At 46.3% G+C, this 115,343-nt stretch carries 115 protein-coding genes, 2 pseudogenes and 1 other annotated feature (2 of these 118 running past the window's edge); of the genes and pseudogenes, 114 read left to right on the forward strand and 3 right to left on the reverse strand.

Annotated elements, in window-relative coordinates; genetic code table 11:
- The 33 genes from E4665_RS00535 to E4665_RS00695 form a co-directional block, all read left to right on the forward strand.
- Positions 1-1,812, forward strand: partial view of a penicillin-binding protein gene (locus E4665_RS00535; protein ID WP_135346844.1) — the 3' portion only. 399 nt of this gene lie to the left of the window's left edge; only the last 1,812 of its 2,211 coding nucleotides appear in the window; the start codon falls outside the window, past its left edge; the stop codon is at positions 1,810-1,812.
- A 93-nt stretch (positions 1,813-1,905) separates the two neighbouring features.
- Positions 1,906-3,852, forward strand: coding sequence for a stage V sporulation protein D (locus E4665_RS00540; protein ID WP_135346845.1), 1,947 nt, complete (start codon positions 1,906-1,908; stop codon positions 3,850-3,852).
- 137 nt (positions 3,853-3,989) lie between these two features.
- Positions 3,990-5,462, forward strand: a complete 1,473-nt coding sequence (locus tag E4665_RS00545; protein ID WP_135346846.1) for a UDP-N-acetylmuramoyl-L-alanyl-D-glutamate--2,6-diaminopimelate ligase — start codon at positions 3,990-3,992, stop codon at positions 5,460-5,462.
- A gap of 25 nt (positions 5,463-5,487) precedes the next feature.
- Complete coding sequence (locus E4665_RS00550; protein ID WP_135346847.1) at positions 5,488-6,864, forward strand: UDP-N-acetylmuramoyl-tripeptide--D-alanyl-D-alanine ligase; 1,377 nt, start codon at positions 5,488-5,490, stop codon at positions 6,862-6,864.
- A 184-nt stretch (positions 6,865-7,048) separates the two neighbouring features.
- Positions 7,049-8,026: a phospho-N-acetylmuramoyl-pentapeptide-transferase gene (gene mraY / locus E4665_RS00555; protein WP_135346848.1), complete on the forward strand. Its 978-nt coding sequence runs from the start codon at positions 7,049-7,051 to the stop codon at positions 8,024-8,026.
- Entirely contained in the window at positions 8,023-9,387 is a 1,365-nt protein-coding gene (murD, locus tag E4665_RS00560) for a UDP-N-acetylmuramoyl-L-alanine--D-glutamate ligase (RefSeq protein WP_135346849.1), read from the forward strand. The genes mraY and murD overlap by 4 nt, the downstream gene beginning before the upstream one ends.
- A 63-nt stretch (positions 9,388-9,450) precedes the next feature.
- The gene (gene spoVE, locus E4665_RS00565; protein ID WP_135346850.1) at positions 9,451-10,554 is read left to right on the forward strand and encodes a stage V sporulation protein E; all 1,104 of its coding nucleotides are present in this window, start codon (positions 9,451-9,453) and stop codon (positions 10,552-10,554) included.
- A gap of 51 nt (positions 10,555-10,605) precedes the next feature.
- Positions 10,606-11,457 carry a cell division protein FtsQ/DivIB gene (locus E4665_RS00570; protein WP_241654571.1) on the forward strand — a complete coding sequence of 284 codons (852 nt, stop codon included), beginning with the start codon at positions 10,606-10,608 and terminating at the stop codon, positions 11,455-11,457.
- A gap of 427 nt (positions 11,458-11,884) precedes the next feature.
- Positions 11,885-13,159: a cell division protein FtsA gene (gene ftsA, locus E4665_RS00575; protein WP_135346851.1), complete on the forward strand. Its 1,275-nt coding sequence runs from the start codon at positions 11,885-11,887 to the stop codon at positions 13,157-13,159.
- A 230-nt stretch (positions 13,160-13,389) separates the two neighbouring features.
- On the forward strand, positions 13,390-14,565 hold the full coding sequence (gene ftsZ / locus E4665_RS00580) for a cell division protein FtsZ (protein ID WP_135346852.1): 1,176 nt from the start codon (positions 13,390-13,392) through the stop codon (positions 14,563-14,565).
- 270 nt (positions 14,566-14,835) lie between these two features.
- Positions 14,836-15,759, forward strand: coding sequence for a sigma-E processing peptidase SpoIIGA (gene spoIIGA, locus E4665_RS00585; RefSeq protein ID WP_135346853.1), 924 nt, complete (start codon positions 14,836-14,838; stop codon positions 15,757-15,759).
- 33 nt (positions 15,760-15,792) lie between these two features.
- Positions 15,793-16,503, forward strand: coding sequence for an RNA polymerase sporulation sigma factor SigE (gene sigE / locus E4665_RS00590; protein ID WP_135346854.1), 711 nt, complete (start codon positions 15,793-15,795; stop codon positions 16,501-16,503).
- Positions 16,504-16,678: 175 nt separating this feature from the next.
- Complete coding sequence (gene sigG / locus E4665_RS00595; protein WP_135346855.1) at positions 16,679-17,458, forward strand: RNA polymerase sporulation sigma factor SigG; 780 nt, start codon at positions 16,679-16,681, stop codon at positions 17,456-17,458.
- 217 nt (positions 17,459-17,675) lie between these two features.
- Positions 17,676-17,942: a YlmC/YmxH family sporulation protein gene (locus E4665_RS00600; RefSeq protein ID WP_135346856.1), complete on the forward strand. Its 267-nt coding sequence runs from the start codon at positions 17,676-17,678 to the stop codon at positions 17,940-17,942.
- Positions 17,943-18,027: 85 nt separating this feature from the next.
- The gene (gene pgeF / locus E4665_RS00605) at positions 18,028-18,861 is read left to right on the forward strand and encodes a peptidoglycan editing factor PgeF (RefSeq protein WP_135346857.1); all 834 of its coding nucleotides are present in this window, start codon (positions 18,028-18,030) and stop codon (positions 18,859-18,861) included.
- A gap of 3 nt (positions 18,862-18,864) precedes the next feature.
- Positions 18,865-19,557: a YggS family pyridoxal phosphate-dependent enzyme gene (locus E4665_RS00610; RefSeq protein WP_135346858.1), complete on the forward strand. Its 693-nt coding sequence runs from the start codon at positions 18,865-18,867 to the stop codon at positions 19,555-19,557.
- Positions 19,558-19,561: 4 nt separating this feature from the next.
- Complete coding sequence (locus E4665_RS00615; RefSeq protein ID WP_135346859.1) at positions 19,562-19,999, forward strand: cell division protein SepF; 438 nt, start codon at positions 19,562-19,564, stop codon at positions 19,997-19,999.
- A 28-nt stretch (positions 20,000-20,027) separates the two neighbouring features.
- Positions 20,028-20,306: a YggT family protein gene (locus E4665_RS00620; RefSeq protein WP_422067235.1), complete on the forward strand. Its 279-nt coding sequence runs from the start codon at positions 20,028-20,030 to the stop codon at positions 20,304-20,306.
- Between the two features lie 6 nt (positions 20,307-20,312).
- Positions 20,313-21,086: a YlmH family RNA-binding protein gene (locus E4665_RS00625; RefSeq protein ID WP_135346860.1), complete on the forward strand. Its 774-nt coding sequence runs from the start codon at positions 20,313-20,315 to the stop codon at positions 21,084-21,086.
- Positions 21,087-21,129: 43 nt separating this feature from the next.
- Entirely contained in the window at positions 21,130-21,651 is a 522-nt protein-coding gene (locus E4665_RS00630; protein WP_135346861.1) for a DivIVA domain-containing protein, read from the forward strand.
- A 77-nt stretch (positions 21,652-21,728) separates the two neighbouring features.
- Positions 21,729-21,946, forward strand: a binding site (T-box leader).
- A 57-nt stretch (positions 21,947-22,003) separates the two neighbouring features.
- The gene (gene ileS, locus E4665_RS00635) at positions 22,004-24,781 is read left to right on the forward strand and encodes an isoleucine--tRNA ligase (RefSeq protein ID WP_135346862.1); all 2,778 of its coding nucleotides are present in this window, start codon (positions 22,004-22,006) and stop codon (positions 24,779-24,781) included.
- A 91-nt stretch (positions 24,782-24,872) separates the two neighbouring features.
- Positions 24,873-25,559: a TraR/DksA C4-type zinc finger protein gene (locus E4665_RS00640; RefSeq protein WP_135346863.1), complete on the forward strand. Its 687-nt coding sequence runs from the start codon at positions 24,873-24,875 to the stop codon at positions 25,557-25,559.
- A gap of 131 nt (positions 25,560-25,690) precedes the next feature.
- Positions 25,691-26,146 carry a signal peptidase II gene (gene lspA, locus E4665_RS00645; protein WP_135346864.1) on the forward strand — a complete coding sequence of 152 codons (456 nt, stop codon included), beginning with the start codon at positions 25,691-25,693 and terminating at the stop codon, positions 26,144-26,146.
- Between the two features lie 2 nt (positions 26,147-26,148).
- Complete coding sequence (locus E4665_RS00650) at positions 26,149-27,069, forward strand: RluA family pseudouridine synthase (protein WP_135346865.1); 921 nt, start codon at positions 26,149-26,151, stop codon at positions 27,067-27,069.
- Positions 27,070-27,284: 215 nt separating this feature from the next.
- On the forward strand, positions 27,285-27,824 hold the full coding sequence (gene pyrR / locus E4665_RS00655; RefSeq protein WP_135347110.1) for a bifunctional pyr operon transcriptional regulator/uracil phosphoribosyltransferase PyrR: 540 nt from the start codon (positions 27,285-27,287) through the stop codon (positions 27,822-27,824).
- 176 nt (positions 27,825-28,000) lie between these two features.
- Positions 28,001-28,933 carry an aspartate carbamoyltransferase catalytic subunit gene (locus E4665_RS00660; protein ID WP_135346866.1) on the forward strand — a complete coding sequence of 311 codons (933 nt, stop codon included), beginning with the start codon at positions 28,001-28,003 and terminating at the stop codon, positions 28,931-28,933.
- A gap of 49 nt (positions 28,934-28,982) precedes the next feature.
- Positions 28,983-30,074: a carbamoyl phosphate synthase small subunit gene (locus E4665_RS00665; protein WP_135346867.1), complete on the forward strand. Its 1,092-nt coding sequence runs from the start codon at positions 28,983-28,985 to the stop codon at positions 30,072-30,074.
- The gene (gene carB / locus E4665_RS00670) at positions 30,067-33,315 is read left to right on the forward strand and encodes a carbamoyl-phosphate synthase large subunit (RefSeq protein WP_135346868.1); all 3,249 of its coding nucleotides are present in this window, start codon (positions 30,067-30,069) and stop codon (positions 33,313-33,315) included. Before E4665_RS00665 ends, carB begins: the two co-directional genes overlap by 8 nt.
- Positions 33,312-34,094: a dihydroorotate dehydrogenase electron transfer subunit gene (locus E4665_RS00675; protein WP_135346869.1), complete on the forward strand. Its 783-nt coding sequence runs from the start codon at positions 33,312-33,314 to the stop codon at positions 34,092-34,094. The genes carB and E4665_RS00675 overlap by 4 nt, the downstream gene beginning before the upstream one ends.
- Complete coding sequence (locus E4665_RS00680; RefSeq protein ID WP_135346870.1) at positions 34,088-34,996, forward strand: dihydroorotate dehydrogenase; 909 nt, start codon at positions 34,088-34,090, stop codon at positions 34,994-34,996. Before E4665_RS00675 ends, E4665_RS00680 begins: the two co-directional genes overlap by 7 nt.
- A complete protein-coding gene (pyrF, locus tag E4665_RS00685) occupies positions 34,993-35,721 on the forward strand; it encodes an orotidine-5'-phosphate decarboxylase (protein WP_135346871.1) in 729 nt (242 codons plus the stop codon). Before E4665_RS00680 ends, pyrF begins: the two co-directional genes overlap by 4 nt.
- Positions 35,703-36,347, forward strand: a complete 645-nt coding sequence (gene pyrE, locus E4665_RS00690) for an orotate phosphoribosyltransferase (RefSeq protein ID WP_135346872.1) — start codon at positions 35,703-35,705, stop codon at positions 36,345-36,347. Before pyrF ends, pyrE begins: the two co-directional genes overlap by 19 nt.
- Positions 36,348-36,529: 182 nt before the next feature.
- Positions 36,530-37,174, forward strand: coding sequence for a hypothetical protein (locus tag E4665_RS00695; RefSeq protein WP_135346873.1), 645 nt, complete (start codon positions 36,530-36,532; stop codon positions 37,172-37,174).
- Between the two features lie 351 nt (positions 37,175-37,525).
- On the opposite strand, the gene E4665_RS00700 is transcribed toward E4665_RS00695, so the two are convergent.
- Positions 37,526-37,840, reverse strand: a complete 315-nt coding sequence (locus tag E4665_RS00700; RefSeq protein ID WP_135346874.1) for a PadR family transcriptional regulator — start codon at positions 37,838-37,840, stop codon at positions 37,526-37,528.
- A gap of 11 nt (positions 37,841-37,851) precedes the next feature.
- Complete coding sequence (locus E4665_RS00705; RefSeq protein ID WP_135346875.1) at positions 37,852-38,640, reverse strand: RDD family protein; 789 nt, start codon at positions 38,638-38,640, stop codon at positions 37,852-37,854.
- Between the two features lie 218 nt (positions 38,641-38,858).
- Between E4665_RS00705 and E4665_RS00710 the strand changes: the two are divergent.
- From E4665_RS00710 to spoVM, 20 genes and pseudogenes are all read left to right on the forward strand, one after another.
- Positions 38,859-39,430 (forward strand): annotated as a pseudogene (locus E4665_RS00710) (response regulator transcription factor); the annotation flags it as partial.
- Between the two features lie 121 nt (positions 39,431-39,551).
- Complete coding sequence (locus tag E4665_RS00715; protein WP_135346876.1) at positions 39,552-40,727, forward strand: RNA-guided endonuclease TnpB family protein; 1,176 nt, start codon at positions 39,552-39,554, stop codon at positions 40,725-40,727.
- Between the two features lie 55 nt (positions 40,728-40,782).
- Positions 40,783-40,956 (forward strand): annotated as a pseudogene (locus tag E4665_RS00720) (winged helix-turn-helix domain-containing protein); the annotation flags it as partial.
- A gap of 40 nt (positions 40,957-40,996) precedes the next feature.
- Positions 40,997-41,890, forward strand: coding sequence for a histidine kinase dimerization/phospho-acceptor domain-containing protein (locus E4665_RS00725; RefSeq protein ID WP_135346877.1), 894 nt, complete (start codon positions 40,997-40,999; stop codon positions 41,888-41,890).
- 35 nt (positions 41,891-41,925) lie between these two features.
- Positions 41,926-42,435: a sensor histidine kinase gene (locus E4665_RS00730; protein WP_135346878.1), complete on the forward strand. Its 510-nt coding sequence runs from the start codon at positions 41,926-41,928 to the stop codon at positions 42,433-42,435.
- Between the two features lie 265 nt (positions 42,436-42,700).
- A complete protein-coding gene (locus tag E4665_RS00735) occupies positions 42,701-43,711 on the forward strand; it encodes an LLM class flavin-dependent oxidoreductase (protein WP_174845425.1) in 1,011 nt (336 codons plus the stop codon).
- A 135-nt stretch (positions 43,712-43,846) separates the two neighbouring features.
- On the forward strand, positions 43,847-45,580 hold the full coding sequence (locus tag E4665_RS00740) for an Rqc2 family fibronectin-binding protein (RefSeq protein WP_135346879.1): 1,734 nt from the start codon (positions 43,847-43,849) through the stop codon (positions 45,578-45,580).
- Positions 45,581-45,694: 114 nt separating this feature from the next.
- The gene (locus E4665_RS00745) at positions 45,695-46,585 is read left to right on the forward strand and encodes a YicC/YloC family endoribonuclease (protein WP_135346880.1); all 891 of its coding nucleotides are present in this window, start codon (positions 45,695-45,697) and stop codon (positions 46,583-46,585) included.
- A gap of 29 nt (positions 46,586-46,614) precedes the next feature.
- On the forward strand, positions 46,615-46,875 hold the full coding sequence (gene remA / locus E4665_RS00750) for an extracellular matrix/biofilm regulator RemA (RefSeq protein ID WP_135346881.1): 261 nt from the start codon (positions 46,615-46,617) through the stop codon (positions 46,873-46,875).
- A 19-nt stretch (positions 46,876-46,894) separates the two neighbouring features.
- On the forward strand, positions 46,895-47,512 hold the full coding sequence (gene gmk, locus E4665_RS00755) for a guanylate kinase (RefSeq protein WP_135346882.1): 618 nt from the start codon (positions 46,895-46,897) through the stop codon (positions 47,510-47,512).
- Positions 47,513-47,517: 5 nt separating this feature from the next.
- Positions 47,518-47,712: a DNA-directed RNA polymerase subunit omega gene (rpoZ, locus tag E4665_RS00760; protein WP_135347112.1), complete on the forward strand. Its 195-nt coding sequence runs from the start codon at positions 47,518-47,520 to the stop codon at positions 47,710-47,712.
- A gap of 142 nt (positions 47,713-47,854) precedes the next feature.
- Complete coding sequence (gene coaBC / locus E4665_RS00765; protein ID WP_135347113.1) at positions 47,855-49,069, forward strand: bifunctional phosphopantothenoylcysteine decarboxylase/phosphopantothenate--cysteine ligase CoaBC; 1,215 nt, start codon at positions 47,855-47,857, stop codon at positions 49,067-49,069.
- On the forward strand, positions 49,066-51,486 hold the full coding sequence (priA, locus tag E4665_RS00770; protein WP_135346883.1) for a primosomal protein N': 2,421 nt from the start codon (positions 49,066-49,068) through the stop codon (positions 51,484-51,486). Before coaBC ends, priA begins: the two co-directional genes overlap by 4 nt.
- Before the next feature lie 36 nt (positions 51,487-51,522).
- The gene (gene fmt / locus E4665_RS00775) at positions 51,523-52,467 is read left to right on the forward strand and encodes a methionyl-tRNA formyltransferase (protein ID WP_135346884.1); all 945 of its coding nucleotides are present in this window, start codon (positions 51,523-51,525) and stop codon (positions 52,465-52,467) included.
- A complete protein-coding gene (rsmB, locus tag E4665_RS00780) occupies positions 52,464-53,831 on the forward strand; it encodes a 16S rRNA (cytosine(967)-C(5))-methyltransferase RsmB (RefSeq protein WP_135346885.1) in 1,368 nt (455 codons plus the stop codon). The genes fmt and rsmB overlap by 4 nt, the downstream gene beginning before the upstream one ends.
- A 33-nt stretch (positions 53,832-53,864) precedes the next feature.
- Positions 53,865-54,614 carry a Stp1/IreP family PP2C-type Ser/Thr phosphatase gene (locus tag E4665_RS00785; protein ID WP_135346886.1) on the forward strand — a complete coding sequence of 250 codons (750 nt, stop codon included), beginning with the start codon at positions 53,865-53,867 and terminating at the stop codon, positions 54,612-54,614.
- Positions 54,611-56,605 carry a Stk1 family PASTA domain-containing Ser/Thr kinase gene (pknB, locus tag E4665_RS00790; protein WP_135346887.1) on the forward strand — a complete coding sequence of 665 codons (1,995 nt, stop codon included), beginning with the start codon at positions 54,611-54,613 and terminating at the stop codon, positions 56,603-56,605. Before E4665_RS00785 ends, pknB begins: the two co-directional genes overlap by 4 nt.
- Positions 56,606-56,632: 27 nt before the next feature.
- Positions 56,633-57,517, forward strand: coding sequence for a ribosome small subunit-dependent GTPase A (gene rsgA / locus E4665_RS00795; RefSeq protein WP_135346888.1), 885 nt, complete (start codon positions 56,633-56,635; stop codon positions 57,515-57,517).
- 69 nt (positions 57,518-57,586) lie between these two features.
- A complete protein-coding gene (locus tag E4665_RS00800; protein WP_135346889.1) occupies positions 57,587-58,228 on the forward strand; it encodes a thiamine diphosphokinase in 642 nt (213 codons plus the stop codon).
- A gap of 99 nt (positions 58,229-58,327) precedes the next feature.
- Complete coding sequence (gene spoVM / locus E4665_RS00805; RefSeq protein WP_010630993.1) at positions 58,328-58,408, forward strand: stage V sporulation protein SpoVM; 81 nt, start codon at positions 58,328-58,330, stop codon at positions 58,406-58,408.
- An 83-nt stretch (positions 58,409-58,491) separates the two neighbouring features.
- Here the strand turns inward: spoVM and rpmB are convergent, their stop codons facing one another.
- Entirely contained in the window at positions 58,492-58,680 is a 189-nt protein-coding gene (gene rpmB / locus E4665_RS00810; protein WP_135346890.1) for a 50S ribosomal protein L28, read from the reverse strand.
- A gap of 256 nt (positions 58,681-58,936) precedes the next feature.
- Here rpmB and E4665_RS00815 point away from each other — a divergent pair, with 256 nt between their 5' ends.
- The 61 genes from E4665_RS00815 to E4665_RS01115 all read left to right on the forward strand — a co-directional run.
- Complete coding sequence (locus tag E4665_RS00815; protein ID WP_135346891.1) at positions 58,937-59,335, forward strand: Asp23/Gls24 family envelope stress response protein; 399 nt, start codon at positions 58,937-58,939, stop codon at positions 59,333-59,335.
- Positions 59,336-59,353: 18 nt separating this feature from the next.
- Positions 59,354-60,016 carry an L-serine ammonia-lyase, iron-sulfur-dependent subunit beta gene (gene sdaAB / locus E4665_RS00820; RefSeq protein WP_135346892.1) on the forward strand — a complete coding sequence of 221 codons (663 nt, stop codon included), beginning with the start codon at positions 59,354-59,356 and terminating at the stop codon, positions 60,014-60,016.
- 30 nt (positions 60,017-60,046) lie between these two features.
- A complete protein-coding gene (sdaAA, locus tag E4665_RS00825) occupies positions 60,047-60,955 on the forward strand; it encodes an L-serine ammonia-lyase, iron-sulfur-dependent, subunit alpha (protein WP_135346893.1) in 909 nt (302 codons plus the stop codon).
- Positions 60,952-63,000: an ATP-dependent DNA helicase RecG gene (gene recG, locus E4665_RS00830; protein WP_135346894.1), complete on the forward strand. Its 2,049-nt coding sequence runs from the start codon at positions 60,952-60,954 to the stop codon at positions 62,998-63,000. Before sdaAA ends, recG begins: the two co-directional genes overlap by 4 nt.
- 151 nt (positions 63,001-63,151) lie before the next feature.
- Positions 63,152-63,727, forward strand: a complete 576-nt coding sequence (gene fapR, locus E4665_RS00835) for a transcription factor FapR (protein ID WP_135346895.1) — start codon at positions 63,152-63,154, stop codon at positions 63,725-63,727.
- 83 nt (positions 63,728-63,810) lie between these two features.
- On the forward strand, positions 63,811-64,758 hold the full coding sequence (fabD, locus tag E4665_RS00840; protein WP_135346896.1) for an ACP S-malonyltransferase: 948 nt from the start codon (positions 63,811-63,813) through the stop codon (positions 64,756-64,758).
- A gap of 1 nt (position 64,759) precedes the next feature.
- Positions 64,760-65,506, forward strand: coding sequence for a 3-oxoacyl-[acyl-carrier-protein] reductase (gene fabG / locus E4665_RS00845; RefSeq protein WP_135346897.1), 747 nt, complete (start codon positions 64,760-64,762; stop codon positions 65,504-65,506).
- Between the two features lie 87 nt (positions 65,507-65,593).
- Positions 65,594-65,836, forward strand: a complete 243-nt coding sequence (locus E4665_RS00850) for an acyl carrier protein (RefSeq protein ID WP_135346898.1) — start codon at positions 65,594-65,596, stop codon at positions 65,834-65,836.
- 117 nt (positions 65,837-65,953) lie between these two features.
- Entirely contained in the window at positions 65,954-66,682 is a 729-nt protein-coding gene (rnc, locus tag E4665_RS00855) for a ribonuclease III (RefSeq protein WP_135346899.1), read from the forward strand.
- Positions 66,683-66,771: 89 nt separating this feature from the next.
- Positions 66,772-70,341 (forward strand): chromosome segregation protein SMC, encoded by a 3,570-nt coding sequence (gene smc, locus E4665_RS00860; RefSeq protein WP_135346900.1) that lies wholly within the window; start codon positions 66,772-66,774, stop codon positions 70,339-70,341.
- Positions 70,342-70,400: 59 nt separating this feature from the next.
- On the forward strand, positions 70,401-71,396 hold the full coding sequence (gene ftsY / locus E4665_RS00865) for a signal recognition particle-docking protein FtsY (protein ID WP_135346901.1): 996 nt from the start codon (positions 70,401-70,403) through the stop codon (positions 71,394-71,396).
- A 102-nt stretch (positions 71,397-71,498) separates the two neighbouring features.
- Positions 71,499-71,834: a putative DNA-binding protein gene (locus tag E4665_RS00870; protein ID WP_135346902.1), complete on the forward strand. Its 336-nt coding sequence runs from the start codon at positions 71,499-71,501 to the stop codon at positions 71,832-71,834.
- Positions 71,835-71,845: 11 nt separating this feature from the next.
- Positions 71,846-73,192: a signal recognition particle protein gene (ffh, locus tag E4665_RS00875; protein ID WP_135346903.1), complete on the forward strand. Its 1,347-nt coding sequence runs from the start codon at positions 71,846-71,848 to the stop codon at positions 73,190-73,192.
- Positions 73,193-73,241: 49 nt separating this feature from the next.
- Complete coding sequence (gene rpsP, locus E4665_RS00880) at positions 73,242-73,514, forward strand: 30S ribosomal protein S16 (RefSeq protein WP_135346904.1); 273 nt, start codon at positions 73,242-73,244, stop codon at positions 73,512-73,514.
- A 21-nt stretch (positions 73,515-73,535) separates the two neighbouring features.
- The gene (locus E4665_RS00885; RefSeq protein WP_135346905.1) at positions 73,536-73,766 is read left to right on the forward strand and encodes a KH domain-containing protein; all 231 of its coding nucleotides are present in this window, start codon (positions 73,536-73,538) and stop codon (positions 73,764-73,766) included.
- A gap of 169 nt (positions 73,767-73,935) precedes the next feature.
- Positions 73,936-74,460, forward strand: coding sequence for a ribosome maturation factor RimM (gene rimM / locus E4665_RS00890; RefSeq protein WP_135346906.1), 525 nt, complete (start codon positions 73,936-73,938; stop codon positions 74,458-74,460).
- Entirely contained in the window at positions 74,450-75,196 is a 747-nt protein-coding gene (trmD, locus tag E4665_RS00895) for a tRNA (guanosine(37)-N1)-methyltransferase TrmD (RefSeq protein ID WP_135346907.1), read from the forward strand. The genes rimM and trmD overlap by 11 nt, the downstream gene beginning before the upstream one ends.
- 134 nt (positions 75,197-75,330) lie before the next feature.
- Positions 75,331-75,672, forward strand: coding sequence for a 50S ribosomal protein L19 (gene rplS, locus E4665_RS00900; RefSeq protein WP_135346908.1), 342 nt, complete (start codon positions 75,331-75,333; stop codon positions 75,670-75,672).
- A 304-nt stretch (positions 75,673-75,976) separates the two neighbouring features.
- The gene (gene ylqF, locus E4665_RS00905) at positions 75,977-76,861 is read left to right on the forward strand and encodes a ribosome biogenesis GTPase YlqF (RefSeq protein ID WP_135346909.1); all 885 of its coding nucleotides are present in this window, start codon (positions 75,977-75,979) and stop codon (positions 76,859-76,861) included.
- Positions 76,862-76,920: 59 nt separating this feature from the next.
- Complete coding sequence (locus tag E4665_RS00910) at positions 76,921-77,682, forward strand: ribonuclease HII (RefSeq protein ID WP_135346910.1); 762 nt, start codon at positions 76,921-76,923, stop codon at positions 77,680-77,682.
- Between the two features lie 15 nt (positions 77,683-77,697).
- Entirely contained in the window at positions 77,698-79,230 is a 1,533-nt protein-coding gene (locus tag E4665_RS00915; RefSeq protein ID WP_241654575.1) for a hypothetical protein, read from the forward strand.
- Entirely contained in the window at positions 79,227-79,508 is a 282-nt protein-coding gene (locus E4665_RS00920; RefSeq protein WP_135346912.1) for an EscU/YscU/HrcU family type III secretion system export apparatus switch protein, read from the forward strand. Before E4665_RS00915 ends, E4665_RS00920 begins: the two co-directional genes overlap by 4 nt.
- Positions 79,509-79,770: 262 nt before the next feature.
- Positions 79,771-80,955, forward strand: a complete 1,185-nt coding sequence (gene sucC / locus E4665_RS00925) for an ADP-forming succinate--CoA ligase subunit beta (RefSeq protein ID WP_135346913.1) — start codon at positions 79,771-79,773, stop codon at positions 80,953-80,955.
- Positions 80,952-81,860, forward strand: a complete 909-nt coding sequence (gene sucD, locus E4665_RS00930; RefSeq protein ID WP_135346914.1) for a succinate--CoA ligase subunit alpha — start codon at positions 80,952-80,954, stop codon at positions 81,858-81,860. The genes sucC and sucD overlap by 4 nt, the downstream gene beginning before the upstream one ends.
- A 288-nt stretch (positions 81,861-82,148) precedes the next feature.
- Complete coding sequence (gene dprA, locus E4665_RS00935; RefSeq protein ID WP_241654577.1) at positions 82,149-82,907, forward strand: DNA-processing protein DprA; 759 nt, start codon at positions 82,149-82,151, stop codon at positions 82,905-82,907.
- Between the two features lie 163 nt (positions 82,908-83,070).
- Positions 83,071-85,158, forward strand: coding sequence for a type I DNA topoisomerase (gene topA / locus E4665_RS00940; RefSeq protein ID WP_135346916.1), 2,088 nt, complete (start codon positions 83,071-83,073; stop codon positions 85,156-85,158).
- A gap of 89 nt (positions 85,159-85,247) precedes the next feature.
- Positions 85,248-86,555, forward strand: a complete 1,308-nt coding sequence (gene trmFO, locus E4665_RS00945) for an FADH(2)-oxidizing methylenetetrahydrofolate--tRNA-(uracil(54)-C(5))-methyltransferase TrmFO (RefSeq protein WP_135346917.1) — start codon at positions 85,248-85,250, stop codon at positions 86,553-86,555.
- A 225-nt stretch (positions 86,556-86,780) separates the two neighbouring features.
- A complete protein-coding gene (hslV, locus tag E4665_RS00950; protein ID WP_135346918.1) occupies positions 86,781-87,323 on the forward strand; it encodes an ATP-dependent protease subunit HslV in 543 nt (180 codons plus the stop codon).
- A 38-nt stretch (positions 87,324-87,361) separates the two neighbouring features.
- On the forward strand, positions 87,362-88,762 hold the full coding sequence (hslU, locus tag E4665_RS00955) for an ATP-dependent protease ATPase subunit HslU (RefSeq protein WP_135346919.1): 1,401 nt from the start codon (positions 87,362-87,364) through the stop codon (positions 88,760-88,762).
- A gap of 97 nt (positions 88,763-88,859) precedes the next feature.
- On the forward strand, positions 88,860-89,636 hold the full coding sequence (gene codY, locus E4665_RS00960) for a GTP-sensing pleiotropic transcriptional regulator CodY (protein ID WP_135346920.1): 777 nt from the start codon (positions 88,860-88,862) through the stop codon (positions 89,634-89,636).
- Positions 89,637-90,032: 396 nt separating this feature from the next.
- Positions 90,033-90,416: a flagellar basal body rod protein FlgB gene (gene flgB, locus E4665_RS00965; protein WP_135346921.1), complete on the forward strand. Its 384-nt coding sequence runs from the start codon at positions 90,033-90,035 to the stop codon at positions 90,414-90,416.
- Complete coding sequence (gene flgC, locus E4665_RS00970; protein WP_135346922.1) at positions 90,416-90,859, forward strand: flagellar basal body rod protein FlgC; 444 nt, start codon at positions 90,416-90,418, stop codon at positions 90,857-90,859. The genes flgB and flgC overlap by 1 nt, the downstream gene beginning before the upstream one ends.
- 10 nt (positions 90,860-90,869) lie before the next feature.
- Complete coding sequence (gene fliE / locus E4665_RS00975; protein WP_241654579.1) at positions 90,870-91,169, forward strand: flagellar hook-basal body complex protein FliE; 300 nt, start codon at positions 90,870-90,872, stop codon at positions 91,167-91,169.
- A 34-nt stretch (positions 91,170-91,203) separates the two neighbouring features.
- Positions 91,204-92,787 (forward strand): flagellar basal-body MS-ring/collar protein FliF, encoded by a 1,584-nt coding sequence (fliF, locus tag E4665_RS00980; RefSeq protein ID WP_135346924.1) that lies wholly within the window; start codon positions 91,204-91,206, stop codon positions 92,785-92,787.
- 13 nt (positions 92,788-92,800) lie between these two features.
- The gene (gene fliG / locus E4665_RS00985; protein WP_135346925.1) at positions 92,801-93,817 is read left to right on the forward strand and encodes a flagellar motor switch protein FliG; all 1,017 of its coding nucleotides are present in this window, start codon (positions 92,801-92,803) and stop codon (positions 93,815-93,817) included.
- The gene (gene fliH / locus E4665_RS00990; protein ID WP_135346926.1) at positions 93,810-94,568 is read left to right on the forward strand and encodes a flagellar assembly protein FliH; all 759 of its coding nucleotides are present in this window, start codon (positions 93,810-93,812) and stop codon (positions 94,566-94,568) included. Before fliG ends, fliH begins: the two co-directional genes overlap by 8 nt.
- A complete protein-coding gene (fliI, locus tag E4665_RS00995; protein WP_135346927.1) occupies positions 94,568-95,896 on the forward strand; it encodes a flagellar protein export ATPase FliI in 1,329 nt (442 codons plus the stop codon). The genes fliH and fliI overlap by 1 nt, the downstream gene beginning before the upstream one ends.
- Positions 95,886-96,326, forward strand: a complete 441-nt coding sequence (fliJ, locus tag E4665_RS01000) for a flagellar export protein FliJ (RefSeq protein WP_135346928.1) — start codon at positions 95,886-95,888, stop codon at positions 96,324-96,326. Before fliI ends, fliJ begins: the two co-directional genes overlap by 11 nt.
- Positions 96,327-96,341: 15 nt before the next feature.
- Positions 96,342-96,974, forward strand: coding sequence for a MotE family protein (locus E4665_RS01005; protein ID WP_135346929.1), 633 nt, complete (start codon positions 96,342-96,344; stop codon positions 96,972-96,974).
- 30 nt (positions 96,975-97,004) lie between these two features.
- Complete coding sequence (locus tag E4665_RS01010) at positions 97,005-98,402, forward strand: flagellar hook-length control protein FliK (protein ID WP_135346930.1); 1,398 nt, start codon at positions 97,005-97,007, stop codon at positions 98,400-98,402.
- Entirely contained in the window at positions 98,399-98,872 is a 474-nt protein-coding gene (locus E4665_RS01015) for a flagellar hook capping FlgD N-terminal domain-containing protein (RefSeq protein WP_135346931.1), read from the forward strand. The genes E4665_RS01010 and E4665_RS01015 overlap by 4 nt, the downstream gene beginning before the upstream one ends.
- Positions 98,865-99,257 carry a TIGR02530 family flagellar biosynthesis protein gene (locus tag E4665_RS01020; protein ID WP_135346932.1) on the forward strand — a complete coding sequence of 131 codons (393 nt, stop codon included), beginning with the start codon at positions 98,865-98,867 and terminating at the stop codon, positions 99,255-99,257. The genes E4665_RS01015 and E4665_RS01020 overlap by 8 nt, the downstream gene beginning before the upstream one ends.
- Positions 99,258-99,332: 75 nt before the next feature.
- Complete coding sequence (locus tag E4665_RS01025; protein ID WP_135346933.1) at positions 99,333-100,124, forward strand: flagellar hook-basal body complex protein; 792 nt, start codon at positions 99,333-99,335, stop codon at positions 100,122-100,124.
- A 57-nt stretch (positions 100,125-100,181) separates the two neighbouring features.
- Positions 100,182-100,418: a flagellar FlbD family protein gene (locus E4665_RS01030; RefSeq protein WP_135347114.1), complete on the forward strand. Its 237-nt coding sequence runs from the start codon at positions 100,182-100,184 to the stop codon at positions 100,416-100,418.
- Positions 100,397-100,831, forward strand: a complete 435-nt coding sequence (gene fliL / locus E4665_RS01035) for a flagellar basal body-associated protein FliL (RefSeq protein ID WP_135346934.1) — start codon at positions 100,397-100,399, stop codon at positions 100,829-100,831. The genes E4665_RS01030 and fliL overlap by 22 nt, the downstream gene beginning before the upstream one ends.
- Positions 100,832-100,864: 33 nt before the next feature.
- Entirely contained in the window at positions 100,865-101,863 is a 999-nt protein-coding gene (fliM, locus tag E4665_RS01040; RefSeq protein WP_135346935.1) for a flagellar motor switch protein FliM, read from the forward strand.
- On the forward strand, positions 101,856-103,025 hold the full coding sequence (fliY, locus tag E4665_RS01045) for a flagellar motor switch phosphatase FliY (RefSeq protein ID WP_135346936.1): 1,170 nt from the start codon (positions 101,856-101,858) through the stop codon (positions 103,023-103,025). Before fliM ends, fliY begins: the two co-directional genes overlap by 8 nt.
- Before the next feature lie 42 nt (positions 103,026-103,067).
- Positions 103,068-103,430 carry a response regulator gene (locus E4665_RS01050; RefSeq protein WP_135346937.1) on the forward strand — a complete coding sequence of 121 codons (363 nt, stop codon included), beginning with the start codon at positions 103,068-103,070 and terminating at the stop codon, positions 103,428-103,430.
- A 23-nt stretch (positions 103,431-103,453) separates the two neighbouring features.
- On the forward strand, positions 103,454-104,134 hold the full coding sequence (locus E4665_RS01055) for a flagellar biosynthetic protein FliO (protein WP_135346938.1): 681 nt from the start codon (positions 103,454-103,456) through the stop codon (positions 104,132-104,134).
- A complete protein-coding gene (gene fliP, locus E4665_RS01060) occupies positions 104,127-104,804 on the forward strand; it encodes a flagellar type III secretion system pore protein FliP (RefSeq protein WP_135346939.1) in 678 nt (225 codons plus the stop codon). Before E4665_RS01055 ends, fliP begins: the two co-directional genes overlap by 8 nt.
- A gap of 38 nt (positions 104,805-104,842) precedes the next feature.
- Complete coding sequence (fliQ, locus tag E4665_RS01065) at positions 104,843-105,112, forward strand: flagellar biosynthesis protein FliQ (protein WP_135346940.1); 270 nt, start codon at positions 104,843-104,845, stop codon at positions 105,110-105,112.
- Between the two features lie 18 nt (positions 105,113-105,130).
- Positions 105,131-105,904 carry a flagellar biosynthetic protein FliR gene (gene fliR, locus E4665_RS01070; RefSeq protein WP_135346941.1) on the forward strand — a complete coding sequence of 258 codons (774 nt, stop codon included), beginning with the start codon at positions 105,131-105,133 and terminating at the stop codon, positions 105,902-105,904.
- A gap of 4 nt (positions 105,905-105,908) precedes the next feature.
- A complete protein-coding gene (flhB, locus tag E4665_RS01075; protein WP_135346942.1) occupies positions 105,909-106,997 on the forward strand; it encodes a flagellar biosynthesis protein FlhB in 1,089 nt (362 codons plus the stop codon).
- Between the two features lie 24 nt (positions 106,998-107,021).
- Positions 107,022-109,055 carry a flagellar biosynthesis protein FlhA gene (flhA, locus tag E4665_RS01080; RefSeq protein WP_135346943.1) on the forward strand — a complete coding sequence of 678 codons (2,034 nt, stop codon included), beginning with the start codon at positions 107,022-107,024 and terminating at the stop codon, positions 109,053-109,055.
- Positions 109,056-109,057: 2 nt separating this feature from the next.
- On the forward strand, positions 109,058-110,152 hold the full coding sequence (locus E4665_RS01085; RefSeq protein WP_241654580.1) for a flagellar biosynthesis protein FlhF: 1,095 nt from the start codon (positions 109,058-109,060) through the stop codon (positions 110,150-110,152).
- Positions 110,145-111,035, forward strand: a complete 891-nt coding sequence (locus E4665_RS01090) for a MinD/ParA family protein (protein WP_241654581.1) — start codon at positions 110,145-110,147, stop codon at positions 111,033-111,035. The genes E4665_RS01085 and E4665_RS01090 overlap by 8 nt, the downstream gene beginning before the upstream one ends.
- The gene (locus E4665_RS01095; protein ID WP_135346946.1) at positions 111,032-112,111 is read left to right on the forward strand and encodes a protein-glutamate methylesterase/protein-glutamine glutaminase; all 1,080 of its coding nucleotides are present in this window, start codon (positions 111,032-111,034) and stop codon (positions 112,109-112,111) included. The genes E4665_RS01090 and E4665_RS01095 overlap by 4 nt, the downstream gene beginning before the upstream one ends.
- 2 nt (positions 112,112-112,113) lie before the next feature.
- A complete protein-coding gene (locus tag E4665_RS01100) occupies positions 112,114-114,162 on the forward strand; it encodes a chemotaxis protein CheA (protein WP_135346947.1) in 2,049 nt (682 codons plus the stop codon).
- A 13-nt stretch (positions 114,163-114,175) separates the two neighbouring features.
- Positions 114,176-114,649 carry a chemotaxis protein CheW gene (locus tag E4665_RS01105; RefSeq protein ID WP_135346948.1) on the forward strand — a complete coding sequence of 158 codons (474 nt, stop codon included), beginning with the start codon at positions 114,176-114,178 and terminating at the stop codon, positions 114,647-114,649.
- A gap of 4 nt (positions 114,650-114,653) precedes the next feature.
- Entirely contained in the window at positions 114,654-115,268 is a 615-nt protein-coding gene (locus tag E4665_RS01110; protein WP_135346949.1) for a chemotaxis protein CheC, read from the forward strand.
- Positions 115,265-115,343, forward strand: partial view of a chemotaxis protein CheD gene (locus E4665_RS01115; protein ID WP_135346950.1) — the beginning only. 404 nt of this gene lie beyond the right edge of the window; the window shows 79 of its 483 coding nt (coding positions 1-79); its start codon is at positions 115,265-115,267; the stop codon falls past the right edge of the window. The genes E4665_RS01110 and E4665_RS01115 overlap by 4 nt, the downstream gene beginning before the upstream one ends.

Genomic DNA, 115,343 nt, shown 5'->3' on the forward strand with positions numbered 1-115,343 from the left:
AGGATGCTCAGCTTTGCAACAAAACAGAAGATAGACAGCCTGAAACTTCCCGGAATCAATTACCTGACCGAATCCAAACGCTATTATCCGGAACAGTCCAGTGCTGCCTACACGATAGGATTTACGCAAACCAATCCGGATAATAACCAGCAGAAGGGTGTGTTCGGGGTTGAACAGTCCATGGACCGCTATCTGACTGAAATGGATGGATCTGTACGCTATTATACAAGTTCGGGCGGTGTGCCGATTCCTGATGAGAAACAGAAGATCAATAAACCCGTTCCCGGTGATAATGTCTATCTGACGCTTAATTCCAGTATACAGACGGTGTTGGATCAGACGATGTCTCGTGTCAACGCTGATTACAAACCGAACAGTATGATCGGCATTGTGGCTGATCCTAAAACAGGCAAAATTCTGGCGATGTCTACGTATCCTGATTTCAATCCTAATCTGAGGGATATTAAACAATTTAGCAACATAGCTATTGCTTCACCTTACGAACCAGGATCCGTCATGAAAACCTTTACAGTGGCTTCGGCTATTGATGCCGGTGTTTTCAATGGGAAGGCTACTTACACGTCCGGTGATTACCGGGTAAAGGGAGGGACGATTCACGACTGGAATCGTGCCGGATGGGGAACAATTAATTTTGACCAAGCGTTTGAACTTTCCTCAAACGTTGGAATGTCTGTACTTACAGACAAATATCTCGGGCCTGACCGTCTTGGAACCTATCTAAAAAAATTTGGATTTATGCAAAAAACAGGTATTGATCTTCCCGGGGAGCAGGCGGGGATCGTTAACTGGACTTGGCCGATTGACAAGCTGGAAGCTTCGTTTGGACAAGGTTCCGCTTTTACAGCGATGCAGATCGTTCAGGCTTCAACAGCGATCGCTAATAATGGTGTCATGATGCGCCCTTATGTGGTGGATAAAGTTGTTAATCCTGAAAACGGAAAAACAGTCCTTGCCAATCATCCCGTTGTCTCCGGCCATCCGGTCTCCGCGTCTGCCGCAGAACAGACGCGTGCGCTGATGCGTCAGGTGATCACAAATAAGAATGTAGTGAACGGCGTCGGAGCGACGGGTACCGCTTTTGATCTGCCCGGCTATGATGTCATCGGAAAGACCGGAACAGCTCAGATCGCAATGAACGGACAATATCTTGTAGGAAAAAACAACTACGTGTATTCCTTTCTGGGCATGGCGCCCCAGAATAATCCGAGAGTCATTGTTTATGTGGCGATCAAACAACCGCACTTAAAACCGACGGATCTTGGCTCAGAACCTGTCGTTGACATCGCCCGGCCAGTGATGACAAGCAGCCTTCAATATTTGCAGGTGGATAAAAAAGTGGTCCAGGGAAGCGGACAAAAGGCTGCCCCATCTGTTAAACTTGGCGATTACGCCGGGCAGCCGTTGGATCAGACGGCCCGATCGCTTCAGAGCTTCGGCCTCAACCCGATAGCGTTAGGCGACAGTCCGACAGTCAGTCGTCAGTTCCCATATCCTGGAGAAGAGCTTGAGGTTGGGAGCAAAGTCATCCTTTATAGCGGGGGAGCGGTGAAAATGCCGAATATCCAAGGCTGGTCGCTTGCAGACGCGATGAAACTGGCAAATATCACGGATCTGAAATTGAATACCCAGGGATACGGCTTTGTTGATCAGCAGAAACCGTCGCCCGGAAGTCAGCTGAAGAGCGGCGACACTCTGACAATTGATATGAAACCTTCATTACAGATGAACATTCAAACAAGTGAGAATAAGGGGAATAATACCGGCGTTTCTGGTGTGTCACCCCAGCAATAAAAGAAAACACGAACAAAGTCCCCCTCTATAGCCTGTTCTATTTTTCTTTTCCTCCTCATAAGGGTAGGACAAGAAAGATAGGAGGGGCTTTTTGTGCGGATCTCAAAAAATAAGGTAAAAAAACGGCTGCTTCTTATCCTGGTCACCGGCCTTCTAGTGTTCACCGTCTTTTTGGGCAGACTGATTTATGTACAGATATTCAATAACCATTGGCTGACGAAAAAAGCGCTTGAAGAATGGGGCAAAAATATTCCTTACGAGGCCGAGCGCGGGGACATACTCGATCGGAACGGGAAAGTACTTGCAACCAATGTAAGCAGTCCCTCTGTACTTGTTGTTCCAATCCAAATTCCTGCTCAAAGCAGAAATTCAACGGCAGACAAACTAGCCCAAGTTCTCGGAATGAGCAAGAAAAAAGCTTATGAAAAAATTACAGAACATCAGTCCATCGTCCGCATTACTCCTGAGGGGAGAAAAATATCCAATGAAAAGGCCTCGCAAATTCGCGCCCTTGCGCTTCCCGGCGTATTTATCGCTGAAGACTTTATCAGGAATTACCCAAACGGAAGCTATCTGGCCCATGTGCTCGGGTTTGCCGGAATTGACAATCAGGGGCTGACAGGCCTTGAATCCTATTATAATGACGGTTTGAAAGGTGAGAATGGCAAGGTGTCATTCTTCTCCGATGTCCGTGGGAACCGAATGTCTAACCTGAAAGATCAGTATACCCCCCCGACCAGCGGGTCGAGCCTGATGCTGACCATAGACTCACGAGTTCAGTCGATCATCGAGAGGGAATTAAATAATGCGATGGCTGTTTATCATCCTGAAAGCGCCCTCGCGATAGCTATGGATCCGAATACCGGTGAAATTCTGGGCATGTCTTCGAAACCGGATTTTAACCCCGGAAAATATCAGAATGTTTCGCCCGAAGTCTATAACCATAATCTGCCGATCTGGAAAACCTATGAACCCGGATCAACCTTCAAAGTTATTACACTGGCCGCGGCACTTCAGGAAAATGTCGTAAATCTCCAGAAGGACCATTTTTATGACTCGGGTTCAATTGATGTTGCGGGAACCAATCTGCATTGTTGGAAAAAGGGCGGGCATGGTTCCGAGACCTTCCTTCAGGTCGTTCAGAATTCCTGCAACCCGGGATTTGTCGCTCTCGGGGAACGCCTGGGGAAAAACAGACTTTTTTCATATATCGATAAGTTCGGATTTGGGGAAAAGACAGGTATCGATCTACAGGGGGAAGCCAAGGGTATTCTTTTCAAAAAAGATAAAGTGGGCCCGCTTGAAACGGCGACTACGGCATTCGGACAAGGTGTATCTGTCACGCCCATCCAGCAGGTGGCGGCCGTCTCGGCGGCAATCAACGGCGGGTATCTCTACGAGCCCCATCTCGCCAAGGCATGGATTGATACCGATACAGGGCAAACGATTAACCGGATAGAGCCTGTCTTGAGGAGACAAGTGATTTCAGCGTCGACTTCCAAAAAAGTCAGAGATGCACTTGAAAGTGTTGTGGCGCAGGGAACAGGGCGCAATGCATTTGTGGATGGTTACCGTGTCGGAGGAAAAACAGGAACTGCTCAGAAAGTCAATCCGAATGGTGGAGGGTATATGGACGGCAATTACATTGTCTCATTTATGGGTTTTGCTCCGGCAAATAACCCGAAGATTGTCGTGTATGTAGCGATTGACCATCCGAAAGGGACTGTCCAATTTGGCGGGACGGTATCGGCCCCAATTGCCGGTCGGATTATTGGGGACAGTCTGAGCGCGATGGGGGTTGAGAAGCAAAGCGGGGGACTGGAGAAGGAAGCAAGGTGGCCGGATCAGCCTCTGATTAAAATTCCGGATTTGACAGGAGTTAATAAAAACGATCTTGCAAATTACGATCTTAATTTGAATCTGAAGGCTGAAGGAAGCGGAAATGTCGTGGTGATGCAGTCGCCTCAGGCGGGAGTAAAGGTCAAACAAGGTTCAACAATAATGATATACTTAGGTGACAAAAAGAAATCGAATGATTAAAATAAGCAGGGGACAGAGAGCCGGTGTGTCTTGCAGCCGGCTTTTGGTATACATATTTAAATCTGGTCTGCGCTTTAACTGAATCACCCTGAGGCATTTTTCCAAATTCTATTCTGATCATTAAGGACGTGTATTTGATGAAATTAGCTGATTGTCTTGAAGCGTTGAGAGACTTCAGGCAAGATAGAGAGGGAAATCCTAATATCAGTCATTTAGTGATTGACTCACGTCTGGTACAACCGGGTTCCCTGTTTTTTTGTATCAAAGGTCATCATCGTGACGGGCACCTTTATGCCGCGATGGCGGAGAAGAAAGGAGCAGCGGCAATTATCGCCCAGGACACCATTCAGGCTTCTGTGCCTGTTGTCTATGTCAGTGATACACACCGGGCTCTGGCCATGATCTCCGACCGGTTTTACGGATACCCAAGCCATGATCTGCATCTGATCGGTGTGACCGGCACAAATGGAAAAACAACCATTACTTATCTTGTCCGGGCCATTCAGGAGGCCTGCGGTATGAACACCGGACTGATCGGGACTATGGGCATGCATTATAAAAATCACGAAGTTTCCGTAGAAAATACAACTCCCGAAGTTCATCTTATTCATGAGAATCTGTCAAAGATGAGAGATGAAGGCGCAGTTTCAGTAGTCATGGAAACATCTTCAAATGCGCTTTACGACGGACGGGTACACGGCTGTGATTTTAATGTCGGGATTTTTACCAACCTGACTGAAGATCATCTTGATCTTCATGGCACAATGAAAGATTATATGTATGCAAAAAGCCTTCTTTTCTCTCAGCTTGGCAATAGTTATGGATGCTCCGGGAAAATAAAGGCTGCCGTGCTCAATTCAGATGATCCGGTTTCCGAAGTCTATCGTCATATGACAGCGGCACATGTGATGACGTACGGCATTGACCATCCAGCTGATTTTAGGGCTGAATCTGTGCAAATTACACCGAAGGGAACATCATTCACTTTGAATGTCCGTGGAGAGACGTATCCCGTTGCCATGAAATTGATCGGCAAGTTCAGCGTCTATAACGTTCTTGCCTCCCTGGCAGCTTGCTCGGTGAACGGTTTCGCTATGGAAGAGATGATCCATGCAGTTGAGCAGGTTGCGGGGGTTTCCGGAAGGTTCGAAACAGTCTCAGCAGGACAGGATTTCTCGGTCATTGTTGACTATTCCCATACGCCTGACAGCCTCGAGAACGCACTTGCTACAATAAAGGAATTTGCCCACAAGCGCATTCTCACAGTTGTCGGGTGCGGCGGGGACAGAGAACGAGGCAAGCGGCCGATTATGGCCAGAATTGCCGTTGAGAACAGCGATCTCGCAATACTAACATCTGATAACCCAAGAACGGAAGATCCGGAGTTCATCCTTTCAGAGATGGAATCTGGCGTTCAGGGACGTGATTACAAAAAAATTACTGACCGTCGTGATGCGATCAGATTTGCCGTCGGACAGGCGGAGCCCGGAGATATCATACTGATCGCCGGCAAAGGCCACGAAGATTATCAGATTATCGGTACTGTCAAACACCATTTTGATGATCGTGAGATTGCAAAAAAAGCAATTATTGAGATAATGGAAAAGTAATATTTCCACAAGGAGAGTTAAACGAATGAGTATAGGTATTGACATAGTTCGTGGACAGGCGATTCAGATACTGGGAAATCTGGAGGGCCTGAACCGCCTGAATATCATGACCGACAGCCGTAAACCGGTAACCAATGGCCTTTTTGTGCCTCTGACCGGTGAAAATTTTAACGGTCATCGTTTTTTAGCAGATGCGATTAATAACGGGGCACAGGCTGCCTTGTGGATGGAAAGGGAGCCTGTGCCTGATCATCTTCCTGAGGGTTTTCCGATGTTTCTTGTTAAAGATACACTGGACGCCCTTCAAAGTATGGCCAAGGCTTTTTTAACTCAGTGCCGTCCGAAAGTCATTGCGATTACAGGCTCTAATGGGAAGACGACGACAAAAGATATGGTGTACGGCATTGTATCGAGAACCTTTAAAGCATATAAAACTCAGGGCAACCATAATAATCATATCGGTGTGCCTTTGACCATTCTGTCGATGCCTGAAGATACTGAAGTGCTGGTACTGGAGATGGGCATGAACCATTTTGGCGAACTGACTTTCCTCAGTCAGCTCGCTAAACCGGACATCGCGATCATCACAAATATCGGCGAGTCGCATATTGAATATCTGGGGAGCAGGGAAGGGATTGCCAAGGCAAAGCTCGAGATCATAAACGGCTTGAAAAAGAGAGGTAATTTGATTATTGATGGAGATGAACCACTGCTCACAAATATTCATACGAACGCCTTTCATATTATCCGCTGCGGCTACCAGAATGATAATGAGTGGAAAATTACGGGGGTAAAAGAAGGGACCGACGGATATCGTTTCTCACTCAACAACGGTCTGAGCGAATACACCGTTCCTGTTCTTGGCCGGCACAATGTTAAAAATGCGGTTTACAGCCTGACAGCTGCAAAACTGCTGAGTATCAATGCCCAGACGATTAAGGAAGGGCTGAAAAATCTAAACCTGACAAAAATGCGTTTTGAGAAAGTCAAAGGCCTGAATGATTCGCTGCTGATCAGTGATTGCTACAACGCCAGCCCGACTTCGATGAAGGCATCGCTTGAAACGCTTAAGGACCTTCCGGGATATAAAAAAAGGGTAGCTGTTCTTGGTGATATGTATGAACTCGGAGAGAATGAAGAACAGCTTCACCGGAGCGTGGCCGAAGTGCTCACTTCTCCGCTGACTCATGTCGTGACCATTGGGAAAAAAGGGGCATGGATTGTTCAACCTTTATTAGAAAATAGTCACGGAGCTCACATTGTCATCCGTTCTTTTTCAGAGAAAATGGATGCGCGCTCCTATCTTGCTGATTTGCTTGATGACCAAACAGTGATGCTTTTTAAAGCTTCTAGATTGCTTGCCCTCGAGCAGCTGGTAGGGGAACTAAGTTCAGAAAAATAATTCTTTGGAATTTACTGAAATCATAAATTAAGAAAAATTGTAGAGCCGAAAATATTTTTTCATCATAATTGGTCCTGTTATACCGTTAAGTAAAAGAAACGGCAAAGAACAACCAGGCCTCTGGCTGCGTCAAGTTTTCTTTATTTGGCCAGCTCGTTATATATTTAAAGGAGCGGAACGATCCATGATTTTGGTCTTATTAACCGGTTTGGCACTCTCATTTTTAGTTACGCTAATTCTTGCACCACTTATTATCCCTCTGCTGAGGCGACTGCATTTCGGGCAGTATATCAGAGAGGAAGGTCCCAAGAGCCACCAGAAGAAGGCAGGAACGCCGACTATGGGCGGTGTGATTTTTTTAACGGGTATGCTGATCGCACTGCTGGTCATTGCGTTTAACTATCATGTTGCGGATCAAAACACTTACATGCTTTTGTTTGTTTCGCTTGGTTTTGGGGTTGTCGGACTGGCGGATGATTTCATTAAAGTCGTGATGAAGCGGAACATGGGCCTGACTTCAAAGCAGAAGATGCTAGGGCAGCTGATCATCGCAGCTATTTTCATGTATGTCACCACACGTTACGATTATTCAACTTTTCTTTATGTTCCTGGTACGCACTGGATGATTAACCTTTATTGGCTCTATCCTGTATTTGCCGTTTTCATTTTGATCGGTGTTCCGAATGCGACGAATCTGACAGATGGAATGGACGGACTGCTTTCAGGGCTTGCCGCCATTTCGTTTGCGGCTTTTGCGATTATAGCGGTTGCCGCAAACCAGCTCGGCATCGCTTTTTTTGCGACTGCGATGATGGGCGCAATGCTTGGTTTCCTTGTTTTCAACGCGCATCCGGCAAGGGTGTTTATGGGGGATACCGGATCCCTCGCAATCGGCGGAGCTTTGGCGGGAATATCCATACTCACGGGAACGGAAATCCTGCTTGCGGTAATCGGCGGTGTTTATGTAATCGAAACATTATCCGTTATTATTCAAGTGATCTCATTTAAAACTACGGGAAAAAGAGTATTCAGAATGAGCCCGATTCACCACCACTTTGAACTGGGCGGGTGGTCGGAATGGAAGGTTGTCACAGTATTCTGGCTGGTCGGACTGATTCTGGCCATTATCGGTGTTTATCTGAAGGTGGGGATGATCAATTGAAAAAATTGGATAATTACGCCAATAAAAAAGTTTTGGTTTTGGGTCTCGGGAAAAGCGGTTACGCCGTAGCCAAATTAATGCACAGCCTCGGAGCAGAGGTAACGGTGAATGACCGCAATGATCTGAGGGGCAATGCACATGCGGATGAATTGAAAAAAAAAGGCGTGCGTGTCATCGATGGCGGACATCCGCCAGACTTGGTCGACAACGAAGTTTCTGTTCTAATCAAAAATCCGGGGATTCCGTATACCAATCCATTAGTTAAAAAAGCGATTGAATTGGGGATCCGTGTGATTACCGAAGTTGAAATTGCGTCCGAACTCTCTGAGGCACCCTTTATCGGTATTACTGGATCGAATGGAAAGACGACGACGACGATGCTGCTCGGCGAGATGATGAAGGGATCGGATCTTGAACCGATTGTCGCTGGGAATATTGGTACCGCGCTGACATCTGTTGTCCAGGATTTGACTAAAAAGAACGTCATCGTGGCAGAACTGTCAAGTTTTCAGCTGCTGGGCACTGAAAACTTTCATCCCAAGGTCGCTGTTGTACTCAATATTTTTGATCATCATCTGGACTACCATGGGACAGTCGAAAACTATGCTAACGCTAAGGCACGGATTACATTCAATCAGACATCAAATGATTTTTTGGTTTATAACGCTGACAGTGAGCGTGTGATTCATTTTGTCGCGGAAAAAACGAAGGCTGAAGCAGTCCCTTTTTCAACAACAAAGAGAGTCGAGAAGGGTGCGTACCTTACTGATGGCGTCATTTACTTCAGACAAGAAAAGATCATGAACGCTGACGAAATGGGCCTCCCGGGCGAGCACAATCTTCAGAATGCACTTGCGGCCGTCGCGGCGGCTCGCGTGTGCGACGTTTCGGCTGAATATATTGCGCATGTACTAAGAACATTTACCGGCGTGCGGCATCGGCTCCAATATGTTGATATTATTCAAGGGCGCACGGTCTACAACGATTCAAAAGCAACGAATATTCTGGCAACGTCCAAAGCTCTGGCAGCCTTTCCTGGCAAAGAAATTGTTCTTCTTGCCGGCGGGCTGGACCGCGGCAATACATTTGATGCACTCGTACCGGATTTGAAAAAAGCAAGGATCAAAGCCGTACTGCTTTTCGGCCAGACAACAGCGAAGTTAAAAGATGCCTGTGAAAAGGCCGGGATCCCGACGATCAGGCCTGTAGAAAATGTTGAGGCAGCAGTCCCTGAGGCCTTCTCATTATCTAAACCGGGTGACGTGATTCTTCTTTCTCCGGCATGCGCGAGTTGGGATCAATATAAATCTTTTGAGCAACGTGGAGACATTTTTATCGACGAAGTGAATAAGTTTAGATAAGGACAGGCATGCCGGTAAATTAAAACCGGCGAATGGCTGCTTTGTCTGAACGGAGTGTTGTCCATGTCGGTACGGCGACGGCAATCGCCGGATCTTCTGCTGCTTTTTACCGCACTGGCGCTTCTGGCGGTAGGACTGGTTATGGTTTATAGTGCGAGTGAGGTTTCTGCCGCTCACAAGTTCAGCGGTGATTCATTCTATTTTCTGAAAAGGCAATTGCTTTTTGCAGCCGTCGGACTTGGAATGATGTTTACCGTCATGAAGATTGATTATAGAGCTTGGAAACCTTGGATAAAGATGGGACTCGCATTGTGCTTCTTTTTGCTGATTCTGGTTCTTATTCCCGGAGTTGGCCTTGCCAGAGGCGGAGCAAGAAGCTGGCTCGGGATTGGCGCTTTTTCAATCCAGCCATCTGAATTTATGAAGGTGGCCTTAATCTTTTTTCTGGCAAAATATCTGGCAGAGAATCAGCAGAAATTGCCTTCATTCTGGAAGGGGCTGATTCCCTCTTTAATGCCGGTTCTGCTTGCCTTTGGCCTGATCATGCTCCAGCCTGATCTGGGGACGGGTACCGTGCTGGTGCTGACCTGCCTGACCATGGTTTTTGCCGCTGGAGCACGGATCAAACATTTTGTCATCATGGGCGCGATCGGACTTGCCGGAGCTTCTGGCCTGATTCTCTCTGCTCCATATCGGATTGAACGGTTAGTCTCATTTCTCGATCCTTGGAAGGATGAGATGGGGAGCGGTTTCCAGATTATCCAGTCACTGCTGGCTATAGGACCTGGCGGGCTCATGGGTTTTGGTTTAGGGCAGAGCCGCCAGAAATATCAGTATCTTCCGGAGGCACAGAACGATTTCATCTTTTCAATCATCTCCGAAGAGTTGGGGCTGATCGGGGCGGCATTTGTCCTTTTGCTCTTTTGTCTACTTTTGTGGAGAGGCATGCTTGCCGCAATTAGAGCGCCTGATCTCTTCGGAACACTTCTGGCACTGGGCATTACCGGAATGATCGCGATTCAGGTCATGATTAATATCGCGGTCGTGACAGGTCTGATTCCGGTGACCGGGATTACACTTCCCTTTCTTAGTTACGGCGGATCTTCTCTGACTCTGATGCTCGTTTCCATTGGCATTTTGTTAAACATTAGCAGTCAGGCAAGATAAACTGAAAACAGACTTCGCCCTGTTTTGATTTCAGAACAGGGTTTGCTGTTTATGGGAAAACAAAATACAATAGAAATTGACCGGAAAGCCAACGCGCGGTCTGCTGCACTGCCGAAATTGTACGGAGGGAAGATAATGGACAGAAATAAAGTCATTCCGCTTGAAGACCGGCTACCACAGCTTAAAAAAGAGCGAAAACAGAAAGCTAACCGGCGCTTCGCACTCTACGCGACCATTTTTTTTCTGCTGATTCTGGCAGTTGTTTACTTTCAATCCCCTCTCAGCCGGGTGAGCCGGATTTCTGTTTCCGGTCAGCAAATTGTCAGCCGCTCGGAAGTGCTGCGAGCGAGCGGTATTTCTAACAAAACACATATCTGGGACGTCGGTTCTGGAAATGTTGAAAAGCAAATTGAGAAACTCCCTTCGATCCAGCACGCGTCTGTTCGTAAGGCTTTTCCCAATAGTGTGAGTATTCACATCCAGGAGTATGGGAGAAAGGCTTATCTGCTAAAAAACGGGACTTATTTTCCTATTCTGCAAAACGGTACATTGCTTGGCCCGCTGCAAAAAGGATTCATGCCAACGGATGCACCGATACTGGTCAATTTTACAAACCCGTCCGCGTTGAAGGAAGTTTCAGAAGGCCTTGCTGCGATCCCGGCATCACTTGTTCATGGTATTTCTGATATTCATTACATAAATGGCGGAACAGATCCTGACAATCTGATTCTCTACATGAATGATGGAAACCGAGTTGTAGCAAATTCAAAGACATTCGGTGATAATATTAAACTTTATCCGGAAATTCTTGCCAACCTGCCGAATGGCGAACATGGAACGGTTCATTTGAGCGTCGGCAGTTACTTTGTCCCTGATCAGAGTCCTAAAAGCAATAATCACTGAGCGTGCTTTTGAAAGGTGCGTCTGAGTGTAAACTTGCTGTAGAAGAATTTTATGTTACCGCGTCATTTGCATCTTTTCTAGTCTATCATCTTGGTGTAGACTATAAATTAGTTGCAGTTTCATAAATTTTGAATCAATTAATTGAATAAAAGAGACTGATTATCTATTTATTTTTTTTCTGCGTTGCCGATATTAACATGTAAGGTTATATTTGTTTGTTTCATTGCTCTGTCAATAAAGGGATATGTTCCGTTTTGTAGAATACATAACAATGTACTGTATTCCTCTGATCAGGAACAGAAAGTGCTGGGTTGAAATAAAAAAATCTTTCAATTGCACATTTGTCGCGTAGGTCAAAATAGCCCGAATCAAACATCCCTGAGTTAAGATATTGTTACTTTTTTCAGACTAAAGGGGGTGCCGCGGAATGAATAGTGAAAATGTTTTTGTCAGTCTTGATATCGGAACATCAAGCATTAAAACTTTGATTGGTGAAATGGCGGGAGGATCGCTAAATGTGATCGGCGTCGGCGAATCTGAATCCTTTGGCATTAAAAAGGGTTCCATCGTCGATATTGATGCGACGGTTCGCTCCATAAGGCAAGCCGTTGAACAGGCCGAAAGAATGGTTGGTCTGACAATTAAGAGTGTCATTGTCGGTATTTCAGGCAATCATATTCAGCTTAGGCCGTGCCATGGCGTGGTCGCCGTAGCGAGCGAAAGTCACGAAATCGGGGACACGGATATCGGCCGGGTCATTGATGCCGCCCAAGTCATGTCGATTCCCCCTGAGCGGGAAATCATTGATGTGATTCCTGAGCAGTTTATCGTCGATGGAGTGGATGAAATCCATGATCCGCGTGGGATGATCGGTGTAAGACTGGAGATGGAGGGAACTCTGATCACCGGATCGAAAACGGTTCTTCATAACCTGCTTCGGTGTGTTGAACGAGCGGGTCTCGAAGTTTCGGACGTCTGCCTGCAGACACTGGCTCTCGGATCTGTCGCGCTCACTGAAGATGAAAAAAATCTGGGTGTCGCGCTTGTTGATATCGGGGGCGGCGCGACAAGCGTGGCAGTCTTTGATCAAGGGGCACTTCTCTCCACATTTGAATTGCCTATTGGCGGAAATCATGTGACAAAAGATATTTCAATTATTCAACGTGTTCCTATGGATGAGGCTGAACAATTGAAGATTAAGCATGGGGCTGCGGTCGTTAAAGCCGCATCCCCTGAAGATACCTTTACAGCTTCTCAGATTGGCAGCGCCAAAAAACAGACGCTTAATCAGGAAACTCTTGCGGAGATCATTGAGGCGCGCATTGGGGAACTGTTTGATATTGTCCGTGAAGAACTGCAGCGCATTGGTGTTTACGATCTGCCGGGCGGTTTCGTTCTGACCGGCGGCGTAACTGCCATGCCAGGTGTACTTGATCTCGCTGTTCAGAAGCTCGATGCCAACGTGCGGATCGCAGTTCCCGACTATATTGGTGTGCGTGAACCCAAATTCACCGCGTGTATCGGACTGATACAATTTGCCTATCACAATGTGAAGATTCAGGGTAAGGAGGTTGCAGCGGCAATCTCTTCTGATCGGTTTGAACCTCAGCCGAAGCAGCACAAGGTGAAAAAAACAGGCGGCAAGGAACATGAGAGCATGACTTCGAAAGTAAAAAGCTGGTTCAATATGTTCTTTGACTGACGTTAATCATTTGTTTTACACAATAAGAAAGAATAAAAGAGTTAAAGAAATAGTGTAAAGGGACGAACTGAGAACGCCATGTCCTATGGCTTGTTCGGTGTTAGGCCATCCTTGGCCGTCACAACTTAGGCTCAGCCGGCGCCAGAAGCTTGGCTTCACCAAGTTTTCTTAATAAGATACAGGCAAATTGCTGCGGCGAAAATTTGACCTCTGAATGGGAGGAAATGAGAATGTACGATAGTGACGTGGAAACAGAGCACCTTGCAAAAATTAAAGTCATTGGTGTCGGCGGTGGCGGCAATAACGCCGTTAACAGAATGATTGAGAGTGGTATTCAGGGTGTTGAATTTGTTTGTGCCAACACGGACGCCCAGGCGTTGAAATTTTCTAAAGCCGCTACGAAACTTCAGCTTGGAGAGAAACTCACCCGGGGACTCGGTGCCGGTGCCAACCCTGATGTTGGTAAAAAGGCGGCTGAGGAAAGCAGGGACCAGGTTGAAGAAATTCTGAAGGGTGCCGATATGGTATTTGTGACCGCCGGAATGGGTGGCGGAACAGGAACCGGAGCTGCGCCTGTCATTGCGGAGATTGCCAAAGATGTCGGCGCTTTGACAGTCGGCGTGGTTACGCGTCCTTTTACTTTTGAAGGAAGAAAGCGTGCGAAACAGGCACAATTTGGAATAGCAAACCTGAAGGAAAAAGTTGATACATTGATTGTCATTCCAAATGACCGATTACTCGAAATCGTTGATAAAAATACCCCGATGCTGGATGCTTTCAGGGAAGCCGACAATGTATTGCGGCAAGGTGTTCAGGGTATTTCAGATCTGATCGCTGTACCTGGTCTGATCAACCTGGATTTTGCCGATGTAAAAACGATTATGACCGAAGGCGGTTCAGCTCTGATGGCTATTGGTATCGCTTCGGGTGAAAATCGCGCGGCTGAAGCTGCGAAAAAGGCGATTTCCAGTCCTCTTCTAGAAAAATCCATTGACGGCGCCAAGGGTGTCCTAATGAACATTACGGGCGGCAATAATCTGAGCCTTTATGAAGTAAATGAAGCTGCTGACATTGTCGCAACCGCAGCTGATGAAGATGTCAATATGATTTTCGGTTCCGTGATCCGCGAAGAAATGGAAGATGAGATCGTTGTTACTGTCATTGCGACAGGTTTTCTTTCGGAAGAAAAAGAGCCGCAGAAGGCTCCGGAATCCGACAGTTTGATCAGACGAAGGCCTGTACCGGAAGAGAACGAGGTTTTGAAAAAGAAGCCCCAGAATTTTCGGCGTGAGGACGGGCTGAAGCATCCGGATCAGACTGCACGTCGGCCCCATGGGATTATCGAGGACGAGGACACACTGGACGTTCCGACATTTTTGCGCAACCGTCATCAAAGGAATCAATAATGTTTTCCTTTTTTTCGAAAGATCCACGTCATTAACGATCCGCTCAACTTAGAGGCAGGGACAGGGATGATATTCATCCGGAGTTCCTGCCTCTTTATTTATTTTCGACTTTCTAAGATCAGATCATGGTCCTTCTTAAACAAAAGGCAAGTTTAACAAAGCCAAACAAAAAGTGTCAAAATAACAGAAAAAATCCGGTCACAGAGCGACAGACTTTCACAGATAAGGCCCGTATACTAATCCTAAACACGCGAGGAAGAAGGTGGGATAGTGGTACTTTATCTTGACGCAGTCTGGCTGCTTAACTTACTGATCGATGCCTGTCTGCTGAAACTCACTGCTCTCATGCTTAAACGCAGGGTGTACAGGATGCGTCTCCTATTTGGTGCGTTGATGGCATCTTCTGTCGTTCTGATCCTTTTCACACCTTTTGCCATTCTAGTAACACATCCGCTCGGTAAATTTCTCTTCTCCGTTTTGATTATTTTTATCACTTTTGGCTATGGCAGACTGTCCGTCTTTCTTCAGAATCTCGCTGCTTTTTATTTTTCAGCTTTTGCCATTGGTGGAGGCCTCTTCGCACTCCATTATTTCTTTCAGAACGGTACAGTTTATGCAGACAGCCGATTTTTCAATACGATGAATTTCGGCGATCCGATCAGTTGGATTTTTGTTGTTCTGGGTTTTCCCGCGCTGTGGCTCTTTTCCAAAAAGAGAATGGAACAGACAGCGGTTCGCAAATGGGCGGACTCTACCGGAGCAGAAATAACGGTCATGATATTTAATCAGACCATTCGTTCAAGAGCGCTGATTGACAGTGGCAATAAGCTTTATGATCCCCTGACCAGGCTTCCGGTCATGTTTCTCAGCAGGGAAGCCTGCGGAGATAAGGTTCCCGCAGCTTTGATTCAGATGGCAGAAATGAATGATCCGTTTCAGGTATCTCCGGATCTTCCGGGTGAATGGGAGAGCAGGATTACATGGGTGCCTTATAGTTCTGTGGACGGAACAACGCGCTATATCATTGCGTTCAGGCCGGATCAGGTGCTGATCACCCACGAAGGCCGGACGGTCGAATGCAGAAGGACTCTTATTGCTTTGACGGCACAGAAGTTGAGCGCGTCCGGAGATTTCAGCAGTATTCTTCATCCGGACATGCTGCTCAATGGAAAAACGATAGAACCAGCGTCCTGATCAGAAAAATCGTATAAGAGGGAGGGAATCAGCATGAAATTCTTTCTTGCTGAAGTTTGGCACAAGATTCTTGTTAAACTGCATATTCGTCCTGAAGAAATCTATTATATCGGAGGGAGCGACGGCCTGCCGTCACCTTTGACCAAAGAAGAAGAAGCGGAGCTGATGAAAAAGCTTCCCTCAGGTGATGAGAAAGTAAGGGCTACTTTGATTGAACGCAACCTGCGGCTTGTGGTTTATATTGCCAGAAAGTTCGACAATACGCGGATTAACATTGAAGACCTGATCAGCATCGGAACCATCGGCCTGATCAAGGCGGTCAATACGTTCAATCCCGAAAAAAAAATCAAATTGGCTACCTATGCTTCGAGATGCATTGAAAATGAGATTCTGATGTATCTGAGACGAAATAACCGGACACGTTCAGAGGTCTCACTGGATGAACCATTGAATGTTGACTGGGATGGCAACGAATTGCTTCTCTCCGATGTTCTGGGCACAGCAAACGATATAACAACATCGGATATGGAGCGAAAAGTAGATCACACGCTTCTCAAGAATGCTATGCTGATGCTCAGCGACAGGGAAAAGGAGATCATGACGCTTCGCTTTGGCCTAGAAGGCGGGAAAGAGAAAACACAGAAAGATGTCGCCGATCAGCTTGGCATTTCCCAGTCCTATATTTCCCGACTTGAAAAAAGAATTATTAAAAGGCTTAAAAAGGAATTCAGCAAAATGGCTTAATGATCTGATCGGAGCGTCTGCAGAAAACTCGATGCATAAAATGACTTCCTCAGGAGATACTTGACCTTATGACAGGGAGAAAACGAAACTCCGGTATTCCGGGTTAAAAATCCGGAAGATTGCCGTTAAATTTTCGCCCTCATTCAAGCAGTCAGGCACTGGGAGGTTGTCCTTCATGGCACGGCATAAAGTTGAAATCTGCGGGGTCGATACGTCTAAACTTCCTGTACTGACCAATGCAGAGATGCGTAAGTTATTTGCAGAATTACAGTCGGGGAAAAAAGAAGCCAGAGAAATTTTGGTTAACGGGAATCTCCGGCTGGTGCTCAGCGTGATTCAGAGGTTCAATCATCGAAGCGAATCTGTAGACGATTTATTTCAGGTCGGCTGTATCGGATTAATGAAATCAATTGATAATTTTGATTTGAGCCAAAATGTCAGATTTTCCACTTATGCGGTCCCCATGATCATTGGGGAGATCAGACGATATTTAAGAGACAATAATCCAATTCGGGTATCGCGTTCACTGCGTGACATGGCCTATAAAGCATTGCAGGCAAAAGAGCGCTACGTAGCGAAACACTCCAAAGAGCCCACATCCGCTGAGCTCGCAAAAATCCTTGACCTTCCTGTGGAAGATGTTGTTTTTGCGATGGACGCGATTCAGGATCCTGTCTCGCTGTTTGAACCCATTTACAGTGATGGCGGAGACCCGATTTTTATCATGGATCAGATCAGTGATGAAAAGCACCGGGACAAAGAGTGGGTTGATAATATCGCTCTGAAAGAAGCGATGAGTAAGCTGCATGATCGGGAAAAGAGAATTGTGGCCATGCGTTTTTTCTACGGCAAGACGCAAATGGAAGTAGCTCAGGAAATCGGCATCTCACAGGCGCAGGTTTCCAGGCTTGAAAAGATGGCAATAAAAGAAATGAATCAGGATATTGGACCATAAAATGCTTGCTTCGGCAAGCATTTTTTCACTTTAAGTATGAAATTTAAGGGATTAATGGATAAAAGGTTAAGCAGTCCACAACGAAGTTACAGTTTGTGCCAGAGTGTTGGCTTTGTCAAATGCGCTTTATACAATTGGCTTTCAGAAACAATATTTTTCACTTCTCAATCATTTCTGTTCCCCATATATATTTTATTAACGAAAAGGGGGAAGAGCAATGCCCAGAATATCTGATTTTCAGACCAAGGAAGTTGTGAATGTGGAAAATGGAAAGCGTCTTGGCCATATTGGTGATCTCGATGTCAATCTTTCATCGGGGAAAATTGAGAATCTTATCATTCCCGGAGCGGGACGTGTGCTTGGTTTGTTCGGGAGAGACAATGACGTAGTTGTGCCATGGAGTAATATCGTCAGAATAGGAGCCGATGTCATTCTGGTCCGTTTCTATAATGATCCTGATGCGCCTGTTCGGGAAAAGGAATGACAAAAAATTACACTTCTTATTGATGTGTATGTTAAAATATACAATGAATAGGCTGCGTTTTGTCAGATGATGGAGGGTGAAAATATTGAGTGAGCCCTTTTCCCTGGTTAGTGATGTGGCACTGCTCAGGCAACCTGTTGTCTTCGAAACGGGACGGATTGTTGCAGGTTTTTCGCTCAGAAGAGGAGGGACAAGTACTGGCCCTTTCTCCTCACTAAATATGGGGCTTCATGTAAAAGACGAATCCGGACGTGTGGTGAAGAATCGCAGGATTTTAGCCGGACAAATTGGTTTCCCACTGAACAGTTGGGTCTGTGCCGAACAGGTTCATGGCACAAATATTGCCCGGGCAACTCCAGAGATGGCAGGTGCCGGAGCTGACAGTATGGAGACGGTGGTTCGAAATGTGGACGGTCTTTTTACGACTGAAACAGATCTGCTCCTCTCGCTCTGTTTCGCAGATTGCGTTCCGATTTACTTTTATTGTCTGAAACCGGTTGCTGTCGGCATTTTTCACGCAGGCTGGAGGGGAAGTGTCGGTCTTGGAGCCGGAAAAATGGTCGATAGGCTCAGCCGCGAACTTCAGATTGAGCCAGAAGCCATTAGTGCTGTGATCGGACCAGCCATCGGCGCTCAGGATTACGAAGTGGATCAGAAAGTGTTTGATAAGGTCCGGTGTTTGGATCCTGCGATTTGGTCTGCAGCAGTACACCCGCATGGGTCAGGCCATTATTTACTTGATTTGCAGGAACTCAACCGTGCCGTTCTGATTCACTCAGGAATTCCGGAAAAACAGGTTTTTGTTACAAAATATACAACTTATGCTTTTCCGGATCTTTTCTACTCTTTCCGGAGGGATCACGGGGTGACAGGACGGATGATGGGTTTTATCGGTATAAAGGACGAAGGAGAAAGTTAAGCATTGACAGTAGCGGAAAATTTTAAAAAAGTAAATGAAACTATTCAAATGGCGTGCGAGAAATCCGGACGCAGGCGTGAAGATGTATCGGTGATTGCGGTCACCAAATATGTGAGTGATGAGAGGGTTCGGGAAGCGGTGGAAAGCGGCCTTTTTAATCTGGCGGAGAACAGGAAGGAAGGTTTGCTTGAAAAGCAGCGGGCGATCCAGGATCACCGGATAACCTGGCATCTGATTGGCACGCTTCAGACCCGTAAGGTTAAAGACGTTGTTGACCGAATTGATTACTTTCACGCGCTCGATCGTCTGAAGCTTGCTGAAGAAATTAATAAGAGGAAAGAAACCGGTCAGCTGAAATGTTTTATTGAAATGAATATTTCAGGTGAAGAAACGAAACACGGCATTAAAGAGGACGAACTGAACGAATTCATTGATAAACTGGAAGAATTTGAGCACATCAGGATTGTCGGCCTGATGACGATGGCACCGAACACGGAAGATCGTGCGTTAATACGTGAAGTATTCCGACGATTAAGATATTGCCGGGATAAAATACGCGACAGAAATCTTGATTATGCACCCTGTACGGAGCTGTCTATGGGTATGTCACATGATTACCCGATAGCTGTTGAAGAAGGTGCTACGTTCGTCAGAATAGGAACTGCTCTTGTTGGAAATGAATTGAAGGGGAGCTAAGAAAATGGGCCTTAAATCGACAATCAGACGTTTTTTTGATCTCGAAGAAACAGTTGATCCGATGGAGGAAGAGCACTCATCACATTACAGGTCTGACGAAAGCAAACCAGCCGTACAGGAAAATCAGTTGGCTGGAAAAAATGGAAAGCTGGTCGCCTTTCAAAATATCCGGCAGCAGGAGAAAATGATATTGGTGGAACCCAAGTCATTTGATGAAGTAGAGGGTATTGTTGCTCATCTCAAGGGCAAGAGAACTGTAATCTGCAGCCTTCAGAGCGTCACAAAAGCCGATGGCCGGCGGATCCTCGACTTTATGAGCGGGACGACTTTTGCTCTCAATGGGCAAATCCGCAAAATCAGTAATGATACTTTTTTGTTTGCACCTGAGTCCGTTGATATTTCGGGCATGATCAGCGGATGGAAAATGGACGACCAGGCATGATAACTGAAGTGACAATGAGGTGAATTTAGTGAGTATAGTGTTGTTCTGGATTGCGACAATCTTATCTGAAGCATTAAATATCTATAAATGGATTTTGTTCATCTATATATTAATGTCGTGGTTGCCTAATTTGGCGAACTCATCGGTCGGTGCTCTTTTTGCAAGGGTTTGCGAACCCTTTCTGGCACCCTTCAGGAGAATCATTCCTCCAATTGGCGGTGTGATTGATATTTCTCCGATGATTGCGTTTCTTGCTCTTTGGTTTGCCCAGGTCGGAATCTTCAGTATTGCCGCGATATTCGGGTGAGTGACCATGTCTGTATATGAACACTTTCGTCCCGAAGAGAAACCATTGATCGATCAGTTTCTTGACTGGAAGGAGCAGGTATCGAGAAGGTACGCTGCCAGACTGACAGATTTTTTGGATCCGCGCCAGCAGCGGATCCTTAAGTCTGTGATCGGAAAAAATGATGAAGTCAGTGTCTCCTTTTCTGGCGGTTATAACGGGGCAGAGAGAAAAAGAGCTCTGCTTTTACCGCCCTACTCGCCGGAGAGTGAAGATGCCTTTGAACTGTCTTACGTTGAAGTTGAATTTCCCGCGAAATTTGTCTCTCTGTCTCATTCCGAACTCTTGGGCGCATTGATCGGAACAGGCGTTATCCGAGGAAAGATAGGTGACCTTATTGTCACAGATTCGCATGCTCAGTTTATTTGTTCAAAGGATATAGAGCCCTATCTGGCGATGAATCTCACCTCTGTCGGAAGAACGGATGTCTCTTGCAAGCCAATTGAGCAGAACCGGCTGATACATAACGAAGAAAAATGGGAGGAGTCCGGCGGAACAGTCTCTTCTCTCAGGCTGGACACCGTACTTTCTGAAATTTATCATCTGCCCAGATCCAGGGTTGCTGAGCTTATCGAAAGAAAAATGGCCAGGGTCAACTGGCAGCTTACAGAGAAAAAGGATTTTGAACTGGGTGAGGGGGACGTCCTCTCGCTGCGCGGTCATGGCAGAAGCAAAATAATATCCGTTGAAGGCCTGACAAAAAAGAACAAAATTCGGTTGCAATATGGTAAACTGTATTAAACAGAAAATTTAGTTTCATGTATTGACTTGGAGGTGTATCGGATTGCCATTAACACCATTGGATATTCATAATAAAGAGTTCTCCCGTGGTTTTCGCGGGTATGATGAAGATGAAGTCAATGATTTTCTTGATCAGATTATCAAGGATTATGAAGCGCTGATCAGAGAAAAGAAGGATCTCGAACAGCAAGTTAAAAATTCCGGGGAAAAACTAAGCCATTTTTCCAATATCGAGACGACACTCAACAAAAGCATTCTGGTGGCGCAGGAGACTGCGGAGGAAGTTAAGAATAGTGCGAATAAAGAAGCCAAGCTGATTGTCATGGAAGCAAAGAAAAATGCTGATCGGATTATCAACGAGGCGCTTGAAAAATCACGAAAGGTCACATTGAACATTGAGGAATTGAAAAAAGAAGCCAATGTTTACCGGACTCGTTTTCAGATGCTGATCGAAGCTCAGCTGGAACTTTTAAAGAGTGATGACTGGAAGAGCCTATCATCCAATCCCGACGGTGACGCGGAAACTGCAGACGCCAACTCTGAAGTTTTGAGAACACAGGCTTGACGCGCGTGCGGCATTTGAATATACTGTTCATACATTGAAGTAGTGATTGCCTGGATTGAAACAGGCGGAAAACATGAGAATAAGCGCTGACGGGGAGAGTATTCATGGCGGCGAAACCAAGCGAACCGGGGAATGGTGTGAGCCCGGCGTTTTCAGCAATGAAGAAGATCACCCCTGAGTTTGTGCCTGAAAAATTTTGATGAGTAAGGCATGGCGTATGATCCGCGTTAAGGATTTTCTGAGTGACAGATTTTATCTGTTATTAGGGTGGTACCGCGGTCCTTCCGTCCCTTTGGGATGGAAGGACCTTTTTGATACAGAGGAATAAGAAAAAAATGGAGGCGTTAAGGCTTTGGACTACAAACAAACATTACTGATGCCGAAAACAGCATTCAAGATGCGGGGCAGTCTGCCAAACAAAGAACCGTTGATGCAGAAAAAGTGGGATGATGAACATCTGTATAAGCAATCGCTGGAACATAATGCGGAAAAACCGCAGTTTATTCTTCATGACGGACCGCCCTATGCGAATGGAAACATTCATATCGGGCACGCTGAAAATAAAGTCTTGAAGGATATAATCAACCGTTTCAAATCAATGACTGGATTTCAGACGCCTTATGTGCCGGGCTGGGATACGCACGGACTGCCGATCGAGCAGCAGCTTGCAAAGCAAGGTATTGACCGAAAAAAGATGTCGATTGCAGAACTTCGCGAAAAGTGCAAAGAATATGCGCTCGGACAGGTGGAACATCAAAAAGAGCAATTCAAGCGTCTTGGTGTTCGCGGAGACTGGGATCATCCATATCTGACACTGAACAAAGAATTTGAAGCGGAACAGATTGAAGTTTTCGGGGAAATGGCAAGAAAGGGGTACATCTACAAAGATAAGAAGACAGTTTACTGGTCCCCTTCATCCGAATCTGCTCTGGCCGAAGCGGAAATCGAATATAAAGACGTTAAGTCCTATTCAATTTATGTTTCTTTTCATGTCACTGACGGCAAGAATGTCCTGAATCCGGATGAAGAAGTCGTGATTTGGACAACAACACCTTGGACCATTCCAGCGAACCTGGCGATCGCGGTTAATCCAAAATTTGATTACAGTGTGGTTCAGGTCGGCGAAAAGAAATTTGTTGTCGCGACAGATCTTGTTGAATCACTGACCGGTACTTTTGGATGGGAAACCCCGCAAACCCTTCGGACGTTCAGCGGAAAAGTTCTGGAAGGTGTGGTTTGCCGCCATCCTTTCTATGACCGTGATTCCGTGGTGATCCTTGGGGATCATGTGACCCTTGATGCAGGTACCGGCTGTGTTCATACTGCACCGGGATTTGGCGAAGACGACTTTAATGTCGGTAAAAAATACGGACTGGACATCCTTTGCCCCGTCGATGATAAAGGGTTAATGACTGACGAAGCTCCAGGTTTTGAAGGCCTTTTCTACTCGGATGCAAATGAACCTGTTATGGATAAACTGGAAGAAGTCCATGCGTTGCTGAAAAAAGGGACTTTCACCCACTCCTACCCTCACGACTGGCGTACGAAGAAGCCGGTGATCTGGCGGGCGACAAAACAATGGTTCGCTTCTATCAAAGCCTTCCGAGGAGAAATTCTTAACGCGATTCATGAAGTGAAATGGACGCCATCCTGGGGCGATCTTCGGATGACCAATATGATTAAAGACCGCGAAGACTGGTGCATTTCCAGACAGCGTGCGTGGGGTGTTCCGATTCCTGTTTTCTACGGTGAAGACGGGGAACCGATTATTACGGGTGAAACCATCCATCACGTAGCGGAACTGTTCCGCCAGTATGGATCGAACATCTGGTTTCAGCGCGAAGCAAAGAATCTACTTCCAGAAGGATTTACATCAGAGCACAGCCCGAACGGTGTGTTCCGTAAAGAGACGGACATCATGGATGTTTGGTTTGATTCAGGTTCGTCACACCAGGGTGTCCTGACCACACGACCGGAACTGAGACGGCCTGCTGACATGTATCTGGAAGGTTCCGATCAGTATCGAGGCTGGTTTAACTCCTCTCTTGCGACCTCTGTTGCTGTAACCGGGCACGCTCCTTATAAGCAGGTTCTAAGCCATGGGTTTACACTGGATGGCCAGGGACTGAAAATGAGCAAGTCCGTAGGTAACGTCATTGATCCGATGAAGGTCATGAAACAGTTTGGAGCGGACATCATCCGGCTCTGGGTCGCTTCAGTCGACTATCAGGCAGATGCGCGTGTATCCAATGAAATCCTTGCCCAGGTTGCGGAAGTTTACCGCAAGATCCGGAACACGGTCCGGTTCATGCTCGGTAATCTGAATGATTTCACGGAAAATGATGCAGTTGCTGTAAAAGATATGCCTGAACTGGAAAGATATATGCTGATCCGGTTGAATGAACTGATTGACACATGCCTGGATGGCTACAATGAGTATCAGTTCCAGAATGTTTATAAAGCGCTGCAGAATTATTGTTCGATTGATTTGAGCGCTTTCTACATGGATGTCGCGAAGGACGCGCTCTATGTCCAGCCTAAGGACAGTCTCGTCCGTCGATCGGCTCAGACGGTACTGTACAAAACAGTTTTGGCGCTGACCAAGTTATTGTCGCCGATTATCCCGCATACAGCTGAAGAAATCTGGCAGTTCATTCCGGGAGCAGCTGAAGTTTCGGAATATGTTCAGCTGACCGACATGCCAGAACTGGAAACAGTAGCGGACGCTGATGAACTCAAAAAGAAATGGAAGACCATTCTTTCCGTGCGTGACGATGTACTGAAGTCGCTTGAAAAAGCACGTGATGCCAAGCTGATCGGCAAATCGCTGGAGGCCGCGGTTACTATTTTTGCAACGAAGTCCACTGAGTGGCTCAAGGAACAGCCGTCACTTGACAAATTGTTCATTGTCTCACACGTTGACGTTGAAGCCCCGTCTGTCACAGTCCCTGATACGGCCGACCAATATACTCTGGATTCAGTAGCTGTTCGTCCGGCTGAAGGTGAAAAATGTGAACGCTGCTGGTCGGTTCTTCCTTCCGTGGGACAAGATCACGATCATCCGACGCTTTGTGCGAGCTGCAGTGAAACGGTCAGGCATGATTATGCGGGTGTAAGCCTCGAAGAGTAATCTTTTCCATAAAACGAAATAATTATGCTGTCTAAATCCCTGTCTTTATCCAACACTAAATAGTGTGAGGATAAAGGAGGGATTTTTTATTATGTTTGGTCACCGGAAAATCAAAAAAAGACTAATGAAACGTAAAGTCTTGCTTGAAAACAAATTAATGCATGACATGGAAACGGCTGAAGATCAGGGTTCTGTTTCGGATATTGCTTCAGGTGAGCTATCAGCTTATGACAACCATCCGGCGGACTCGGCCACTCAGCTTTATGAACGGGAAAAAGATCTTGCTTTTGATAAAAAAGAACGTGATGAACTGAAGGATATTCAGGATGCGCTCAGAAAGTTAGAAAACGGCACGTATGGCATTGACGAAAAAACCGGTAAAAAAATACCACGTGCACGGCTGAACGCACTTCCCACTGCGAGGACGGCTGTAAATGATGCGCCTCCAAAACACAGCTATAAGGTGCGCCCTGTGGAGGAATCAGTGATTGATGATTTAGGGGGGCCGGATTTATTTCGGGATGAGGACAGCGGGTTTGATGAGCAGAATGCGTACGAACTTGTGTCCCGTTATAATGACCAAAAAATGATATATGAAAATGCTCCGTATCAGGATTACGATGAAAGAACGGGATATGTTGAGGATCTTGAGGGATTCGCCGCAACAGATATTGATGGATACACGGGTGACGACCAGATCCAGATTTTGAAAAACAGAAATTTTGAACATTGGAGACATAATCAGGAGATCGATGAGACGGATCCGGTCGAGCGCTGAATCAGATACGGCATGAAATTGCCGTATACATAATCTATATCAATGATGAATAAGTCATGCCCTTACTGCCTGATTATGCTAAAATGCAGAAAGAACGTTTTTGTTGAAAAGTTAAGGCTGGGGGAAATTACATGATTTATTATTTGGTGGCATTGGTCATATTCTTACTGGACCAGTTGTCAAAGTGGATGGTTATTCGGAACATGAGCGTTGGTGAGAGTATATCGATCATTCCAAATGTGTTTTATCTGACATCGTTGAGAAATACAGGGGCGGCGTGGAACATCCTGGAAGGCCAGTTTATCTTTTTCTTTATCATAACGGTTGCTGTCCTCGCGGTTGTCATTTACTATATGCAGAAAGCAGGAAGAAAGCAGCCGCTCCTGGGCCTGTCGCTCGCCTTTATTATTGGAGGAACTGTGGGAAACTTTTCCGACCGGTTATTCAGGGGAGAAGTGGTCGATTTTATTCATGTGTATATCGTGCATTATAATTTTCCGGTTTTCAATTTAGCGGATTCCTCCCTCTTTATCGGTGTCATCCTGCTCATTATCTATTTATTCCTCGACGGAAGGAAAGAAAAATAATCATGGCATGCCTTAGAAAAGTTGCGGATCAGACGGATGAGGGTAAGCGCATGGATAAATGGGCGGCAGAGCAGTTTCCCGATGAGTCGCGCAGCCGATTGCAGCAGCTGATTAAAGAAGGTCATGTTCTGGTCAACGGTGACAAAGTCAAGATCAGTTACCGGATGAAAAACGGGGATGAAATATCCGTTTCTATACCTGCCCCTGAGCCGCTCGATGTCGTTTCGGAGAATATTCCGTTGGACATTGTTTATGAAGACGACTCAGTTATCGTTGTCAATAAACCGCGCGGCATGGTCGTGCACCCTGCACCGGGCCATATGACAAACACACTCGTCAATGCACTACTGTATCACTGCCATGACCTGTCGGGAATAAACGGTGTCCTGCGTCCAGGTATCGTGCACCGAATCGACAAAGACACGTCCGGCCTTTTAATGGTTGCTAAAACAGATGCCGCCCATCACTCGCTGGCGGCACAGCTGAAGGATAAAACCACGCATCGTGTGTATTTAACGATTGTGCACGGTACACTGGATGAGGATTCTGGAACGATTGATGCGCCGATCGGCCGTGATGAAAAGGATCGAAAAAAAATGGCTGTAACAAAAAACCACAGTAAATCGGCGATCACTCATTTCGAAGTGCTTGAGCGGTTCGGAAAGTATACGTATCTCTCCTGCAGACTGGAGACAGGAAGAACACACCAGATTCGTGTCCATATGGCTTATATCGGTCATCCAGTTGCCGGGGATCCGAAATATGGGCCGAGGAAAACACTGCCTATAGATGGTCAGGCGCTCCATGCGGCCGAACTTGGTTTTACTCATCCAGTTACTGGAAAATTCATGAATTTTAAAATGGATCCGCCGACTGACTTTGAAAATCTGCTTGGTATGCTTCGCCAAGGGAATTTTTCTTGATCCCGGCAATCTTTTTCAGCCAATATATGATTGACAAGTATCGATAACTTTGTCATACTATCCGTAATGAATTTAACTGAATGATTCCTTTTAATTTAGTCCTGAGAGACTAGGAAGGGTGATGATTGCCAATGTCCATTGGCAGCACTACGGTCTCTTGCTTTAACAGGCAAGGATTTTTTTATGGCCGGAAAAAAGCGGCAGGTGTACTGGATTTGGAAGAAAAAGAACTTATGGATGAAAAAGCCGTGTCGCGGGCGCTCACACGACTGGCGCACGAGATCATTGAGCGCAATGAGGGAGTCGACTCAGTTGTACTTGTCGGAATAAAGACCAGAGGCATTTATCTGGCCAATCGGCTGGCGGAGCGTATTTCGACGATTGAAACACGTGAAGTTTCAGTAGGTGAACTTGACATTACAGCATACCGGGATGACCTGAGAGAAAAGGCGCGGGAGCCAGAAATTGTCGGAAGCAGCTTGCCGGTATCTATCGAAGGAAAGACAGTGATTGTTGTCGATGATGTACTTTTTACCGGACGAACCATCCGGGCGGCTATGGACGCGCTCATGGATATGGGGCGACCGGAAAGGATCCAGCTGGCGGTCTTAATCGACCGGGGTCATCGCGAACTGCCGATCCGGCCGGATTACATCGGAAAAAACGTACCCACTTCAAAGGAAGAACTGATTTCGGTTCAGCTGAACGAAGTGGACAGCGCGGATCGGGTGGTTATCCTTTCGAAAAAAGAATAAAAAGTTCAGCAGTACAGCGTCTTTTAAGGGCAGTCCAGAGAGACTGATAAAGAGCGGCTTAGCGCAGAATGCGGTTTTTTTGCATACAAACCTCTTTGTCAGAATCTCTGGCAGAGAGGTTTTTCATTATGGATTATTCAGGAATACGCACACTAAAAACAGGGGAGGCAATTTGAATGGCAAATCTGCTCAGTTTGAATGACTTGACGGTTTCTGAAATTGACGAAATTCTCGATCGGGCGGAACAAATACGTGAAATGGGCGACGCGGGATGGTTTGCCCCGAATCATTTGCTGGTTGCCAATCTGTTTTTTGAACCAAGCACAAGGACGCGGTTCAGCTTCGAAACGGCTGAAAAGCGCCTGGGACTTCAGGTCCTGAACTTCAGCAGTGCGGCATCCAGCACTCAGAAGGGTGAGACGCTTTATGATACGGTGAGGACGATGCAAGCCATTGGTGCGAAAGCCGTGGTGATTCGCCATAAAAAGGACGAATATTACCGTGAATTGCTTGAAGGAATAGATGTTAAAATTCTGAATGCGGGGGACGGAGCGGGGAATCATCCGACACAGGCTCTCTTGGATCTTCTGACAATCCACCAGGAATTCTTTGCCTTCCGAGGACTGACAGTGGCGATCATCGGGGATCTCAGATACAGCAGGGTGGCGAGATCTGACGCCGAAGTCTTGAATCGTCTTGGATGCCAGGTCCTTCTTTCCGGGCCGGAGGAGTGGAAAAATGAGAAGCTTCCGGGTAAATATGTGCCGGTTGACGATGCCATTGAAGCGGCTGACGCAGTGATTATGCTGCGCATTCAGCATGAAAGGCATGAAACGGCGATGAAGTTGACAAAAGAAGAATATCATGACCGCTATGGCCTGACACGTGAACGGGCGGAGCGGATGAAGCCGGAAAGCATTATCATGCATCCGGGTCCTGTGAACAGAGGGGTTGAACTGGACGGCGATCTTGTCGAGTCGGCTCACTCACGTTATTTTAAACAGATCAGCAATGGTGTGGTAGCACGGATGGCGGCTCTGGAATGGGCCCTTGACTTAAAGGATGGAAGACAGGCTTCTGAACCTGAACGGATTGCGGAGAAACTTTGATCAACGGATTAAAAGTCCGAGTGGATCGGATAAAAGGAGTGGCAAAAGGTTGAAAAGACAGCTTGTACTTGAAAACGGGGAAACATTTATCGGAGAAGCATTTGGCAGCTTCAGAGTGTCAAAGGGCGAGGTTATTTTTAATACAGGAATGACCGGATATCAGGAAGTGATCACGGACCCGTCCTACTGTGGGCAGATTGTAACGCTGACGTATCCCCTAATCGGAAATTACGGAATCAACCGTTCGGATAATGAATCCGGAAGACCAAGTATATCGGGACTCGTTGTCAGGGAGATCTCAGAAGAACCTTCCCATTGGCAGAAGGATAAGACAATCAGTGAATGGCTGGCAGAATACGATGTACCCGGCATCAAAGGCATAGATACCCGGAGACTGACGAAAATCATCCGCGAATTCGGCACTTTGAGAGGGAAGATTGCCTCGGTGGACGAAGATCCTGCTGAAATAGCGGAGGAATTGAAAAAATGGCCATTACCGAAAGATCAGATCAGTCGTGTCTCAACAAAGTCGGCTTACGTTACTCCTGGCCAGGGACCGAGAATTGTTCTGGTTGATTTTGGTGCAAAACAGGGCATTCTGCGCGAATGTATCAAACGCGGCTGTGATGTCGTGATTGTTCCGTATCAGACCGGCGCGAAGGACATTCTGAAGCTTCATCCGGACGGCGTTTTATTAAGCAATGGCCCTGGAGATCCGAAAGATGTTCCTGAGGCTGTACAAATGGTCCGGGACATATTGGGAAAAGTTCCGATCTTTGGCGTCTGCCTGGGCCATCAGCTATTTGCGCTTGCTTCAGGTGCGAATACCGTGAAAATGCGTTTCGGCCACCGAGGTGTCAACCATCCGGTCAAGGATCTCCGGACCGGGAAATTTGCCATTACTTCCCAGAACCATGGATTTACCGTTGAAAAGTCATCCCTTGAAGGAACCGAACTGGAAGTGACACATCTCGCGATCAATGACGGCACGATAGAGGGACTCCGCCATAAACGCTATCCCGCATTCAGTGTTCAGTACCATCCGGAAGCATCGCCGGGACCGGATGACAGTCAGGGGCTTTTTGATGACTTTATGAACATGGTAAACACACATAGAAAAGAAGGTGTCGATCTTGCCTAAAAGAACGGATGTACACAAAATTCTTGTCATCGGATCAGGACCGATCATTATCGGACAGGCGGCGGAATTTGATTACTCAGGGACTCAGGCCTGTCAGTCATTGAGAGAGGAGGGCTACGAGGTTGTCCTCGTGAACTCCAATCCCGCGACCATCATGACAGACACCGATATCGCCGACCATGTCTACATTGAACCGCTGACCGTTGAATTCGTCAGCAAGATCATACGGAAAGAGAAGCCGGATGGCCTTCTCGCCACGTTGGGCGGACAGACCGGTCTGAATCTGGCAGTCCAGCTGCACCAGTCGGGAATTTTAGATGAGCTGAACGTACAGCTCCTTGGAACAAATCTTGAAAGTATTGAGCAGGCGGAAGACCGTGAAAAATTTCGTGAATTAATGCTCAAACTGGGTGAACCGGTTCCGCCGAGCGAAACGGTCACTGATTATGAAGAAGCAAAAAAATTCGTTGAAAAAATACATCTTCCTGTCATTATCCGTCCTGCTTTTACGTTGGGAGGAACCGGTGGCGGCATTGCCTCAACCGATGAGGAACTGGAAACGATCACCGAGAACGGACTGAAACTGAGTCCTGTTCATCAGGTGTTGATTGAAAAAAGCATCGCCGGGTATAAAGAGATCGAATTTGAAGTCATGCGCGACGGCAATGACGGAGCCATTTCTGTCTGCCATATGGAAAATATTGATCCCGTCGGCATCCATACCGGAGATTCAATCGTTACAGCACCATGCCAGACGCTGAGCGACCGTGACCTTCAGCGCTTGCGCAGTGTATCGCTTCGGATTGTCCGCGCCCTGAAAATCGAAGGCGGGTGCAACGTGCAGCTGGCACTTGATCCAAGCAGCGACCGCTATTATATTATTGAAGTTAATCCTCGTGTCAGCCGTTCGTCAGCACTCGCGTCCAAAGCAACCGGTTATCCGATCGCCAAAGTTGCCGCTAAAATAGCCGTCGGCTACAGACTGGATGAAATCAGAAACGCCGTGACTGGGACAACCTTCGCCAGCTTTGAACCGACTCTGGATTATGTAGTGACGAAAATACCGCGCTGGCCGTTTGATAAATTTGATGATGCGAAACGGACACTTGGCACACAAATGAAAGCCACTGGCGAAGTACTGGCCATGGGCCGGAATTTTGAAGAGTCACTGCTTAAAGCTGTCCGGTCGCTTGAAAACGGAACAAGACATCTTGAAATTAAAGAAGCTAAGGAAATGACTTTGGACGAACTCGTTGAGAATATAGCCAAACAGGATGACCGGCGGCTGTATTTCATTGCAGAAGCGTTCCGTCGGGGTGCTTCAATAGATTCCATTAGCAACCAGACAAAAATCAACCCGTTTTTCTTGAATAAAATGGCGCACATTGTCCGTATCGAGGATGAACTGAAATCAAACCCTGAAGATGCCAGTGTTTTGCTTGATGCAAAGAAACATGGCTTCTCAGATGCGAAAATCGCCGATTGTTGGAATATAGAAGAACAGGCTGTTTCCGAATGGCGGAAGGCACGGGGAATACGCCCGGTTTATAAAATGGTCGATACATGCGCCGGGGAATTCGCATCGGAAACGCCTTATTATTACAGCACCTATGAGGAAGAAAACGAGTCGCAGGTTTCTAAACGCGAGAGTGTTGTCGTTCTCGGTTCTGGACCGATCCGGATCGGCCAGGGTGTCGAGTTCGATTATGCCACGGTTCACGCAGTATGGGCGATTAAACAGCAGGGTTACGAAGCGATCATGATCAATAATAACCCTGAAACGGTCTCTACTGATTTCAGTGTCTCCGATAAACTCTATGTTGAACCGCTGACGCTGGAAGACGTAATGCACGTGATTGATCTCGAAAAACCTAAGGGCGTTGTCGTACAGTTTGGCGGCCAGACCGCGATAAACCTTGCGGCCGGACTTGCGGCGAATGGCGTACAGATCCTTGGTACCTCACTGGACGCTATGGATCAGGCGGAAGACCGCGACCGCTTCGAACAGCTCCTGCATCAGTTGAAGGTAGAACGGCCGGCTGGTGACACGGCATTTTCAACGGAAGAAGCAGTCAAAATTGCCGGCAAGCTGGGCTATCCGGTTCTTGTCCGCCCTTCGTATGTTCTCGGCGGCCGCGCCATGGAGATTGTTTATCACGAAAAAGATCTGATTCATTATATGAGCAACGCGGTGCGCATTAATCCGGACCATCCGGTTCTGGTCGACCGTTACCTGGTTGGGACAGAGATTGAGCTCGATGCTTTGTCAGACGGGAAAGACGTCTACATTCCGGGAATTATGGAACATATCGAAAGGGCCGGCGTTCACTCCGGGGACTCAATCGCCGTCTATCCTTCGCAGACCTTAAGTGGTGAAATCAAGGAAGAAGTCGTTGACATAGCGATAAGGATTGCCAGAGGCCTGGGAGTTGTCGGACTTCTGAACATCCAGTTTGTCATTCATGAGGATCGTCCGTATGTCATTGAAGTGAATCCGCGGGCAAGCAGGACTGTGCCCTTCCTGAGTAAAATTACGGGTGTGCCGATGGCAAAGGTGGCGACTCAGCTGATTCTTGGCGAATCGTTGAATGGTCTGGGTTATGGTACGGGCATTCATCCGGAGCCGGCCCACAATGTCTTTGTCAAAGTGCCGGTCTTTTCTTTCGCTAAATTACGCAGTGTCGATGTCACCCTTGGACCTGAGATGAAATCGACAGGAGAAGTCATGGGCCAGGATGTGACACTGGAAAAGGCACTGTACAAAGGACTGCTGGCAAGCGGGATATCCATCCCATCTCATGGCACGGTTCTGTTCACGATCGCCGACAAAGATAAGGAAGAGGCACTTGATCTTGTCAAACGATTCTATGATATAGGATTTAATATCCTGGCGACCGAAGGAACAGCCAAGATGATTGCCGCACGTCGCTTGCCAGTCACTGTGGTCAATAAAATCGGCGGCCCCGCGCCTAACCTTCTGGAGACGATCCGGCATGGAGGCGCACAGTTTGTCGTCAACACGCTAACACCGGGGCAGCGCCCGGCAAGAGACGGATTCCGCATCCGCCGCGAATCCGTTGAAAATGGCGTGGTCTGCCTGACCTCGCTGGATACGACTGAAGCACTGCTGACTGTACTGGAGTCCCTGGCTTTCAGAACGGAATGCATGCCGAAGATGGATGATCATCCGGTTGCCGCAGAGGCGAAAAAGCAGGGTGACCAGGAAGGTGTTACCCAATGATTCAGGAAGACATGACCGTTCTTTCGCATCGGGAAATTGCCGATGGTATTTTTGAACTGAAGCTACATGGGAAAATACCCGCGGAGATTAGTGAACCGGGACAATTTGTCCATGTGCGTGTTGGTGGCAGTTCCGGTTCAGCCGCGCCGCTCCTTCGCCGTCCGATCAGTATCTGCACTGCGGATTTGGGCCATCAGAGCCTGACACTCATTTATCGAAGCATTGGCCTGGGAACGGAACTTTTATCACATGCGGTAGAGGGCAAGAAGATTGACGTGTTCGGACCGCTCGGACATGGTTTTCCGGTCGATGCGGTTCCGGAAGGCGGACGCGCATTGATGATTGGGGGCGGGGTTGGCGTTCCGCCGCTCTTTGGGCTCTCACAGATGCTCGCAGATAAAGGCGTACAGGTAACCCACGTGCTGGGCTTCAGATCTGAGAAGGACATTTTTTATGAGAACGAATTCGCTGAGCTCGGCGAAACCATCATTCTGACGGAGGACGGCACGAACGGGAGAGCGGGCCGTGTCACCGATGTGCTAAAAGGTATCGACTTTGATACTGCTTATGCCTGCGGGCCGCTTCCGATGCTGAAGGCTGTTCAAACGATGATTGGTGAAAAGCCTCTGTATCTTTCAATGGAGCAGCGGATGGGCTGCGGGATCGGCGCTTGCCTGGCCTGTGTGGTCCATACGACTGATCGGGATGACGGCAAAGGCTATCGGCGCGTTTGCTGCGACGGTCCTGTTTTCAGAGCGGGGGAGGTTGAACTATGCTAGATGTACATTTGCCTGGACTTGATTTGAAAAATCCGGTCATGCCCGCTTCCGGCTGTTTCGCTTTTGGTGCCGAATATGCGAAACTTTACGATTTGAATCAGCTTGGCGCAATCATCATTAAGGCGGCAACACTTGAGGCACGTTTTGGCAATCCGACACCCCGCGTTGCGGAAACACCTGGGGGAATGCTGAACGCGATCGGGCTTCAAAACCCGGGAGTGGATCAAATCATCGACCATGAACTTCCGAGACTGGCAGAATATGATACGCCAGTTATCGCCAATATTGCCGGAAGTGAAACATCCGATTACGTGCGTACAGCTGAAAAAATGTCAAAAGATCCCGTAGTCAGGGCTCTCGAACTCAATATTTCCTGTCCTAATGTGAAACATGGAGGCATTCAGTTCGGGACTGTGCCGGAGGTTGCCGCTGAGTTGACTGCTAAAGTCAAAGCAGTCTCTGAAAAGCCTGTTTATGTAAAATTATCACCTAATGTCACAGATATTGTGGCCATGGCTCAAGCGGTTGAACAGGCGGGAGCTGATGGGTTGTCAATGATCAACACTCTGCTGGGAATGCGCATTGATCTGAAAACACAGCGACCGGTCCTGGCAAACAAAACCGGAGGGCTGAGCGGTCCGGCGATCAAGCCGATTGCTATCCGTATGATTTATGAAGTCAGCCAGCAAGTGAAAATTCCGATTATCGGAATGGGCGGTATTCAGAACGCGGATGATGTGATTGAATATTTTCTCGCTGGAGCAAGTGCCGTGGCTGTCGGAACCGCCAACTTCGTTGATCCACTTGTCTGCCCGAAGATTATTAACGAGCTGCCTGGGAAGCTTCAAAGTATGGGCGTAAGCTCGATTCATGAGCTGGTGGGAAGGAGCTGGAAACTTTGAATTCAAAAGAACGCATCATCGTTGCGTTAGACGTGTCGTCAAAAGAGGAAATGTTCAAACTTCTGAAAAAAATAAATCAGCCTGGATGTTACGTCAAAGTAGGCATGGAACTTTACTATCAAGAAGGTGCGGATGTTGTCCGCGAACTTAAGAACAGCGGCTATTCCGTTTTTCTCGATCTGAAGTTGCATGATATTCCTCACACCGTAAATAAGGCGATGCGAGGGCTGGCGAAGGTCGGGGCCGACATGGTGAACGTTCATGCGGCCGGAGGATCAGAAATGATGCGTGCCGCAATCGAGGGGCTTGAGGAAGGGGCCACGGGTAAGCGGCCGATCTGCCTCGCAGTTACACAGCTGACGAGTACTGACCAGAAGATGCTTGAAAGTGAACTGATGATCGGGCATCCAATGATGGATGTGATCACTCAATATGGTAAACTCGCATATCATTCGGGAATGGACGGCGTTGTCTGTTCGGCTTGGGAAGCGCGGCAGATGAAGGAGCATACCGCGCCCTCCTTTCTTACGGTTACTCCGGGAATTCGCCTGGCCGCAGACAGCGCTGGCGATCAGAAGCGTGTGGCAACACCGGCTCGCGCCTCGGAATTGGGCAGTGATTACATCGTTGTCGGCCGCAGCATAACGGCTGCGGATCATCCGGCTGAAGCTTTTCAGCATGTCGCTGATGAATGGGGGAAAAGTCAATGGAAAGTAAACAATTGATCGCTGAACATCTATTGAAAATAAAAGCAGTGGTTCTGAGTCCGGAGGAACCGTTCACATGGGCTTCAGGCATTCATTCGCCGGTTTATTGCGATAACCGGATGATTATGGGTTATCCGGTTATCTGGAAAGACGTGATTCAAGCATTTGTGAGTCTCATACAGAAAAATTATCCCGGTGCTGAAGTGATTGCGGGCACCGCGACCGCAGGCATTTCGCATGCGGCGCTCATCGCCGAAGCAATGCATCTGCCGATGGCTTACGTCCGCTCGTCGGCCAAATCCCATGGACGGAAAAAGCAGATTGAAGGCATCGTTCAACCCGGACAGAAAACTGTTGTCATCGATGACCTGATTTCAACTGGTGGAAGCGTGCTGACGGCGGTACACGCTTTGGAAGAAGCCGGAGCGGATGTGCTCGGTGTCGCAGCTATTTTTACATATTTGCTTCCGCAGGCAGATAAAAATTTTGAAGAAGCAAACATCAAATTAAAGACATTGACAGATTTTGAAACGCTGATTCATCTGGCTGTTGCGCAGGGCACAATCAGCAGCGCACAACTGGAACAGCTGAAAAAATGGTACGCTGATCCAACGTCTGAAGACTGGAGAATGCTGAATCAATAATAACAAAAGCAGATGAAGTATCCTGAACCGTCTCTTCCAGAGATGGTTTTTTATTTTTGTTGCAGTCACGGACGTGGCTGATTTTGCATCAAACGCTCGGGGATCCACACGAAGAAATTTGCGAATTATGAGCAGGTGAAAAGATCAAAGTATAGAATAGAAGAAAGAAAGGGGATCTGAACGTGAAACATTTAAAGAAAATAATGATCTCGGTGCTGATTATTGTATTATATGTAACCGCTTTTAATAATTATTTAGGCAATCCTTCTTTTACCGATCTTTTCAACAGTATATTCGTAGCAGCAGTTATTTTTACGATCCTCTTCTTGACAGTAAATGGACTGGCAGTTTATCAGAACAGACCATTTAAGCATGCTTGGAAATGGATCCTTGTGCTCGTTCTGTCATCTGTACCCTACTTTACCTGGCTTTATGTATACCCCTGGACAGCCGGACATACATATCCAGTCTTCATCTATTACTTGGCGGAACAGGGAAAATCGACTCAGGATATCAGTCAATATCGCGCATTTCCGGATCTGACGCAGGGTGGGTATTTTTATGAGATTCGATTGAAAAATGATCATACTTATCTTTATGATTATTCGGTACGTGATGGTCAGGTTCTTTTCATGATTGGGAAAAGCAATACTTTTGGGGATTATCCGGATGCGAAAATCCAGGCCATTCATTCTAAACTAGATGAAACTGATGCGGGGATAATGTATATGCAACCAGTTTCCAAAAAGCTGCAGCGGCAGAAATTACAAGAATCGCAGGCACATTCGATGAAATTATTTCAGATCAGAGATATCACCCATTCTTAATCGATGTCTTCTGGTTTCATCAGCTGTGAAACGACGAAGTCCGACAAATAAAGCGATGGCCATACAGCTACATATCAGCCAGCTCTGTGGGATTCTCGCTTAAGAACATCTTTACAAAATCAGGAATAAAATCACGAGAAGAAATAGAACAAATAGTGCATCAACGAGGGGTCATTTTGAAATAACCAGTGTGTCATCTTTCTAGGCTTTCGCTACCGACCATTTGATACTTGGATGAAGATTCATTTAACGATTGTTGCTCCTTCAGAATTTTGAGCGTAACTTGGGCTTTTTAGGGTTGAGGCCGCCTAGCAAGTGGCCTTCCAATGATGTGAACCAGCAAACAGTAATCTAGATTTTTATCCCCAGAGATACAACTCCTTGAACCACAGTGTGCCACTCTTCAATACTCTGTTTCAGATAAGCACGGCCTAAAGGAGTAATGCCATAATATTTTCGGGTCGGTCCAGCAGGTGATTTTTCCTGAGTCACAGAAGTGAATCCGGTTTTTTTCAGTCGGCGGAGGATGGTGTAGACGGAACCCTCGTAAACATCCGGAAAAATTTGCCTGACTGACTTCATCAGTTCATAGCCGTAGAGGGGTTCATCTTTCAATTTAAAAAGGATACACATCTCGAGTATCCCCTTTTTCATCTGGGTATCCATGGAGTTCCCCCTCAGCAGTCAGTGACGATTGTTCCCGCCAGCATATCGTGAAGCGCTTTGTGCTCTTTAGTGAATAAGACGGTAAAAATTGAAACCAGCGGGACGATCGGAATAGAGTTGATCAGTATTTTTCCCAGAAACTCACGATAGAATATGGCTCCTTTCGAAGCGGGATCAGTGGTTGAAGCCCGGACTTTAATTCGCATCATTTTTTTCCCGAGGGTTTGGCCTTTCAGCAACCAAGTACAAAGAAGGGAATAGAGCAGATACAAGGCGGTTCCGGCAATACTTGCATCGATCAGTGCAGATGCAGGTTTGTTTCCGCTCTGTTCTATTTGTGTTTTGACGACTTGCCCCTTTGCGTCTGTTACGGTGGCATAACTTTCTTCTTCGTGAAAAGAAGCAGAAGCTGAAAATAGTGACAGGCTCACGGCAGGACTTGAATAAAAAAGAATCATCAAGATAAACGGAAGGACCGCGCTGCCAATAAATAGTGAAACGATAAAAGAGGGGATGGAGGCAATGATTGAATCAATCAAAAAAGCGCATAGCCTTTTTCCAGGATTCGCGATCCTTTTGTTCATCACTTTGTTATTTTTTCCATCCTGTTCTTCCAACAGTGACTGGGCTAAGAAGGCGGGAGAGCCCAGTTCCCGCGAGATTTGATCATCTGTCCGGCCTTCCTCTCTGCCGGAGGTGAAAAAACTTTCATAATCAGCCAAAATATCTTCCACTTCTTGTTCGGACAGCTTTTCTGCAAGATTAATCTTCAATTCTTGAATAAATTCAGATTGTCTCATTTATGTCACCTCTTATACTGTTTATTGAATAGTAGCTGTTATAATTATGCCACACTACTATTCAATAAGCAATAGTCTTCCGGCAACCTCTTGACTCGTGTCCACGGATTACTCAATTTATCCTTCTTAAGAAATTTTTCATAAATTCTGTTTGTTTTTGTTAAGAACTCCCAGCTACAATAAAAGGGTAAGATCCTTCAAGGGAGGAGCAGGATAGAATGGAAGACTACACAGTGCTTGTGGTGGATGATGACAGGGAAATCAGAGATGTCATCGAGATCTATCTGAAAAATGAGGTATCCATGTTCTTAAAGCGAAAGACGGTCAGGAAGCGATTGACCAGTTGCATGCGGCGACGGTGCATCTGATCTTGCTTGATATTATGATGCCGTGGCTGGATGGGATTCAGACGACATTCAGGATTCGCGAACAAAAAAATATTCCGATTATCATGATCAGTGCAAAGAGTGAAGATATGGACAAGATTCTCGGACTGCAAGTCGGTGCGGATGATTATGTCACGAAACCTTTTAATCCGCTTGAACTGATTGCACGGGTCAAATCGCAGCTCAGGCGTTATGTAACTCCTGGAAAATATGAGGTCAAGAATAGAATAATTAATCGTCATGGATTGATTTTGGAAGAGGAAGAAAAAAGAGTATCGGTCAACGGCGACCCGGTCAGACTGACATCGACTGAATACCGGATCGTCGCTCTGCTGATGAAGTATGCCGGCCGCGTCTTTTCCACACATGAAATTTATAAAGGCGACCAGCCTGAGAAAACTTGGCCATTCATTGCCGAGATGAATCAGCGTCCTGGGTCTCTATTTTTTTGTTGGGAAACTGTTTAGATAATAGCTAAAATACGAACATGTGTGCTATAATTAAGCTGTGAAAAGAGGTGAAACCATGACCCTAAAAGGGCTTAAAGTACGTATCTACCCGAATAAAAAGCAGAAACTATTCGTCCAATGCAACTTTGGCTGCACCCGTTTTGTCTGGAATCAAATGCTGGGCATGATGATCGAGCGGCATAAAAATAACCTGGACGCCCCTTTTTTGAATGCCTTCGCCTTAAATAATTTGCTTCCCGCCCTGAAAAAAGAGTACCCATGGCTCAAAGAAGCGGAAAGCACCAGTTTGCAGAACACGAATCACGATTTGGTGGAGGCCTTTAAAAAATTCTTTAACCAAAAACATGGATTCCCCAAGTTTAAGTCGAAGAAACAGTTCAAACAGTCCTATCAAAGCAAATGCGTCAATCAAAATATCAAACAGGCAGCTCTCCATTATTTGAAATTGCCGAAGCTGGGCGTACTGCGTTTCCGATCTGGGAAACCCATTCCCGAAACCATTAAATCCGTGACCATCAGGAAAACGTTTACTGACCATTACTTCGCCGTTCTTCTAGTTGAAGACGAAAGCCAAGTGTTCCGCAAAACGAACGCATGTATTGGTCTTGATTTTGGTGTTTCTGATTTACTCATTGGTTCGGATGAACAGAAAATTCCCAGAGTTCGCTTCGACAAAAGGCAATCCCAAAAAATGCATGATTGGCAAAAGCGGCTCGCGAGACGTCGTTTACAGGCTCAAAAAGAAATGGCGTGGGATAGGCACAACAAAGTTCTTCAGCCAAGAAAGCTTTCGGATTTCAAAAACGTGCAAAAAGCCCAACTCATGGTAGCAAAGATCCATGAAAAGATTGCCAACCAGCGGCAAAATTATCTGCATCAGATCACCACGAAACTGGTAAAAAGCGATGATCTGATTGTTATTGAAGATCTAAAAGCCAAAAATATGATGCGGAATCACAAACTGGCACGGGCGATCGCAAACCAGGCCTGGGGAGAAATTCGCCGAATGCTGACCTATAAATGTGCCTGGTATGGCAAGAAGCTCGTCAGGGTAAACCCGTATAAGACGTCACAAATCTGTTCCCATTGCGGGCATGATGACGGGAAACACGAACTCGCTGTGCGTGAATGGAGTTGTCCGCAATGCGAGACGCATCATGATCGAGATTTCAACGCGGCGAAAAACATCCTCACTTTAGGCTTGGGACAAGCCTTGGTCAAAGAGTTGTAACCTCTGCTTTTGCGTCTTCGGACATGGAAGAAAGTCTGCAATGTTCCCAGAAGCTCGGTACTTTAGTGCCGATGTAGTTCACGAGCGGGTCTGGCATGAGGATGGTTATCATTCAGAGAATACGGTTGCCGTCCATATCCGTAAGATTCGCGAGAAAATCGAAATTGATCCGAAAAATCCGAGATATTTAAAGGTGGTGTGGCGCATTGGCTACAAAATTGAAAGGTGAAAAACTGGCTGCACTCTGATCTTTGCTGCTGATAGGTGGCTTGACCAATCTGACTTTTGTGTGGAATGCTTTTCGTTCTTATCCATTTGGCTTACTCATCCAGTTGGTTGTCAATTCACTGGTCCTCTCAGGAATAGCTATGCTTCTTGGGGCTCTTTTTTTCAATCGCAAATATCAGATAAGCAGAATAAATGGATTCAGTCATGTCCGATTGCTTTACAATCAGTTTCCCATTGATGTCCGTTTCGGTCTGCTGGGATTGTCTGCGATCTACTTTCTTATTTGTTCAGAAGTATATAGACAAGGGTTTGATTTTCCGTATATCTTTCTTAAGTACATCTTTACTGCGAGTGCGGTACTTATTGTTCTGCTTCAGGGCCAATGGCTGACTGATGATTTGAACGATCAGAAGAAGCGTCACAAAAACTGGCAGGGGAGCCTTATTGTCAAGATGGGGCACACTTTGCACGACGCTTTTTCTCAGCTGCCCGCCGGATGGCAAGTGTTCGGGATCACTGCTCTGATTTTTTTTCTTGGCATGTCGGCACCGGTTCTGACGCTTGTTTTCAACAACTTGCTTGTTCCTTTGTTCATTCTTTCTGTCATTGGATTGCCGATTCTATTTTGGATTTTTAAACAGGCGGCCGCATTTAACAGGATGTATCTGGATGTGGCTGCTACTGCAGCAGGCTCTGATCAGTCTGACTTGCCTGCGCGAGGAAATGGGATACTTAATCAATTGGCCGCAAATTTGAATACATTGAAGCGCGGTGTCAAGGCATCACGCAGAGAACAGGCAAAAAGCGAGCGACTGAAAACAGAACTGATCACAAACGTCAGCCACGATCTGCGTACACCCCTGACCTCGATTATTACTTATAGTGATTTATTAAAAAACCCGGATATAAAAGAAGATGAAAAAAAGATTATTTAGGCATCATTGATCGTAAAGCAAAACGCCTGAAACGGTTGATTGATGATCTTTTTGAAGCATCAAAAATGGCGAGCGGGGCGATCAATCTACACAAAGAGAAAGTGGATCTCACTGAATTAATGACTCAGGCTCTGGCCGAATATGATGAAGCGATTCAGAAGGAAGCACTGGACTTTCGTTTAAAGTTTCCGGAAAAACCTTTATATGTTTTTGTGGACGGTCAGAAAGTATGGCGTGTATTTGACAATTTGATCAGCAACATTCTCAAGTACTCATTGGAACATACAAGGGTTTATCTTTCACTTGACCAGGAAAGCGGAGAAGCTGTCGCGGTCTTCAAAAATATTACCAAATATGAACTTGGGGCTAATATTGATGAATTGTTTGAACGCTTTAAACGAGGCGATGCATCACGGCATACTGAGGGATCAGGGCTGGGCCTTGCAATTGCCAAATCGATTGTCGATCTGCATGATGGGCTGTTTGAAATTGATCTGGATGGTGATTTGTTTAAAGTGACAATGAAACTGCCTGCTATTGACTGAAGATTAAATGATACACAGAGGGGCGTACGTTTCCCAATCAGTAAAGCTGAATTTTAACCAAAACCATGATAAAGTAAAAAATATAGATGGAAGTCGGGTGAGTGGTTACGCAGTGATCATCAGCTAAACTGCTCATCTATAATTTCTTGTGACAACGGATGATTCAGCTGACAATTAGGGTTTTGAAAAAATGAAATAGGTTAGGGTAGCACCACTCTAATTACAAGTGTTCTGAAGACGCCAATAATAAGGAAAGTGATAAACATTGCTGAAACTGAGTGTACTTGACCAATCTCCGATTTCTGAGGGATCAACTCCGATGGAGGCGCTGAAAAACAGCACGAGACTGGCTGTTGAGGCTGAAAGGCTGGGCTATCATCGCATTTGGTTCGCGGAACACCATGATTCCTCAGGTCTGGCCAGTGTGTCGCCGGAAATAATGATTGCCCATGTGGCTGCTAAGACATCAACGATTCATGTGGGATCAGGGGGTGTTCTTCTGCCACACTACAGCCCCTACAAAGTAGCCGAAAATTTTAATCTGCTGGAGAATTTGTATCCGGGAAGAATTGATTTGGGCATCGGCCGGGCGCCAGGCGGAATGCCGGGTGCAACCTGGGCACTGAATGACGGAGCCCGCCGTGATCTTAATGATTTTCCAAGAAAAGTACGGGACTTGATTGGCTTTCTTAATGACCAACTTCCTGAAGGCCATCAGTATAAAACAGTGCGGGCCACACCACTGGCTGAACGCCTGCCGGAGATTTATCTGTTAGGCTCATCGGATGGAAGCGCCGGTATTGCGGCGGATATTGGAACACCGTTCATGTTTGCCCATTTTATCAATCCCCATGGTGGGAGTGAAGTCGTTCGGTCCTATCGCGCAAATTACAGGCCGTCCGAATGGTTTCCAGAACCGAAAGCTTCTGTATGCATCTTTGCGGTCTGTGCGGAGACGGATGAGGAGGCCGAACGTCAGGCATCAACACTTCGTTACTGGATGCTGAAGGCGGCACAAGGGAAATCCGTTCTTCTGCCAACTTTGGAAGAAGCGGAGCATTTTGTTCCATCCGAGTGGGAACACGAACAAATGAAAGAAAATGAAACGAGGATGATTGTCGGCAATCCGCAAAAAGTGAAACGGGAGCTGGAGAATCTGGCGGCCGTCTATCAGACGGATGAAGTCATGATCCTTACCAATATATTTGATTTTGAAGCAAAATTGCGTTCATTCAGACTGATCGCCAAAGCTTTTCAAACTGGGACTTTTTATTAAAATCTGGAGTCATGCCGCTTTCGGCATGACTTGACGGATCGGCAAGGTCAGTGAGACAATTAAATTCTGGAAAATACACAGAAGTACGGAAGCGAGCAGCCGATGCCCGCTTTTTTTGGAAGTGGGGAATCAATCATGGCCTATGATGGAATTGTGACTCACGCTGCCGTACAGAGCCTGCAGGACTTTGTGGGCGGTCGTGTTTCAAAAATATATCAGCCGACGGCAACCGATCTTATCTTTCATTTGCGTTCCCGCAGTGCGCGCGGAAAATTGCTGATTTCAATCAATGCGGCATTCGCGCGTCTTCATCTCACAAATCTGATTGAAGGGAACCCTCAGGAACCCCCGATGTTCTGCATGTTGCTGAGAAAACACCTGGAAGGCAGTGTCATCGAAGCGATCAACCAGGTTGATTTTGAACGCATTGTGCACATTGATCTGAGAACACGGAATGAATTCGGCGATCTGACACAAAAACAGCTGATTATTGAGCTGATGGGCCGCCACAGCAATGTGATTCTTATTGATAAAGAGAGCGGCAGGATCATAGATAGTATGAAACACCTGACACCGGCTGTAAACCGTTACCGGACAGTCTTGCCCGGTGAAACTTATGTTGCTCCACCGGATCAGGGGAAATTGAATCCGCTGAGGATGACCGTGGATGAGTTAATCAGCCATATTGAATGGAACACCGGGAAAATTGACCGACAGATTGTCGGCGCAGTCAGCGGCTTTTCACCATTAATCGGGCAGGAGATTGTCCACCGCGCTGGTCTTCCGAATCAGGAAGGGATTGCGCGGGCTTTTTCTGAAGTACAGTCAGCAATTCAGAATAATGATTATCAGCCCAATATTGTTTATGGCAAAAACGGCAAAGATGAGTGCCATGTGATTGAACTCACCTGCCTTCAAGGGAAAAACGAGCCATTTTCAAGTGTCCATGAGATGCTTGATCACTTTTATGTTGTTAAAGCGGAAACGGACGCAGTCAAACAGAAAGCCGGCGACCTCAGTCATTTTGTCGCTCTGGAATTAAAGAAAAACAAAGTTAAATTGAATAAGCTTGCAAAAACACTTCAGGATGCGGAGAATGCCGATTCATATCGCCTTTACGGAGAACTTCTGACAGCTAATATGCACCTTTTCAAACGAGGGGATCTTACCGTCAATGCGGTTAATTATTATGATGAACATCAGTCCAAAGTTAAGATTGCACTGAATCCGAACCGCACACCATCAGAAAACGCGCAGGCGTATTTTAAAAAATACAGTAAAGCAAAGACTGCAAAACGTGTTGTCGCGGAACAGGTGGAACAAACAAAGCTGGAGATTACCTATTTTGATGGGCTGATGCAGCAGGTGGAATCTGCTTCAATCAAGGACATTGCTGAAATCAGGGAAGAACTTGAAGAGGGCGGCTATCTGAGAAAGAAAAAGGCAGTTCGCGGCAAGAAGAAAAAAAGCATTCCTGAGATTGACCAATATTACGCTTCAGATGGCACGGTCATCCTCGCCGGAAAGAACAACAAGCAGAACGATTACCTGACTACAAAAGTGGGTGGTCGTGACGAAATATGGATGCATACAAAAAATATACCTGGATCCCATGTGGTGATCCGTTCTCAGAATCCGAGTGAGACGGTGCTTACAGAAGCTGCAACTCTTGCCGCATTTTTCAGTAAATCACGGCTTGGGAGCGGGGTGCCGGTGGACTTCACAAAGATCAGGTATGTGAAAAAGCCCAGTGGGGCAAAACCGGGATTTGTTATCTACACGGATCAGAAAACTCTTTTTGTGACACCTGATGAATCATTGGTTCTCAGGATGAAAAAGAAACCGGGGGCAGCGGTGAAGCGTTCCTGAAGAGGCCGTGTAATGACGCACCTCTTTAAGGAAAAAACCGGACTATTTTTAAGCCCATACTTGCTTCAATAACAAAAAATTGTTTAAAATGGGTAAGTGGAAGTGAGTGGTTAGATGATCAATAGCATGACCGGTTTCGGTGCAGCGTCCTTAACTGAAGGAGAGACGCGTGTCCGCGTTGAGCTGAAATCCGTAAATCATCGGTATTTCGAACTATCTCTTAATCTCCCGCGTCCATTAATGTATATGGAAAGTCAGATAAGAAAGACGGTTCATTCTTTTTTCCACAGGGGATCTCTTACCCTTTTCCTGACAGTTGAGGGGAATTCGGCCGTCGCGCCTAAACTTTGCACAAACTGGGGTATTGTTAATCAATACATTGATGCCGTCAGAAAAATTCAGAAACTGAGCGGCACCTCTGATTTGAATTTCAACGGGCTACTGAACCTTCCTGGAATCTTTACCATTCAGGAAGCGGATGGCTTTTCCGCAGAGGGCGTTGATCCCTTGATTCTTAAAATTGTGGAACAAGCAAGCATGCGCCTTTTACAGATGCGGCAGGTTGAGGGAGAACAGCTTCGTCAGGATCTTCTTAAAAAAGCGGAACAGATCGCACGGCAGGTTGAGGATCTTTCGGATGAAGCGCCTAAGGTTCAAAAGCATTATGAACAGCAGTTGCGCCATCATGTCACTGATTTTCTGAGTGGAAATCAGGCCATTGATGAGGACAGGCTGATGACTGAAATAGCTCTTTTTGCCGATAAGTCGGCCATAGATGAAGAACTGACGCGAATGAAAAGCCATATCAGGCAACTAAGCCATTTGCTTAAGGATTCCGCTGAAGCAGTGCCTGTCGGGCGACAGCTGGATTTTCTCATTCAGGAAATGAATCGCGAGATGAATACGATTGGCTCAAAGGGAAACAGCCTGGCGATCAGCCATAAAGTAGTCCTCGCAAAAAGCGAGATTGAAAAATTACGGGAACAGGTTCAAAATGTTGAATAATGCTATAATAACAGGGAAGTGATCGAGCGGTGATCAGACTGATCAACATCGGTTTCGGCAATATTGCCTCAGCAAACCGGATTGTTTCAATTATCAGTCCGGAATCTCAGCCCATTAAGCGGCTGATCAAGATAGCGCGGGATAACAACAAACTAATTGATGCGACTTATGGACGAAGAACCCGCGCCGTGATTGTAATGGACAGCGACCATATCATTCTCTCGTCTGTTCAGCCTGAGACCGTTTCACAGCGGCTGATCCAGCACGATGACAGAGCGGATGAAGCATGAACAGTTGGAGGCAAGAGTGATGAGTTTTAAGGAAAAAGGGCTGCTGGTCGTTCTTTCCGGACCGTCCGGAGTCGGGAAGGGTACGGTCTGTAAAGCACTCAGAAACCGCGGTACCAAATTGCAGTATTCGATCTCTGTTACGACCAGAAAGCCGAGAGAAGGGGAAATAGACGGTGTCCACTATTTCTTCAGAACGCGCGAGCAGTTTCAGCAAATGATAAAAAATGAGAAGCTGCTTGAGTGGGCCGAATACGTGGGCAATTTCTATGGAACGCCCATTGATTATGTCCGTCAGACGCTCGATGGCGGACAGGACGTTATTCTCGAAATTGAAGTCCAGGGTGCACTGCAGGTCAAGAGGCGTTTCCCAGAGGCGCTGTTTATATTCCTTGCGCCGCCCGATCTCAAAGAATTGAAAAAGAGGATCATCGGCAGAGGGACTGAGACAGCTGATCTGATTGAAAGCCGGATGACAGTGGCCCGTTCAGAGATGGAACTGATGGAAAATTATAATTACGTTGTCGAAAATGATCAGGTGGATCATGCCTGTGACCGGATCGAATCCATTGTTCTCGCCGAACACTGCAGAGTGGACCGCCTGATTGAAAAATATAAGAATATAAAAGGGGCTGATTGAAAATGATGATCTATCCGTCAATTGACAATCTTCTAACGAAAGTTAATTCAACTTATACTTTAGTTTCGCTCTCTGCGAAACGTGCTCGCCAGCTTCAGGATAACTCAGGACATCTGATGCTTGAACATCCGAGGTCGGTCAAAGCTGTGGGCCAGGCACTTGAAGAAGTCAATGCAGGTCTTCTTTATTATAAAAATTGAAGAACTGAATAAAGACTAAATAAGCAGCAACCTTTTGAAAGGTTGTTGTTTTTTACACTTAGAGAGAATAGAAGTAGCGCTGATTATGATTGGGAAACACCAGGTTTTCGGTACCATAATCGGTCTGAAAGGAGTAACAATCATGTCTCTTTCGGGAAAAAATATTTTACTCGGGGTAACCGGCGGAATTGCGGCGTATAAATCAGCCGAACTGACAAGCAAGCTGGTTAAGTCCGGTGCTGAAGTGCATGTTGTGATGACGGAATCCGCGAAGAAGTTTATTGGACCGGCAACATTTCAGGCGCTGACGCGTCATCCGGTGTATGACTCCGTATTTATTGAAGAAAAAGACGGGCAGATTGCGCATATCGATCTTGCCGACTCAGCTGATCTTTTTATTGTGGTTCCGGCGACAGCGAACACGATTGGCAAACTGGCCTCTGGTCTTGCGGACGACATGCTGACAGCAGCGGCGCTCGCATCCCGCTGCCCGGTATGGATCGCGCCGGCAATGAACGTTAATATGTACACGCATCCGGCAGTGCAGAAAAATCTCAGGACCCTCGAATCATTCGGATACCGTCTGATTGGCCCCGACGCGGGTTGGCTGGCGTGCGGCTGGACGGGCAAGGGAAGAATGACGGAACCTGATGAAATTTTTAACACGATTGACCGATATTTCTCTGCAGAAAAAAAATTCACGCTACCGCTTGCTGGGAAAAAAATACTTGTGACAGCCGGACCGACGAGGGAAGCACTGGATCCGATCCGCTTTTTCAGTAATCAGTCTAGCGGAAAGATGGGCTACGCCATCGCGGAGGCGGCAGGAGAAGCAGGCGCGGATGTGACGCTGATTTCAGGCCCTTCGGCTCTAAGTGATCCTTCCGGTATTTCAGTGATCCGCGTGACTTCCGCGGATGAGATGCGGCGTGAGGTCCTTGCCCGCTATGAGCATGCGGACGCAGTGATCAAAGCTGCCGCTGTCGCAGATTACCGCCCTGAATCAGTAAGTGGGAGCAAGATAAAAAAAGCGGACGGGCCGTTGCTGGTCAAAATGGTTCGCAATCCGGATATCCTGATGGAACTCGGAAGGATTAAAAAAAGCCAGCTTCTGGTCGGATTTGCCGCAGAAACTGAACAGCTTGAAGACAACGCCCGGGCCAAACTGGAAAAAAAGCATCTTGATTTATTGATTGCCAATCATGCGGCCGACGGATTTGCCAAAGATACGAATAAAGTCACTTTTTTCTTCGCGGACGGGCATCAGAAGGCTTATGGGGAGATGCCTAAGAAGGAGATTGCAGAAAAAATCTGCAGAACCGTGTCGGAACTGATGGAAACGAGTGGACAGCGATGATTGCTGAAGTCTTCATTGATATACCCGCAGGCCCGGTAGACAGGCCCTTCGATTATCTGATACCAGAAGCTCTGAAGAGTAGTGTCATCCCTGGCATGCGTGTCACGGTTCCGTTTGGACGGACCAAGCGGCTCGGATTTGTGACGGCTCTGAAAGAGACTTCCGAGTTGCCAAAACTAAAAAAGATTGACCAGGTCATCGATCCGATCCCCGTACTGACTGATGAATTGCTTGATCTCGGCCGCTGGCTGGCGGACGCCGCACTTTGTCTGACTGTTTCTGCATACCAGGTGATGCTGCCGGCAGTCATGAAAGCAAATTATACCAAAACCGTCGATCTCAAGAATCAGGAACAGCTGAGCGAAAAGTATCCCTCTCTGGTTCCTCTTTTTTCATCAGGAAAATCAGCGGACTGGGACGAACTTGTCGCACATCATCCTGCAGATCTCAGACAAATCAGGTTGGCGATTAACGAAGATATTCTGACAGTGAATCCGCAGGTGCACAATCAGGCAAAGGCCAAAAAAATAATGGCGGCTTCTGCCGAAGCATCGAAAGAAGAGCTCGCTGCTGCCGCCGCTTCCTGCGACGGCCGCTCCGGACGACAGAAAGAAGCACTGCAGTTTTTTATTGACAACAATGCCGGGGAACGATTCCCTGTGACCGACCTGATAAAAAATCACCACCTCACACGCCAGTCTCTCAGTACGCTTGCGCAAAAGGGATTGCTGAAAATAGAAACGGTCGAGCAGCTCAGGGATCCCTATTCAGGAAGCGTGGAACAGAAAACAAAGCCTCTTCCTCTGACCGATGAGCAGGCGAAAGCAATACGGCCGATTATCCGCTCTGTAGAGAGCAGCCAGGATCAGATCTTTTTGTGTCACGGCGTGACGGGAAGCGGGAAAACTGAGATTTACCTTCAGGCGATCGAACGGGTCATTGAACTTGGAAAACAGGCGATTGTGCTTGTCCCTGAAATTTCACTGACACCACAGATGGTTCATCGGTTCAAAGCCCGTTTCGGGGATGAGGTTGCTGTGATGCACAGCGCTTTGAGCCGGGGGGAAAAGTATGATGAGTGGCGGAAAATCAGGGAAGGTAAGGTGAACGTTGCGGTTGGCGCAAGATCAGCCGTTTTTGCCCCTTTTGAAAATCTGGGACTGATCATTATCGATGAGGAACATGAAACCAGCTATAAGCAGGAGGATAATCCGCGTTATCATGCCAGAGACGTTGCTATTCGCCGGGGTAAGATCAATGGCTGCCCTGTCGTTCTCGGCAGCGCAACGCCCTCGCTTGAATCCTATGCCCGAGCTAAGAAAAAAGTGTACACGCTGCTTACACTAAAGGAGCGCTTTAATCATCACCCGATGCCTCCGGTGAAGGTTATTGATATGCGTGAAGAAATGCGTGACGGGAATCATTCAATGTTTTCAAAGGAACTTTTTGAAAAAATTACTGATCGCCTGAACAAGCATGAACAGACGGTACTTTTTCTGAACCGCCGCGGTTATTCAACATTTGTCATGTGCCGTTCATGCGGGACAGTGATCAAATGCCCGCATTGCGATATTTCGCTAACCTATCATCGCGCGAACCATATGCTCAAATGCCATTACTGCGGTTTTGAAATGCGGTCTCCGGATACCTGCCCCGCCTGCGGGAGCGATTCAATGCGCTATTTCGGGAGCGGGACACAAAAAGTAGAGGCAGAGCTCAATCGATTGCTCCCCGAGGCGCGGGTGATCAGAATGGACGTGGATACAACGCGTCAGAAGGGGGGGCACGAGAAACTGCTGCGCCAGTTTGGCGGACATCAGGCAGATATTTTGCTAGGGACACAAATGATTGCCAAGGGACTGGATTTCCCGGAGGTGACGCTGGTCGGTGTCCTCGCGGCAGATTCGATGCTCCACCTTCCGGATTTTCGCGCTTCGGAAAAAACTTTTCAGCTCCTGACACAGGTTTCCGGACGCGCCGGCAGGCATGAACTCCCCGGTGAAGTAATTATTCAGAGCTATACTCCTGAGCATTATGCGATCATTGATGCAGCTGGACATGATTATGAACGCTTTTTCAGCCAGGAAATGCAAATCCGGCATCGTCACGGCTATCCCCCTTTTTATTATCTTGCACTCATTAACGTGACACATCCGGAGGCAGCAGTGGCAGCAGATGCGGCTGGGCGGATTGCCTCTATTCTGAAAAAAAATCTGTCTTCCGCTGCTCAAATCCTTGGTCCGGTTGTTCCGTCCATAGCCAGGATCAAAGATAGATATCGTTTCCAGTGCATGGTAAAATACAAACGGGAGCCTGAGCTCATTCCATTGCTTGGAAAAATCGAGCGGCACTTCCAGGAAACCGGGAAAGACAGTCTCCAGCTTTCTATTGACATGAACCCCGTTGCGCTTATGTAAGTGGAGAAATGCAGCAAGTAAAAAGGATGATTGACAATGAAAATCGCATTTATGGGGACTCCTGACTTTTCAGTTCCAGTCCTGCAGAATTTAATCGATGATGCAAAATATGAAGTCGTCTGCGTGGTCACGCAGCCCGACCGCCCCAAGGGCAGAAAGCATAAGCTGACTGCCCCTCCCATTAAAGTTTTAGCCGAAAAATATAATATACCCGTGCTTCAGCCGGAAAAGGTGCGCAATTCCGGAGCAGTTATTGAAATTCTTTCTTTCAAACCGGATCTATTAGTTACTGCAGCATACGGGCAGATACTCCCCCAGTCGCTGCTCGACGGACCACCGCTTGGTTGTGTTAATGTTCACGCCTCGCTTCTACCCGAATACAGGGGTGCGGCGCCAATACAGCAGGCGGTTATTGATGGACAGAAGGAATCCGGCGTGACCATTATGTATATGGTTAAAAAACTGGATGCAGGAGATATTCTCTCAACAGTGGAAGTGCCAATCCATGATGATGATACATTTGGTTCTCTCCATGATAAGCTCAGTGCTGCGGGGAGCCGTTTGCTGATGAAAACGCTGCCTGATCTTGCTGCGGGGAAGGCCAGACCGGTCCGCCAGGATGAAAACCGGGCGACATTTGCACCGAGTATCAAACATGAGGATGAGCAAATAGACTGGAGCAAGCCTGCAAGGAATGTGCGCAACCTGATTCGTGGGCTCAATCCGTTTCCGGGCGCCTTTACCTACCTGGATGGCAAAGTGTTTAAAATATTTTCTGCTGATCTGACGGACAGAAAGGGTTCCGAATTACCGGGAACCCTCATCGTTGAGTCAGACAATGTTCTCTTTGTGGCAACCGGGTTCGGTGAATGGCTTGAAATCAAAGAATGCCAGCCTGCAGGGAAAAAAAGAATGAGCGCCACCGATTTTCTTCGCGGAAGAACACTTGATTCAGGAACGGTGCTGGGGGAGAAGGCATGAGTAAAATTTCTGCGCGTGAAACTGCGCTGAATTTATTGCTTTCAATTTCAAGGGATCAGTCGTACAGCCAGCTGGCTCTGAACAGGTCTTTATCTGAAGAGATGATTCCGGAACGGGACAAGGCGCTTGTGACAACATTGGTTTATGGGGTTCTGCAGCGAAGTCTGACGCTGGATTACATTCTCTCATCGTTTGCTTCCGGAAAGCGACTCGACGATTGGGTCAGGTTGCTGCTTCAGCTCTCATTCTATCAGAAAATTTATCTCGACCGGATTCCAGATCATGCCATCGTCAACGAAGCCGTTACGATTGCCGGCAAAAGAGGACATCGCGGGATCTCAGGATTTGTCAATGCTGTGCTGAGGAGATTTCTCAGGGAGGGGCCTCCTGACTTTTCCAGCGTTAAACCGGAAAGCAGGCGCCTCTCGATTATTTACAGTCACCCGGAATGGCTATTGTCACTCTGGGAAAGCCAGTGGGACAGAGAAACGGCCATCGGGATTGCCGACAGCGATAACCGGCCGCCTTACACATTCGTACGGGTTAATCGGACCGAAATTTCGAGAGATGAGTTGATTTCCCGTCTTGAAGGTGAAGGGATTAATGCTTCTAAAGGCAATCTGTCACCTGATTGTTTAAAAATTGACAGCGGCCATGTAGCGTCTTCGCAGGCTTTTGAAAATGGCCTGATGACAGTCCAGGATGAGAGTTCGATGCTTGTGGCTGACGCACTGGACCCCCGGGAAGGAATGGCTGTTCTTGATGCCTGCGCGGGTCCGGGCGGGAAGACCACTCACATTGGTGAGAGGATGGGAAATAAGGGCAAGATTATTGCGCTGGATCTCCACGAACATAAAACGAAGCTGATTGACCGGTATGCAGAACGACTGGGGCTGTCAAACATAGAAACGCGGGCAATGGATGCCCGGAGAGTCGACGAGGTTTTTGGAACAGAAGTTTTTGACCGGGTATTGCTGGATGTCCCATGCTCGGGTCTGGGAGTTATAAGGCGCAAACCGGAAATACGGTGGGGGAAAACACCTGAAGATATACGGCAGCTGATTGAGGTTCAGGTAGAGATACTTGAAAATGCATCCCGTGTGGTGAGACCCGGAGGATGGCTGGTTTACAGCACGTGCACCATCAACCGTGATGAGAATGAACGCCAGCTGACCAGGTTCATTTCACGCCATCCCGATTTTGAATGGGAACCGGAGTTCATCACGCGATTCCCTGATGAATTGAAAGATTGCCAGATATCTCCGGACACCAGTATGATCCAGATCATGCCTTTCCAATTTGGGACCGATGGATTTTTCATCGCCTGTCTCAGAAAAAAGATGAAAACGGAACAAGTGCATTAATATTAACATTCGCCCGTTATTGGAGTGAGTAAAATGAGAGCTGTATTCGGCACAGATATAGGAAAAGTAAGAACACATAACGAAGACAGTGTGCGTGTTTTCACAGGGAAAAATCAACTGTTAGGTATTGTTGCCGATGGAATGGGCGGCCATGTGGCCGGTGAGGTAGCGAGCAGTTTGGCAGTTGAGGCGGCTGAAAAGAAGTGGAATGAAATTTCAGAAACCCTCACGATGCAAGAGGCGGTAAAATGGTTGAACCAGCTTGTGCGTTCGATGAATGTCCGAATTTATGATTATTCTGAGTCACATTTCGATTGCAGGGGAATGGGGACGACGGTTGCCGCAGCGTTCTGCGGTAATGATTTTGCGGTTGTTTCTACTGTCGGTGACAGCCGAGTGTACATATGGCATGAGGGGATCAAAGCAAGCCAGATCACAGAAGACCATACGCTGGTCAATGAGTTGGTTAAATCCGGGCAGCTTTCGAAGGAGGACGCGGAGGTACATCCGAAAAAACACGTACTGACGAGGGCTCTGGGAACTGAGCCGGCAGTCCAGCTGGATACAATGACACTGGACTGGCCTGAGGGTTCAAGACTCGTGGTCTGTTCAGACGGACTGACTAACAGGCTTTCTGACGAATGGATAAGCAGGGCTCTTGCTGAAAACAATTCACTGCAGGAAAAAGCGGATCAATTGATCAGGGATGCAAATGAAGCGGGCGGAGACGATAACATCTCCCTGATTATTATCTCTCACGACAGCGATGGTGATGAAAAATGATCGGAAGACGAATCGGCGGAAGATATGAAATCTTGTCCCGTCTCGGTGAAGGCGGGATGGCGATAGTCTATAAAGCGAAGGATCTGATCCTTGACCGGCTTGTTGCTGTCAAAGTTCTGAGAACAGAATTGGCAGGTGATGAAGAGTTTATCAAACGCTTTCACCGTGAAGCTGAATCTGTCGCCAGCCTTTCCCATCCGAACATCGTCGCGATCTATGATATCGGCGAAGAAGAAGACTGTTATTATATTGTCATGGAATACATCCATGGAATGAGCCTGAAAGAATTTATACGGGACTATTCCCCAATCTCGATCAGCGAATCCGTCCATATTATGAAACAAGTGACATTGGCCATCGCCCATGCCCACGCCCACGGAATTGTTCACCGGGATATTAAACCCCACAACATCCTAATTGACGAGTCAGAACATGTCAAAGTAACTGATTTTGGCATTGCGATGGCAGTCAGCAGCGCGACGATTACCTACACCCACTCAATCCTAGGCTCGGCTCACTATCTGTCACCAGAACAGGCGAGAGGCGGAAAAGCGACTGTAAAGTCTGATATCTATTCCCTAGGTATTGTGATGTTTGAATTGATTACCGGCAGACTCCCATTTCCGGGGACTTCACCGGTTTCGGTTGCTCTGAAACATCTCAGCGAACCTATGCCGTTTCCAAGGGATTTTCGTCCGGATATGCCCCAGAGTCTGGAAAATGTGATGATTCGTGCCCTGGCTAAGGTTCCTCTGGATCGGTACAAAAATGTTGTGGCTATGTACGATGACCTGAAAACGGCTCTAAGTCCGGAACGCGCTGATGAAAAAAGGCTTATTCTGGACTCAGGGGACGAAACTGATGATGATAGGACCATTAAAATAGCGCCGGTAAGAATTGATGAAAATAAGGATCAGGCTGTGTTGCCTGAGCAACCGGCTCCAAATAAGAATGAGAATGCTAAGGTTAAAAAGAAATCAAAGGCAAGAAAATGGCTCACACTGACCGGTCTCCTCATACTTTTGATTACCGCAGGCCTGATTATTGGTCTGATCCTTCTTCCAAAACTGTTCTATGTTAATAACGTTCAGGTACCGGATGTCGCTGGAAAAACTTTTGAACAGGCACAGCAGCTGATTGAAAACAAAAATCTCAGTGCAGTACGGAAAAATCAGTCAAGCAGCACTGTGAAAAAGGGGACTGTGATCAGCCAGAATCCGGATGCCGGGACTGAGGTAAAAGCGGGGACTTACGTCACTCTTTTTGTCAGTGCGGGGTCTCAGGAAATATCTGTAGAAAACTATGTCGGATATGACCGCAGTTCCCTGACGACGCAACTTCAGGATGCGGGTTACAAGAACATTGTCTGGCACGGACAGGAGTCATCAACTGTGCCTGAGGGAGAAGTGATGCGTCAAACTCCTGCCGCGGGTCAAAAGGTGGTTCCCGGAGATACCGTCCTGGAGCTGACATACAGTACAGGTACGCCACAGGTGATTGTTCCGGATCTGAGAGGGAAGCCAAAAGATGAGGTGAATCAGCTGCTTCAGGCACAGGGACTCTCCGCGGATTATTCTGTTGGCGATTTTTCTGACACCGTGCCTCAGGGGAATGCTCTTGATCAAGATCCTGCTCCGGGAAGCAAAGTGGCCAAGGGCTCATCAATTATCGTGTTACTCTCTAAAGGGAGCCAGGCTCAGCCCAAAGAAATTGATCAGCCGATCAAGGTTGAATATACAGGAAATGGGAACGGGAACAATAACGGTAACGGAAATGGGAATGGCCAGAACAACGGTGGGGGATCACCGGCTCATGTTCAAATTTACTATACGGACGCGAATCATAACGATGCTTTATTTGCCGATGAGGAAATTACTCAAACCAAAACTTATACAATCCCTTTCACAATTAATCCGGGTTCGCAGGGTTCTTATCGGATCGTGATTGATGGCAATCAAGTAAAAACAGGTACAGTTGATTATCCCAAGTAACGAACATTTCACGATAGGAGTCAAAGCATGCCCGAGGGAACGATTATTAAAGCACTCAGCGGTTATTATTATGTCAAGGATGGGGACGATCAGATACAATGCCGTGCGCGGGGAATTTTTCGGAAAAGGAAAGTGACTCCGCTGGTGGGCGACCGTGTTGTCTATGAGGCGGAGAATCCCAAAGACGGTTATATAATGTCGATCAGACCAAGACGAAACTTTCTGAACCGTCCTCCGGTCGCCAATGTGGATCAAGCAGTTCTTGTGTTCTCAGTCAAGGAACCTGTTTTTGACGGGCAATTGCTGGACCGCTTTCTTGTTCATGTCGAGTCACACGGCATCCGGCCGATTATCTGTCTTTCAAAATGGGATCTTCTGGATGTGCCTGAAAGAGATCAGATACGCAGAAAGATGGAACATTATACGGAAATTGGCTATTCTGTCATCTACACTTCAAGCGTCTTGCATTTTGGACTTGAAAAGGTGATGAGTAGTCTGGACGGAACGATTACTGTGATCACAGGTCAGTCAGGCGTCGGAAAATCTTCCCTTTTAAATGGATTGAATCATAACCTGAAAATTGACACGCAGGAAATATCACAGGCACTTGGAAGAGGAAAACATACGACAAGGCATGTAGAGCTTCTACCTGTTGGAATGGGGAGCTACATCGCAGATACGCCCGGTTTCAGCTCCCTTGATTTCTCAGAAATTACGTTGGTAGATTTGGAAGGCTGTTTTCCCGAGTTTGTGCGATTGCACGATTCGTGCCGCTTCAGAGGGTGCACGCATACGGCCGAACCTGGCTGTGCGGTGAAAGAGGCCGTCGCGGATGGCACCCTTGACAAGGAACGTTATGCGCATTATTGCTTTTTCTTTCAGGAAATACAAAATAGAAAAAAGCAGTACTGATAACCCGGTTATAAAAGAACGTATTCTTTGATCAGAGCCTGGCGGAGCTGTTGAAGGGGAGGTTTTATGATGAAAATGGCTATTGTGGCTGGTGGCCCGGAAGAATTGATACCTGACCTCCGCACATCTGCCTATTATGATTTCAGTTGGATCGGAGCAGACCGGGGAACTTTTGTACTCTTAAAAGCCGGCATCACTCCGGTTCGGGCGTTTGGAGACTTTGACTCTCTCAATGAGAATGAAAAATCCGTCGTTTTTGACAGTGGTGTGGATCTCAAAGTTTTTCCCCCTGAAAAAGATAAAACAGATCTGGAACTCGCGCTTGACTGGGCGCTCGGCCATGCCCCGGAAGAACTCCTTATTTTTGGTGCGACAGGTGGAAGACTTGATCACGGCCTCGCTGCTGTTCAACTGCTGTTAAAAGCCGAGCGCAGCCGTGTCAAATGCTCGATTATTGACCGCAAGAATCGGGTCACCCTGCTTTCGCCCGGAACATATTATGTAAAGAGGAATCCTGATTACCCCTACCTTTCTTTTCTGGCCATGTCTGAAAGAGTAGAAGGATTAACGCTGCGGGGGGTTAAGTATCCGCTGGATAACGCTGACCTGCCGGTTGGCTCAAGTTTATGTATCAGCAATGAGGCAGCAAGTGAAGATATGGTTGTTTCTTTGTCAACAGGATTTCTGCTGATGATGCGCTGCAGCGATTGAGCTCAGGATTCCTCAGGTCATAGTTTCAATGCACGTCACATATAATCTAGAAGCATTCGATTAAAGCTGACGGTACATGAAACAAGGAGGAGCATGGCAATGAAATTCTATACGATTAAGCTGCCAAGATTTTTGGGCAGTATTGTGAGAGCCCTCCTCGGTTCTTTTCGGAAGGGATAAGAGGTTCTCAGAATCAAAAAAAGCACCCTGTCCGCCAGGATGCTTTTTTTGCTACAGTCATAAAATGAATGTTTGGAAAAAATTCAGACGCGTTCAACTTTTCCGGCCTTCAGAGCTTTTGTTGAAACATAGACTCTTTTCGGCTTACCATCAACTAGAATGCGTACCTTCTGAAGATTTGCTTTGAAAGTTCGTTTCGATTTATTTTCAGCAAAAGAACGATTCTGGCCGAACTTTGTTGTTTTGCCTGTCACGAAGCAGTGACGTCCCATTTTTAATTACCCCCTGCCCTGTACATTAATAAAGCAATATTTTTATATTAACATGTCGGAAGCTAGCATGCAACAGCAGATGATGCGGATCCAACTGAAGTATGGCTGGTCTGCTTTCAAAATAGTGTACGCTAGTGTAAAATAACGTTAACAGATACACATAAAAAACGTGAACGGGAACGCTTTTTGTCTATTGCCAATTTCAGTGTGCCGTGTTCAAATGGAAAATGATGTTCTTTCAAGGAGGAAAAATGATATGTCAATCTCCATCACTAATACTTACGGACAAGTGGACATTTCCACAGATGTCATTGCCAAAATCGTAGGCGGTGCGGCACTTGACTGCTACGGCATCGTCGGAATGGCTTCGAAGAATCAGCTTAAGGACGGATTTACCGAATTACTGAAAAAAGAAAACTTCAGCCGGGGTATCATTGTTTCTTTTGATGATGATCAGGATCTGTTGATTGATATGTATATTATTGTCAGTTACGGAACCCGTATTTCTGAAGTGGCGATCAATGTGCAGAATAAGGTCAAAGAGACACTGAATAATACGCTTGGAATCGAAGCAGCTGCAATTAATATATTTGTTCAGGGAGTCCGGCTGACTTCAGAAGAAGAGTTATCTGACGATGAAGAGATAAGTGATTGATCAGGAGATGAATCCTTCATGAGATACCGCAGTGTTTTTGATATAATCGGACCTGTAATGATCGGACCTTCAAGTTCCCATACGGCGGGGGCCGCCCGGATCGGACGCATGGCACGGAAACTCTTTGGTTCAACACCTGAGCGTGCTGATATTACTCTTTACGGATCCTTCGCGGAAACTTACAGGGGGCATGGCACGGATGTCGCTCTTGTAGCCGGCCTGCTGGACTTTGAGACGGACGATTCAAGACTTTCCGAAGCTCTTTCGATAGCTGCAAAAAAGGGGATAAAGGTTACTTTTACAACAGACAAAGAGACACAGACGGAGCATCCGAATACTGCGCGTCTGCGTCTCGCGGGCAGAGGGAACGCCCTTGAATTGGTGGGAGTCTCTATTGGTGGAGGAAAAATCGAGATCACGGAAGTCGACGGCTTTTCAATATCTCTAACCGGGAGCAATCCTGCGCTTCTTGTGCTTCATCGCGATAAATATGGGGCGGTTGCAGAGGTTGCCGGTTTGATTGCAAAATATGAAATGAACATTTCTCATATGGAGGTCTCCCGGCATGAGAGGGGGCATCTGGCCATGATGGTCATTCAGACTGACGAGGAGATCAATGATGGTCTTGCCGCAGAGATTTCAGGTTTGACGAATATGCTGAATGTGGCTGTCTTATCCTGAATCCAGTGGAAACGAAAGGATCGTGCATTCATGTTCAGAACAATAAAAGAGCTGGTGGATCAGGCGCAGTCATCCTGTTTATCCATTTCAGAGATTATGATTTTGTCAGAAATGGAGACCACTCAAAAAAGCAGGGCTGATATTTTTTCAAAAATGGAAAAAAATCTTGAAGTGATGGAGAAGGCTGTTGAGAGGGGCATTCATGAAGAGGTTCGCTCTCATTCAGGCCTGACGGGCGGAGATGCCCGGCTTCTTCAAAATTATCTTGAGACCGGAAACTCATTGTCGGGGAATGTTCTGCTGGATGCAGTAAGCAAGGCTATGGCAACTAACGAGGTAAACGCGGCAATGGGGACGATCTGCGCCACACCTACGGCGGGTTCCGCCGGAGTGGTTCCTGGTACACTTTTTGGGCTCCGTGGACGGCTGAATCCAACCCGTGATGAGATGGTACGATTCTTATTTACTGCGGGGGCTTTCGGATTTGTTGTTGCGAATAATGCGTCGATCGCAGGAGCCGCCGGCGGCTGTCAGGCGGAGGTGGGTTCTGCCACTGGCATGGCCGCTGCAGCCGCTGTTGAGTTGGCGGGCGGTTCACCTGAACAATCCGCCGATGCGATGGCTATCGCACTGGGTAATATGCTTGGGTTGATTTGCGACCCTGTTGCAGGTCTGGTTGAAGTTCCCTGTGTCAAGAGGAACGCGATCGGTGCTTCAACCGCAGTAGTCGCAGCAGATATGGCATTGGCGGGCATAAAAAGTAAGATCCCGTGTGACGAGGTCATCGACGCAATGTATAAAGTTGGGAGAATGATGCCCGCGGCGTTCAGGGAAACAGCACTTGGAGGGCTGGCAGACACAAAAACAGGAAGAGCGCTTAAACAGCGTATTTTTGGTCAAAGCAAAAATACGGACGGATCGGCGCTGACAGAAAAATGAATGCTTCGAACAGGATTCCGCAAATCAGTGAATTAAAAGGGGTTGGCCCTTCAGCTGTTGACGTGCTGAAGCAGCTTGGCGTTGAATCCATCGAGGATCTTTTTAGCTATTTTCCATATCGATATGACAATTATGAGATTCAGGACCTCGAAAACGCCGGAGACAGCGATCATTTGACTGTGCGAGGCAAGATTCAGAGTGAGCCAGTGCTATCTTTCTATGCTAAAAGAAGGTCCAGACTTTCTGTCAGAGTTCTTTCTGGACGCAACCTGGTCACAGTCATTGCTTTTAACAGACCCTATCTGAAGAAGAAGCTGAACCTTGGCGACGAGGTGACAGTTACCGGAAAATGGGAAAGGGCCCGTGCCGAAATCACCGCAACTGAATTTCACATTGGAGCCCCGGACTTTTCCGAACAGATTGCCCCGGTTTATCCTGTTAAAGACGGCATGACGGTCAGGCGAATGCGATCTATCGTCAGGCAGGTTTTTAATCAGTTTCAAGACTCTATTGTGGAAACACTTCCCCCGACGCTTATAGAAGAATATCGCCTTATGGGCCGAAAGGAAGCAATTCGTGAAATACACTTTCCTACCGGAAGAGATGCCCTGAAACAAGCGAGAAGGCGTCTTGTCTATGAAGAATTCCTGATTTATGAACTTAAGATGCAATGCTACAAACAGGTAAAACGAAAATCAGGCGGGGGTACCCGGATCAATATCCAGACGGACTCTATTCGGTCATTTATTCGTACGCTCCCGTTTCCCTTAACGCGGGCTCAAGAGCGAGTTGTCAAAGAAATACTTGCCGATCTGGGATCGCCTTTTGCAATGAATCGTCTGCTCCAGGGGGATGTGGGTTCCGGGAAAACGATTGTTGCCGCCATTGCGCTTTATGCGGCTGTTACGGCAGGTTTCCAGGGAGCACTAATGGCACCGACTGAAATTCTTGCCGAGCAACACGCGGATAGTCTGCAGAAACTTTTCGAACCGTTTTCTGTTTCTGTTGCTCTTCTTACCGGAAATGTACGGGGCAAAGAAAGGCGTCCGCTGCTTGAAGAGTTAAAGAAGGGCCATATAGACATCCTTGTTGGGACACATGCATTGATTCAGGACGACGTCCTTTTCAAACAGCTTGGACTTGTTGTCACTGATGAACAGCACCGTTTCGGAGTCGGACAGAGACGGCTTCTTCGCGTGAAAGGAAAGGATCCTGATGTTCTTTATATGACAGCTACCCCCATTCCCCGGACTCTGGCAATCACCGTGTTTGGTGATATGGATGTATCGACGATCGACGAATTGCCGGGAGGACGAAAAACGATCAGGACTTATTGGGTTCGCCATGAGATGATGGGACGGGTCATCCGTTTCATGGAGAAGGAACTCCGGCAAGGCAGACAAGCCTATGTGGTCTGCCCCTTGATTGAAGAGTCGGAGCAGCTGGATGTCCAAAATGCGCTCGACATGCATGCAGAACTCACACGCTCGCTCCCGGATTACAGGATCGGACTGATGCACGGAAAGCTGACCAATGATGAAAAAAGCGAGGTTATGAACGGATTTAAAGAACAAAAGATTCATGTCCTTGTGTCAACGACAGTCGTCGAGGTAGGTGTGAATGTTCCTAATGCGACACTGATGATTATCAATGATGCCGACCGCTTCGGCCTCTCCCAGCTTCACCAGTTGCGCGGGCGTGTCGGACGGGGCAACGATCAGTCCTACTGTATTTTGGTAGCCGACGCAAGATCGGAAACGAGCAGAGAAAGGATGAAGCTGATGACAGAAACGACGGACGGATTCAGACTCTCTTCCTTTGACTTGCAACTTCGTGGCCCCGGAGACTTTTTCGGAAAAAAGCAGAGCGGAGTTCCTGCCTTTAAGCTTGCGGATATGATTCATGACTACAGGACTCTGGCTGCGGCGAGAGATGATGCCTCAAGGCTCGTGCTGAATCCACATTTCTGGAAGGATGAGTCTTTTGCCCAGCTTCGCCGTCCGTTAATTGATTCGGGTATACTTGAGCATACATTTCTTGACTAAATGAAACCACCAATTGATGAAATTCGTATTTCATATGGCGTGGTGTTTTGAAATCGCCTCGGTACGACGCTTCTGAAAGGCTACACTCGATAATAGGGTTATGGTATACTTACTATTATTACCTAGTCTTAAAGATGGCGGTGTCCGTGCGATGAGAAAAAGTAAGCAGGAACGGCAGGAAACGCTGAAACAGACGATATCGGAAAATCCTTTTATTACTGATGATGAATTGGCGGGCCAATTTTCGGTCAGTGTACAGACAATCAGGCTGGACAGGCTTGAACTGTCGATTCCTGAATTAAGGGAAAGAATCAAATACGTGGCAAAAAGGCAGTTTGATGACGTCAAAGCGCTCCATGAAGATGAAGTTATTGGCGATATAGTGGATCTTCAGCTTGACTCATCGGCCATATCCATTCTTGAGATCGATCAGAATCATGTGTTTTCAAGAACGGGAATTGCGCGCGGCCATCATCTTTTTGCGCAGGCCAATTCGCTTGCGGTCGCCGTGATTAATGATGATTTGGCGCTGACATCCAAGGCTTCCATTCATTTTATACGTCCCGTAAAAGCGGGGGAACGGGTGGTAGCCAAGGCAAAAGTTGTTCAGAAGGAAAGAGTGCGAACAATCGTTGAAGTCAACAGTTACGCCGGACAAGATCATGTATTTAAAGGAACTTTCACTATGTTCCGGTCCCATAACGGGAAAGAAGGACAGCAGTATTGAACAATGCAGCGTGTCCAAAATCATAGTATATTGAATTTTAATCATTTCAACAAAGCCGGTTTATTCATTGAGGAGGTTTTTTGATGGGCAAGACAGCATTTGTTTTTCCGGGACAGGGGTCTCAGAGCGTCGGAATGGGCGGCGATATAATTAAAGCCTATCCTGAAGCGCGTGAAATGGTGGAAAAGGCAGATCAACGTCTTGGTTTCTCACTGAGTGATTTGATTCTGAACGGCCCCGAGGAAAAACTCCAATTGACAGAAAACACTCAACCTGCCCTTTTGGCTATCAGCGCCGTTTTTTTCAGACTGCTGTCGAAAAAAGGGATCAAAGCAGATTTTTTTGCGGGCCACAGCCTTGGGGAATACAGTGCGCTTTACGCGGCGGGCGTCCTCAAATTTGAAGATGCTGTGTTCGCTGTTCGCAAAAGAGGACTGCTGATGGAAGCGGCAGTTCCTGCAGGTCAGGGAACGATGGCTGCGGTACTTGGTGTTGATCCGAACCCGCTGAAGGATATCTGTGAAAAAGTAACGGCAACGGGAGCTTCCGTTCAACTGGCAAATCTGAACTGCCCTGGACAAATTGTTATCTCCGGTACAGTGAAGGGTGTCGCCGATGCTTCAAAACTGGCCGAAGAAGCCGGAGCCAGACGGGTAGTTCCTCTCGCCGTAAGCGGCCCGTTCCATTCTTCATTAATGAAACCTGCTGCCGAACAATTGAAAAATGTTCTGGACAATCTGCCGGTGCAAAATGCCGAGGTTCCTGTTATAGCGAACAGCACAGCTGAGGTGGAAGAGACTGCTGGTGAAATACGTAGTCATTTGATTGAACAGCTCTATTCGCCGGTACGATGGGTTGAATCAATTGAAACACTGGGCCAACTGGGCGTGGATACGTACGTTGAAGTGGGGCCAGGCAGAGTATTATCGGGCCTGATTAAAAAAATTCAGCGCGGAGCAACGATAGTGCAGGTCAATAATCTTGAGACACTGAACACTGTGGCTGAAAAGCTTAAGGAGCGTGCTGTTTAACATGTTGCTTAAAGACAAGGTGGCGTTGGTAACAGGAGCGTCCAGAGGGATAGGCAGAGCGATTGCTCTGGAACTTGCACGGGAGGGTGCCTCCGTTGTTGTCAATTTTGCAGGCAGCAAAGATAAAGCGGAGGAGACTGCTTCAGAAATCAGAGAAATGGGTACAGAGGCATTTGTTTTTCAATGTGATGTTTCAAACGAAGAAGATGTTCAATCCATGATTAAAGCATCTATAGAGAAATTTGGGCATCTTGATATTGTAGTTAATAATGCAGGCATTACTAGGGACGGCCTGCTGATGAGGCTTAAGGAGGAAGACTGGGACGCCGTCCTAAATACTAATTTGAAAGGCGTCTTTCTCGTAACGAAGACAGTACTCCGTCCAATGATGAGGCAGAAACACGGAAAGATTGTCAATGTTGCTTCAGTGGTTGGCATTCTTGGAAATCCCGGACAGGCCAATTATGTCGCTGCCAAAGCGGGTGTCATTGGGCTGACGAAGACAACTGCCAGAGAAGTCGCGTCCAGAGGTATCACAGTTAATGCTGTGGCGCCAGGATTTATTACAACTGAGATGACGGATAAGCTTTCGGAACAGGTTAAGGAACAGATGAAATCGGAAATTCCGCTTCAGCGATTGGGATCTCCTGAAGATGTGGCTAAGGTCGTCAGGTTCCTTGCATCGGACGACAGCAATTATATGACGGGTCAGACATTAAGTATTGACGGCGGTATGGCGATGCAATAAAATAGTTGAGGTATGTTCGAAATTTTTTTGACTCAGGTCGTTTTTCCTGTTATTTTATTGTATGTGCCCTTGAGGGGAGGTGAAGACATGGCGGAATCAGATGTACTTGAACGTGTGAAAAAGATTGTTGTCGACAGACTGGGTGTTGATGAGGCGGATGTAAAACCTGAAGCTTCTTTCAAAGATGACCTGGATGCCGATTCTCTAGATATTGTCGAGCTTGTCATGGAACTTGAAGATGAATTTAATCTGGAAATTTCAGATGAAGATGCTGAAAAAATTCAGACCGTTGGCGATGTCATTACTTACATAGAGAACCATAAATCGTGACATGCTAACTATTAAACCCCGTTTTTGTAAAATAATTTTATAATGACGGGCTTTTTTTTTATCAGATCATGAGAATGACCGAATGGTCGGTTTTGGCGCATGTGGAGGTGACAGGTCATGCCGGATTTAAAAAAACCGGAAGATCGCGATAAAGAAACGGCTGACAAGATTCATCGGTTTCTGAAAGATTTTTCGTTTGAATTTAACAATGAATCCCTGTTATATCAGGCTTTTACACATTCATCCTATGTGAATGAGCATCGACGCGGGTCACAGGAAGATTATGAACGCTTGGAATTTCTCGGCGACGCCGTTCTGGAACTGATGGTCTCACAGTTTTTGTTCAAGAATTTTTCGAATCTGTCTGAAGGGGACATGACAAAGCTGCGTGCGGCTATTGTTTGCGAAACTGGACTGGTCATGTTTGCAACATCCCTTTCTTTCGATGAAAAGATTTTTCTGGGACGCGGCGAAGAGGCTACGGGCGGCCGAAAAAGGCCGGGACTCCTGTGCGATGTGTTTGAAGCGTTTATCGGTGCACTCTACTTAGATCAAGGACTTGGGGATGTCAGCCGTTTCCTGGAACGGGTCGTCTATCCGAAAATTAAAGACGGTACTTTTTCCCATGTGATGGATTTTAAAAGCCAATTGCAGGAAACGGTTCAAAGGAAAAATCTGGGTGAGATTGATTACAGTGTGGTCATGGAAAAAGGACCGGCGCATCAGCGGGAGTTTTTATCCAAAGTTCTTCTGAATGGTCAGGTGATCGGCACTGGAAGGGGCACATCGAAAAAAGACTCTGAACAAAGCGCTGCGCGCGAGGCGCTGAAGTCAATCGCCGGGTAACAAAAACAGCCGAGAGTTCACGGCTGTTTTTGTTACTTGAAAAGAAACGACAGCGAAGAAATGGCAAGAAAAGAAACGGGGGGATCGGGATGTTTCTCAAACGGCTGGATGTTTCAGGATTCAAATCCTTTGCCAATAAAACATCTGTAGAGTTTGTTCCCGGTGTGACCGCAGTGGTAGGACCTAATGGGAGCGGGAAGAGCAACATTACTGAGGCGATTCGCTGGGTTCTCGGTGAACAGTCCGCCAAGTCGCTGCGGGGAACAAAAATGGAGGATATTATTTTTTCCGGCAGCGACGCACGAAGAGCAGTAAACATGGCTGAAGTCACGCTGACCTTGGATAACAAAGATCATTACCTTCCATTTGATTATACTGAAATCAGCGTAACACGGCGTGTTTTCCGTTCAGGTGAAAGCGAATTTCTGCTGAACCGCCAAAATTGCCGGCTGAAGGATATTGTCGATTTATTTATGGATTCCGGCCTGGGGCGGGAAGCGTATTCCGTAATTGGCCAGGGCAAAATTGATGAAATATTGAACAGCAAAGCTGAGGATAAGCGAAGAATTTTCGAGGAAGCGTCTGGTGTCCTGAAATATAAATTACGGAAACAGCTAGCGGAAAAGAAACTGGGAGATTCAGAAGATGACCTGAACCGTGTTGAAGATATTCTGCATGAACTTGAAAGCCGTATTGAGCCCCTAGAAAAACAGGCATCGATTGCAAAGGATTATCTGGCAAAAAAAGATGAGCTGGAGGAAGTGGATATTGCACTTCTGGCTCACGATATCGGAGAAGTTCATGCGCGCTGGTCGGAGTCAAAGAAACGATCGGCAGAACTGGCAGCCGAGAAGGAAGAACGTGGCAGCCGGCTTACGGAAAGGGAAAGAGAGTACCAGGAAAACAGGCGGAAGGCAAGCCAGCTGGATCAGCTTATAGAAACAAACCAGGCTAAAATGGCTGAATTAGGTGAAAATCTGGAGAAAATACTCGGCCAGAAGGAAGTTATGGCCGAGCGCCGCAAGAATGCTCAGAGTACGTCAGATGAACTGAAGGAGCGCCTCTCAGCACTTGAGACGCAACTTGATGAGGAACGTCAGGCGCAGAACCAGGTGATTGATTCCTGTCGTGTGGAAAACACGAGGCTGGAAGAGCTGCGCCGGTTATTAAATCAAAAACAGCTTGATGCCGCCGGCCTGGACGAAAACTTGGATGAACGGATCGAAAAGTTAAAGAGCGAATATATTGAAGTGCTGAATGAGCAGGCATCCATGCGCAATGAGCAGCGTTATCTGACAGACCAGAAAAAGGTTCTGGAGCAGAAGCAGAGTCGTGTGGGGACAAGCACTGAAACCGCAAAAAGCCTGGCTGAAGCTGCGAGAAGCAGAAAACAGAAAATTGATCATGAGATCAGGCAGCAAGCGGATGCAGGACAGCAGCTTCAGAGAAAGCTTTCGGAGGGTGAATCCGTTCTTCAGCAGAACCACAAACGCTATTCTGTGCAAAAAGAAAGTATCGACAAGATCAATCGTTTCATTGAACAAGCTGTCTCTAAAAAGGAAATGCTTGAAGCTTTGAAAGAAGATTATGCCGGTTTTTATCAGGGCGTGAGAACGGTCCTGAAAAATAGAAAGAATTTGACTGGCATTATCGGTGCCGTGGCAGAATTAATCCGCGTGGATGAAAAATATGAAACGGCTATTGAAATTGCTTTAGGAGCATCGTCACAAAGTATCATCGTTTCTGATGAAAAATGCGGAAGACAGGCTATTCAGTTCCTCAGGACACACCAGGCAGGCCGGGCAACCTTTTTACCCGTTTCCGTCATGAAATCGCGTGCTATACAATACAGTGACAGACAGAGATTGGAGAAAAACGGGGCGTTTACTGGCATGGCGGATAAGCTTGTGAACTGCGATTCTGCAATCCGTCCTGTAATTGAACATTTGCTTGGCACAGTGATTGTTGCGGAGAATCTTGAAGGTGCCAACACTCTTGCAAAGGAAATGAGTTATAAATATCGAATCGTTACGCTCTCCGGTGATGTTGTTGCTCCGGGCGGCGCCATGACCGGCGGCAGTCTGAAAAAAAATCATGCGGGTCTGATCAGCCGCACAACCGAGATTGAACAAATTACAAATCAGATTAAAGAAATGCGGACGAAACTTGCCGAACTCCGCCACGATTTTATCGAACTGAAAAACCGGATTGCTGAAGAAGAACTGAGCACGGCAAAGCTTCGCAAAGAAGTCCAGATCGCTGCGGAATCATACCGCAATCTGGAGAATTCGCTGCATGAAGCTGAAGCCGAAGAGAAAAACAGTATGGACAAGTATCAGCTGCTTTCAAGAGAAAACGGTGATTTTGTCTCGGAACAGGAGAAAATTTCAACCCGTCTTGAAGAAATCAATGACTCTCTGTCCAGAAACCATGAAAAGGGCAGTGAACTGACAGCGACGATCAGCCAGCTGACGGAAAGCAGGAAAGACAGGGATTCTGTCAGGGCATCCCTGCAGTCAGAAATTACGTCTTTAAGGGTTCAGACAGCCGAGCAAAGCCAGAAGACGTTACATTTGAAAGAAAAGCGTGACACCATAAAAGCGCGCGTTGATGACTTAACCGCTGGTGCCGAAGCGCTCAGATCATCGATCCGGAATGTTCACTCCGATATGGATCAGCAGTCCTTCTCAACCGAGGAGCTGGCTGCTAAGATTCAGCAGGGGCAAATTGACAAACAGAACCTGACCCAGCTTTTGGAAGAGAAGAAAAAGGAGCGCCTGTCAGAACAGGAGAAGTTGTCCGTTCAGGAGCATGAAATCAGGGATGAACGTGACCGAATGACTGGGCTGAGCGCGGCACTGCAGGAGGAAGACGTTAAACTGGGACGCCTCGATGTTCAGCTGGATCATCTGATTGATACGCTGAGGGAAGACTATGAGTTGACTTTTGAAGCGGCTAAAGAAAATTATCAACTGAATTCAGATCCTGAAGAGGCCAGAAAAAAAGTAAAATTAATTAAAAAAGCAATTGAAGAATTAGGTACCGTTAATATCGGAGCCATTGAAGAATATGAAAATGTCATGGAGCGTGAACAATTTCTCTCAGCTCAGAAAGAGGATCTGCTGAAAGCCCGCAACACGCTGGAAGATGTAATGACTGAAATGGATCACGAAGTGGAGCAGCGCTTTTCCGTCACGTTCGAAAAAATCCGCGGACATTTTCAGGTCGTTTTCCGTGAACTTTTTGGTGGTGGTAAGGCTGATTTAAAATTAATCGACCCCGACGATTTGCTGAACAGCGGCATTGAAATTCTTGCCGAACCACCAGGAAAAAAACTGCAGCGGCTTTCCCTCTTGTCAGGCGGCGAACGGGCGCTGACTGCCATCGCCCTACTGTTTGCGATCCTGAAAGTACGGCCTGTTCCATTCTGCGTTCTGGATGAAGTAGAAGCAGCCCTTGATGACGCAAACGTTGACCGCTACGCCGAGTTTTTGAAAAAATTCAGTTCGGAAACTCAGTTTATTGTTGTCACTCACCGGCATGGCACAATGGAGCATGCCGATGTGCTTTACGGTGTTACGATGCAGGAATCAGGAATCAGCAGACTGGTCTCCGTTCGGCTTGAAGAAACGGATGATCTTCTGTCCGCAGGCGGTTGATCCGTTTCCCTTTTGCTTGTGATCATTAAGTGTAAGAAAAAAACGAAGGAGGTAAAATAATGAATTTTTTTGGACGAATGAAGGAGAAAATTTCCGGAAGCACTGAATCAGTCACTGAAAAATTCCGGAACGGGCTGTCGAAAACCAGAAGATCTTTTTCGGATCAGCTGAATAATCTAGTCAAACGCTACCGGAAAGTTGATGAAGATTTTTTTGAAGAACTCGAAGATCTTCTGATCGAATCCGATGTTGGTGTGACAACAGTGATGGATCTGGTTGAAAAATTAAAGGATGAGTCAAGAACTCGGAATATCAAAGATACAGAAGAGCTGAAAGAGGTTATTGCTGAGGTTTTGTCTGAATTCCTAACACGTGACGAGACGGAAACACAGCTGAATATGAACCCGGAAGGGCTCTCTGTGTTTCTTATGGTGGGCGTCAATGGAGCCGGAAAAACAACGACCATCGGAAAACTGGCTGGCAGGCTGAAGAATCAAGGAAAGTCAGTGCTGCTCGCTGCAGCCGATACTTTCCGTGCCGGCGCCATCGATCAGCTTCAGGTCTGGGGTGACAGGGCCGGGGTGGATGTGATCCGTCATCAGGAGGGTTCTGATCCCGCATCGGTGATTTTTGATGCCATTAAAGCCGCAAAATCCAGAAAAACAGATGTCCTGCTCTGTGATACAGCCGGTAGGTTGCAAAATAAGGTGAATCTGATGAAAGAGTTGGAGAAGATCAAGCGCGTTATTGAGCGGGAAGTTCCCGGAGCTCCTCAGGAGGTGCTTTTGGTGCTTGACGCGACGACGGGACAAAATGCGTTGAATCAGGCGAAATTGTTCCGCCAAGCATCGGATGTCACAGGTATCGTGCTGACGAAACTTGACGGAACGGCTAAAGGTGGTATCGTTCTTGGCGTACGTCATGAACTGAATATTCCTGTTAAGTTAATCGGTCTGGGAGAAAAAATGAATGATCTGCAGACGTTTGACGCAGATGCGTTTATTTATGGGCTTTTTTCGGAATTATTCAGTGACGATAACCATGCAGAGGCTTGAGAGGAATTATAGGTGTTAAGATAAAAACTTGACAGAAGGATACGTTTCCTGTAAACTGGGTCAGTAAAGTAAATGGCCTTTACAGTCAAGGGGATTTTTGCGATGCTTGAGAAGATTTTAAGAGTCAACGCCCTATATGATTTCTATCAGCCGCTTCTTACCCCGAAGCAACAGGAGTATCTGGACCTTTACTACCTTAATGACTTTTCTCTCGGTGAGATTGCTGAAAGCCACCAAGTCACGCGTCAGGCCGTTTACGATAACTTGAAGCGCGCGGAAAAAACGCTGGAAGCATTTGAAGAGAAGTTGGGTTTGTTCCGCAAGTTTAACGCCCGCGCTGCTCTCATCAAAGAGCTCCGAGATCAGACTGCTGAACTGGGTAGTGAAGAACGCCGAAAGCTGGACGCGGTTCTTGACAGGCTTGAGAAATTGGAATAGGAGTGAGAAGCATGGCATTTGAAAGTCTTGCAGACAGATTGCAGGCGACGATGAAAAAAATCCGCGGCAAAGGCAAAGTTTCTGAAGCTGATGTCAAGCAGATGGCGCGTGAAGTCCGCCTTGCCCTTCTAGAAGCCGACGTCAATTTCAAAGTGGTCAAGTCGTTTGTCAAACGCATTCAGGAGCGCGCTGTAGGACAGGACGTGCTGAAAAGCCTGACCCCCGGCCAACAGGTCATCAAGGTTGTACAGGAAGAACTGACTGAGCTGATGGGTGGAGAGCAGACTCGTCTGAACCTGGCTCTGAAACCGCCGACAGTTATACTTTTCGTCGGTCTCCAGGGTGCCGGTAAAACGACCTCTGCCGCAAAGCTTGCCAATTATATCCGAAAAATGCACAACAAAAAGCCACTGATGATCGCCGCCGATATCTATAGACCTGCTGCGATCAAACAGTTGCAGACGCTTGGCAGCCAGTTGAGTATTCCCGTTTTTTCGCTTGGCGATCAGATCAACCCGGTTGAGATCGTCAGACAGGGCCTCGAACAGGCAAGTGCCGATCACAATGATCTGGTGATGATTGATACTGCGGGCAGGCTCCATGTAGATGACGCACTCATGGATGAACTTGAGCAGATCAAAGCTGTCAGCCATCCGGATGAGATTTTTCTGGTCGTCGATGCGATGACTGGTCAGGATGCTGTTAATGTGGCCAATACATTTAACGAACGTCTGGATCTGACGGGTGTCATCATGACCAAACTTGACGGTGATACCCGAGGCGGTGCTGCTCTTTCAATCCGCTCGGTTACGGGCAAACCGATCAAATTTGTCGGCATGGGCGAAAAAATGGATGCGCTTGAACCTTTCCATCCCGACCGTATGGCTTCCCGCATTCTTGGCATGGGTGACGTGCTTTCTCTGATCGAGAAAGCGCAGGCATCCGTTGATGAAGAACGGGCAAAGGAAATGGAGCAGAAGCTTCGTTCAGTCAGCTTTACCCTGGACGATTTTCTCGAACAGATTGGTCAGATCCGTAAGATGGGGCCGCTTCAGGATCTGCTGTCGATGATGCCAGGTGCAGGTAAGCTTAAGGGCATGAAGAATATGCAGATTGATGAGAAGAAGATCGATCAGGTCGAGGCGATGATCCGATCCATGACCCCGCTGGAGAAAAACGATCCGGAAGTGATTAATGCGAGCCGCAAGAAACGGATCGCTCTGGGGAGCGGAACGTCTATTGCCGATGTCAACCGTTTGCTGAAGCAGTTTAAAGACATGAAGAAAATGATGAAGCAATTTATGGGCAAGACAAAGGGCAAAAAGCGTGGCAATCCTTTTAACCTGCCATTCATGTGAACTGTGGGAAAAAATTTGAGTGATTATTAAAATCAGGAAGGTGTTAGAAATGTCAGTTAAAATTCGTCTGAAACGCATGGGAGCAAAAAAACGTCCTTTTTACAGAGTAGTAGTCGCTGATTCACGCGCGCCGCGTGACGGCCGCTTCATCGAGGAAATCGGAACCTACAATCCGGTTTCTACACCAAAGGCATTCAATGTTGATGAAGACAAGGCTTTGGACTGGTTGAAGAAGGGCGCTCAGCCGTCTGACACGGTCCGCAACCTTTTCTCGAAAAACGGACTCATGGAGAAATTTCATAACTTCAAGCTTCAAAAATAAGGATCAGGGAGCGGATTTGATATGGAGGAACTGATCAAAGCCCTCGTTGTCCCGCTCATTGAAAATCCTGAACAAATACAGATTCTGAAACAGGAGGACTCCGGCTGTATTACTTATATTCTGACGGTCGCAAAACAGGATATGGGTAAAGTCATTGGCAGAAACGGTCAGGTCGTGTCGGCGATCCGTACCGTGATTTCGTCAGCGGCGAGTGCCGAAGGTAAAAACATCCGATTCCTGATTCGGGAATAAACTGAGAGAAAAAGAGAAGGGGACATATCACCCTTCTCTTTTTCACCATATAATCCAAACATTTTTTATATTGATAAACATAGATCTGGCTTGAAAAGCAAAGCATCGTATCCGCTGCATAAAATTAGAAACTGCTGCGTTCAAGAAAGTATTTTAAGGAGGAACTTGTGTGACTGAATGGCAGTACGTCGGGAAAATTGTAAATACACGAGGCATCAGAGGAGAAGTTAAAGTGATCAGTGTGACTGATTTTCCGGAAGAACGTTTCGCAAATGGGGCAGTGCTCTACGTACATGATGAAAAAGCTGCGTCCTATTTACCGTTTTCTGTGACCGGCCATAGCCGGCACAAACAATTTGATTACCTGACCTTCAAAGATTACCGATCAATTAATGATGTTGAAAAATATAAAGGCTGTTCACTTTTTGTTCCGAGAGAACAGTTGCCGCTATTGAAAGACGGAGAATTTTACTACTATCAGATTATCGGCCTGGATGTATATACTGATACTGGGGAGCGTCTGGGCGCGATCAAGGAGATCCTGTCTCCCGGTGCTAATGACGTCTGGGTCGTACAGACGAACGGAAAAGATATCCTAATTCCTTACATCAAGGATGTTGTCAGGCAAATAGATGTTGCAAACAAACGGGTGACCATTCATCTGATTCCGGGGATGATTGATGATGAGGGTTGATGTCCTCACCTTGTTTCCGGAGATGTTTCCCGGTGTTTTGAACGGATCCATTCTTGGAAAAGCCTCTGAAAAGGGTTCAGTTTCTTATCACATCACAGATTTCCGCCAATTTACGACAAATAAGCATCAAAAAGTGGATGATTATCCATTCGGCGGAGGTGCCGGAATGGTTCTGATGCCCCAGCCTCTGTTTGATGCGGTTCATTCTGTTTGCGCGGAAGATGATGCACAACCCAGAATTATACTGACATCTCCACAAGGCAAACCATTCACACAAAGAGATGCCGAAGATCTTTCGGCAGAACAACGTCTGATTTTTATTTGTGGGCACTATGAGGGCTTTGACGAGCGCATCCCTCAACATCTCGTAACGGATGAGTTTTCTGTCGGTGATTTTGTTATGACCGGCGGGGAGCTTGCTGCGATGTCAATGATTGACAGCATAGTCAGGCTTCTTCCGGGAGTTCTGGGAAATGAAACTTCAGCTGTAACCGATTCGTTCTCCGATGGTTTATTGGAACATCCTCACTATACGCGCCCGGCAGATTTCCGAGGAATGAAAGTGCCAGACATTCTTCTTTCAGGAAACCATGAAAAAATAGCTGAATGGCGCCATAAGGAATCACTGCGGCGAACCTATATGCGGCGGCCGGATCTTCTGAAAAACAGACAATACTCTGAAATTGAGAAAAAGTGGCTTGCAGAATTTAAAAAGACCAATGAACGTATTAAATAAGTAAAAATCCGGCTTGCGTATCAGTGGCAATTCGTGTTATTATTTAACACGTGGCAATTGTAAGTGGACAACGATGTTCCGCTGCGATCGTTTGGATCGTATGAGCATTTGTATGGAAGGAGGCCATGATCGTTATGCCGAATATTATCGATGAGATCACAAAAGAACAGCTGCGTTCGGATATTCCGGATTTCAGACCCGGAGACACGCTTAAAGTGCACGTGAAGATCACTGAAGGCACACATGAACGTATTCAGGTGTTCGAAGGTGTTGTGATCAAGCGCCATGGCGGTGGAATCAGTGCGACATTCACAGTTCGCAAGATTTCTTACGGCGTGGGTGTTGAGCGTGCTTTTCCTGTTAATTCGCCTAAGATTGATAAAATCGAAGTCGTTCGTCACGGTAAAGTTCGCCGTGCTAAACTTTATTATCTGCGTAATCTCCGCGGAAAGAAAGCACGTATCAAGAGCAAATAAACAGCTTTTTTCAAAGGAAAAGACAATAGTGAAGAGAAGGGCTTGGGGGAATCCAAGCTCTTTTTTTTAACTCAATATATTTTTATAGAAGGCTTTGTTAAACTTGTCTGTTTTTTTGCTCCATGCGCTCGCTTTCCGCGAGCGATCCGTGAGACTCTTCGCTCGGTGTTCTCACTGCGAGGCCAGAAGGCTCGCTGATCCCGCAGGAGTCTCGCGTCTTCCGCTCCAATCAACGGAGGAGCAAAAATCAACATTGAATTTAAACATAGCTTTATAGAAAACAAAATTTTAAGGAGGGACGTTTATGAACATTCAATGGTATCCGGGACATATGGCGAAGGCCAAACGACAGATGATTGAAAAGATCAAACAGATTGATGTCGTGATTGAACTGGTTGACAGCCGAATCCCATCGGCATCCCGTAATCCGCTCGTGGATGAAATAGCTTCAGGGAAGCCGAGGTTGCTTCTGCTTAATAAAATTGATATGGCTGACCCTGCAGCAACTGCGGCTTGGAAGTCGTATCATGAAAGGCGCGGCCTGGCTGTTCACCTCGTAAACAGCCAGACGGGTCAGGGGACATCATCTATAGCGGGAAGTGTGCATCAGCTGACATCTCAGCGGAGGAAGAAAATGGAGGAAAAGGGATTTAAGCCGCATCCGGACCGCGCCTTGATTCTTGGCATTCCAAATGTTGGGAAATCAACGTTGATCAACAGGCTGGCAGGTAAAAAAATTGCGAAGATAGGTGATCGTCCCGGTGTGACAACCGCACAGCAGTGGATCAAAGTTGGGAAAACAATGGAACTGCTTGATACTCCGGGAATTTTATGGCCGAAGTTTGATGATCCTGAAGTGGGCCTCAGACTGGCCGCAACCGGTGCAATAAAGGAGGAATTGCTTGATTTTCAGGAAATAGCCTTCTTTCTGGTTCAATTAATGCTTCAGAGATATCGTAATCAGCTGGCTGAAAGATATCATTTATCCGTTTTACCTGAACTGAACCGGAATGATCAGGACCAGGAGAAGATCATCGGGCTTTTTGATGCAATTGGCAAAAGTCGTGGCTGCCTGATGAGCGGTGGACTTGTCGATTATGACCGGACAGCGGAAATCATTGTCCGTGATTATCGCCATCAGAAGCTGGGCTGCCTGACTCTTGAGCTGCCGGCTGAGAAAACCATTTGAACTGAAAAAAATAATAAATGTCTTGTGTCAATTGACCGATATAGAAAGGGAGAGGGAAATTGAGGCAACAGTCTATCGCAAAAATCAGGGAAGAACTGGATCGCTCCCACTTTTTAAATGATAAAAAAAGGAGCGAACTGGCTCAGGATTCCAGAATAGGTGTACGGCATCTGCTTGAAGTCTGGGATAAAAAACAGGCCAGATTTCAGAATTTGATTCAGAAATTTCGTGAGATGAACCGTATTGAAGATGAATGGCATCAGAGGGGTGCCAGAAAGCTGGCCGGGATCGATGAAGCGGGTCGTGGACCGCTTGCCGGTCCCGTGGTGGCCGCGTGTGTGATTCTGGAACCCGATGCTGTCATACCCGGAATTAATGATTCGAAGCAACTCAGTGCTGTGAAGCGCAATTATTATTTTGAACGAATAAAAGAATCCGCATTATCTTTCGGAATTGGAATAGTTTCCGCACGCGAAATTGATACGATCAATATCTATGAATCGGCTAAAAAAGCGATGATGCTCGCTGTTTCGGAGATGGAGGTTGAACCGGATCATTTGCTGATTGATGCGATGAAGTTACCCTTGAACATCTCGCAAACCTCTTTAATTAAGGGCGACGCGAGAAGCAATTCCATTGCCGCAGCCTCAATTCTTGCGAAAGTGACCCGTGACCGATTGATGGATAAACTGGATAAGGTATATCCAGGGTATGGATTTGCCGTCAACAAAGGGTATGGCACGAGGGAACACTTATCAGCAATAAAGAAGCTCGGGCCGTGTCCCGAACATCGTATGACGTTCGCCCCTCTTAAATCCTGAATTGCCGAACAGAAGGTGTCCGAATTGAACTTCCAACCTTATGCAATCAGCCAAAGTCAATTGATAGGCACGTATGCGCCGGAACAAGTACTTCGCGGAAAAGTTCTCGAAATTTTACCCGACCGTACGGCACTTGTCCAGCTTGGCGCTCAGAAAATGGTTGCAAAAGTAGTTGCTCTCCAGCCGCCGCTGAAAGTTGGTCAGGATTATCTTTTTCAGGTCCAGCAGAACAGTAACCCACTGACTGCAAAAGTCGTAGGGCGCCGCACGGAGCAGGAAAGGACATCTTCCTCGATTGTTGAGGACGCACTAAACGCATTTAAATTGAAAGACGAGCCGATTAACAGGCAATTGATCCAGGCTTTTCTTGATCAGGGAGAGCCACTGACACGCAATGCGGTAATCACCGCTCGTTCACTTCTAGGCAGCAGGCCGGCTGATGTTTCTTCGGGAATGCGTGCTGTAAAATGGATGATCAACCACAGGCTTCCGATCACTTCCACCGTATTTCACCTGGCAGGCCATCTGATGAAAGCTGAACCGTTGTCTTCACAGCTTAACGCTTTAACCCAGGCTCTAGATCACACGAACGTCTCCACTCCTTCAACTGCGGCATTGAAGGGGGCAGTCAATGATCTGAAAAATATTAAGGGGGAACCCTCGCTCCAAATGGCTACCGGGATTTTAGGCCGTGAAAAGACGACAGAATTACTTAAATCCTTTTTGCAGGAACAGATGCCGACTGCCCAGGTTAACTCAGGAGAAATAATTAAATTTGTTAACGGAGCGATGTCTCAGACTGACACCGTCAATTTTCTGAATAAACTTCACGTTGAAATAAAGCCGGATTTATTTCTCAGTCAATTCAAATCATTTCTCGTGTCCCAATTTGCGGGTCAGGCGTCACAGACTATTTTCAGCGGAAACAGTGATCTGGGGCTGCTTCTGAACTCTATGAGGGAGCTTGGTTTTGATTTTGAGCAGAACCTCAGAAATCAGCTTTCTTCCGGAGAAACTCTGAAATCAACGGACTCCCTGAAAGAAAAATTGCTTGCTGTTGTTCAGGATCATCAGGCACCTACGGCGATAAAGGAATTGGCACGAGATATTGTCGGAAAAATAACCGGCGAGCAGATTCAGATGGTGTCCACGGATCCACAGGTTGCCCAATTTTCCATCCAGATTCCGATTCCATTCCAGCGGGAAATTAAGAATGTATCGGTTTATTGGGAAGGTAAGAAAAGCAAAAGTGGCAAGCTGGATCCTGACTCGTGCACCATATTGCTTTGGCTCGATCTGACAAATTTAAAAGAAACTCTGGTCAGTGTCCGTGTCCAGAGCCGCTCGGTGACACTGACAGTTCAGAATGATTCTGAAGATCTGACACAATTCTTGAAAGAGGGCGAACCTGCGCTTCGGGATCAGCTTGCGGCGATTAATTATCACCTGACTTCAGTCTCTCAAGCTGAAAAGATCGACCCTCAACTCGTAAAAAAAGCGCAGGAACCTTTAAATATAACGAATTACAATCTGGACGTGAGAGTATGAGCAGTAACCATCACAAAAAAGCCGTGGCACTGAATTATATCAAAGGCCAGGACCAGGCTCCCTATGTATCCGCAAAAGGAGAAGGTGAAATTGCTGAACGGATGATCAACAAAGCGAAGGAGTTTAACATCCCGGTGCAAGAAGATCCCGGCCTTGTTTCTATGCTTTCCAAGCTTGATCTCAATGAAATGATCCCCCCCGAGCTATATGGCGCAGTAGCAGAAATTTTCGGATTTATTTATCGAATAGACGAGCAGTCACGCCTTAAAAGCAAGTAATCCACTTTTTTGTATTATCCAGTCCGTATCCCTCTTTTTATCTCAAAAAAAGCATTATGAAATCATCACTTTTTTCCCGATCTCATATACTGAAAAACATAATTCTATCCCGATCCATTTTCCAGGACAGGATTAGTTTCTTGAACAAATGGCAACTTATTTGTGACAAATTAGTGGACAAAAGTCTCGAGAAGTAGCTATACTAAATTAAAGAAAGGGCTTACATTCATTTGAATTCAATCTTGCGGAGGAAGGGAAGAGAATGAATATTCACGAGTATCAGGGGAAGCAGCTCTTAAAAAAATATGGGGTCGCTGTTCCGCTGGGGAATGTTGCTTTTACTCCGGAACAGGCGATTGAAGCAGCAAAGTCCATTCATGCGAAAAAATGGGTTGTGAAGGCTCAAATACACGCCGGAGGACGCGGGAAAGCCGGAGGAGTCAAAATAGCCGGGTCTCTAGATCAGATCACACCTATTGCAGAAGAATTACTAGGCAAAATACTTGTGACACCACAGACCGGGCCCGCGGGGAAAAAGGTAAAACGCCTTCTGATCGAGGAAGGAAGCGATATCGAAAAGGAATTTTATTTAGGGATGGTTCTGGACAGAAACGCTTCAAGAATAGCGGTGATTGCTTCTTCTGAAGGTGGAATGGAAATAGAGGAAGTAGCTTCTAAAACTCCTGAAAAAATTGTCAGAGAGTCGGTCGACCCCCTGATTGGCCTCGCCCCGTTTCAGGCCCGGAGAATTGCATTTGGCATTGGAATCCCCGACAGGCAAGTGAACAAGGCAGTTAAATTTATGCTCGAGCTATACCGGGCATTTGTTGATCAAGACTGTTCCATCGCGGAAATTAATCCGCTCGTGCTCACTAAAAGCGGAGAAATACTCGCATTGGATACGAAGCTTAATTTCGATGACAACGGGCTCTATCGCCATAAGGAGCTTCTCGATCTGAGGGATCTTGGCGAGGAAGACGAAAAAGAAATACAAGCTTCTGAGTACGGACTGAATTATATTGCCTTAGACGGCAATATCGGATGCATGGTCAATGGGGCGGGTTTGGCAATGGCTACAATGGATATTATCAAAGCCTTTAATGGAGATCCGGCTAATTTTCTTGATGTCGGAGGCGGAGCAAGTAAGGAAAAAGTCGAGGCGGCTTTTCGACTGATACTCTCCGATCCTCATGTCCGCGGAATCCTGGTGAATATTTTCGGAGGGATTATGAAATGTGATGTTATTGCGGAAGGAATTGTAGCCGCAACGGAAAATGTCGGATTGAAGGTACCGCTGGTTGTCCGTCTCGAGGGAACGAATGTGAAACTCGGAAAGGAAATTCTCCATCATTCCGGATTGAACATCACATCGGCGAACACCATGGCCGATGCGGCTGAGAAAATTGTCCAGCTGGTGGATCAGGCGGCCGGAGGTGTTGTAAAATGAGTATTCTCGTAAATAAGGATACGAAGGTTATCGTTCAGGGAATCACAGGTTCACAGGGAGTGTTTCATACACAGCAGATGCAGGCATATGGTACAAAAATCGTTGGAGGTGTGACACCAGGCAAGGGGGGCACGACCGTCAGCGGTGTTCCGGTTTTCAACACTGTGCGCGAGGCAGTCTGGAAAACAGGAGCTGACTGCTCTGTTATCTATGTTCCGCCGGCTTTCGCCGCAGACGCGATATTAGAGGCAGCAGACGCCGGTCTGCGTCTGATTATTGCCATTACCGAGGGCATCCCGGTACTCGACATGGTAAAAGTCAAACGCTATCTTCAAGATCGTGATACAAGGCTGATCGGACCCAATTGTCCCGGAGTTCTTTCGGCTGATGAGACAAAAATTGGCATTATGCCAGGCTACATTCACCGAAAGGGACATGTCGGCGTTGTTTCCCGCTCCGGTACCCTCACCTATGAAGCAGTTCATCAACTGTCGCAACTGAACATTGGTCAAACCACAGCCGTTGGAATCGGAGGGGATCCGGTAAATGGAACCAGTTTTATTGACGTTCTCAAGTTGTTTAACGAGGATCCTGAAACACTTGCTGTTGTGATGATTGGTGAGATTGGGGGTAGCAGCGAAGAAGACGCAGCGAATTGGGCGGAAATTCATATGAATAAACCTATTGTTGGTTTCATCGGCGGCCGGACAGCACCCCCTGGGAAAAGAATGGGGCACGCCGGAGCCATTATTTCCGGCGGCCGGGGCACTGCGGGTGAAAAAATCCGGGTACTTCGCGAACATGGAATCGCAATAGCAGAAACCCCGGATAAAATCGGTACGACAATGGTTCAGACATTGAAAGAACGTGGCCTTTATGAAGATTGCCTGATACCTGTTCGGTGAATACTTCAGGAAAGCGCTCATTTCAGAGCTTTCCTGTTATTTTTTGATAACCGGCCATCTCCGTTTCTTCTTAATATTAAATGTCATTCCCGCGCTATTTCTTCCTTATCATCATCAATCGTTCATCATCTATTGATTTTCAAATTCTAATTTTGGAAAGGTAAATTTCATATGGACCATTTGACATTGAAATTACTTCATTTGACTCACTGCCGGGGTTTGGGCAGAAAAACAATTCGTGAATTTATCCGGGCTGACCCGCAGCTTCAGTCAGTGGAGCGATATACTATGGAAGAACTAACCGGTATTTTCCACTTGACCAAACCGCACGCCGAAATATTCTTGCGTGATTTTCATTCTTTTAATTCTGCGAACGTCGTTGCATATTATGAAAAGCAGGGGATTATGCCTGTTTCTTTGCATGATCGCTTCTATCCGCCGCTTCTGAAAAAAATTTATGATCCGCCATACTTGCTGTATACCAAAGGTAACATCGAATATCTTAAAAGTGAAAAAATTCTTAGTGTTGTCGGGACAAGATATCCCAGTGCCGAAGCTGAAAAAGTCATGAAGCAGCTTCTGGTTCCTTTGATAGCATCCGGATGGGTGATCGTCAGTGGTATGGCTCTTGGAGTGGACGGCTTGGCACATAAACTAGCCATGGATGGACGGACTGTAGCTGTTCTTGGCTCGGGTCTTCTTTATCCATATCCACACGATCATCTCAGCCTGTTTCACGAATTATGTAATCGTCAGCTTGTAATCAGCGAATATTCACCCTACTCCAGGCCGGAACGCTGGCGCTTTCCGGAGCGTAACAGAATCATAAGCGGCCTCGCACGCGGCACTCTTGTCGTAGAGGCTAAAGAAAAAAGCGGATCATTAATTACGGCTGATCAGGCTCTGGAGCAAGGGCGCGAGGTTTTTGCCGTTCCAGGTTCCATTCTTAAATCGAGCAGCGCCGGGACAAACGCGCTGATTCAGCAGGGGGCAAAATTAGTCATGAAGGCTGATGACATTGTTGAAGAATTATCAGGATTAAATTGACATTCAGCTTCCTATAATTAAGTAAAAAGAAAAAGCAAACATCATTTAGCGAAACAAGTTAGGGAGACGAAGATTTGTTTTCTCATTAATTGTTTGACAAAGCTTTCATCAATCATTAATATTAGTGAAGATTTCAATATTCTCAGAAAGGGGGAGCAACATTATGAATGATTATCTTGTCATCGTGGAATCTCCCGCCAAAGCAAAAACAATAAAACGTTATCTTGGACCAAAATATCAGGTCAAGGCTTCAATGGGCCATGTCCGGGATCTGCCCAAAAGCCAGATGGGTATTGATGTCTCCGATCATTACAAGCCTAGATATATAACAATTCGTGGAAAAGGACAGGTGCTGAAAGATCTGAAAAGCGCCGCGAAGAAAGCGAAAAAGGTTTATCTGGCGGCCGACCCCGACCGTGAGGGGGAAGCGATAGCGTGGCACTTGGCTCACAGCCTGGACATTGATGACCACTCGGATTGCAGAGTTGTATTTAATGAAATTACAAAGCCGGCCATTAAGGACGCTTTTAAGAATCCAAGAAAAATAAATATGGATTTAGTCGATGCGCAGCAGGCGAGACGAGTTCTGGACCGGCTGGTTGGCTATAATATAAGCCCGTTGCTCTGGAAAAAAGTAAAAAAAGGCCTGAGCGCAGGAAGGGTTCAGTCGGTTGCTTTGCGGCTGATTATTGAAAGGGAAAACGAAGTCAAGGCATTCAAACCGGAGGAGTACTGGTCGATTACCGGATTGTTCCACGTCGGTGAAGAAACCTTTTCTGCGGAATTTTATGGCTTGGATGGCAAAAAACATGCTTTAAAAAATAAGAATGATGTGGACGAAGTTCTTTCAAGATTACAGAGTGATCAGTTCCTTGTGCAGAATGTCCAGAAAAAAGAGCGTCTGAGATTTCCGGTGTTGCCGTTTATCACATCATCGTTGCAGCAGGAAGCGGCACGTAAGCTGAACTTCCGCGCCAGAAAGACGATGATGATCGCACAGCAGCTATATGAGGGCATTGAACTTGGGAAACAGGGCAATACTGGTCTGATTACTTATATGAGAACAGATTCAACACGCATCTCTGATGTGGCAAAATCTGAGGCAAAACAATACATTCTTGAAAATTACGGAGACAATTATCTCGGGAAGAAACCGCTGAAACAGAAAAAAGGAGAAAATGTTCAGGACGCCCATGAAGGCATTCGCCCGACATCTGTCCTCAGACAGCCCAAAGATATAAAAGAATATTTGAGCCGGGATCAACTCAGGCTCTATAAATTAATTTGGGAGCGTTTTGTCGCGAGTCAGATGGCACCTGCTGTTCTGGATACAGTTCGTGCGGATCTGGTTCAGAGTGGTGTGACTTTCCGGGCGACAGGCTCCAAAATCAAGTTCCAGGGTTTTATGAAGGTTTACATTGAGGGCAGTGATGACGCCAAGAGTTCCGATACAGAAGCCGCAAAAGAAAATTATCTTCCGGAACTTTCTGATGGAATGACGGCGCGCAAAGAAAATACAAACCCAAAGCAACATTTTACCCAGCCGCCTCCCCGCTATACGGAAGCGTCTCTCGTACGCAAAATGGAAGAAATCGGTATCGGAAGACCGTCAACTTATGCTCCTACAATTGATACAATCCAGCGCAGGAACTATGTGACTATGGATACCAAGCGTTTTGTCCCGACGGAGCTCGGTGAAATTGTCCTTAAGCTCATTGTTGAGTTCTTTCCGGAAATCATCAACATTGATTTTACAGCACAAATGGAAACTAGTCTGGATGAAGTTGAAGAAGGGAAAAAAGACTGGATCGCAATTATTGACAGTTTCTATAAGGGTTTCTCTGAACGCTTATCTAAAGCGGAATCAGAAATGGAATCTGTCACGATCAAAGATGAGCCTTCAGGAATTATCTGTGAAAAATGCGGACATGAGATGGTTTATAAGATCGGCCGTTTTGGCAAATTCCTTGCATGCTCTAATTTTCCAGAATGTAGGAACACGAAACCAATTTTAAAGAAAACCGGAGTGACGTGCCCAAAATGCGGAAAGGGCGAGGTTGTGGAGCGTCGCAGTAAAAAAAGCCGGATTTTTTACGGGTGTGACCGTTATCCTGAATGTGACTTTGTTTCGTGGGATAAACCGATTCAGAGGGAATGTCCGAAATGCGGGTCTTATCTTGTTGAAAAGAAAAATAAAAGTGGAAAGACTGTGCAGTGTCCAAAGTGCGATTATAAGGAAGAGATGAAGTAGCCAACACGTGAACACGCACAGGATCTAACCGTGCATGCGTGTGTGTGCACGGTTTTAGCATGCATCTATAGAATCGGAGGAATCAAAGCGTGACGGAACAGACGGTTTCGGTGATCGGGGCAGGTCTCGCGGGAAGCGAAGCAGCCTGGCAGATCGCCAGACGTGGAATAAAAGTAAATCTCTATGAGATGAGACCGGGAAAATATTCCCCCGCCCATCATACAGATCAATTTGCAGAACTTGTCTGCACTAATTCACTGCGATCAAATACCTTGACCAATGCTGTGGGTATCCTTAAAGAAGAGATGCGGAGACTTGGTTCCGTCATCATGAAAGCCGCGGATTCCGCAAGCGTACCTGCGGGAGGGGCGCTGGCCGTAGACCGCCATGACTTTTCAGCGCGAGTTACAGAATCTGTCACTGCTCTTCCAAATGTCACGGTTATACATGATGAAATCACAAAAATTCCGGATGGGCCGACTGTTATAGCAACCGGCCCTCTGACAACTGAAAGTCTCTCAACGGCAATTGGTCAATTTACTGGGACAAAAGATCTGTATTTTTACGACGCAGCAGCGCCGATTATCGATGGAGAATCTATTGACAGGGAACGTGTCTACCTTAAATCCAGATACGACAAGGGAGACGCGGCATATTTAAATTGTCCGATGAATAAAGATGAATTTGAGCGTTTTTATCAGGCCTTGGTTTCGGCAGAAACTGCTCCACTGAAAGAGTTTGAACGAGAGAATTATTTCAACGGATGCATGCCTATTGAAATTATGGCGAAGCAGGGCGCGAAAACACTTCTTTTCGGCCCGCTTAAGCCGGTAGGCCTTGAAGATCCAAAAACGGGCAAAAGACCGTATGCGGTTGTGCAGCTCCGCCAGGACAACGCGGCGGGCACTCTATTTAATATCGTCGGTTTTCAGACGCATCTGAAGTGGGGTGCGCAAAAAGAAGTTTTCAGACTAATTCCAGGTCTCGAGCAGGCGCAAATCATTCGCTACGGTGTCATGCATCGCAACACCTTTCTGAATTCGCCTGGCATCCTTGAACCAACCTATCAGACAAAATCAAGGAAGAATCTTTTTTTTGCGGGACAGATGACTGGCGTTGAAGGTTACGTCGAATCCGCTGCTTCGGGCTTGATTGCTGGGATTAATGCGGCACACATTGCCAGAGGGGACGCTCCCATAATTTTTCCACCTGAAACAGTCATTGGAAGCATGGCCCATTATATTTCAAGTGCGTCATCACAGAATTTCCAACCGATGAATGCCAACTTTGGACTTCTGCCGTCTCTACAGGCGCACATCAAAGATAAAAAAGAACGCGCTGAGAAGTATGCGGAACGAGCCCTGGATACAATTCAGAATGTTGTTATAAAACTGTAAATTGATTGCCAATTATTGCAACTTGTGCTACCATGAATGAGCAAGAAGCCGCTTGTTCAGATCTGACTTTCAAAATTACTGAATGATTTGCTGATTTCTAATTATTGCAAATGGATGAGAACAGTGACTGATAAACGAGTCCGATCCTAATTTCGGTACTAAAGTGAATACCGTTGCGGGAACGGGCTTTCGCTTGCTTTCACATTTGTGGGAAGGAGGCTTTTTATGGGGGCTTTTCATGCGACAACGATTTTTGCCATTCGTCACAATGGCCGCAGCGCGATGGCAGGAGATGGTCAGGTGACGCTTGGCCAATCTGTGATCATGAAAAAGTCAGCCCGAAAAGTCCGCAGGCTTTTTCATGGGAGAGTGATTTCAGGTTTTGCCGGTTCGGTTGCCGACGCCTTCACACTTTCCGAAAAATTTGAGGCGCGTCTTGAAGAGTTTAACGGCAACCTTCAGCGTTCCGCGGTAGAACTTGCCAAAGAATGGCGCGGAGATAAGATGCTCCGACAGCTGGAGGCAATGCTTATTGTCATGGATAAAGACGGTATGTTGCTGATTTCCGGCACCGGTGAGGTCATTGAACCGGACGATGATATGCTGGCTATTGGCTCAGGGGGGAATTACGCGCTCTCCGCTGGAAGGGCTCTCATGAGGTGGGGGGCATCGGAGCTGACCGCACGGGACATCGCTGAGAAATCTCTGACTATTGCGAGTGAAATCTGTGTCTATACCAATGACCGGATTATTGTCGAAGAACTCTGATATTAAATGCTGTCGCAGATCAGGGGAGGAGTGTTTCTATGGAAGCGTCACCCACGCCAAAGCAGATTGTTGAGCAGCTGGATCGTTATATAATTGGTCAGAAAGAAGCTAAAAGGTCTGTAGCCGTTGCTCTCCGCAATCGGTACCGCCGCTCATTGCTTGAAGCAAAACTGCGAGACGAAATTATTCCGAAAAATATTCTGATGATCGGACCGACAGGTGTCGGCAAAACGGAAATCGCCCGGCGCCTGGCGAAAATTGTTCATGCCCCCTTTGTTAAATTTGAAGCAACTAAGTTTACAGAAGTCGGGTATGTGGGCCGCGATGTCGAATCGATGGTAAGGGATCTTGTAGAGACTTCCGTCCGGCTGGTCAAAGAAGAAAAAATGAAACAGGTTGAAGCTAAGGCAGAAAAAATGGCTGAGCAACGAATAGTGGAACTACTTGTTCCGTCAAAGAAGAAACAGGAACAGCCTAAGAACCCTCTTGAAATGCTTTTCGGCGGCCAGCCGGGGACTCAGCAGAAGGAACAAGATAATACCGGGACGGATGCTTCGATCCGTGAAAAAAGGCTTCAGACAGAAAAACTGCTGGCCCTGGGTGAGCTTGAGGATCGGCAGGTGACCGTTGAAGTTGCCGAACAGAGCGGCGATCAGCTTAACGGCCTTTTTCAGGACGCTGGAATGGAACAGCTGGGAGCTAATCTTCAGAACCTGATTGGCAATTTAGCACCTAAGAAAATGAAAAAGCGCAAGCTGAAGGTCAGCGAGGCGCGCAAATATCTGACCCGTGAGGAAGCCCAAAATCTGATTGACATGGATCAGGTGATACAGGACGCAATCGTCAGAGCTGAACAGTCTGGTATTATTTTTATTGACGAGATTGATAAAATAACAGGTTCAGGGCGAAACTCCGGGGAAATTTCAAGGGAAGGCGTGCAGAGGGACATCCTTCCAATCGTTGAAGGATCAACTGTAATCACCAAGTATGGGGCTGTAAAAACTGATTATGTCCTTTTCATTGCGGCCGGGGCTTTTCATCTTTCCAAACCTTCAGACCTGATTCCTGAACTGCAAGGCCGTTTTCCGATCCGGGTTGAGTTAAAGAGTCTTTCGGTTGACGATTTTGTAAACATTCTTGTTCAGCCGGACAATGCTTTGATCAGGCAATATCAGGCTTTGCTCGCGACGGAAGGTATTAAGATTAAATTTTCTGACGAAGCTATCCATAAGCTTGCGGCTATTGCATTCGAAGTGAATCAGGAAACGGACAATATTGGTGCCAGGAGACTACATACTATTCTGGAAAAGCTTCTGGAAGATCTATCCTTTGAAGCGCCGGACATTGCACTGAGTGAAATTGTGATAACACCGGAATATGTCGACGAAAGACTGTCGACTATTGTTAAGAATCGTGATCTCAGCCAATTTATTTTATAGATCTTTTTGTAATTAATGGTTCAATGCTTACAGGCTATTTCTTCAAGTCTGCGAAAAATTTAAAGTAAACATTCAGGATGACCAGGAGGAAACATTTATGACACTATTGGAAAAAACAAGAAAAATTAATCATTTGCTTCAGGGTACAAAAACGCAGGTGGATTTTAATGAGATGGCCAAAACACTTCGCGATGTTATTCAAACGAATACATTTGTTGTCAGCAGGAGGGGTAAAATTCTGGGTCTTTCATTGAAACTCGAATTTGAAAATGAGCGTATAAGGGAAATGTTTGAAAGCAGGCAGTTCCCTGAATCCTTCACTCAACATCTTTTCAGCGTTACCGCAACATCTCCCAATCTTGATGTTAACAGTGAGTTCAGCGTTTTCCCCGATGAAAACAAAGATTTATTTACAAACGGACTGACAACAGTAGTTCCGATTGTCGGAGGCGGCGAAAGGCTTGGGACGCTGATTCTTTCGAGACTGAATGAAACATTTACCGATGAGGATCTAATTCTTGCTGAGTATGGTGCCACAGTCGTCGGTATGGAAATTCTGCGTGAAAAGACCGACGAGGTTGAAGAAGAAGCAAGGGAAAAAGCGATTGTCCAGATGGCAGTCGGCTCCCTGTCGTACAGTGAACTTGAAGCGATCGAACATATTTTTGAAGAGCTTGAAGGTAAAGAGGGGCTTCTTGTTGCGAGCAAAATTGCCGACCGCGTCGGCATCACACGCTCGGTCATTGTTAATGCGCTTAGAAAGCTGGAGAGCGCCGGAGTTATCGAATCAAGGTCGCTTGGAATGAAAGGTACCTATATTAAGGTTTTGAATGATAAGTTTCTTAATGAGCTGAATCGAATTAAGGGTGAATAAGAATTAATTGATCTGAATCATTCATGGGACTTTTGGCGTGTTTTTGGATTTGTTAACCAAAAGTCCTTTTTTTTATGCAATTTTTTACATATTAAAACAAATATTTTACTTATATGGCTTGAAATTTGCATTAAATAATGATTTGAAAAATTAAAATAGGCATTTAGGCTTGTTATTGAGATATAAGACGGGATTGAGCACGCTTTCAACAACAATTAAAATGAAAATTCAGAAAAATATTATTACAAATTATGGAAATAAAGGATACTTAAGGACTACATCGTAACGAAAATACGTGGCGAATCTTGTCGATAATGAGAGATTAACGTAGACAGGTGTAAAAAAATTGATAAAATGTACATATAAGTACAGGAATTGGAAAGAAAGGTGTGCCCATTGTTTTCAACAACTCCTCTTGCAGCAATTGAACAGGGTCTGAACGGGTCTATGGCTGAACAAAATGCCATTTCCCAGAACATCGCCAACATTGACACTCCAGGTTACAAAGCTAAAAAGGTTGTTTTTGATGATGCACTTCAGGGTGAACTGGAAGCAAACAGCACGAATCCCAGCCATTTACCATTCTTAAATTCGGCCGATCCGGGATTTCAAACAGTAACGGATAACTTTGGGACGATTCAGAATAATGGGAATAACGTTGATATTGATCATGAAATGTCCGATCTATCTAGGAATCAATTGCTTTACCAGTCACTGACACAGGCTGCCAGCGATCAGTTTCTGAGATTTAATACGGTGCTGGGAGGTGCTAGCGGCTGATGGGAATGTTTAGTGGATTAGATGTGTCTGCCTCAGGTTTGACGGCCCAGCGATTTCGAATGGATGTCGCTTCGTCGAATATTGCCAATGCTGATACGACCCGTGAACGGATGGTTAATGGACAATGGCAGCCTTATGCCAGAAAAGTTGTCAATCTCAAAACAATTAATTCGTCCTTTGATTCATATTTTAATCAGGCACTCGGTTCCTCTGCCGGTGGCGCGGAAGTGGCATCGGTCACTGAAGATCCATCACCGTTTCCTATGAAGTATGATCCGACAGATCCCGATGCGGATGCTAATGGATATGTCAAGGAGTCCAATGTTGATCCTCTTAAAGAAATGATTGACATGATGGATGCGAACCGCTCCTATGAGGCCGGGGTTACGGCTATGAATGCGGATAAAAGTATGCTGACAAGTGCACTAAGCATTGGAAAGTAGGTAATAAGTGATGAGTGTAAGTCCTGTTAATCTCATTAATTTTTCTAATCCGCTTCAGTCGTCTTCACAAAGCGTGGCCGCGGCTCAGTCTTCTTTCTCCGACGCGCTGAAAAATGCGGTGGGGACTGTTAATCAGTCGGTACAGTCTGCGGATAATATGGTAACCGGGCTCGCAAACGGCACCAGCAATGAAGACTTACATAATGTAATGATAGCGATGCAAAAAGCGGATATTATGTTAAAAACTGCCGTTCAGGTAAGGGACCGGGTGATCAGCGCATATCAGAATGTTATGAATATGCAAGTCTGAATTTGATCACATGGTAGGTTGAACGGAGGATACTATGAAAGAGAAACTATTAAGTTGGTATCACCGGTCTCTGGAATTTTGGGCAGGTTTGCCAAAAAAGAGAAAGCTCTGGATCATAAGCGGAGCGGCTGCACTGCTCGTTGTAATCACGGTGATCTTGCTTCTTACAAATATTAAACAATACGCTCCACTCTACAGCAATCTGTCGACAAGCGAAGCAGGGCAGATTAAAGATACTCTGGATAGTCAGAAAGTCCCTTACAGGCTTTCAAATGGCGGAACGACAATCAGCGTCCCACAGAGTCAGGTTGATGCCCTGAAAGTTGAACTCGCGGCTCAAGGCATTCCAAAAACGGGTCAGATTGACTATTCTTTTTTCAGTCAGAATGCCGGATTTGGAATGACGGACAATCAGTTTAATGTATTGCAAAGGGCTGCAATGCAAACCGAGCTTGCCAACCTGATCTCAAACAGCAAGGGCGTGCAGTCAGCAAAGGTCATGATCACTCTCCCGCCGACGGACGTCTGGGTGAGCAATCAAGGGAATCAGGGTCAGGCATCGGCTTCCATCGTCCTGAACGTCGATCCCGGATACCAGTTAAGCAGCAGTCAGGTTCAGGGACTTTATCACCTTGTTTCAAAGAGTGTGCCGAACCTTCCCGAAAGTAATATCGTCATAATGGATCAATATTACAATTATTATGACCTAAAAGATAGTAACTCAGGGAATTCAACCCTATCGACTTATGATCAGCAACAACAAATTATCCATAATTTTGAAAATGGTATCCAGCAAAAAGTGACAGAAATGCTGACAACGATGATGGGTCAGGGGAAGGTAATGGTTAACGTCACTGCCAACGTTGACTTCACCCAGTCAAAAGAATCACAGAATTTGGTTCAACCTGTTAACCCGCAGACCATGGAGGGCCTCGAGACGAGTACCCAACATATTGCAGAGACTTACACGGGGGCGGGCGCAGCTGGACAAGTCGGAACTGGAACGAGCGATGTTCCTACATATCAGGCGGGAACAAATGGAAACGGTACTTATCAAAAAGTGGAAGACACCGTGAACTACCAGTTCAACAGAATTCACCGGGATGTCACTAACAGCCCATACAAAGTTACGGACATGGGAATCCAGGTCATGGTGGAACCGCCGAATCCAAATAATAATAACTCACTGTCTCAGCAGCGAGTGAATGACATAAAACAGATTCTTAATTCAATTGTTCAGACATCAATTTCAAACCCACAGGGGCAGGAACTTCCGCTAAACCAGATCTCACAGAAGACCTATGTTTCTGTTGGGCGTCTGAATGGGCAGATACAACAACCGACAGCAGGTGGATGGGGTATCTGGCCATATATTATCGGAGGCGGCGTACTTGCGGCAGTCATCGGAGCAATTATCTGGTTAATCCTGAGAAACCGCAACAGAGAAGAAGATGAAGAGGCAATTGTTCAGGATATCCCACAAGATGATGAACTCGCAGCAGCACTGAATCAAGAAAATCCTGAACAGAAAAAATATAGCGAGCTTGAAAAACTGGCGAGGCAAAAGCCGGATCAATTTGTCAAGTTACTGCGAGGCTGGATGTCGGATGACCGCTGAGGAGGTGTAAAGATTGGCTGATCGTAGAACGAAGATGAACGGGAAACAGAAAGCGGCCATTTTAATGATCGCGCTGGGTACAGATGTGTCAGCAAACGTTTTCAAACATCTGACTGAACAGGAAATTGAAGACCTTACTTTGGAAATATCGAACGCTCGGAAAGTGGATTCTGATATGAAAAAGCAGGTTATCGAAGAATTCTTTCAGACAGCGATGGCGCAGGAATACATTTCACAGGGCGGGATCGGATATGCCAAACAGATTCTGGAGAAGGCCCTGGGTGCGCAGCAAGCTAACGATGTCATTCAAAGGCTTACGTCCACACTTCAGGTGAGGCCATTTGATTTTATGCGTAAAAGTGATCCACAACAGATACTCAATTTTATTCAGAATGAGCATCCTCAGACGATTGCGCTGATTCTTTCCTATCTCGACCCGGACCAGGCAGCAACCGTTCTTTCGGCACTTCCGGTTGAAAATCAGGCGGATATTGCCAGGCGAATTGCTCAAATGGACCGGACATCACCTGAAATTATTTCACAGGTTGAACGGGTTCTAGAAAAGAAGGTATCAAGTTCATCCGTAAATCAGGATTATACACAGACTGGTGGTATTGCTTCGATCGTCAATGTCCTGAATGGTGTTGACCGCACAACAGAAAAGAACATTCTTGAACAACTTGAGGAACACGATTCCGATCTGGCTGAAGAAATAAAGAAACGTATGTTTGTATTTGAAGATATCGTTGTTTTAGATGATCGGGCTATTCAGCGGGTCATTCGTGAAAGTGAGAATGAAGATCTGATCCTGGCCATGCGGACAGCGAGTGAGGAGGTAAAAGAACTGCTCTTTCACAATATGTCCGAACGAATGGCTGCAAGCTTCAAGGAAGAAATGGAGTATATGGGTCCTGTCCGGTTGCATGATGTTGAAGAAGCACAGACACGAATCGTAAATACAATCCGGAAACTGGAAGATGCCGGAGAAATTGTAATAGCCAGAGGTAAGGGGGACGATGTGATTGTCTAACATTTTAAAATCCCCGGAATCGAGTAGTGGAAGTAAGATCGTTCAGCTTTCAGTTGTTGTGGATCCGGAGCTGGATGCTCTGGACAGCAAGATGGATACAAAATCAATTGAACAGACACTCGAAGAGAAAGTTGAACAGGCCAAGCGTAGAGCGGCTGATATTCTTCAACAAGCTGAACTCAAACGTAATGAAATAGAGAAACAAATGAAACAAAAGGAAGAAGAGGCTGAAAGAAAAAGGGCCGAGGCCTATGAGAACAGTAAAAAAGCGGGCTTTGAATCGGGTTTCAAAAAAGGTGCTGATCTGGGGAGGCAATCCTATCTTTCCAGGATTGACCAGGCGAACCAGCTGCTTGAACAGGCGAACACGGAATACAGGGATAAAATTGCTCGCTCTGAGCCCGAAATTCTCAAACTCTCGATGGCTGTTGCAGAGAAAATAATAGGAACATCTATCGCTTTGGATGAGGATAAATGGTCCTCCATGGTCACTAAAGCGGTACGTGAAGTCAGAGATCAAAAGACAATAAAAATTATTGTCCCTCCGATTCATTTCGGAACTCTTGATCTACATAAGGAAGAGCTTGACGATCTTGTGCAGGATGCTGATGTATCCATTTACGCAGACGGTGATCTCACTGAAAATGACTGTATCATTGAAACGGAATTCGGTAGAATCGATGCCGGCATTGACAGCCAATTATCAGTGATTAAAGAAAAACTGAAAGAATTAATGGAGGAGCATGCCTGATGAATGCGGACCTGCTGATTGAATCACTTGCTTCAATGGACAGCTATAAACGTTTTGGAAAAATCAGCAGGGTTGTTGGGCTTCTTATCGCCTCAAAAGGTCCCGAGTCATCCGTTGGTGATGTCTGCATTATCCACCTCAAGAACGGAAGGCAGAGAATAAAAGCGGAGGTTGTCGGTTTCAAAGACGAAGAGATCCTACTTATGCCGTATACCTCTGTGGCTCATATTTCACCAGGCTGTCTGGTTGAAGCGACTGGCAAGCCTCTAGAGATCAAAGTTGGCGATGAGCTATTGGGACAGGTGTGCGACAGTATGGGGAATCCGATGTCGGACATGCGCTTTTCAAAGGGATTTGAGATGGTGCCGACAAACCAGGAACCGCCGGATCCCCTTCAGAGACCACGTATCAAGGAAGCAATTGAACTTGGAATTCGTTCAATAAATGGTCTTCTTACCGTTGGCAAGGGACAGCGTGTTGGAATTTTTGCAGGGAGCGGTGTTGGCAAAAGTACGTTATTGGGGATGATTGCCCGTAATACTTCAGCAGATCTGAACGTTATTGCCTTGATTGGTGAGCGGGGACGCGAAGTAAGGGAATTTCTTGAAAAAGATCTCGGAACCGAAGGAATGGCTCGCTCAATAGTCATCGTTGCGACGAGCGATCAACCGGCGTTGATGAGAATAAAAGGGGCAATGACGGCAACGGCTATTGCAGAATATTTTCGATCAAAAGGTAAAAATGTTTTACTTATGATGGATTCCCTGACTCGGGTGGCAATGAGCCAGCGTGAAATCGGTCTCGCAGTCGGCGAACCACCTACAACCAAGGGTTATCCTCCTTCCGTTTTTGCTTTGCTTCCGAGACTTCTTGAAAGGACAGGTACGGATATAAATGGCTCAATCACAGCTTTTTATACAGTACTTGTCGACGGCGATGACCTTGATGAGCCGATTTCGGACACGGTGAGGGGTATCCTTGACGGCCACATTGTTCTTGACCGTTCACTTGCTCAAAAAGGGCAATACCCGGCAATCAATCTGCTGAAAAGCGTTAGCCGTGTTATGACCGAGATCGATTCCAAAGAACACCTTATGGCAGCGGCACATTTTCGAGCGCTTCTCTCTCAATACACCGAATCTGAAGATTTAATCAACATAGGTGCCTATAAACAAGGAAGTTCTGCCGCTATTGACGCAGCGATACAGTATCATCCCAAAATTCTTTCCTATATGGTGCAGCCAGAGGATGTCAAAGTAACGCTTGATCAATCTATTAATCAGCTTGAGATTGATTTTGGAGAGGGAGGCAAGCCAGATGTCGTTTGATTTTCGATTAGATCGTGTTATGAGGATTGCCGAAAGTGAAAGAAAAAATTTTGAATCCCAATATCAGGTACTATATGATAGACTGGAAAAAATTGCGCATCAGCTTTTGGCATTAATGGAAGAAAAAAAGCGGACGCAGTCGGATCTTGAAAAAAAAATGCGGAAAGCGATGACAATCGATTCTATGAGGCTTCAGCTTATCGATGTTGAAACGACTGACCGAATGATTGACGAGCAGACCTTGATTTACAACCGATCCAAACGCCAGCTGGAACAATTACGGGTCAAACTTCATGAAAAAACGATTGAAGTTAAGAAATATGAGAATATGAGAGAAAAGAAAAAAGAAGTCTATAACCAGGAAGTTAAGAAAGATGAAATGAAACTGATGGATGAAGTTGCTGCTCTTCGGGCTGTTTCCCATGGGTGAAAGGAATGAGATAGGTTGAACGAGAAGAAAAAATCGGGGTTCGGTATAAAACTTTTAAAATTCTTTCTGGCTCTTCTTATTCCGATTTTGTTCTTGTTATTGTTAACCGGTTTATTTTTGAAACTTGCCGGAATAGATCCAGTCAGTCAGGCGAAGTCGCTGATTTTCGGAAACGGCGGAAATTCTGCGGCGCAGACTGCCGGGGCACCCGCTTCAACGACAGCTGGCCTCAAACAGCAAATTGCGGGCCAAAATTCGACCATTACTCAGCAAAATGGAATGATTTCTCAGCTTAAGAACCAAGTTACCCAGCTGCAGAATCAGCTGAAACAGGCTCAAAGCCAGGCAAACCAGCAGAACCAGGCCCAGAAGAGCCAGAATAATGCCGCACTCCAGACTGTTTACGCCCAGACATATAAAAATATGGATCCTGCAAAAGCTGCCGCTATTTTTAATCAGCTGCCCGTGAATAAAGCTGCAACTTACATAAACATGCTTGACGATGCGACGAAAGCGGCTATTCTGCAGAACATGACGCCGGCCAAGGCGGCGGCACTGACTCAGTTGCTGAAGGCGCCGCAGAATACGAACGCAACGACCGGCAGCTCCTCATCGTCAACTTCAGTCACGACAACGACGGTGCCTTAATTTTTTAATCCTTTGAAAGGAGGTGAAAAAATGGAAACACAAATTGCTCTGTCTGTTCAGGAGGGCAAAGGGGCGGGGGCTCATGACAAGAAGAAAAAAACCGGACAGCCGGAAGATTTCTCTTTCCTCACCCTTTTCAACACAGTGACTCAGTCTTTTTCACCTGCGTCGGCCAAGTCCGTGGCTCCGAAAGGCATCGGGCAGCTTAAAAACAGCCAACATAATGAAAAATCGAAGGTCGGAACCGATCAAATCTCAGAAAAAATACCTCCAACATCGGGAAAAAGATCTGATTCGGCTACTACGATAGGACGTCAGATTTCTGATACAGCAAAAACACATGAGGCAATCCTGATTGAGAATCCACAAACGGTAATTGTCGGAATGTCCCGTTTGAAAAAAAATGAAGTCAACTCTAAAAATCAGGCAGGTTCGGCTCAGCAAAGTACGGGTAAACAAGTTGGTTATCACAGCGGAAACGCGCAATCGGCTCAAAATGCCAGCACTTCTGTTCTGAAAGTAAACTCAGACCATGCGTCGGTTTCGGCTCAGATTAAATCTGATCTTGCCACGCTGATCAACGCTCATTCTGATCAGGCCCAGGTTGAAAATTCGACCAAAAATTCATTTATTGCGTCCAGGATTGCTGACGCTGTCCGCAATGATACCGAAGCCAAAATTCCTTCAGCGAAGGCGGATATTCACGCAAACGTTGTGCAACCGGCAGCTCTTAAAATGGGAAGACTTCTAAGGGCAGCCGATAACCCGGCAACCGGATTAAATCTACCTGAAAAAGCGGAATCAACGAGTGATCAAGCGCCTTCAAAAACTGCTGAACCAGCTTTAACTTCTTCAGTAAGAAAGGTTGCTGTGTTGCCGCTGTCTCAAGTAGCAGCAAGGCAAATGAGCCATACTGAGCTTTTTGTTTCTTTCACTGGCACAGCTCAGCGCGAAAATAGCAATCCAGTGAGTACGCAGGTATCCGATCAGATGGTTAAGTGGATGGGAAAGTCTTCATTCCGTCTGGATCCTGGTGGGACTAAAAATTTGACGGTCACCCTTTATCCGGAACATCTGGGGAAACTGACGGTGTCGGTGACACAGACAAGCGATGGAATGATCGCCAGAATCATCGCCGGGACCAAAACGGCGAAGGATTTGCTGGAATCAGGTATCGGTCAGTTAAGAAATGATCTCGCTGCGCAAGGAGTAACAATTGGTCAGATTGACGTTTCAAGACAGTGGCAGAGCGCGGCTGCGGGAGAATCGCAGAATATGAACCAGCAGCAAACGAATCAGGATACTAACGGACAGTCGGGCGGAAAAGATGATGAAAGCAAACAGAAGAAGTCGGCAAGGCCTGTCGACGGAAATAATGCAGGACAATCATTTCTCGAATGGATGACAGGAGGCGTTCCTAGCACATGAGTGATACGACAGTTAACGGATCTACAAGTACAACTGCAGCGTCCAGTCAGAGTACAACAGTTAATGCGAACAGCACATTAAGTAAAGACGATTTTCTAAAATTACTTGTTGCTCAGCTGACGAATCAGGATCCGACGGCACCGATGGATAGCGGACAATTTGTGACTCAGATGGCCCAGTTTACTTCCTTGGAACAGACTCAGAATATGAGCAGCGCAATTGATCAGCTTGTTGCAACGCAATCAGACAATTCGCTTTCTGATAAAGCGACGATGATCGGTAAAAAGATTACTTGGACAGAAAGCAGTACTGATGAGAACGGAAATGACATTTCGACGACGATGAACGGAATCGTGAATGCGGTGAATGTCAAAGATGGACAGATCAGTTATTTGACGGACAGTGGTAAAACCGTGGATCCATCGACGATTACCGAGGTCTCCGATTCGGCAGGTAGTACCGATGGCTAAAATTGATCACTATTCATATTATCCATTTCCCTTGCCGGGCAACTTGGAGACTCAGCAGAAACCCAAGGAAACTACCACAACGGCCCATTCTTTTCAAAAGACATTCAGCGATCAGTTGAATGATCAGCCGGTAAAATTGACGAAGCACGCTAGGGAACGGTTTGCAACCAGAAACATTCATTTGACGGCATCGGAATGGAATCAGATCCATGACAAGATGCGAGAAGCTGAAAAAATGGGTGTTAATGATTCACTGGTTTTAACGAAGGATGCCGCGCTCGTCGTCAATACACCGAAAAACACGGTGATAACGGCAATGAATCTGCAGGAAGCAAAGTCACATATTTTCACGAATATCAATGGGACGATTTTGATTAATCATTAACAGGCTGGACCTTTTTAAGGAGAGCCGTGGCTGTGGACCGACCGAAGCAGTCAATTTAAAAGGAGGAACTAAATCATGTTATTACGTTCATTAGGATCGGGTGTATCAGGACTTAAAAACTTTCAGACGGATCTCGATGTCATTGGCAACAACATTTCAAACGTCGGCACAACCGGCTTCAAAAAAGGTCGCATCAACTTTGAAGATACAATTAATCAGCAATTGCAGGGATCGACAACAAACGTCAACGCGGTTCAAATTGGCCTCGGATCCCAAACGAGTTCAATTGACAACATCACTACCGGCGGTGTTCCAGAGTCAACAGGTAACCCATACGATGTAGCTATTAACGGTGAAGGATATTTTCGAGTAATGAATGGAACTAACCCATACTATACAAGAGCAGGGGATTTTAAGTTAGATACTGCTGGTACTGGTCTTGTAAACAGTCAAGGCATGGCTCTTGATATAGGAGGAACAACAACCCCTGGCGCTTCTTTTAATACAGTGTCAAGTTTTACTATTGATCAAGCGGGAAATATTACAGGTGTTGATAAAACTACAGGTAATTCGGTGCAATTAGGAAGCATTAATCTTTTCACTTTTTCAAATCCAAACGGTCTAGAAAAAATTGGAAATTCGCTGTACCAAGTGACACAGGGATCGGGCAATGCACAGCAAATGACCGCGGCGACCGGACTTGGCACACAAACACAGCTTCAGCAAAACGCACTGGAAGGTTCGAACGTCGATCTGACCGATGAAATGACGAATCTGATCACGGCAGAACGTGCCTACCAGGCCAATTCAAAAACGATCACGACTGCAGACCAGATTCTCCAGACACTGGTTAACCTGAAGCAATGATGAACGAAAGGAGTGAACTGGATCCGGTCTCCGGATTCAGTTCAATTTATTGAACCTATGATTCAGCTGACACGATTTAATGGCCAGACTTTCGTCCTGAATGCGTTTCTCATTGAGCAGATCGAGGCACTTCCGGATACGACTGTAACTCTTACGACCGGAAAGAAAATTGTTGTCAGAGAAACAGTTGATCAGGTGACGCAGCTTGTGATCCGATTTTTGAAAGAGATTCCCTGGTCCCAGGCAGTTCGCGCAGAAGAAGGTGTGCTCAGATGTTCAAAAGCAGAGGATTAAACGTTCTGTTCATTCTCATGATTCTTGTGATTATTGGGACGGTCGTCGCTTATTTTATGTTGTCAAATTATGCTCAGGGTAAAAATGATGTTCAAAATCCGAGTATTGATGAAATTGTTAATGACCTGACTGTCGACACGGGTGAAATAACGACCAATATTCAAGGCGACCATTTCATCAAGGTTGATTTCAACATTCAGGTATCAAACAAAGACGCGAAAGATGAGTTGACAAAACGATCGTTCCAAGTCAAAAATGCTGTGATTTACACTGTTTCGGACATGACACCCCAGGATCTTCAGAATCAGAAAGGGATTGCCAGTCTTGAAGATCAGATAAAAAACAGAATCAATAGTTTCCTAGACAGCGGAACTGTGACCCATGTTTATACGACAGAAAAGGTAGTACAATAAGGTAATTCAGGATAAGTAAGGTGATGATGTGACATGGCCGATATTCTTTCACAATCAGAAATTGACGCGTTGCTCTCAGCTCTTTCAACGGGAGAGATGGATGCGGAAGAATTAAAAGAAGAAGAGAGCAAACCAAAAGTCCGGGTTTATGATTTTAAAAGGGCGCTGCGTTTTTCTAAAGATCAGATCAGAAGTCTGACGAGAATTCACGAGAACTATGCCAGATTACTGACTTCCTATTTTTCAGCGCAGCTAAGAACCTATGTGCAGATCTCCGTAGCCTCGGTGGATCAGCTTCCCTATGAAGAATTCATCCGGTCCATTCCATCGGCAACTGTCCTGAATATTATTGAAGCACCCCCACTTGAAGGGCATCTCATTGTCGAAATGAATCCCAACATCGCATATGCCATGCTTGACCGTCTTCTGGGTGGTGCCGGGATCAGCATGAATAAAGTAGAGAATCTGACAGAGATTGAGAAGGATCTGATGATCAGGTTATTCGAGGGAACTCTTCCCTCACTGAAAGAGGCATGGTCTTCAGTCGAAGCTGAAATGCGGCCGCGTTTACTTGAGTTGGAAACAAATCCTCAATTTCTTCAGCTTGTTTCTCCCAATGAAACGGTGATCGTTATTTCGCTGTCGGCGATGATTGGAAAATCAAGCGGAATGATTAATATCTGCCTTCCACACGTTGTTCTGGAGCCGGTTATTCCGAAATTGTCCATGCATTATTGGATGAGTGAGAAAAAAAATGATGTGACAAAAGAAGAGTATCAAGCTCTGCGTCAGCGTATTGAAAATTCGTTGATTAACATTAATGTGTTGCTTGGAAAATCGCAGATTACTGTTCATGAATTGCTGCATCTGAATACCGGCGATGTCATTTCCCTGAACCGTCAGATTGATCAGCCGGTCACAGTAGAAGTCGGCGGCTTCCCAAAATTTTTCGCTCAGCCTGGGAAGAAGAACAAGCGAATGGCTGTCCAAATCATCAAACCTATAGTACAGGAGGATAACCATAATGAGTGACGGACAACTCTCACAGGAAGAAATTGATGCGCTTCTCGGTCGTCAGGCATCGGCTGAAAAACAGCATACTGAAAATCCGGGAAAGGATGCAGCGCCGCTTAAAAAAAATAACATGTCGGATCTTGAGGAAGATGTGCTCGGCGAAATTGGCAATATATCTTTTGGCAGCGCGGCAACGGCATTATCAACTATTTTGAACCAGAAGGTTGAGATCACGACGCCGTCTGTACATATCGTTAACCGGAATAAGTTGGGGGAAGAGTTTCCGGTTCCCCATGTTTCGGTTCTTGTCAATTATACTGAAGGCTTTCAGGGGTCGTGCATGCTTGTTATTAAAACGAGGGATGCCAGCGTTATTGCAGATCTGATGATGGGGGGCGACGGCAAGAATCCGAGCCAGGAAATCAGTGATATGCAGATGAGCGCGGTGCAGGAAGCCATGAATCAGATGATGGGGTCTTCGTCCACAGCGATGTCCACGGTCTTTAACCGTCGCATTGATATATCTCCTCCTGAATTGACTCTCATGGATGTCAGAACAAGGCGGGGTATGGAATATATTCCCAACGATGACCTGATGTTTGAGATTTCATTCCGCCTGAAAATTGGCAGCCTGGTTGATTCAAACATCATGCAGCTGGTTCCGATTCCGTTTGGCAAGCATTTGGTTGATCTGCTTATGAACGAGACATCAGGTCAAGCAAATCAGCAGAACTCTGTTGGCACAACTGCATCGGATCAACCAGATTCTCCGGTACTGGCGGTCTCTGCGGATCAGGAAGACAAAGTACAGGAAAAGGTCGCCGCACCTACCGGATCGCAAAATATTGTGCGCCAGCAGAATGTTCAAACGGCAGAGTTCTCTGATTTTGGAAATGATTCGGATCAAACTGAGAAAAGTACACCGCGGAATCTGGATTTGCTGATGGATATCCCTCTGGATGTCAGTGTTGAACTCGGACACACAAAGAAAACAGTTCATGAGGTACTGGAACTGGGCCCGGGTTCAATAATTGAGCTGGACAAGCTTGCAGGTGAAGCAATCGATATATTAGTTAACCAAAAATATGTTGCGAAAGGCGAAGTGGTAGTGGTTGATGAGAATTTTGGAATTCGAATTACTGAAATTCTAAATCACGCCGACAGACTTAAAAGCTTGTAAACTTGTTACTACTTAATGATAAATGATAATGGAGGGTTTAGCATGGCAGGACGCATACTGGTTGTAGACGACGCGGCTTTTATGAGAATGATGCTGAAAGATATTCTAACAAAAAATGGTTATGAAGTTGTTGGTGAGGGGGCAAACGGCAATGAAGCCGTCTCCAAGTATGATGAACTTAAACCGGATCTTGTGACTCTGGATATTACAATGCCTGAACTGGATGGTATTCAAGCGCTTAAGAAGATAAAATCGAAAGATTCGGACTGCAAAGTGATTATGTGCTCTGCAATGGGTCAGCAATCGATGGTCATTGACGCGATTCAGGCTGGTGCGAAGGATTTTATTGTCAAGCCATTTCAGGCAGACCGCGTCATCGAAGCAATTAAAAAAACACTTGGCTAAAAAGGAAAGAAGAAGGTGGCGGTTTGTTACCGAAAGGACTGATTTCTCTTGCTCTCGCACTTGCTCTGATTTTTGGAACGAATGTCCATGTCCTGGCAGCGGATCCGGGCAATGGCACTGTAGCAGATATGTTCAAAAATCAGAACACCGGACATCATGCTCAATCGAATCCGGGCAGTAGTGCTCAGACAACAAACGGTAATACGTCTCCTGTTGCAATTGGTGGCTCTAATCTGTTTCTGGACTTTGTAAAGATCGTATTTGCACTGCTTATCGTACTCGCATTAATTTATCTGTTGTATCGTTTTGTAGCGAAAAAAACGGGAAAGTTCAGAGAAGGTAATTTGCTCAAAAATCTGGGCGGGGTTTCAGTAGGAACGAATCGGTCTGTCCAGCTGATCAGAATCGGCAACAAAGTCATGGTTATCGGCGTGGGGGAGACAGTTCAGCTTCTTAAGGAGATCAGTGATCCCTCAGAGATCGAAGCTCTGGCGTCACAGGAGGAGGCCACGGACCGTCTTGAGGAAAATGTGGTCCGCGTTCTGCAATGGACAGCGGGGAAAGCGTTCAGGACTCAGGGAAAAAAACAGACCACAGGCAGGGATTATGCCAGTTCCATCCTCAGAGAAAAATTGAATCAATTGAAGGAGGAACGAGAAAAAAAAATGAAGGAACTCATTCAGGAGGTCAAGCGGGATGAATAGCATACCGGGTATTTCACCCGCCCTTTTTACGAGTCAGCCCCAGGGTGTCGCAACAACGGTACAGCTTCTGCTTATCCTGACTGTTCTCTCTTTGGCCCCGGCTATTCTCGTTCTTATGACTTCATTTACAAGAATCATCATTGTTCTTTCTTTTGTCAGGACCTCTCTTTCGACCCAGCAGATGCCGCCAAACCAGGTTTTGATTGGGCTGGCATTGTTTCTGACATTTTTCATCATGGCACCTGTATATGGGCAGATCAACACCGATGCCATCCAGCCTTATATGAAAGGGCAGATCTCGCAGCAGCAGGCGATGGCGCGCGCAGAGGATCCTGTCAAAAACTTTATGGCACGTGAAACACGGGAAAAAGATTTGCAGTTGTTTTTGAGCTATGGCAAATATAAGACACCTTCCAAGGTTCAGGATATTCCACTGACTGCTCTTGTACCGGCATTTACAATCAGTGAACTGAAGACGGCTTTTCAAATGGGCTTTATGATCTTTATTCCCTTTCTGGTCATAGACATGGTAGTCGCAAGTATTCTTATGGCTATGGGGATGATGATGCTCCCCCCAGTCATGATTTCGCTGCCTTTTAAGATACTACTGTTCATCATGGTTGACGGGTGGTACCTGATTGTCGAGTCATTGCTTAAAAGTTATCAGTAGTCCATTCGTCAGATACCTAAGAAAGAAGGGATGATAGTATGAGCGCGGAAACAGTGCTGTCCATTGCCGACCAAAGCGTTATGATTGTTCTGATGGTTGGCGGACCTTTGCTCATTGTTTCGCTGGTGGTCGGACTGCTTGTCAGTATTTTTCAGGCGGCAACCCAGATTCAGGAACAGACTCTGGCATTTATCCCTAAAATTGTGGCTGTTTTATTCGGGCTGATCTTTTTCGGCCCCTGGATGCTTTCGAGGATGCTTGCTTTTACCCAGAACATTTTCGCAAATCTGCCGAATTTCATAAGATAGTAAAGGATAATGCGATCCGTGCAAATATTAAATGCAATTCCAGTTTTTCTACTGGTGCTTGTCAGAGTCGCCAGCTTTCTGGTTACCATGCCGATCTTCTCATACCGGACTATTCCAAATACTGCTAAGATTGGATTCGCGGTAGCTCTGTCACTGTTGATCGACATGACAGTCTTTAAAAGCCAGGTTGTTCCGCTAAACGACTCTTTTGTCCTGCTCATACTGAAAGAAGCGCTTATTGGCTTATCAATGGGCTTTGTCACAGGAATTCTTACATACGCTGTCCAATTTGGGGGCTCTGTGATCGATTTGCAGATTGGCTTTGCCATAGCGAATACAATAAGTCCGGAAAATGGTTCTGCGACACCTCTGACCGGACAGCTGCTTTACATGCTCCAAATACTGTTTTTCCTGGGCGTTGATGCCCATCACATGCTATTGAATGGCCTGATGTACAGTTTCAATCTTTTTCCGGTTGATCGTCTGGCGATTCATCTTGCAAGTGGAAATACAGCGGAATTTGTCGGAAGGCTGACGGCCCAGATGCTCGTTATCGGAATGCAACTTGCTATGCCCGTCGTCGGCTGTCTTTTTCTGGTTGATGTGGCGATTGGATTGATCGCGCGGACGGTGCCCCAGGTTAACGTGTTTGTTGTCGGCCTTCCCTTGAAAATTATCGTCGGGTTTCTGATTATGCTAATTGTTTTTCCAGCGTTTATTGTTCTCTTTCGCGTCGTTTTCGATTCGATGACGGATGCGTTCAGTACATATATGCGGCTGCTGGGGGGCTAAAGGCATGAAACACTTCCGTTATCCGCTCAATCTTCAGTTTTTTGAAGGGGAAAAGACAGAAAGAGCAACGCCTCATAAACGTCAGGAAAGCAGAAAACAGGGGGAAGTGTTTAAAAGCGCGGATCTAGGCACGGCGATCAGTCTATTCGCCTTTTTCCTCTATTTTCGTTTCGCGGGTGGGTCGCTGGGCGAAGGACTGGCATCCATGATGTCTCATGTTTTTCAAAATTCGTTGAACATGGATGTCACTGAGAATAATGTGCATCAATTCTTTTCTGCACTTTCAATCCAGTCACTTTTATTGTTGATACCGATTCTGATTGTAGCTTTAGTTGCTGGAATCGCGGGTCAGCTCTTCCAGGTAGGTTTTCTTTTCCAGCCCGGATTGCTGGCGTTCAAACCGGACCGGATCAGTCTGTTGAAAGGTCTGAAGCGTGTTTATTCGCTGAAGGCTATTATGGAACTGCTCAAATCGCTGCTTAAGATTCTTCTGATCGGATTGGTTGCTTTTTCAGTGATTTGGATCAACAGGCAGATGGTTGTGGAAACAGGTGAGAAATCGCTGGGTGACGGTCTGGTGACAATGGCCAATATTGTTCTTAACATGGGACTTGCCGCTTCAGCTACTTTGATTGTTCTGGCTGTTTTTGATTACTATTACCAGAAATTTGAATACGAAAAAAACATGCGGATGTCTAAACAGGATGTCAAAGATGAATACAAAAATATGGAAGGCGATCCCAAGATCAAGTCGAGAATCAGGGAAAGACAAAAACAGATGGCGATGCGCCGTATGATGCAGGAGCTCCCGAAAGCCGATGTGGTCATTACCAACCCGACACATTTTGCTGTTGCTTTGCAGTATGATGCGGTGCGGATGTCGGCCCCGAGAGTCATTGCGAAAGGTGCGGATCAAGTGGCCTTTAGGATCAAGGCAATCGCAAGGGAACATGAGATTGTGATTGTTGAAAAAAAACCGCTGGCCAGAGCCCTCTATTTTCAACTGGATGTTGGTGACAGTGTTCCTGAAGAGTTTTTTAAAGCTGTAGCTGAGATTCTGGCTTACGTATATCGCCTGAATGGAAAAGCGTAATGAGTACGGGAGAGGAGGAGAACCATGAAAAGAAGTGACTTTATAGTAATACTTGGTGTTGTCGGTATTGTGATGATGCTCATTATACCTCTACCGAGTGCATTGCTCAGCTTTCTAATCATTTTAAATATTTCTCTCGCGCTGACCATTCTTCTTGTCACACTGAATGTTAAAGGACCGCTTGAGTTTTCGGTATTTCCATCTCTCTTGTTAATCATGACGCTTTTCCGAATCGGTCTTAATGTCTCGACCACTCGCTTGATCCTGACACAGGGAAATGCCGGACAAGTTATCGAAGCTTTTGGCCAGTTTGTGGTTTCCGGGAATGTCATTGTCGGGCTGGTTGTTTTCCTGATCCTGATTATTGTTCAATTCATAGTAATTACCAAAGGTGCCGAACGCGTGGCTGAAGTCGCAGCCAGATTTACACTTGATGCAATGCCCGGCAAACAAATGAGTATTGATGCGGATATGAATGCTGGGCTGATTGACGATCAGGAAGCGAAAAAAAGACGTGAAACAATTACCCGTGAAGCTGATTTTTACGGAGCGATGGACGGTGCAAGTAAATTTGTCAAGGGCGATGCGGTTGCTAGCATGATCATTGTTGCGATCAATCTAATCGTCGGTATGATTATCGGTGTTCTACAGCAGGGATTGACCCTTGCTAATGCGGCGCAGACCTTCAGCCTCCTTTCTGTAGGTGATGGTATTGTCAGCCAGATTCCGGCGCTGCTCATTTCCACAGCTACCGGGATTGTCGTCACAAGGTCTTCTTCTGAAACCAATATGGGTAGGGAAGTAACCGATCAGTTGCTAGCATTCCCTGTGATGCTCGTTGTCGCCGGATCGGTCATTTTTATTCTCGGCCTGACCCCGATTGGCATGGTGGCTACATTGCCAATTGCATTGCTGCTTGTTGTTGTGGGCGTGATGATTCGCCGGAATCAGAGAAGAGAGAAACAGGCAGTGATTACAGATGAGGATAAGAAGGCAGAAGATAAATTTAAAAATCAGGAGAATGTGATTAATCTTCTGCAAATGGATCCGGTCGAATTTGAATTCGGCTATGCGCTGGTGCCGCTTGCAGACAGCAGCCAGGGTGGCGATCTGCTTGACCGAATTGTGATGATCCGCCGCCAGCTTGCCCTGGAGCTTGGCATTGTACTTCCCGTGGTCCGCATTCGGGACAATATCCAGCTTGAGCCAAATGGTTACCGGATTAAAATCAACGGCAGCGAAGTGGCAAAAGGTGAATTGATGCTGGACCACTATCTGGCAATGAGTCCGGGGGTTGATGACGAATCCATCAAGGGAATAGAAACAACAGAACCGGCATTTGGATTAAAGGCACTCTGGATTGACGAACCGACTAAAGAACGTGCTGAAATGTCAGGATACACAGTTGTTGATCCACCTTCTGTCGTTTCCACTCATTTAACGGAAGTGCTCAGGCGCCATGCCTGGGAACTTGTCGGGCGCCAGGAGACGAAACAGCTGATTGATCATCTTAAGGAACACTCGCCAGCGCTGGTTGAGGCTGTGACTCCGGAACCGATGAATACCGGAGATATTCAAAAAGTTCTCGTTAATTTGCTCAAAGAAAAGCTGTCAATCCGTAATCTGCCGGTTATTTTTGAAACACTCGCCGATTATGCTCAGATGAGCCGTGACACAGGGCTGTTAACCGAGTACGTTCGCCAGGCGCTGTCAAGGCAAATCACGGAACAATTCACCAGACCGGGTGAAACGCTAAAAGTTCTGACGCTCAGTCCTGATCTGGAACGCAAAATCAATGATTCGGTACAGAAAACAGAACATGGCAATTTTCTGGCAATGGATACGGCAACAACAACTCAGGTTTTAAAAAATCTGTCATCATCTGTTGAAAAATGGACGGATATGGACAGTGATCCAGTGATCCTTTGTTCACCTGCTGTGCGGATGTATGTCCATCAACTGACGGAACGCTACTTCCCAAATATTCATGTCCTGTCTTATAATGAACTCGAGACAAATGTTGAAGTTCAAAGCATTGGGGTGCTGGATGCTGCATGAAAATGAAAAAAATTATTGCGCCGACAATGGCTCAGGCAATCGAAAAAGTGAAGCAGGAACTTGGCGGCGACGCCGTTATTTTTCATACTAAAAAAGTGACAAAGGGGCGCTTCTTTAATCTTTTTAAGAGAGAAAGTGTAGAAGTCCTTGCCGCCAATGATACAGATACGGATTTTTCATTAAAAGATTTGCCGAAAAATGCCGAAAAAAAGCATAGCGGATTCTCGGAGACTGCAGCGGATCGGGTGGGTTTACCCTTTCGTAAAGTCACAAGTAAAGTGGATCGGATATTTTCGGGTCCGGAATATCTGGACAGTCTGCGCGTACGGTTACTTAATCAGGGCCTGGATGAAGGACATGTGGATTCATTGATTAAAACAATGGTAAAGAAATGGTATCAAAGTGATGAATCAATGGATGATTTGGAACTGGAGCGTTCGTTGAAAGCGTTGCTCGTTCAGCGCCTTAATCCTGTGCGATTCCAGAATCAGTCCTCGAATGAGCGCTTCACTATGTTTATCGGTCCGACAGGAGTCGGCAAAACGACGACTATAGCAAAGATTGCCGGGCGAGAAATTCTTGAGGGCGGGAAAAGAATAGCTTTTATCACAACGGATACTTTTAGAATAGCGGCGATTAATCAGTTGAAAATGTATGCGGATATTCTGAACGTTCCCATAGAAGTTGCGTACAGCCAAAAAGATCTACATGATCTTGTTCTGAAATATGCGGAGTATGACCATGTGTTCATTGATACTGCAGGACGCAATTTTCAAGATGAGCGGTATGTCCAAGATATCGGTGAACTGATTCGAGATGATCCGCAGATCGATCTACGCCTTGTTCTTGCAGCAACAGCGAAGTATGCAGATCTGAATTCACTGGTGCACAGTTTTCAGAGGTTATCAGCTAATCAGCTGATTATAACTAAATTGGATGAAACAACGACATATGGAGCGGTTGTCAGTACTCTCCTCCATTTCCCTGAAAAACGTGTTTTATACATAACTGATGGGCAGGAAGTTCCTGATGACCTGAGAATCCCGAATGTAAACGAACTGATTAACCTAATGCTGGGTGATAAAAATGATGAATGATCAGGCAGAGAGATTAAGAAGATTGGTAAACTCCAGTAAAGTTCAGGATAAAAAAGGCGTTGTGGTTGGCATTTTAAGCGGTAAGGGCGGAGTTGGCAAGTCGGTTTTCAGCATTAATTTTTCGATCTCTCTGTCTCAAATGGGTAAGAAAGTGCTTATTATTGATCTGGATGTCGGTATGGGCAATATTGATCATCTGCTCGGAAAGCCCGCGAAATACAATATCGCTGACAGCATTCATGACAAGCTGCGACTCGACGATGTGATATTTACCGGTCCAGGGAATATATCGTGTATTTCCGGAGGCAACGGCATGGACAATCTGTTCAGGCTTGAGGAACAAAACTTGAGCGTTTTTCTCGAGCAGATCGAGCGGATTCGAAAGAAATATGATTATGTTCTATTTGATTTTGGTGCGGGAGTGTCAGAAGACATGATTCATTTTCTTCTGGCTGCCCACCAAATTATTCTCGTAACAACACCTGAACCTCCTGCTATGGCTGACGCATATTCTGCCCTAAAGCTTCTTCTGCCAAACAATCAGAATCTTCAGGTATCATGTGTGGTCAATATGGTTGAAAATTTGCAGGAGGGGAGGGAAACGTGGGAAAGGCTTTCAGGAGCTTCCGCCCGGTTTATGGGAAAGGGAATTAAATGGCTGACTGCTTTGCATCGGGATCGTGCCGTTTTGCGGTCTGTGAAAGAACAGGTTCCTTGTGTGTTGCAGTATCCCCGTTCAAAATACAGTGTTGAGATGAAACTATTAGCGAGTTCATTTATCATTGGAGAACAGACGGGTGAAGCGGCCTTTTCAGGAAAAACGTACTCTTTTTCAACTCGTGTAAAGTCCTACTTCAGAATGTTTGGGGGGAAGAAACTATGAATCCTGTACGCGTGCTCGTGGTCGACGATTCGGCGTTCATGCGTCAGACTCTGAAGGCAATGATTGAAGAGGATTCAGATCTTCAGGTTGTCGCTACCGCAAGAGATGGTGAAGATGCGTTAAAAAAGATTGCCCGGTACCATCCCGATGTCGTAACGCTCGACATTATCATGTCCGGCGAAAAAGACGGCCTGCAGGTTCTTCATGATATTATGACCGACATCCCTACCCCAACGATCATGGTCAGCGGCGCGAGTGATGAAAATGTGAATTATGTCATAGAGGCGATCAGCAACGGAGCCTTCGATTTCATTTTTAAACCTTCCGGGAAAGCATCAGAAATTGAACGCATTGAACTTGAATTACAAACAAAAATAAAAGAGGCTTCAATCTCGAAAATTCACCGAACGTGTGCAGACGATGTGAAAAAATCTGCATTGAAGGATGTCACCCTGTCTGTAAACAACATCGATAAGACGAGAAACGAATCTCTTGTTTTTATCGGAACATCGACAGGCGGACCAAGAGCATTGCAAACAGTGATACCTGGCCTCAAGAAGGGTTTGCCGGCTCCTGTTCTTGTTGTTCAGCATATGCCGCCCAAATTTACCAAATCCTTGGCGGACAGGCTTTGCAGAATGTCCGAGTTGGCTGTCACAGAAGCGGTGGAAGGGGAGGTTCTTTCCAACGGCCATGTCTACATTGCTCCAGGCGGTTTACACTTGCAGGTTAAAGAAAATGAGGATGGAAAGCTCTATGTCCATCTGCTGGATACACCGCCGGTTCACGGAGTCAAGCCTTCTGCGGATGTCACATTGAATTCACTTCTGGAAATACGCGAACGGTCATTTGTCGTTGCGATACTAACAGGAATGGGCAGGGACGGTGCGGATGGCATTACCGCGTTGAAAGATAGCGGAGCCGATGTCCATGTTATAGCGGAATCAGAGGAATCTTGTGTTGTATTCGGCATGCCGAGAGCGGCGATAGAAACAAATAAAGTGGATGAAATTTGTCGGATTAATCAGGTTGCAGCGGCTATCTGCCAACAATTTGGCCTTAAGGGAGATGAATGAAAATGGATATGAGCCAGTATTTAAGTGTATTTATTGATGAAGCCAGAGAGCATTTACAGAATCTGAATGATAAATTAATGGAACTTGAAGAAAAAAAAGAGGATCCTGAATTGATCAACAGTATTTTTAGATCAGCTCATACTCTGAAAGGAAGCTCTGGTCAAATGGGATTCAGTACCATGATGGAGCTGACGCATACGATGGAAAACGTATTTGACGCGCTTCGCCATCAAAAGGCCGTTGTCAGCTCAAACATGGTCGATGTTCTGTTGGAGGCTTTGGACTTACTTGAATCAATGGTTGATTCGATTGAGCAGGGAGGAAACGATAAACTAGATACTGCTGAGACATTGAAAAAGTTACGGGACTTATTGCAGGAGAAGGATCAAACGGTGGCAGAAAGCGTCGGGCCTACTGCCAGTAGGAATGAAAGCACAGCTTCCGGTCTGTCGTATAGCGAATATGATTATGCGGTTGTTGAACAGGCATTGTCGCAGAATATGAGTGTTTTTGAAACCGAAATAACACTCCGGAAAGATTGTGTACTCAAAGCTGCAAGGGCTTTGATGGTCTCTAACGCCCTGGAAGACATCGGCAATATTGTTAAATCGAAACCGTCAACGGAAGATATCGAAAAAGAAGCATTTGACAGAGCATTTACATATGTCGTTGTTACCGACAGAGATGAAGAGACTGTTAGAAAAAAAGTTATGGATATTTCTGAGATTGAAATTGTCACTCTATCTTCCGTGAAGGGCTCCACTGAGAAAAACGAAGAAAATAGCGAAACAAAGGATAAGAAGGAATCGCCAGAAATAGAACGAAAGAGCCAGCCTCAGAAACCCATCGCAAAAACCATTCGCGTTAATCTGGACAGGTTGGATCATCTTCTGAATCTTTTCGAAGAAATGGTTATTGACCGGAGCCGTCTGGAAAAAATATCATCTTCTATGGAGAACCAGGATCTGAAAGAATCTGTCGGAATGCTGAAGCGAGTTTCGGATCAGCTTCAGGAAACGATTCTGAACCTCAGAATGGAACCGGTTGAACAGGTTTTCAACCGATTCCCCAGGATGGTTAGAAGCCTTTCCAAAGAGTTGGACAAAAAAGTTAATCTGGTCATTACAGGCGCGGAAACTGAACTTGATCGTACCGTAATTGACGAGATCGGAGACCCATTAATGCACATGATTCGGAATTCTATGGATCATGGGATTGAGCATCCGGATGTCCGCGAGAAGGCTGGAAAGAATCCGGAAGGAACACTTGCCCTCAGAGCTTATCACAGCGGAAGTCATGTGTTTATCGAGATTGAGGATGACGGAGCAGGCATTAATCGTGAAAAGGTGCTTAAAAAAGCAGTTGAGAAAGGGATCGTATCAGAGGATCGATTAAAAACGCTGACCGACAAAGATATTTATCACCTGCTGTTCGAGTCCGGATTCAGTACTGCGGACAAGATTTCTGACATCTCAGGAAGGGGCGTGGGACTGGACGTTGTTGAAAGCAAAATTCATTCGCTGAGCGGAACTGTTGAAGTAGATTCCACCCCGGGAAAGGGAACAAAGTTTACTGTAAAGCTCCCTCTGACTCTCTCAATTATCAACGCTATGTTAGTTCAGGCGGGTCCGGAAGTTTATGCAATCCCTATTGCATCAATAGCGGAGACAGCGCTTGAAAGAGAGGTAAATGTGCAGACAATTAATCAGTCCCGTGTGATGAGCTTCCGCGAACGTATTGTGCCGCTCATTAATCTTGATGACTATTTGAATGTTACCGATGCTTTTATCAGTGGTGATTCTGTCAACCCCGAGAATGAAAGCTCAAGATCAATCGTTCTTGTTCGTCAGGCAGACAAGGTTGTCGGTGTGGTAGCTGACAAATTATTGGGTTATCAGGATATTGTCATCAAACCGCTTGGAAAATATCTGAAGAACGTCAGAGGATTTTCTGGTGCAACAATTCTTGGTGACGGAAAAGTTGCCCTGATCCTTGACTGCCAGGAATTGATTAACGCCCAGAAGAAAAAAACGCTTAAGCAGAACGCGTGAGGAGGAAAGCGAGATGGAAAATACGGAACAAGAATCAATCAAAGTGATTATGTTTAATCTGGGCAATGAAGTATACGGTGTACCTATTGATCAGGTCCTTTCAATAGAACATCTGGAACCGATCACCCGAGTACCCAACGCCGCTCATTTTGTTGAGGGTGTGATGAACCTGAGGGGACTGATCATACCTGTAATTGACGTTCGGAAGCGGTTCGGGCTTGCTCCCGTCGCTGCAACGAAAGATACTCGTGTTATCGTTGTCGAGACAGATGATCTGCAGGTCGGAATGCTCGTGGATACGGCCAAAGAAGTGACAGATATCAATGTTGACAGCATAGAAAAAACCCCGGAGATTATTGGGGGGCTCGACGCGGGATATATAAACGGTGTTGCCAAACTGGGAAAAGAGAGCCTGATGATTTTACTGAATCTGGATCGTGTGCTCAGCGATCAGGATCTTGATAATCTCAAATTGATTGAGGAGTGAGTGGATGCACAGATTATCCGATTTGCAGTCCATTCATCTTGATTTGCTTAAGGAAGCGGGAAACATAGGCGCCGGGCACGCAGCAACTGCCTTGTCGACACTGCTGCAGAAAAGGATTGAGATGAATATTCCTTCGTTAAAAGTAGTTCCTCTCCCGGAAGTGCTGGACAGAGATGCTGAAAAACATGTTGCCACTTCCTATATTGAGGTGAGCGGGGGGTTTCGAGGCTGCTTTTTCATGATGTTTGAGGTTAATCTGGCAAACAAGTTGATTCGTCAGCTTGTCCCGGATGGTTCTGTCTTTGACAATGATATGGGAAAATCCGCATTCTGTGAAATCAGTAACATTCTATGCGGATCATATTTATCAGCGATATCCAGCTTTTTCCACACACAATTGAACCAGTCCCCTCCAAATTACGCAGTTGATATGGAGGGTGCTATTCTTGGGGAAGGTCTGGTGGAACTTTCGCTTTATGATGATTCGATCCTGTTGATCGAAGCTGAACTTTTTGATCAGGATGAGAAGAATAGGTTCACTGGCGAATTTCTGTTTATCCCACTGCCTGAATCCCTGGATTTACTGTTCAGCATGGCTGAAGGGAAGTCATCTATGTGATTCAGGTCGGGCTCTCTGAAATAAAATATGCTGAAAGTCCTGAGAAGCTAAGAACCATGGGATTGGGCTCCTGTG

Origin of the sequence: Sporolactobacillus shoreae (assembly GCF_004684935.1) — a bacterium.
Classification (GTDB): Bacteria; Bacillota; Bacilli; order Bacillales; family Sporolactobacillaceae; genus Sporolactobacillus; species Sporolactobacillus shoreae.

Coding starts and splice junctions, on each gene's coding strand:
- E4665_RS00545 (WP_135346846.1), top strand. CDS start 3,990: ATGAAATTAGCTGATTGTCTTGAAGCGTTGAGAGACTTCAGGCAAGAT.
- E4665_RS00550 (WP_135346847.1), top strand. CDS start 5,488: ATGAGTATAGGTATTGACATAGTTCGTGGACAGGCGATTCAGATACTG.
- mraY (WP_135346848.1), top strand. CDS start 7,049: ATGATTTTGGTCTTATTAACCGGTTTGGCACTCTCATTTTTAGTTACG.
- spoVE (WP_135346850.1), top strand. CDS start 9,451: ATGTCGGTACGGCGACGGCAATCGCCGGATCTTCTGCTGCTTTTTACC.
- E4665_RS00570 (WP_241654571.1), top strand. CDS start 10,606: ATGGGAAAACAAAATACAATAGAAATTGACCGGAAAGCCAACGCGCGG.
- ftsA (WP_135346851.1), top strand. CDS start 11,885: ATGAATAGTGAAAATGTTTTTGTCAGTCTTGATATCGGAACATCAAGC.
- ftsZ (WP_135346852.1), top strand. CDS start 13,390: ATGTACGATAGTGACGTGGAAACAGAGCACCTTGCAAAAATTAAAGTC.
- sigE (WP_135346854.1), top strand. CDS start 15,793: ATGAAATTCTTTCTTGCTGAAGTTTGGCACAAGATTCTTGTTAAACTG.
- sigG (WP_135346855.1), top strand. CDS start 16,679: ATGGCACGGCATAAAGTTGAAATCTGCGGGGTCGATACGTCTAAACTT.
- E4665_RS00600 (WP_135346856.1), top strand. CDS start 17,676: ATGCCCAGAATATCTGATTTTCAGACCAAGGAAGTTGTGAATGTGGAA.
- E4665_RS00615 (WP_135346859.1), top strand. CDS start 19,562: ATGGGCCTTAAATCGACAATCAGACGTTTTTTTGATCTCGAAGAAACA.
- E4665_RS00625 (WP_135346860.1), top strand. CDS start 20,313: ATGTCTGTATATGAACACTTTCGTCCCGAAGAGAAACCATTGATCGAT.
- E4665_RS00640 (WP_135346863.1), top strand. CDS start 24,873: ATGTTTGGTCACCGGAAAATCAAAAAAAGACTAATGAAACGTAAAGTC.
- lspA (WP_135346864.1), top strand. CDS start 25,691: ATGATTTATTATTTGGTGGCATTGGTCATATTCTTACTGGACCAGTTG.
- E4665_RS00650 (WP_135346865.1), top strand. CDS start 26,149: ATGGCATGCCTTAGAAAAGTTGCGGATCAGACGGATGAGGGTAAGCGC.
- E4665_RS00660 (WP_135346866.1), top strand. CDS start 28,001: ATGGCAAATCTGCTCAGTTTGAATGACTTGACGGTTTCTGAAATTGAC.
- E4665_RS00675 (WP_135346869.1), top strand. CDS start 33,312: ATGATTCAGGAAGACATGACCGTTCTTTCGCATCGGGAAATTGCCGAT.
- E4665_RS00680 (WP_135346870.1), top strand. CDS start 34,088: ATGCTAGATGTACATTTGCCTGGACTTGATTTGAAAAATCCGGTCATG.
- pyrE (WP_135346872.1), top strand. CDS start 35,703: ATGGAAAGTAAACAATTGATCGCTGAACATCTATTGAAAATAAAAGCA.
- E4665_RS00700 (WP_135346874.1), bottom strand. CDS start 37,840: ATGGATACCCAGATGAAAAAGGGGATACTCGAGATGTGTATCCTTTTT.
- E4665_RS00705 (WP_135346875.1), bottom strand. CDS start 38,640: ATGAGACAATCTGAATTTATTCAAGAATTGAAGATTAATCTTGCAGAA.
- E4665_RS00715 (WP_135346876.1), top strand. CDS start 39,552: ATGACCCTAAAAGGGCTTAAAGTACGTATCTACCCGAATAAAAAGCAG.
- E4665_RS00740 (WP_135346879.1), top strand. CDS start 43,847: ATGGCCTATGATGGAATTGTGACTCACGCTGCCGTACAGAGCCTGCAG.
- E4665_RS00745 (WP_135346880.1), top strand. CDS start 45,695: ATGATCAATAGCATGACCGGTTTCGGTGCAGCGTCCTTAACTGAAGGA.
- gmk (WP_135346882.1), top strand. CDS start 46,895: ATGAGTTTTAAGGAAAAAGGGCTGCTGGTCGTTCTTTCCGGACCGTCC.
- rpoZ (WP_135347112.1), top strand. CDS start 47,518: ATGATCTATCCGTCAATTGACAATCTTCTAACGAAAGTTAATTCAACT.
- coaBC (WP_135347113.1), top strand. CDS start 47,855: ATGTCTCTTTCGGGAAAAAATATTTTACTCGGGGTAACCGGCGGAATT.
- priA (WP_135346883.1), top strand. CDS start 49,066: ATGATTGCTGAAGTCTTCATTGATATACCCGCAGGCCCGGTAGACAGG.
- fmt (WP_135346884.1), top strand. CDS start 51,523: ATGAAAATCGCATTTATGGGGACTCCTGACTTTTCAGTTCCAGTCCTG.
- rsmB (WP_135346885.1), top strand. CDS start 52,464: ATGAGTAAAATTTCTGCGCGTGAAACTGCGCTGAATTTATTGCTTTCA.
- E4665_RS00785 (WP_135346886.1), top strand. CDS start 53,865: ATGAGAGCTGTATTCGGCACAGATATAGGAAAAGTAAGAACACATAAC.
- pknB (WP_135346887.1), top strand. CDS start 54,611: ATGATCGGAAGACGAATCGGCGGAAGATATGAAATCTTGTCCCGTCTC.
- rsgA (WP_135346888.1), top strand. CDS start 56,633: ATGCCCGAGGGAACGATTATTAAAGCACTCAGCGGTTATTATTATGTC.
- E4665_RS00800 (WP_135346889.1), top strand. CDS start 57,587: ATGAAAATGGCTATTGTGGCTGGTGGCCCGGAAGAATTGATACCTGAC.
- spoVM (WP_010630993.1), top strand. CDS start 58,328: ATGAAATTCTATACGATTAAGCTGCCAAGATTTTTGGGCAGTATTGTG.
- rpmB (WP_135346890.1), bottom strand. CDS start 58,680: ATGGGACGTCACTGCTTCGTGACAGGCAAAACAACAAAGTTCGGCCAG.
- E4665_RS00815 (WP_135346891.1), top strand. CDS start 58,937: ATGTCAATCTCCATCACTAATACTTACGGACAAGTGGACATTTCCACA.
- sdaAB (WP_135346892.1), top strand. CDS start 59,354: ATGAGATACCGCAGTGTTTTTGATATAATCGGACCTGTAATGATCGGA.
- sdaAA (WP_135346893.1), top strand. CDS start 60,047: ATGTTCAGAACAATAAAAGAGCTGGTGGATCAGGCGCAGTCATCCTGT.
- recG (WP_135346894.1), top strand. CDS start 60,952: ATGAATGCTTCGAACAGGATTCCGCAAATCAGTGAATTAAAAGGGGTT.
- fapR (WP_135346895.1), top strand. CDS start 63,152: ATGAGAAAAAGTAAGCAGGAACGGCAGGAAACGCTGAAACAGACGATA.
- fabD (WP_135346896.1), top strand. CDS start 63,811: ATGGGCAAGACAGCATTTGTTTTTCCGGGACAGGGGTCTCAGAGCGTC.
- fabG (WP_135346897.1), top strand. CDS start 64,760: ATGTTGCTTAAAGACAAGGTGGCGTTGGTAACAGGAGCGTCCAGAGGG.
- E4665_RS00850 (WP_135346898.1), top strand. CDS start 65,594: ATGGCGGAATCAGATGTACTTGAACGTGTGAAAAAGATTGTTGTCGAC.
- rnc (WP_135346899.1), top strand. CDS start 65,954: ATGCCGGATTTAAAAAAACCGGAAGATCGCGATAAAGAAACGGCTGAC.
- smc (WP_135346900.1), top strand. CDS start 66,772: ATGTTTCTCAAACGGCTGGATGTTTCAGGATTCAAATCCTTTGCCAAT.
- ftsY (WP_135346901.1), top strand. CDS start 70,401: ATGAATTTTTTTGGACGAATGAAGGAGAAAATTTCCGGAAGCACTGAA.
- E4665_RS00870 (WP_135346902.1), top strand. CDS start 71,499: ATGCTTGAGAAGATTTTAAGAGTCAACGCCCTATATGATTTCTATCAG.
- ffh (WP_135346903.1), top strand. CDS start 71,846: ATGGCATTTGAAAGTCTTGCAGACAGATTGCAGGCGACGATGAAAAAA.
- rpsP (WP_135346904.1), top strand. CDS start 73,242: ATGTCAGTTAAAATTCGTCTGAAACGCATGGGAGCAAAAAAACGTCCT.
- E4665_RS00885 (WP_135346905.1), top strand. CDS start 73,536: ATGGAGGAACTGATCAAAGCCCTCGTTGTCCCGCTCATTGAAAATCCT.
- trmD (WP_135346907.1), top strand. CDS start 74,450: ATGAGGGTTGATGTCCTCACCTTGTTTCCGGAGATGTTTCCCGGTGTT.
- rplS (WP_135346908.1), top strand. CDS start 75,331: ATGCCGAATATTATCGATGAGATCACAAAAGAACAGCTGCGTTCGGAT.
- ylqF (WP_135346909.1), top strand. CDS start 75,977: ATGAACATTCAATGGTATCCGGGACATATGGCGAAGGCCAAACGACAG.
- E4665_RS00920 (WP_135346912.1), top strand. CDS start 79,227: ATGAGCAGTAACCATCACAAAAAAGCCGTGGCACTGAATTATATCAAA.
- sucC (WP_135346913.1), top strand. CDS start 79,771: ATGAATATTCACGAGTATCAGGGGAAGCAGCTCTTAAAAAAATATGGG.
- sucD (WP_135346914.1), top strand. CDS start 80,952: ATGAGTATTCTCGTAAATAAGGATACGAAGGTTATCGTTCAGGGAATC.
- dprA (WP_241654577.1), top strand. CDS start 82,149: ATGGAAGAACTAACCGGTATTTTCCACTTGACCAAACCGCACGCCGAA.
- topA (WP_135346916.1), top strand. CDS start 83,071: ATGAATGATTATCTTGTCATCGTGGAATCTCCCGCCAAAGCAAAAACA.
- hslV (WP_135346918.1), top strand. CDS start 86,781: ATGGGGGCTTTTCATGCGACAACGATTTTTGCCATTCGTCACAATGGC.
- hslU (WP_135346919.1), top strand. CDS start 87,362: ATGGAAGCGTCACCCACGCCAAAGCAGATTGTTGAGCAGCTGGATCGT.
- codY (WP_135346920.1), top strand. CDS start 88,860: ATGACACTATTGGAAAAAACAAGAAAAATTAATCATTTGCTTCAGGGT.
- flgC (WP_135346922.1), top strand. CDS start 90,416: ATGGGAATGTTTAGTGGATTAGATGTGTCTGCCTCAGGTTTGACGGCC.
- fliE (WP_241654579.1), top strand. CDS start 90,870: ATGAGTGTAAGTCCTGTTAATCTCATTAATTTTTCTAATCCGCTTCAG.
- fliF (WP_135346924.1), top strand. CDS start 91,204: ATGAAAGAGAAACTATTAAGTTGGTATCACCGGTCTCTGGAATTTTGG.
- fliI (WP_135346927.1), top strand. CDS start 94,568: ATGAATGCGGACCTGCTGATTGAATCACTTGCTTCAATGGACAGCTAT.
- fliJ (WP_135346928.1), top strand. CDS start 95,886: ATGTCGTTTGATTTTCGATTAGATCGTGTTATGAGGATTGCCGAAAGT.
- E4665_RS01010 (WP_135346930.1), top strand. CDS start 97,005: ATGGAAACACAAATTGCTCTGTCTGTTCAGGAGGGCAAAGGGGCGGGG.
- E4665_RS01015 (WP_135346931.1), top strand. CDS start 98,399: ATGAGTGATACGACAGTTAACGGATCTACAAGTACAACTGCAGCGTCC.
- E4665_RS01020 (WP_135346932.1), top strand. CDS start 98,865: ATGGCTAAAATTGATCACTATTCATATTATCCATTTCCCTTGCCGGGC.
- E4665_RS01025 (WP_135346933.1), top strand. CDS start 99,333: ATGTTATTACGTTCATTAGGATCGGGTGTATCAGGACTTAAAAACTTT.
- E4665_RS01030 (WP_135347114.1), top strand. CDS start 100,182: ATGATTCAGCTGACACGATTTAATGGCCAGACTTTCGTCCTGAATGCG.
- fliL (WP_135346934.1), top strand. CDS start 100,397: ATGTTCAAAAGCAGAGGATTAAACGTTCTGTTCATTCTCATGATTCTT.
- fliM (WP_135346935.1), top strand. CDS start 100,865: ATGGCCGATATTCTTTCACAATCAGAAATTGACGCGTTGCTCTCAGCT.
- fliY (WP_135346936.1), top strand. CDS start 101,856: ATGAGTGACGGACAACTCTCACAGGAAGAAATTGATGCGCTTCTCGGT.
- E4665_RS01050 (WP_135346937.1), top strand. CDS start 103,068: ATGGCAGGACGCATACTGGTTGTAGACGACGCGGCTTTTATGAGAATG.
- fliP (WP_135346939.1), top strand. CDS start 104,127: ATGAATAGCATACCGGGTATTTCACCCGCCCTTTTTACGAGTCAGCCC.
- fliQ (WP_135346940.1), top strand. CDS start 104,843: ATGAGCGCGGAAACAGTGCTGTCCATTGCCGACCAAAGCGTTATGATT.
- flhB (WP_135346942.1), top strand. CDS start 105,909: ATGAAACACTTCCGTTATCCGCTCAATCTTCAGTTTTTTGAAGGGGAA.
- flhA (WP_135346943.1), top strand. CDS start 107,022: ATGAAAAGAAGTGACTTTATAGTAATACTTGGTGTTGTCGGTATTGTG.
- E4665_RS01085 (WP_241654580.1), top strand. CDS start 109,058: ATGAAAAAAATTATTGCGCCGACAATGGCTCAGGCAATCGAAAAAGTG.
- E4665_RS01090 (WP_241654581.1), top strand. CDS start 110,145: ATGAATGATCAGGCAGAGAGATTAAGAAGATTGGTAAACTCCAGTAAA.
- E4665_RS01095 (WP_135346946.1), top strand. CDS start 111,032: ATGAATCCTGTACGCGTGCTCGTGGTCGACGATTCGGCGTTCATGCGT.
- E4665_RS01100 (WP_135346947.1), top strand. CDS start 112,114: ATGGATATGAGCCAGTATTTAAGTGTATTTATTGATGAAGCCAGAGAG.
- E4665_RS01105 (WP_135346948.1), top strand. CDS start 114,176: ATGGAAAATACGGAACAAGAATCAATCAAAGTGATTATGTTTAATCTG.
- E4665_RS01110 (WP_135346949.1), top strand. CDS start 114,654: ATGCACAGATTATCCGATTTGCAGTCCATTCATCTTGATTTGCTTAAG.